The following is a 114,839-nucleotide window of genomic DNA, read 5'->3' on the forward strand; positions in this document are numbered from 1 at the left end:
GGGGCCTGGAAAAGTACCTAATACGCTCTAAGACTACCGGCTGAGCAATATGAGATGCTGAAACCGAAACCGCGCGGCATGGCCGGGCGGCACATAAAACATCGTTAGTTTAGCTGCTGGCGGGGCCTTCTGCAGGAAGCAGCGGCTGGAGGTGCTGGCGTTTTGATGCTGGTGCGGCGCGTTCCTGCGGCGCCGCCATGCAAGTGGAGTTATCCGCCCTGCTTGTCGCGCGAGGGGGGATCTGGCAAGACACAGGCGTCGAGCACCTGCAGGTCATTGTCCTTGGCGAAGTTGACGACGAAGTGGTAGGCCAGCGGGTCGAGATCGCGCAGCGCCTGGTTGACCGCCACGGAACGGATGCCGTTGATCATCGTCGGCAATACGTAGGGAGAATATTTCAGGTGGGCATTACGTCCGCCCGAACCTTCAGGGCGGAAACACGACATCACGCCGCACAGCCGTTCCGCCCAGTCGCTGGGACGAAACTGCCTGCCATCCGAGGTTTGCCCGAGAATGATGAATTCTTGTGCCGGCGCGTTGGAGGGTTTGATGGGATCAGCCATACGTGCAGTTCTTCTAAAGCGCTTGCAACCGAATGCCCTTGTCCTGTTGGGACTGGAGCCCTGATTTCCGAGGTGCCTTCGCAATTGATGCGTGGGTGCCTACGGCTCTATGTATTATATCTTATAGAAGACTTGGGTTCTACCGGTCTTCTGCCCTGCTGGCCTCCCCGCCCCCCCCTGCTGCTTGCTGCCGTTCCTATTGCCAGGCTGCAGTTTTGTCAAACTTGCATCCGATGCTTTCCAGCAAGTTTTCGTACCTTTCATGCACAGAACCGGAAGTATACCGGGATGCGCATTTTCACGTTCCAAAAACTAAGCGGGCCTGAGCCCGCTTGGTTGTCTATCCGATGGCGTCACCCCATCCACACCGCTACCGACAGCAGCAGCAGCAGGAACATCCAGAGCAGCAAAGCGCGCCATACCAGGCCTACCGTACTTTGCAGCGTGCGCGGGGACGGCGTATCGCCGGGCAGGCCATCGGTTTCTTCCGGCAAGGTGTCGACCGTGGCGGCATCGACCGGCAGGATGATGCCGGCTGCGGTTTCCTTGGGGGTACCGAAACGCACGCCCATCGCACCGCCGCCTGCGGCCAGAATGATGCCGGCCGCCTCATCATCCCAACGGCTGGCGAAATTGCGCCAGGCGTAGATCGCGTCCTCGAAGTTGCCTACTACCGCAAACGCGGCCGCGGTCATGCGCGCCGGAATCCAGTCGATCCAATAGAAGGCGCGCGCGGCAAAACGGCCGAAAGCCTCGTATTTCATATGATCGGGCTCATTCCAGGCGCGCGACAGGTATTCGGAAACACGGTACATCACTGCCAGCGCAGGGCCGGCCGGCATCAGGAACCAGAAGAACACGCCGAACACATGGCGATGCGTAGTGATCAGCGCGCGTTCGGAGGCAATGCGCGAGATTTCGCTCACGTCCATGCCGGCGGTGTCTTGCTTGGTCCATTCGGCCAGCAGTGCGCGCGCCGTCATTTCATCGCCGCTGTTCAAGGCCAGCTGGATCGAGGTGAAGTAATGGCTGTAGTGCCGAAATCCCAGCGTCAGGTAGACAATCAGCACGTTCCAGGCGAAAGCGGCAATCGGGCTGATGTGCACGCACAGCCAGTAGATGAGCGCGGCAGGAATGGTCAATGCGCCGACCATCACCGCCCAGCCTAGCCGGCCATGGTGCGCGTGGCCGGCATTGAACCAGCCCTCTATGCTGCCGGCGAAAGATTTGATCGATGCATAAATCGGATTATCCGCACGCAGTGGTTTGAGTTGTTCGATTAACAGCGCAAAGAGAATGGAGAGAAATGTCATCAAGCAGCCTTATGGATCCCTATAGGCCATACGATAGCGCAGTGCATGATGGGAATCAAACAATTGATTCACTGGCGGGATTGAATGCATGGCAAGCGCTGCCTGCGCCCATGCTTCAACTGCGCAGAAAATGGAAGAGATTGCGCAGCATGCCGGCCGTGGCACCCCAGATGAAATAGCGCTGGTAAGGCATGGTATAGAAGCTGCGGCGGCCCACCGGCTGCGGCAAGTCCACCGAGCGGCGCTGGTGGTTGAGGCCATCCATCAGGAACGCCAGCGGCACCTCGAAGATCTCGTCCACCTCGCGCGGGTCGGCGACGGTATCGAACGGCGGCTGGATCAAGCCGGCAACGGGGGTGACGCGATAGCCGGTGCCGGTAAGGTAATCCGGCAAGGAACCGATCACTTCGACATGGCTGCGCGGCAGGCCGATTTCCTCTTCGGTCTCGCGCAGCGCGGTCTCGATGGCCGAACTGTCGTAGTCTTCACGCCGCCCGCCCGGAAAACTGATCTGGCCGGCGTGGTCCTTCAGGTCGGCAGTGCGTTGGGTAAACAGTACGGTCAGGCCTTCCGGGCGCAACACGATGGGAATCAGCACCGAAGCCAGTCGAAAACGCCCCTTGGCGTCGGCCAGGCGGGCCAATTGGTCGCCGCTGTGCTCCGGCTCCCAACGCGGCGGATCGGCGAAGCGCCGGCGCAACCAGTCGGCGTTCAGGCGCGCCATCTCCAGCGCGTGCTCGCCGGCGATGGCATCGACTGGAAGAGTGACTGGATCGAAACTGGCCACGATATGATCGGCTTAGTGTTGGAAACTCAGAATCGGGCGGAAATGAAAAAGGGGCGTCGCGAGACACCCCTTTTCCTGATGCATCAGCATGCCGGAGATTACTCTGCAGCCTTTGCAGCGCGGCTTGGCAGCTTTTCCTTGATACGAGCCGACTTGCCCGAACGCTCACGCAGATAGTACAGCTTGGCGCGGCGGACATCGCCACGACGCTTGACTTCGATCGAAGCGATCAGCGGCGAGTACAACTGGAAAGTACGCTCCACGCCTTCACCGGACGAAATCTTGCGGACGATGAAGTTGGAATTCAGACCACGGTTGCGGCGCGAAATCACGACGCCTTCGTAGGCCTGGGCGCGCTTGCGGGTGCCTTCAACCACGTTGACGCTCACGATGACGGTGTCGCCGGGTGCGAAGTCGGGGATGTTCTTGGCGAGACGCGCGATCTCTTCTTGCTCGAGTTGCTGGATCAGATCCATTTTTTGCTCCTGTAACCATCTTGCTGGCGCCCGGCGCCTTGCGGCATACCTTGTTGCCCAGTAGAGGATGGGGTTTCAATTACAGCGACGAAAAACCGCTGCACGTTGTTGCATGTTGCAGCCCTTTGCAGCAAAGCTGCCGGTACTGCCACATCTGCTACTTCTTTACGCGATGCCTCGTATTGCTGCGGCATCGGCACGGCCTGCATCTTACTGCAAACCGCTCAAAAACTTTTCATCGGCACGGCTCAGCAAGCCATTTTCGCGCGCCCTGGCAATCAGGTCGGGGCGCTTGGCCTGGGTCGCCTCCAGCGCCCGCTGGCGACGCCATTTCTGGATCTCGGCGTGGTGGCCACCGAGCAGAATGGCAGGCACCGCCTCGCCTTCATACTCTTCCGGCCGCGTATAGTGCGGACAGTCGAGCAAGCCGTTGACGAAACTGTCTTCCACCGCCGACGCGCCATCGTTGAGGGCGCCTGGCAGCAGGCGGATCACCGCATCCATCAGCGCCATCGCCGGCAGCTCGCCGCCGGAGAGGACAAAATCGCCGATGCTGATCTCTTCATCCACATGCTTGTCGAGCAAGCGCTGGTCGATCGCTTCATAGCGTCCGCACAGCAGCACCACACCTGCATCCTGCGACAGCCTGACCACACGTTCATGTGTGAGCGGCGCGCCTTGCGGCGACAGGTAAACCACGCGCGGCGCAACCAGGCCCAAGTCCTGCTGGCGCTGTTTGGCAGCACCAATAGCTGTCTGCAGCGGCTTGGCCAACATCACCATCCCGGGACCGCCGCCGTAAGGACGGTCATCCACGGTACGATGGTTATCGGTGGTGAAGTCGCGTGGATTCCACAGCGACAAATCCCAGCGTTTCTGCTCCAGCGCCCGGCGGGTAATGCCCGACTGCGTCAGCGCCGCGAACATCTCGGGAAACAGAGTGACGACATCGAACTGCATCACGCCTCCATTTCCATAAAACCTTGTTTGATATCGGCGAGGCCGGAAATGAAAAAACTGACCGCAGTCAGTAGTCCAGTCCCCAGTCGACGATAATCTTCTTTTCTGCTTGCTGCACTGTCTTGACGAACTGGCCGACAAACGGAATCAGCAACTCAGGTGCGCCAGCCGGCTTCCCTTTGGCGTCCTGTTCAGCTTCCTGCACCGGCATTGCCACGCGCAGGATGGGATGGGCGCCGTTGTCCATCATGTCGGCCACCACACCCAGCTGTTCGCCCTGCAGGTTTTCCACAGAGGCGCCGATCAGGTCGACCCAGTAGAACTCATCGTCATCCAGCGCAGGAAAGTGCTTGCGGGAGATATAGACCGCATTGCCCTTGAGTGCTTCCGCAGCATTGCGATCCGCCACGCCGGTCAGGCGGGCGACGACATCGCCGCTATGCCCCTTGGACTGCATGACTTCGATATCCTGCTTCGGCAGGCCGGACTTCTCCAGCCACCATGTTTTCGCATTCAGCAAAGCATCTGCTTCGGCCGAATACGGGCGCACGCGAATCCAGCCCTGAATGCCATAAGCTCCCGTCACATGGCCGACGGTCACGAGATCGCCGGGTGCTTCGATGCCTGCCTGGACTGGATTATTCACTGATACGCCACATCTGGCCTGCTTCCATGCGCCGCAACGGGCGCGAAAACAGGCCGGACAAACTTAATTAAGCAGCAGCCTTCTTGCCAGCGTCGGCAACCAGACGAGCAACGGTCGGCGACAGTTGTGCGCCAACGCCTTGCCAGTGGGCCAGACGGTCTGCAGCGATACGCACGATTTCTTCCTTGCCCGATGCAACCGGGTTGTAGAAGCCGATACGTTCGATGAAACGGCCATCGCGGCGATTGCGCGAATCAGTTGCAACGATGTTGTAGAAGGGGCGCTTCTTGGCGCCGCCACGAGCTAAACGAATAACGACCATAATGGTTCCAGTAAGAATACGGACACGGAAAAGCCGCAAATTATAACGGACTTCCACACCTCACGGCAACCTGATTACCGCTTTTGTGTGCTTAACCAACGCAGAAAGGTCGCAAAAACCACCGATTCTGACGCCAAATTACATCACGGCAAGGGCCACACAAGCTCATCCTGCCCTCACTGATATCAAAACAGCAAGAGACGCTCGGCCATTTCCCGCAAGTAAGATGTACGCGCCGATCAGCTATACTTGCCCGATACCCTTACGACAACATCGCCGCCGGCCACGACGCCACGGACACAATGAGACAAGGCATGAGCAACCCAACCACGCACAAGAACAAAACCCTGGCCACCCTGATCGCCGCCGTGCTGGGCGGCATCGGACTCCACCGCTTTTACCTCTATGGCATACGCGACCGCTTCGGCTGGCTGCACGTGCTCTCGGTTCCGCTCTCGCTGGCGCTGATGGCCGCCAATCCGCAGGCGCCGCAATTATTCACCGCCCTGCCCTTTGTACTGTCCATCCTGTGCGGCTGCCTGGAGGCGCTGATAATCGGCCTAACCCCCGACGACAAATGGGATCTCAGGCATAACCCCGCCAGCGGCCGGCAATCGGAATCGCACTGGATCCTGGCCGTGATCATCATCTTGACAGTAGGCTTGGGTGCCATGGGGCTGATTGCCTTGATTGCGCGCAGCTTCGACCTGCTCTTCACCGGCGGCGCGTTCGGCTGACCACCGGCCGGCACGAAAGCAAAAGCCCGGGAGGCCTGCAGCGGCCTTCCGGGCTTTTTTGCTTCTCCCCCCCCCCCCGCAGGAAGGTGGGGATCGGTCAGAACTGATCTTCGGTCAGCGCCAGCACCGATTGCGCGCCATCGACGATGGCAGTCCGATAAGCCAGCGCTTGCGGCAGGATCTGGTCGGCAAAGAAGCGTGCGGTCGCCAGCTTGGCTTCGTAGAACTTGGCGTCGCCTTCGCCTGCCTTCAGCTTGTCTGCGGAAATGGCTGCAGCGCGCGCCATCTGCCAGCCTCCCAGCACCACGCCGGCCATCTTCAGGTAGGTGACGCTGCCGGCGAAGACCGACTTGATGTCGCCCTTGATGTTGCCCACCACGTAATCGACCACTTCTTCCAGCGCACCGGCCGCCTCGTTCAGGCGCAGGCCGATGGATTTCAACTCGGCATCGCCCTCCAGCCCGGCGGCAGTCTTGCGCACCTGGGCGATGATGCCTTTGGCGACCGCGCCACCATCGCGCGCGGTCTTGCGGCCGACCAGGTCGTTGGCCTGGATCGCAGTGGTGCCTTCATAGATCGACAGGATGCGCGCGTCGCGGTAGTACTGCGCGGCGCCGGTCTCTTCGATGAAGCCCATGCCGCCGTGCACCTGCACACCGGTTGAAGTGACATCGATCGCCAGCTCGGTCGACCAGCCCTTGACGACGGGCACCAGGTATTCATAGAAAGCCTGGTTGGCCTTGCGCGTCGCCTCATCCGGATGGAAGTGCGCCGCGTCCGAAGTGGCGGCGGCAACATAAGCCAGCGCACGCGCGCCCTCGATCTGCGCGCGCATCGACATCAGCATGCGGCGCACGTCCGGCTGGTGGATGATGGTGACTGCACCAGCAGAGCCGGCCAGGTCACGCGACTGCACGCGATCCTTGGCGTAAGCGACGGCCTTCTGGTATGCGCGCTCGGACACCGCCAGTCCCTGGATGCCGACTGCGAAGCGCGCCGCGTTCATCATGATGAACATATATTCGAGGCCACGGTTCTCCTCGCCCACCAGCGTGCCGATGGCGCCGCCATGGTCGCCGAATTGCAGCACCGCGGTCGGGCTGGCCTTGATGCCAAGCTTGTGTTCGATCGATACGCAATGCACGTCGTTGCGCTCGCCCAGCGAACCATCGGCCTTGACCAGGAACTTGGGCACGACGAACAGCGAAATGCCTTTGACGCCCTCCGGTGCGTTCGGCGTGCGCGCCAGCACCAGATGCACGATGTTCTCCGCCATATCGTGCTCACCATAGGTGATGAAGATCTTGGTACCGGACAACTTGAAGGTGCCATCGCCCTGCGGCACCGCGCGCGTGCGCACCAGCGCCAGGTCGGAACCGGCCTGCGGCTCGGTCAGGTTCATGGTGCCGGTCCACTTGCCGGAAATGAAGTTGGCGATGAAGGTGTCCTGCTGCTCCTTGGTACCGGCGGTCATCAGCGCCTCGATGGTGCCATCGGTCAGCAACGGGCACAGCGCGAAGGACAGGTTGGCCGAGTTCAGCATCTCGATGCAGGGAGTCGCCAGCAACTTGGGCAAACCCTGGCCGCCGAATTCGACCGGATGCTGCACGCCCTGCCAGCCGGCGGTGCCAAACTGCCGGAAAGCCTCCTTGAAACCGGCGCTGGTAGTCACGCTGCCATCGGCCCAGGAGCTTGGCTGCTGGTCGCCGGAATGGTTCAGAGGCGCCACCACTTCGCTGCAGAACTTGGCGTTTTCTTCCAGGATGGCCTCGGCCGTCTCCGGCGTAGCATCTTCGCAGCCCGGCATGGCATTGACCTCGGCCAGCCCAGCCAGCTCGTTCATGACGAACAACATATCCTTCAATGGCGCGGTGTAACTCATCTCCAACCTCCTCTTAGGAACGATCTGCCGTCGTTCCTTGCTTGCGAAAAAATGCCTCCGACGGCAAAGCGACGCCGGATGGAAATACCCCGGCGAAAGCCGGGGCAAAAACTGCGGTGGATACTGCCTGGATCAGCCCAGTTGCTTCACCAGTTCAGGCACGATCTCGAACAGGTCGCCGACGATGCCGTAGTCGGCCACCGAGAAGATCGGCGCCTCTTCATCCTTGTTGATCGCCACGATCACCTTCGAATCTTTCATGCCAGCCAGGTGCTGGATGGCGCCCGAGATACCGACGGCAATGTACAGATTCGGCGCGACGATCTTGCCGGTCTGGCCGACCTGCCAGTCGTTGGGCACGTAGCCCGCATCCACAGCCGCACGCGATGCGCCCATGGCAGCGTTCAACTTGTCGGCCAGCGGTTCCAAGATCTTGAAGCTTTCCGATGAACCCATGCCGCGGCCACCGGAGACGATGATCTTGGCGGCCGTCAGTTCCGGACGGTCGGACTTGGCAACTTCGCGGCTGACGAAGCTGGACTTGCCCGAATCGGCCACAGCCGGAATAGCCTCAACAGCAGCGCTGCCGCCCTGGCCTGCCGGATCGAAACCGGTGGTGCGCACGGTGATCACCTTGATCGCGTCAAGCGATTGCACGGTGGCAATCGCGTTGCCGGCATAGATCGGACGCTCGAAGGTATCGGGAGAATCGACCTTGGTGATGTCGGAGATCTGGCCCACGTCCAGCTTGGCGGCCACGCGCGGCAGGATGTTCTTGCCGTAGGCGGTGGCCGGCGCCAGGATGTGGCTGTAGTCCTTGGCGATCGCCAGGACTTGCTCTGCCACGTTCTCGGCCAGGCCGTCGGCGAATTGCGCGGCGTCGGCCAGCAGTACCTTGGTCACGCCCGCGACTTGCGCGGCGGCGTCGGCCACTGCCTTGGCATTGGCGCCTGCGACCAGGACGTGGACATCGCCACCGGCTTGCGCGGCGGCGGTGATGGTGTTGAGGGTGCTGCCCTTGAGGCTGGCGTTGTCGTGTTCTGCAATGACGAGTGCGGTCATGTTCATTACCCTCTTAGATAACTTTGGCTTCGTTCTTCAGCTTGGCCACCAGCGTGGCCACGTCCGGCACCTTCACCCCGGCGCTGCGCTTGGCGGGCTCGGCGACCTTCAGCGTCTTCACGCGCGGCGCCACGTCCACACCCAGCTCATCGGGCTTGACGACATCCAGTTGCTTCTTCTTGGCCTTCATGATGTTGGGCAGCGTCACATAACGCGGCTCGTTCAGGCGCAGGTCGGTGGTGATGATAGCCGGCAGGGTCAGGACCAGGGTTTCCAGGCCGCCGTCCACTTCACGGGTCACCGTCACCTTGCCGTCTTCCAGCACGACCTTGGATGCAAAGGTGGCTTGCGGCCAGCCCAGCAAGGCGGCCAGCATCTGGCCGGTCTGGTTGCAGTCGTCGTCAATGGCCTGCTTGCCCAGGATGATCAGTTGCGGCTGTTCCTTCTCGGCCAGCGCCTTGAGGATCTTGGCCACGGCCAGCGGCTGCAGTTCCACGTCCGCGCCGACTTCAGCCAGGATGCCCCGGTCAGCGCCAATGGCCATCGCGGTGCGCAGGGTTTCCTGGCATTGCGTCACGCCGGCCGACACTGCGATCACCTCGGTGACCTTGCCGCCTTCTTTGAGGCGCACCGCTTCTTCCACCGCGATTTCGTCAAACGGGTTCATCGACATCTTGACGTTCGCAATGTCCACGCCGGTGCCGTCGCTCTTGACGCGCACTTTCACGTTGTAATCCACTACGCGCTTTACGGGTACTAATACTTTCATCGCATGGCCCTTGAAAAATCAAATTGACGTAAACGTAAACTTTTGCCGAATTATAAAAGCAAAACGAAGCAGCCACCAAAATTTAGCACGATCGTTCTTTTTAATATTCGAAGCATACACATTAATTTCTTGGAACGAAAGAGGAATTGCCGCCGCAAACAAAAAAACTTCAAGAAGAATGCGGCTGCCCGGACTTCAGCAATGGCGACGTATCGATATTGCAATGCAATATCCTGTCCCGCCGAATGGAATATCCGGGTAACCGGCCAATGAAATTGGCCGGGGATTTCCGCCTGTCGCAGGATAAACCACAAGCGCCTGCCAGGCGTTCCGCTGCACGGATCGGAATCAGGCCGCCAAATGCGGCACCTTTTCTCCACGCAAGCCGGCGATCAGGTTGACCACAGCCAGCTCAGCCATCGCCATGCGAGTCTCATGCGTAGCCGATCCGATATGCGGCAAGGCCACCACGTTGGAAAGCTTCAACAGCGGCGAATCCGCCGGCAATGGCTCGACTTCGAACACGTCCAGCCCGGCCGCATAAATGGTCTTGTCTTGCAGCGCTGCAATCAAGGCTGCCTCATCGACGATGCGCCCGCGTGAAGCGTTGATGAAAATGGCGCTGCGCTTCATCAGTCCGAACTCCCGCGCGCCGAACATCTTCTCGGTCTCCGGCGTCAACGGCAGCATCAGGCAGACGAAGTCGGATTGCGCCAGCAACTCATCCTTGCTGACGAAGGTAGCCCCCAGTTCGCGCTCGGCCTCAGGATTCGGGCGCGTGTTGTTATACAGGATCTTCATGCCGAAACCATGATGGGCGCGCCGCGCCACCGCGCCGCCGATGCGGCCCATGCCGATCAGGCCCAGCGTCTTGCCATGCACGTTGACGCCGTATTGCGCTTCGCCGATGCTGCCCTTCCAGTTGCCGGCCTTGACGAACTCGGCCAGCTCCACCACGCGGCGTGCGCTAGCAAGGATCAGGGAGAAAATGGTGTCAGCGGTAGCTTCGGTGAGTACGCCAGGCGTATGCGCCAGCATCAGGCCGCGCTTCTTGAAATATTCCAGATCGAAATTGTCGACGCCGACCGAGACGGTCGAGGCGATCTTCAATTCCGGCGCACCGTCCAGCATCGCATTGGTCATCGGCAAACTGGCGCCGATGATGCCGTGCGCATGCTTGAGCGCTTCGAGGAAAGCGGCGCGATTACCGTCGTTGACGCGGTCGAACAGGGTTACATCGAATTCAGCTTGTAGTTGCTCCGTCAGATGCTCCGGCAATTTCTTGTACACCACTACACGCTGTTTCATCGATCTTCCTGTCCTGTTGAATTGAGTCAAGCGAATTAGCCCACGGCCTCCAGCTCTGCACGAGTCGGCAGGCCTTCCATGTCGCCTACCACTTGAATGGCAAAGGCGCCAATGCGGTTGCCGCGCATCACCGCCTGCTCGACCGGCAAACCTTCCAGCATGCCGCTGATGACGCCGACCGCGAAACCGTCGCCGGCGCCCACCGTATCGACCACTTCCTTGACCTTGACGCCCGGAACCGTGCCTTCATCGCGGGCATTGCGCCAGTACGCGCCTTCAGCGCCGAGCTTGATGACCACCATTGATACACCGCGCTCCAGATAGAAGGCGGCGATATCGCGTGCTTCAGTGTACCCCGTCAGGATTTTTCCTTCAGACAGCCCCGGCAAGACCCAGTCCGCCTTGAAGGCCAGTTCATTCAACTGCCGCGTCATCGCCTCCTGTGAAGGCCACAGCATGGGACGCAAGTTGGGATCGAAGGAGATGGTCTTGCCGCGTGCGCGCATGAAATCCAGCGCATGATGGGCGAATTGCATGGTGGTTGCCGACAGCGCCGGCGCGATGCCGGTCGCATGCAGGTGGCGCGCATTGCCGAAATACTGCTCATTGAAATCGGCCACCGACAAGTGGCTGGCGGCCGAGCCCTTGCGGTAATACTCGATCGCCGGATCGGCCCCATCCACCGCCTTGGCCTTGAGCTGGATCGCCGTGCGGAATTCCATATCGGTGGCGACGCGGCTGACATCGACGCTTTCCTGCGCCACGCGCTTCCTGATGAAGCGCCCGAACGAGTCGTTGCCTACGCGGCTGGCCCAGCCCACTTTCAATCCCAGCCGCGCCAGGCCGATGGCAACGTTGGTCTCGGCGCCGGCCAGGCGCCGCGTGTATTTCTCCACATCCTCAAAGGCGCCGACTTCGTCGGCCACCAGCAAGGCCAGTGCCTCGCCATAGGTCACCACATCCAGCTGCACTGCATCCGCACTCATTGTTCTCTTTCCGTCAAACCGAAGCCAGCAGCGCCACGTAGCGCCGCGTGACTTCCTCCAGATCGCTGCCGACCAGCGGGAACTCGATGGCCCGCTGTATCCCCTTGGGAAAGTGCGACAGCAATGTCGGCCAATGCGCGTCCTGCGCCTCCAGCGGCACCGCCTTCAACTTGCCCTTGTCTTCACGCACTCCCTTGCAATGCACATAGCGCACATGCGGCGCCAGCGTGCGCGCCGCCAGCTCAGGGTCGATGCCGTGCCAGCGCCAGTTGCCCATATCGAAGGTCATACCGAAGGCATAACCGTTTCCGGTGCACAGCGAAAGGAAACTGACGATAGGCTCCAGCCTGCCGCCCTGCGCGGTCTGGTCGTTTTCCAGCAGCACCTCGACCGGCGCCTTTGAAACGTAACGCAACAACGCCTGCAAATCACTGGCTGCCGAGAAATGGCCAAGCGAAACCTTCAGGTAACGCGCCCCCACCTCTTCCGCTTCGGTCATGGCGAGATCGATCGCCGCCCGATCGAACTTGCCGTCTGCGCCGAACAACTCGAACGGCACCGAGTAGACCGAGAACAGCTTGCGCTGCGCGATCAGCGCCCGCAAGGCCGGCAAATCCTCAGGACCGTCGAACAGCTCGCGCCGGATTTCCAGTCCGGCCGCGCCGGCCCCGGCCACTATATGCACCAGGTCGGCATGGCCGACGCGGCGCACCAGGTCGGCCCCGTAAGCGGATGCGGCAACCAGGACGGGAGTCATTTGACCGAACCCGCGCCGATGAACTGCCGGGCTTCAGGCGTCTGCGGATCGGCGAAGAACTCCTTCGACGGCCGCGCCTCCCACACCCGGCCCTGATGCATGAAGACGGTCAGGTCTGCCACGCGGCGAGCGAATTCCATTTCGTGCGTAACCAGCAGCATGGTCATGCCGCCGCGCGCCAGCTCTTCCATTACCTTCAGCACCTCGACCGTCAATTCGGGGTCCAGCGCCGACGTCACTTCGTCGAACAGCATCACCTGCGGCTCCATCGCCAGCGAACGCGCGATCGCCACACGTTGCTGCTGGCCGCCGGAAAGCTGCTCGGGATAGGCGTCGCGCTTGTGCTCCAGCCCGACCTGCTTCAGCACCTTGAGGGCGGTCTCTCGGCTGGTTTCGGTGGCGATCTTCTTGACGATGCGCGGCGAGAGCATGATGTTCTCCTCCACCGTCAGGTGCGGGAACAGGTTGTAGTGCTGGAACACCATGCCCACATCCTTGCGCAGCTCGATCAGGTGCTCATGCTTGTTGGTCAGCTTGTGCCCGGCCACGGTAATGCTGCCGCCGTCGATGCTTTCCAGGCCGTTGATGCAACGGAGCATGGTGCTCTTGCCGGAGCCGCTGCGGCCGATGATCGCCACCACCTGGCCGCGTTCGACCGACAGCGAGATGCCGTTGAGAACCTGGTTGCTGCCAAAGCTCTTGGTGATGTTCTCAATCTCAACGATGGGCATGTAATTTCCTCTCTAAGGCAAAGCTGAATCGCGACAGCGGATAACAGAATACGAAATAAATGGCGGCGACGACAGGGAACACCAGGAACGGCTGGAAGGTCGCGTTGCTGACCAGCTTGCCGGCCTGGGCCAGTTCCACCAGACCGATGATGGACGCGATCGAGGTGTTCTTGACGATCTGCACCAGGAAGCCCACGGTGGGCGGCAGCGAGATGCGCATGGCCTGCGGCAGGATCACGTAGCGCAACTGCTGCCAGCGCGTCATCGCCAGCGCGGTCGACGCCTCCCACTGCGGCACCGGCACGGCCTCGATGCAGCCGCGCCAGATCTCGCCCAGGTAGGCGCTGGAATAAATCGTCATGGCGATGGTCGCCGCCACCATCGGCGGCAGCTTGTAGCCGAAGATCGCCAGCCCGTAAAACGACAGGAACAGGATGATCAGCACCGGCGTGCCCTGGATGATCTGGATGTAGACCGCCGAGATGAAACGCAGCGCCTGGATATGCGAAGTGCGCATCAGGGCCACGATGAAGCCGGCAATGCCGCCGCCCACAAAGGCCAGCGCCGAGAGCAGCAGCGTCCACTGCGCCGCTTCCAGCAGGAACAGGAACTGGTCGAAGGAAAATTCTGAAAGCATTACATCCTCCTCGGACGGGGAACGCCCAGACGGCGGCGACGTTTGAACACGACCAGGCCGATCAACCAGAAGGCCAGGCGGAAGAGCAGCGCCAGCGCGATGTAGAGGAACATCACCACCAGGTAGATCTCGAAGCTGCGGAAGGTCTCGGCGTCAAGCAGGTTGGCGGTAGCCGTCAGCTCCTCGGCCGAGATCGCCGACACGATACTGGAGGCCAGCATCATCAGCGTGAACTGGCTGGCCAGCGCCGGGTAGACCTTCTCCAGCGCGGGCGTGAGCACCACATGGCGGATCACCTGCCCGCGCGTCATGGCCAGCGCTTGCGCCGCCTCGATCTGCGAAGGATGGATCGCCATCATGCCGGCGCGCACGATCTCGGTGGAATAGGCGCCGAGGTTGACCGTCATCGCCACCAGCGCGGCGATGTTGGCGTCGACCTGCACCCCGATGGAAGGCAAGCCGAAGAAAATGATGAACAACTGGACCAGGAACGGCGTGCTGCGGATCAGCTCTACATAGGAGGTCACCGCGAAACGGGCCGGCGCCGAACCGTGAATGCTCACGATCGCCCCGAAGATCCCCACCGCCAAACCGCAGATCATCGACAGCGCGCTCAACCGGATGGTGAGCAGCGCGCCCATCAGCAACTGGTCGAGATGCTGAAAGATGAACGCGAACTGAAATTCATAATGCATTGTGTGCTCCTTGCCTTGCGCCGTTGTCGCCCCTGCGAAGGCAGGGGCCCAGCGGCGTTGGATGCTTCGGCAACCGTAATAAAGAGACTAAGTCCCTGCCTTCGCAGGGACGATACTTCTTTGGAACCGGATACCTTGGTTTAGAACACTGGCAGGTTCGGCAGCGGACCGGCCCACTTGCGCGAGATCGCATCCAGCTCGCCGTTCAGCTTGACGTAGTAGATGAAGTTGTTGAGCCATTGCTGCAGTTCATAGGAACCCTTGCGCACGGTCATCGAGTTCGGCTGCACCGAGTACGGGAACTTGACTTCGATCTTGCCCTGGCCGCGCGTCTTCACGATTTCGGTCGCCATGGTGTTGGGGATCGAGATCGCATCGACCTGGTTGGACAGCAATGCCTGGGTCACGGTGGAGTCATCCTCGAAGCGGACCAGCACGGTGCCCGGAGGCGCCAGACGGGTCAGTGCGGTGTCGTTGGTGCTGCCGCGCGAAACACCGACTTTCTTCTTCACCAGATCTTCCAGCTTCTTGTAGTTGGAACCGACCGGACCGACGATGGACAGCTCGAAGCCGCTGTAGGGGATCGTGAACAGCACCGCCTTGGCGCGTTCCGGCGTCGGCGCCAGGGTCGCGGCCAGCATGTCGACCTTGCCCGACTCCAGCGCCGGGATACGGGCCGGCGGCACCAGCGGCACGATTTCGACCGGCAGGCCGAGGTACTTGCCGATCAGGTTGGCCACATCGACGTCGTAGCCAATCGGCGTGCCCTTGGCATCGACACTGCCGAACGGCGGCGTGCCGCTCACCACGCCGATGGTGATCTTGCCCTTCTTGGTCAGCTCGGCGATGCTCTGCGCACCGGCGCTGGCCGCGCCGGCGACCGCACAGGTCGCGGCCAGGGTCAGCGCGATGAATTTCGCATTCAATAATTTTTTAATCATACTCATGACTCATCTCCTTATCGTCGCCGCTTGCCATCCGCAGATAGGCAATGCCGGCGGCGGTCCTCATCAACAAAGGCTTGCGCCCACTTTTTTTACTGCATCAACAATACTTGGAACCCGCTCAACGCCTCGCCGCTGTCGTTCCAACGCTCTTTCAAGCGCTTAGAAAACCGGCAGGTCAGGCAAAGGTGAGCCGGTCCATTTATGGGCAATAGCTTCCAGCTCGCCGTTGATCTTCACGTAATAGATGAAATTGTTGAGCCATTGCTGCAGTTCATACGAACCCTTGCGCACGGTCATCGAATTCGGCTGCACCGAATAGGCGAATTTGAGTTCGATCTTGCCGGCGCCACGCGTCTTGATGATTTCATGCGCCATCGTGCTGGGAATCGAGATCGAATCCACCTGGTTGCTGAGCAAGGCCTGGGTCACGGTCGAATCGTCTTCGAAACGGACCAGCACGGTCCCCGGAGGCGCCAGGCGCGTCAGCGCCGTATCGCTGGTGCCGCCGCGATTGACGGCAATTTTCTTTTTCTCCAGATCGGCCAGCGACTTGAACTTGGAATTGACCGGCGCCACCACCGCCAGCTCGAATGCACTGTAGGGAATGGTAAACAGCACCGACTTGGCGCGTTCAGGCGTCGGCGCAAGTGTGGCGACCAGGAAATCGACCTTGCCCGATTCCAGCGCAGGAATACGCGCCGGCGGCGTCAGCGGCACGATTTCAACCTGCAGGCCCATATATTTGCCAATCAGGTTGGCCACATCGATGTCGTATCCGATCGGCACGCCCTTGGCATCAACGCTGCCAAATGGCGGCGTGCCGCTAACGACGCCAATAGCGACCTTGCCTTTCTTCGTCAGCTCGGCAATGCTCTGCGCGTTCGCTTGCATGGATGCCAGCATGGCGCAACCGGCCAACATGGCAGCGAGGAATCTTGCGTGAATCAGCCCTTTAATACGCATGGTGCTTGTCTCCTGGTAGTCACTGCTCTGCTGTCGCGGCAGTGTTTTTGTCAAAATCCTTCAGTCTGGATGACTGCTGCATTTTTCTATTTCAACTACTGAAACCACCTCCAACATTCCGGCGCCGTATTTTTCAGGTACCGGTTCCAAAAAGCGACGCATTCACGGCGCTGCATGTCCTGTCGCGACAGGTGCGGTCGAACCGCGCCTGACCAGCCGCCCATCCAGCAGAATCTCCTTGCGCCCCGAGCGCTCGCCATTGATACGAACCAGCAGACGCTCGATCGCCGTGAAGCCGATTTCATAAGTAGGCTGCTCGATGGTGCTGATGCCGGCCCCCACCAATGGCGACCAGGCAAGTTCATCGAAGCACAGCAAGCCGATGTCCTCCGGGAAACGCAATTTCATGCTCTGCAGCGCCAGCGCGATCTGCAGCGACACCATGCCGTTGCCGGCCAGGATGGCAATGCGGCCGCCACCGTTGCGGCGACGCAGGAAAAACTCATGCAACACCGTCGCCGTATGCCCCGGCTGGTCGATATGCACTTCCAGCGTCTCGCCATGGCAATCCGGCCTCCTATTCATGGCCTGCAAAAAACCTGCCTGGCGCCCCTGGCGCGAACTCACGCCATACAGCGGCTGCACTACCAGGGCGATATCGGTATAGCCCTGCTCCAGCAAATGGGATGTCGCCAATTGCGCGGCACTGACGTTGTCCAAGCCGACCAGGTCGAAATCGCAGCCTTCGACGCGGCGGTCCAGCAGCACCACCGGAAACGCAGCCTGTCCCAGCTCCTTGAGCGGCGTCACATTGCGACCTTGCGTATTGAACAGCAGGCCTTCCACGCTGTAGGAATGCAATGCCGCCAGCGATTGCTTCTCGCGCTGCTCATCGTTGCCGGTATTGCACAGCATCAGCGTGTAGCCATACTTCTGACACGCAGCTTCGGCGCCGTGCAGCACCGCCACCGAATATGGATTGAGGATGTCGGCCACCAGCATGCCGATCAGCCGGGTGCGCCCGCCCTTCAAGCCGCGCGCCATCTGGCTGGGCTGGTAGCCCAACCGGGCGATGGTCGTGCCGATCTGGTCGCGCAGGCGCACCGACAGCGCGTCGAACTCGCCGCCGAGAAATCTTGATACGCTGGTTTTCGACACGCCGGCCTCACGCGCAACCTGCGCGATCGTGACCCGCTCAGTGCCTGTCTTTATGCTTTGTCTCACTATTGCCCGCCAAATCAGAGGATCGTTATCGGTCGATTTGTGCTTCCTGGGTTCCGGGCTGCTCAATTGTTTGAATCTTTTGGAACCGGTTCCAAGGTAGCAGCGCAAAAACCGTTTGGCAAACAATTTTCAGATGAAAAATTTGATGGCGAATGGTGAAGCGTTGCTCGTTTTCCGAATATGTACTGACAAGCAATACTCCACGCCCCCTTGCTCCTACACGCAAGACCCCGGGGGAAAGCGTGTGTTGCGGCGCAGTCATGAAACGCCTCCACACCAGGTTTACTTATCCGAAGAACATCGCTGGCACAAAGAAAAAAGCCGCCAGAATGGCGGCTCTTGAGTGTGGACAGAACGCGAACGAGCAAGCGTCGCGGTGCAACAAGGATCAGGCGGCAAGTTGCTCCATATGCTTGCTCACGGCTTCCAGGACAATCCCGCTCACCCCCTCCCCTTGCGTGGCGTCGATATGCGCCAGCAACGCACGGCGCATGCGCGGCTCCCAGAAACGTTTGATGTGTGAGGCCAGGTCCGCCACTGCCTGCTCGTGATCGGGCATGGTCGAAAAAAAGGAACCGATCTGGTTGGCCATCTTGATCAGGTGCTCGGTATTCATGTCGTCCTCCTGCTGTCTTTATCTTTTATCCGGAACGCATCGACTCAACGCAGCCGGTGCGGCCTTGCGTACACCACATGCCCCTGCTTGCGCACGAAACCGAGCAAAGTGACATCGGTCTCCTCCGCCAGCCGGATCGCCAGCGCGGTCGGGGCAGAAATGGCGGCGATAAAACCAATGCCGACCGTCGCCGCCTTCTGCACCATCTCGTAACTGGCGCGACTGGTGATGATGGCGGCCCCCTTGGAAAAGTCTGCGCCATCTTCGGCCAGCGCGCCGATCAGCTTGTCCAGCGCATTGTGGCGGCCCACATCTTCACGCACCAGGGCGATCTTGCCGTCTTCGCCCAGCCAGGCGGCGGCATGGGTGGCGCCAGTGATTTGCTGCAATTGCTGGCCGCCCTGCATCTGTTCCAGCGCGGCATGGATCTGCGCTATCGTGAAGCGCGCTCCTTCATGCGCCACGGCCTTGGGATGGCGCACCGCCTGCTCCAGCGTCTCGGCGCCGCACAGGCCGCAGCCGGTGCGGCCGGTCAGGTTGCGGCGCTTCTCCTTCAGGGCCACAAAACGCTCGGCGGCGATGCGCATCTGCACCTGCACGCCTTCGCAGCCGGGCACGATCTCGCATTCGTACAACTCGCCCGGATCGGCCAGGATGCCTTCGGTCAGCGAGAAACCGAGCGCGAAGTCTTCCAGGTCAGCCGGGGTGGCCATCATCACGGCGTGCGAGATGCCGTTGTATTCCAGCGCGATCGGCACTTCCTCGGCGACGACATCCTCCACCGTCTCGCGCTGGCCGTCGCGCCAGCGGTCGACGGTCACACGGGCGGACGTTGCATATTCGCCGGTGGATTCATCGACGTTGGGGGCTGGAGGGATGCGTGCGTTCATGCTTCTCTGCTATTCAATTCAAAACCAATCAACCACCATCCCGTCGTTCCGGAAAAAATCCGGAACCCAGTGACGTTCGTTATGCGCCGAGGGCCGCTGAACGACGCTGGGTCCTGACTTTCTTCAGGACGACGGGGCGATGGGCAATGCGCCTATTTCGTCACCAGCGGCTCCGCGACCTTCTCTCCCTTCAGCAGGTCAAGCTGTTCACGGTTGAAGCGCTGGTAATGCTGCTGCCATTCGGACGGCTGCGACACCGGCAACACCTGCACCGCCGTCACCTTGTACTCAGGGCAATTGGTAGCCCAGTCGGAGTTGTCGGTGGTGATCACGTTCGCGCCCGATTCCGGGAAGTGGAAGGTGGTGTACACCACGCCCGGCTGCACCTTCTCGGTCACGGTCGCGCGCAGCACCGTCTGCCCGGCGCGCGATTCGATGCCGACCCAATCGCCCTCGCGGATGCCACGGTCTTCGGCATCGTGCGGGTGGATTTCCAGCACGTCTTCGCTGTGCCACTGCGAGTTCTCGGTACGGCGCGTCTGGGCGCCGACGTTGTACTGCGACAGGATGCGGCCGGTGGTCAGGATCAGCGGATAACGCTGGGTCACCTTCTCGTCGGTGGCGAAGTACTGCGTGTTGAGGAACTTGCCCTTGCCGCGGATGAAGCTGCCGATGTGCATGATCGGCGTGCCTTCCGGCGCAGCGTCGTTGCACGGCCACTGGATGCTGCCCAGCTTGTCCAGCTTGGCATAACTGACGCCATGGAAACTCGGCGTCAGCGCGGCGATTTCATCCATGATTTCCGAAGGATGATTGTACGGCATCGGGTAGCCCAGCGCTTCGGCCAGCGCCACCGTCACTTCCCAGTCGGACTTGCCGGCCTTGGCCGGCATCACCTTGCGTACGCGCGAGATGCGGCGCTCGGCGTTGGTGAAGGTGCCGTCCTTCTCCAGGAAAGAGGAACCGGGCAGGAACACGTGCGCGTACTTGGCGGTTTCGTTCAGGAACAGGTCCTGCACCACGATGCATTCCATCGATTGCAGCGCAGCCGCCACGTGCTGGGTGTTCGGATCGGACTGCACGATATCTTCACCTTCGCAGTACAGCCCCTTGAAGCTGCCGTCCAGCGCGGCATCGAACATGTTGGGGATGCGCAAACCCGGTTCCGGATTGAGCGTGACGCCCCACGCCTGCTCGAACTGGCCGCGTACCGTGGAGTCCGAAATATGGCGATAGCCCGGCAGCTCATGCGGGAAGGAACCCATGTCGCACGAACCCTGCACGTTGTTCTGTCCGCGCAGCGGATTCACGCCCACACCCTCGCGGCCGACATTGCCGGTGCACATGGCCAGGTTGGCGATGCCGATCACGGTGGTCGAACCCTGCGCATGCTCGGTCACACCCAGGCCGTAATAGATCGCCGCATTGCCGCCGGTGGCGAACAGGCGCGCGGCGCCGCGAATCGCCTCAGCCGGCACACCGGTGGTTTCGGCCATGGCTTCGGGCGAATTGTCCGGACGCAGCACAAAGGCTTTCCAGTCCTCGTACGATTTCACGTCGCAGCGCTCCCGGATGTAATCCTCCTTCTGCAAGCCTTCCGACAGGATGGCATGCGCCAGCGCAGTGATGATCGCGGTATTGGTGCCGGGACGCAGCTTCAAGTGGTAGTCGGCCTGCACGTGCGGCGACTTCACCATCTCGGTGGTGCGCGGGTCGATCACGATCAGCTTGGCGCCCTGCCGCAAGCGACGCTTGATCTGCGAGGCGAACACCGGGTGGCCCGAGGCCGGGTTGGCGCCCATGATCATGATCACGTCGGACTTCATCACCGAATCGAAAGTCTGGGTGCCGGCCGATTCGCCCAGCGTCTGCTTCAGGCCGTAGCCGGTAGGCGAATGGCAGACGCGCGCGCAGGTATCGACGTTATTGTTGCCGAAGGCGGCACGCACCAGCTTCTGCACCAGGTAGGTTTCTTCGTTGGTGCAACGCGAGGACGTGATGCCGCCGATAGAATCCTTGCCATGCTTGGCCTGGATGCGGCGGAACTCGCTGGCGGCATAGGAGAGCGCCTCCTCCCACGACACTTCCTGCCACGGATCGCTGATGCTCTTGCGGATCATCGGATTGAGGATGCGGTCCTTGTGGGTCGCATACCCCCAGGCGAAGCGGCCCTTCACGCACGAGTGCCCGTGGTTGGCCTGGCCATCCTTCCAGGGCACCATGCGCACCACTTCATTGCCCTTCATCTCGGCCTTGAAGGCGCAACCGACGCCGCAATAGGCGCAAGTGGTGACCTTGCTGTGCTCGGCCTGGCCCAGCATGATCACGGTCTTTTCTGTCAGCGTCGCGGTCGGGCAAGCTTCCACGCAAGCGCCGCAGGAGACGCATTCCGATTCCATGAAGCTGTCCATCTGCCCGGCCGAAACGCGCGACTCGAAGCCGCGGCCGTTGATGGTCAATGCGAAGGTGCCTTGCGTCTCTTCGCAGGCGCGCACGCAACGGTTGCAGACGATGCACTTGGACGGGTCGTAGGTGAAGTAGGGGTTGGATTCATCCTTCTTCATCTCGAGGTGGTTCTCGCCCTCGTAGCCGTAGCGCACTTCGCGCAGGCCGACCGCGCCAGCCATGTCCTGCAGTTCGCAGTTGCCGTTGGTCGGGCAGGTCAGGCAGTCCAGCGGGTGGTCGGAGATGTAGAGCTCCATCACGCCGCGCCGGATCTCGGCCAGCTTGGGGGTCTGCGTCTGCACTTTCATGCCGCTTTCGCAAGGTGTGGTGCAAGAGGCCGGATAGCCCTTCATCTTGCGGCCGTCCTTGCCTTCGATTTCGACCAGGCACAAGCGGCAGGAGCCAAAGGGCTCCAGGCTGTCGGTAGCGCACAGCTTGGGCACGTTGACGCCGGCCTCGACCGCCGCGCGCATGACCGATGTGCCGGCCGGCACGGTAACCGCGACGCCGTCGATCTCCAGCGTGACTTCCTGTTCCGAGACACGCGCCGGCGTGCCGTAATCCGTTTCATTGAGCTGGTTCATGGTGCAACTCCTTACGATTCGATGCAGAGGTCAGGCAGCCTTTTCGCTGGGCGTGCCAAAGTCTTCCGGGAAATGGTTGAGCGCGGACAGCACCGGGAACGGCGTCATGCCGCCCATGGCGCACAGCGAGCCGTTGACCATGGTGTCGCACAGGCTGCGCAGCAGATGGATCTGCTGCGGCCGGTCCTGGTTGGCGACGATCTTGTCGATCACTTCCACGCCGCGCGTGGAGCCGATCCGGCACGGGGTGCACTTGCCGCAGGATTCCACCGCGCAGAATTCCATCGCGTAGCGCGCCTGCCTGGCCATGTCGACCGTATCGTCGAAGACCACCAGGCCGCCGTGGCCGATCATGGCGCCGATGGCGGCGAAGGCTTCATAGTCCAGCGGCGTATCGAACTGGCTCTGCGGCATGTAGGCGCCCAGCGGGCCGCCCATCTGCACGGCGCGGATCGGCCGGCCGCTTTCGCTGCCGCCGCCGAAGTCTTCCAGCAGCTGGCGCAGCGTCAGGCCGAAAGCCTTCTCCACCAGTCCGCCATGTTTGATGTTGCCGGCCAGCTGGAACGGCAGCGTGCCGGCCGAGCGGCCTACGCCATAGTCCTTGTAGAACTGGGCGCCGCGCGCCAGGATGATGGGCACCGAGGCCAGCGAGATCAGGTTGTTGATCACCGTCGGCTTGCCGAACAAACCCTCCAGCGCCGGCAGCGGCGGCTTGGCGCGCACCACGCCGCGCTTGCCTTCGATGCTCTCCAGCATGGCGGTCTCTTCACCGCAGATGTAGGCGCCGGCACCCTTGCGCACTTCCAGCCGGAAGGATTTTCCGGAGCCCAGGATGTTGTCGCCCAGGTAGCCCTTCTCCGTGGCGATGGCGATTGCCTGGGTCAATGTAGCGATGGCATGCGGATATTCCGAGCGCACATAGATGTAGCCCTCGGTCGCGCCGACCGCGATGGCGGCGATGGTCATGCCTTCGATCAGCATGAAAGGATCGTCCTCCATCACCATACGATCGGAGAAGGTGCCGGAGTCGCCCTCATCGGCATTGCACACCACATACTTCTGCGATGCCTTGGCACCGGCTACGGTCTTCCATTTGATGCCGGTCGGAAACGCCGCACCGCCGCGCCCGCGCAGGCCGGAATCGAGCACCTGCTGCACCACCGACTCAGGCGTCATGGCCAGCGCATTCTTCAGGCCGACATAGCCTTCATAAGCGAGATAGTCGTCCAGCGACAGCGGATCGGTGACGCCCACGCGCGCGAAAGTCAGGCGCTCCTGGTTCTTCAGGTAAGCAATATCTTCGGTTACCCCCTGATGGAGCGCATGCGCTCCGCCGGCCAGGAAACCCGCATCGAACAGGCCCGGCACGTCGCTCATGTCAACAGGCCCGTAAGCCACGCGGCCGGCATCGGTCGCCACTTCCACCAGCGGCTCCAGCCAGAACATGCCACGCGAGCCGTTGCGCACCAGCTTGACCTTCACGCCGCGCTTGCCGGCTTCGGTGGCGATGGCGGCAGCCACGTCATTGGCGCCCAAGGCGAGCGCGGTGGAATCGCGCGGCACATAGACGGTGATGGTGTTCAGAGTCTGGGTATTCATCATGCCCCTCGCTTGGCCTGCACCAGGAGCTGGAATTTATCGGCGCCCACACATGCATGCAAATCGTCATCGATCATGATGTTGGGGCCGCAGGCGCATTGCCCCAGGCAATACACCGGCTCCAGCGTAAACTGGCCATCGGCCGTGGTTTCATGGAAACCGCAACCGAGCAGATCCTGCGCATGCCCGGCCAGCGCGTCGGCGCCGCGCGCCTGGCACGCCTCGGCGCGGCACACCTGCACCACGTGCTTGCCTGGCGGCTGCTGGCGGAAGAAATGGTAGAAGGAAACCACGCCGTGCACTTCCGCGCGCGAAACGTTGAGCTCATCGGCGATCATCGGCACTGCGTCCGATGGAATATAGCCGACCTTCTCCTGGATACCGTGCAGGATGGGCAGCATGGCGCCCGCCATCCTTTTTCGTTCGGCGATGATGCTGCGCACCGCCGCTACATCGAAGTCTTGTTGCCTGTTCATTGAAGTCTCCTGCCTCGCTGTGAAACGCCGCCGTTCGTTGCGAATCTTGTTATCGGCGCTTCGGGAACAAATGAAACCGGGTACGGCGCGCACCTCAAGGCGGCGCGGCCTGCTTGAAACGCATCATTCTGGGAAGCTCGGAAAGGACGGGGAGAAAAGGCATGCCCGCTGGAAATGCCAGCAAATGCTGCGCCACCGGGCCACTGTCGATGGCCGCGCGAATGGATACAGCCGGTCTCCGTTTATGCATGTTCTCCCTGCCTTTGCGGGTTGGTACAGAACACTGGGAATATGGCGCTCGCCTGTATTGGACAAGCGAATGCCGCTTCTGTTTTTTTGATAGTCTCGCTGACACAACCCGCCTGCGGATCTTCTCCCCTTGCGGGTTGTGTCAGCGGCTTTCGCCGCTGCCGGCGCCGTCGCAGGCGCCGGATACTGCTTGCTGCTTCAAGTCCCGATCAACGGAACAGCACGGCCGATTTCTGCAGCGTCAGCGTCACGCCCCAGATCAGCGGGATGCCCACTGCCAGCCAGGCCAGCGCGATCACCACCGGATTGCCGCCGGTACCGATCTTGGACATGTCGCCCGACGAAGCAGTCGTGACTGCTTCGGCTGCCGACTTTTCGTGCGCCAGCTGCTTCTCGCGCGCCAGTTCTTCAGGCGTCATGAAGTGCTTGGCGGCAACCGGACGGATCAGCAGGTTACAGATCAGGCCCAGCACCAGCATGCCGGCCAGGATGTACATCGTGGTGTTGTAGACCGACTCGCGCGGCATGCCCAGCGACAACTGGTATTCACGCATGTAGTTCACCACCACCGGGCCCAGGATGCCGGCAGTCGCCCATGCGGTCAGCAAGCGGCCATGGATCGCTCCCACCATCTGGGTACCGAACAAGTCCGCCAGATAAGCCGGCACGGTAGCAAAGCCACCGCCATACATCGACAGGATGATGCAGACCGCTCCGACGAACAGGGCGATGCTGCCCGCCTTGGCCGACCACGGCAGGCTTACGTACAGCACGAAGCCCAGCACGAAGAAGATGACGTAAGTCATCTTGCGGCCGAAGAAGTCGGAACACGAAGCCCAGGCGAAACGGCCGCCGATGTTGAACAGGCTGATCAGGCCGGTAAAGCCCGCAGCCAGCGCGGCGATGGCCGTCTTCTGTTCCGGCGACAGGTCGTTGAAGCCGACGTTCACACCCAGCAGGTGACCGCCGAAGACTTCCTGCAGCATCGGCGAAGCGATGCCGATCACACCGATACCCGCCGACACGTTCAGGCACAGCACCAGCCACACCAGCCAGAACTGCGGGATACCCCAGACCTTGGAGACGTGCACGTGGTTCTGGGTGATCATGGTGTTGTTGGTGGCGGCCGGCGGCGTCCAGCCGGCCGGCTTCCAGCCCGAAGGCGGAACGCGGTAGCCGAAGGCGCCTGCCATCATGAACACGAAGTAGATCACGGCCATGGCGACGAAGGTTTCCCACACGCCGACCGAGGTCGGGGTGGCGAATTTCTTCATCAACATGTCGGCCAGCGGGCTACCGACCAGTGCGCCGCCGCCGAAGCCCATGATGGCCATACCGGTGGCCATGCCGCGACGGTCGGGGAACCACTTGATCAGGGTCGAGACGGGCGAGATATACCCCAAGCCCAGCCCGACGCCGCCAATCACGCCGGAGCCCAGCCACATCAGCCACAGCTGGTGGGTCTTGACGCCGACGGCCGAGATCAGCAGGCCGCCGCACCAGCACAGGGCTGCCACGACACCGGCCTTGCGCGGGCCGGCGTGTTCCAGCCAGCCGCCCCAGATCGCGGCGGAAATGCCGAGCAGGACGAAGAACATGGTGTACATCCAGCCGAGCATGGAGATTTTCCAATCACAGCCGGATGAGAAGATTTGCGCGAAGAAGCCGACATCGGCACCGCAAGCGATCGGCGCGGTCACGCCCAGGGCCTTGGACAGCGGTAGCCAGAATACGGAAAAGCCGTAGGCCATGCCGATACAAAGGTGGATTGCAAGCGCAGCCGGCGGCACCAACCAACGGTTGAAGCCGGGCTTGGCGACCGTATGTTCCTTGTTCAGGAAATCGAAAGCCATTATTCCTCCGAATAATTATGATGATGTGGATCGGGCGGGAGGTCGTTGCAAAGCCGGTAGGATCGGCAAGCCAATCCATCTTTGCAATAATGCTCCTCCCTGTTTATATATGTACAACGCTACATATATTTTTTATCATTTATGTAGGCTGCACGGAAATTATCACCTAAAAACGGTGGGTTCAATATGCTATATTTTTCATAAATGTATAAAGTCCACATCAAACCGCACTGGGAAATCGCCTACGACAACGAGGCCCCGCTCGATACGGCCAACCTGCTCACGCTGCTGACCGCGATCCAGCAAAGCGGCTCGATCGCGCAAGCCTCGCAGCAGATCCGTTATTCGTACCGGCATGCGTGGGGGCTGCTGCGCGACGCCGAACGCATCTTCGGCAATCACCTGATCGACAGCGGCCGCGGACGCGGCACCACCCTCACCCCCTTCGCCAACAAATTGCTATGGGCCGACCGCCTGGTGACGGCGCGCCTGTCGCCCACGCTGGACAGCCTGGCGTCGGAACTGGAAATCGAACTGGGCAAGACGGTGGAAGGCAAATCGGAAACGGTGCGCCTGAACGCCAGCCACGGTTTCGCGGTGGCCGCGTTGCTGGGCAAGATCAATGAGGCGCGGCTGCCGGTGGAAGTGCGCTACCGCCACAGCACTGACGCCGTGGCCGCGCTGTCGCGCCAGGAGTGCGACCTGGCCGGCTTTCATGTGCCGCTGGGTGAGTTCGAGCGTCCGGCAATCGCCACCTACGCCAAATGGCTCAACAAGCGCAGCGACTGCCTGATCCATCTGGCAGTCCGCAGCCAGGGCCTGTTTGTGGAGCCGGGCAATCCCAAGAATGTGCAATCGCTGGCCGACCTCACGCGCAACGACCTGCGCTTCGTCAACCGCGAGGCAGGTTCAGGCACACGCATGCTGCTGGAGCTGATGCTGTCGGGTGCCGGCATCGCCCACAAGAAGATCAACGGTTTCGAGAACACCGAATTCACGCACTCGGCAGTAGCGGCCTTCATCGCCAGCGGCATGGCCGACGTCGGCTTCGGTGTGCAGACTGCTTCCCAGCGCTTCGGACTGGAATTCATCCCGCTGGTGCGCGAACGCTATTTCTTCGCGCTGCCGGCAGCGTCGTTGCACGATCCGCTGATCCGCGCGGTGATCGACATCCTGCAATCGGACTCCTTCCGCACCGTGGTCAACAACCTGGCCGGTTACGACGCCACCGACACCGGCAAGATCCTGACGCTGAAAGAAGCCTTCGGCTGAGCTTGCCGGCTCATACAGTCATGGCCGGTGCGTTCACATCCAGCTTTTTTTGCAAGAAGCGCACGCATTCGCGCACCTTGGCCGAGTTCTTCAGCTGCAGCGGATAGACCGCGCACAGGTCGGCTTCCTGATAGTACTGCGGCAAGATGCGCACCAGCCGGCCGCGCTTCAAGCTCTCGGCCACATCCCAGATCGACCGCAAGATGATGCCGTGGCCGTCCACCGCCCACTGGTGGATGATCTCGCCGTGGTTGGACGCCAGCCCGCCCGATACCTTGACGGTCTCCTGCCCCTTGGGGCCCATCATGCGCCAGATGCCGAAGGACTGGTTGCGCTCGCGGATCACCAGGCACTGGTGCTGGCGCAATGCGGCCAGGTCGGCCGGCAAGCCATTGCGCTTGAGGTAATCCGGACTGGCGCACAGTACGCGCTGGCTGGGCATGATGCGCTTGGAAAACAGGTGCGGCTCATGCCCCGGCCCGACGCGGATATCGAGGTCGAAGCCTTCATTGACCAGGTCGATCTGGCGGTCCACCAGCTCCAGCTGGATCTTCAGCTCCGGATGCAGCGCCGCGAATTCCGACAGGATCGGCGAGACGTACTTGCGGCCCAGGCCAAAGCTGGTGCTGATCTTCAGCAGTCCGCGCGGCACGCGCTTGGCGCTGCTCACCGTCTCCATCATCTGCTCGACATCATCGAGGATCTTGCGCGCCCAGTCATGGACGTTGCCGCCCTCCTCCGTCATCACCACGCTGCGCGTGGTGCGATGGAACAGGCGTACGCCCAATGCTTGCTCCAGCAGGGCGATGCGCTTGCTGATGTAGGCCGGGGAAGCGCCGACCTCTTTGGCCGATTCGGCAAAGCTGCTGCGGCGGGCCACGACGCAAAACAAGCGCAGGTCTTCAAGCAAGGGGGAATTGTTCACGGTTCGTAGCGGATTGGATCAACGATGCGTAGATTATAGCCACGCATCTCCATTGCTACGATCCGCCCTGCAGGCGACGCCGTATCACGTCGAACTCGGGCGTGGCTTTGCGCTTGACCGGATCGGACAAGCCTTTTTCCTGGGCATCCCAGTAAGCCCAGGGTACCTTCCCTTTGCCCAACTCATAGTCCATAGCATCCCAATTGTCTTCGCGGAACGCATAAAAAGCCCAGTGCACGCCGGCCTGCTGCAGCACAGTCAACACGTCATCGAGATAACGTTCGCAACTGTCGAGCGTGCGGATACAGCCGAACTCGCCGGCCACCATGCGCGACATGGGAATGCCGTGGGTACGCGCCCAGGCCAGCGGCTGCTCAAGATAAGCCGCGACGCGCCTTGCATCCCAATATTGTGCCGCGCCGCCGAAACGGCTGTCGCCGGGATAGCGCAACGGCGGCTTGCGGCGCAGGTTCGTCCCGCTGGTCGTCTCATAGGGTTCGTACATATGGAAGCTGTACAGCGTGCGCGCATCGCCTAGCGGCCCGGGCCAATAGGCAAAAGCGTCGGCCGCCGCGTACCAGCCCGCATCGACCATGATGGGTATATCCGGATCGACTTCACGGATGGCGCGGATCACTTCGGCATAAAAAGCCGGCAGGTCGCGGCCGCTGCCCTTCTGGCCGGCATACCATTGCCGCATGCGTTCGGGCGCCGCATGTTCCGGCAAGCCGCCCATCTTCTCTGGCGCCGGTTCGTTGATCAGGTTATACGCGGCGATGCCCGGCTGCCCGCGCAATGCCTGCGCCAGGTCACGCCAGAAGCGCACGGCATCGCGCCAATGCTGCCGCTCCTGCCAAATCCGGTCGTCGAACTTGCCGCCATTGTTTTGCGACCAGCGCGCATACGGCAGCGATAACGGCGCGATCACCGCTTTCAGGCCCGCCTTCTCTATCCGGCCCAGCACCTCTTTGAGAATAGCCAGGTCGCCTGCGGCTATACCATCGTAGCGATCGGCGTCGCCCAGCAGGAAATCCCGATCCTGCGCATGCCACTTGTCGTAGGAAAGGCGCACCCAATCGGCGCCATGCGCGCGCAATGCATCGAAGTAAGCCTGGTCGGGCGGCAGCCGGTTGAAGCTGTTGGCGCCATGCCGTGGGCTATCCCAGAACTGCATGGGATCGGCGGCAATGGCAGGCGCCACTGTCGCTACCAGGAGCAAAAGAAGGACCAGCAACTGGTTCATCGTGTCGTGCATTGTCTTCATGGTCGGCAAGTTTGCTTGGATAATCGCCATTGGACAGCACCGGGATAACATCGGCGCACGGCAGGGAAACGTATCTGTTCGAGAAATCAATCTTTAATGATGCATGGGACAATATTGAAAATCATATAAAAACAACAAGCCCGCGCACCAGGAGAAATCGCCCCGGCCATTCCTCACCAGGACGAAATGTGGCAGGCTTGCACTATCGCAATTTTTTCGGAGTTTCCAGCATGACCACGACAGACGGCGGGACTGCCCCCCAGGAAGTCCCGCATATCCAGCGCATTGAAGTCAACCAGCTCCAATGCCTGCGCATACAGACCGCCCGGGCCGAGTTGCTGGTGGCCGAACAGGGTGCGCAAGTACTGCGTTACCAGGTGCATGGCCAGGAGCCGGTGATCTGGATGAGTGAAGAGGCCGCATTTGAAGCCGGCAATTCGGTGCGCGGCGGCATTCCCGTCTGCTGGCCGTGGTTCGGCGACCTGATGCGCAACCCGCCGCAGGTGCAGGCGCTGCATTCCGGCGGGCGGCTGCCGGCGCACGGCCTCGTGCGCGGCATCGACTGGCTTCTGCAGGAAAGCGCCATCGAAGGCGACAGCGTGCGATTGGTGCTGGCCATTCCCCCCACCACGGACTCCCCCAGCCTGCGCCACTTGCCTGCCGGCCTGGAGCTGAGCCTGGAAATCCTGCTGGACGACCGCCTGCACCTGAACCTGACCACCCGCAACAACAGCGAACAGCACATCGCCCTGACCCAGGCGCTGCACAGCTACTTTGCCGTGAGCAGCATCCATAACGTGGCGGTGGAAGGCCTGGAAGGGCAGCGCTACATCGAAACGCTGGAAGGCTGGGCCGAGCGCCAGCAAAAACGCGAACTGGTGATCAGCAACGAAACCGACCGCATCTACCTCGACCTGCCGCCCCAATTGGCGATCCGGGACGAGAACTGGAAGCGCCGCATCCGCATCGAAGCCAGCGGCTCGACCTCGGCCATAGTGTGGAACCCGTGGGCCAGCAAGGCGCGCCGCCTCTCCCAATTCGCCGACGACGCCTGGCAGCGCATGCTGTGCATCGAAACCGCCAATGTCATGGAAGACCTGATAGAGCTGGCGCCCGGCGAAGCACACAGCATGGGGGTAGCGATGTGGGCGGAGCAGCTCGGCGACTAGCCCTGACTCTCATGCCCTTGCGAAAGCCCGGCCACGCGCCGGGCTTTTTTCTGTGCCGGTTCCACGCCCCTATTATTCACATATCGTGTTTCATGGAATCACCGATCCGTGCATGATCGCCGCACGAATGCGTTTATGATTTCCCCCAGAGCTTGCCCGCGGGCGCCACATCATCCAGGAGAACAGCATGACAAAAAAACACAAGGTAGCAGTCATCGCCGGCGACGGCATCGGACAGGAAGTGATCCCGGAAGGCTTGCGCTCAGTCGAGGCCGCCAGCAAGAAGTTCGGCATCGAGATCGAATACACCCATTTCGACTGGGCCCACTGTGGCTACTATGAAAAGCACGGCAAGATGATGCCGGACGACTGGTTCGACCAGCTGAAGGGCTTCGAAGCCATCTTCTTCGGCGCGGTCGGCTGGCCGGCCACGGTACCCGACCACGTCTCGCTGTGGGGTTCGCTGCTGAAGTTCCGCCGCGAGTTCGACCTGTACGTCAACTTGCGCCCGGTGCGCCTGATGCCCGGCGTACCCTGCCCGCTGGCCAACCGCAAGCCCGGCGACATCGACTTCTACGTGGTGCGCGAAAACACTGAAGGCGAATATTCCTCCATCGGCGGCCGCATGTATGAAGGCACCGAGCGCGAGACCGTGATCCAGGAATCGGTATTCACCCGCAAGGGCACCGACCGCATCCTCAAGTTCGCCTTCGACCTGGCGCAAAGCCGCCCGAAAAAGCACCTGACCTCGGCCACCAAGTCCAACGGCATCGCCATCACCATGCCCTACTGGGACGAGCGGGTGGAAGCCATGGGCAAGCAGTACCCCGACGTGAGGCGCGACAAGTACCACATCGATATCCTGACCGCCCACTTCGTGCTGAACCCGGACCGCTTCGACGTGGTGGTGGCCTCCAACCTGTTCGGCGACATCCTCTCCGACCTCGGCCCGGCCTGCGCCGGCACCATCGGCATCGCCCCCTCGGCCAACATCAACCCCTCGCGCGAACTGCCTTCGCTGTTCGAGCCGGTGCACGGTTCGGCGCCCGACATTTTCGGCAAGAACATCGCCAACCCCATTGCCACCATCTGGTCGGGTGCGATGATGCTGGACTTCCTCGGCAACGGCGACGCCAAGTACCGGCAGGCGCATGACGCCATCATGGCCGCTGTCGAGCATGTGCTCAAGGAAGGCCCGAAGACCCCCGACCTGGGCGGCAAGGGCGACACCACTTCGGTCGGCAAAGCCATCGCGGCAGCGATCTAAGTCCGATCATGCAGTATCCCGGCGGCTTCCCGGCCGCCGACCAACCGGCAGGCGATCATCCTGCCGGTTCCTTCCGCAGCACCGGCAACGTCCAGCAGCATCCAGTCATCAGCACAACGTTCACACCGCAGCACGCAGTCACCGCGGCGGCATCATGCCGCCCATACAATCAAAAATGACGAGGAGACACAATGAAAACCTGGAAGACCCTGGGCCTGCTTGCCCTGTTTGCACAATTGGCGGCCAGCACGCCCGGATATGCCCAGCAGCAGCCCATCGTGATCAAGTTCAGCCATGTGGTCGCGGCCAACACCTCCAAGGGCAAGGCCGCCGAATATTTCAAGAAGATCGTCGAGGAACGCACCCAGGGCCGGGTCAAAGTGGAGGTCTACCCGAACAGCCAGTTGTACAAGGACAAGGAGGAGCTTGAAGCGCTGCAGATGGGTTCAGTGCAAATGCTGGCGCCGACTTTCGGAAAATTCGGGCCGATCGGCGTGCGCGAGTTCGAAGTGTTCGACTTGCCCTACCTGTTCGACAACATGGAGCAGGCGCAAAGGATCACGCAAGGACCGATCGGCCAGCAACTTCTCAAGAAACTCGATACCAAGGGCATCGTCGGCCTGACCATGCTCGACAGCGGCTTCCTCGACTGGACCTCCAATAAACCCATCGTCAAACCCAATGACATCAAGGGCATGAAGATCCGCATCCAGTCTTCCAAGGTGATCGATGCGCGCACCCGCGCGGTCGGCGCACTGCCGCAGGTGATGGCGTTCTCCGAGCTCTACCAGGGCTTGCAGACCGGCGTGGTGGACGGGCAGGAAAACCCGCCTTCGATTGTCAGCACTTCCAAGCTGTTCGAAGTACAGAAATACCTGACCCTGTCCGAGCATGGCTACCACGGCTATGTGCTGGTGGCCAACAAGCGCTTCTGGGATGGACTGCCGGCGGAGATCAAGCCGCTCATGGACCAGGCCGTCAAGGATACGGCCAGCTACTTCAACAGCAATTCGAAAAAGGAAAACGACGATGCCTTGGAGGAAATCCGCAAGACCGGCAAAACGCAGATCCTGACGATGACGGCACAAGACAAGGATGAATGGCGCAAAGTACAGGCCCCGGTCTACCACGACATGGAAAAGCGCGTGGGAAAACCGCTGATGGAAGAGATCTTCAAGACCATCGGCCGCGATCCTGCCGTGTTGAAGTAAGGCCGTTTGCTTAAGCCTCAACTCCGTCCCCCGTCGTCCCGGCTTTCGTCAGGACGACGGCAATAGTTTTCATCTCAACCGAATGGCATTCCCCCCTTACGATGCCACATTGCCTGCCGAACCAAGTTTGCGCAGGAACTTGCCGTCCAGCCCTCCAATGTCGGGACACCCCAAGAGACCCAATGCGCGATCGACTTCGCTGCGCAATATCTCGATGGCGCGCGCCGCGCCTGCCTGCCCGCCGGCCGCCAGCCCATAAGTGGTGGCGCGTCCGAGCAGCACGGCATCGGCTCCCAGCGCCACCGCCTTGAGGATGTCCGTGCCGCGCCGGAATCCACCGTCGAGCATCACGGCAGCACGCCCCTTTACTTCAGCTATCACGTCCGGCAGCACGTCCATGGTCGACAGCGCACCATCAAGCTGGCGCCCACCGTGGTTGGACAACACGATCCCATCCACTCCGTGAGCCACTGCCAGCGCCGCATCCTCGGGGCTCATGACGCCCTTGATGAGCAACTTGCCGCGCCAAAGGTCCCGCAGCCAGGCAATGTCTCGCCACGACAGCGAGGGATCCAGGTTCTGGCCCAGAATGGATGCTGCTGCACCGCGTACGCTGGTCTTGTCAGGCGGCAGCAGGTCGCCAAGGTTGGCAAATTTGGGAAAGCCGTTTGGCAACAGGACATCGGCGATCCAACGAGGATGGCGCAGCACATCGATCTTGTTGCGCCAATTGAGCTGCTGGTGCCCCACATAGTTGCGCATGTCCCATTCGCGCTTGCCGTAGATGGCGCTATCGGTAGTTACCACCAGCGCCTCGATGCCCGCATGATGGGCGCGGCGGGCGAGCTTTTCGATGAAATCGCGGGTGCGGTACATGTAGACCTGTTGCCAGATACGCCCACCGGCACGGCGCGCCACATCTTCCATTGACGTCGTCGATACGTTGGTCAACACAAACGGGATCCCGGCCGCCGCTGCCGCGCTGGCCATGGCCACGTCGCCTTCGCGCGCCAGCAGCCCCGAAAAACCGGTCGGCCCGATCATGAAAGGCGCCGCACTTGCCTGGCCGAACAGGCTGACGGACTGGTTGCGCGACGTAACGTCCACCAGGGTGCGCGGGACAAAGGCGAACTCGCCAAACACATCCCGGTTACGGCGCAAGGTCGCCTCATCCTCCGCGCCCCCTTCCACGTACTCAAAGCAAAAGTTTGGCACACGCCGGCGCGCCATTTCCCGTAGTTCGTCAATGCTTTGCGCGCGACTGACGTCACGACCTTGATATAAACGGCGCTGCAAGATCATCCCTCTCGTGAAAAATTGGCTTGGAAATCACCATGAATCGGCTCGATACATCAAAGGGCTTGTCGTGACATGAACGACAGAGGCCCCCAATTGCCCCTCCCGAACGGGGCGTCATGCATCAATACACAAAAAAAGATTACTCGCCCGGATTGAAGTCGATGTGCTTGATGAACACAATCTTGCCGTTCTCGTTCTTGACGATGTTGTAACCATGCAGGCCGTCGCCGTTCTTGTCGAACTGGTAGGTACCTTCCACGCCCTTGTACCCCTTGATCGCATGCAACGCTTTCTTGATATCGTCCGGCTTGGTGCTCTTGGCATTGTTCATCGCCATGGCGAGCAGGCTGACGGCATCATAAGCCCAGGCGGAATACAGGTCTGCATCGATCTTGTATTTCTCCTTGTACTTCTTGTCGTAGGCGCCGGCTTCCGGACTGGAAGAGCTGGCGTAATCGGCGATCGAGTAGGTGTCATACAGCGCTTCGACCGCCAGCTTCATTGCGGTGTCGGTAGAAACCGACGGCGAGCCGACCCAGGCTGCCTTCACGCCGAGCTGGCGCAGCTGCTTGGCGAAGATCGCGACATCGGTCGAGTTGGCGATGTAGCTGGACACGATGTCGGCGCCTGACTGCTTGATCGCCAGTACCACCGGCGTCATGTCCTGCGAGTTGCTGGTGAAGCCTTGCACTGTCACCGGCGTGACGCCCAGTGCCTTGAGCGCGTTGGTCAGGTGGGTCTTGCCGCCGTTGCCGAAGGAGTCGGTGGAGTGCACGATGGCCCATTTCTTCAGTTTGAGCGTATTGACGCCGTACTCGGCAATCACCTTCGCCGAGTAGCCATCATTGGGACGCGCACGGAAAATCCACGGATTATTGGCATGGGTCAGGCCGTAGTCGGTGCCGCCAATCATCATCGGCAGGCCGGTCTTCACCAGCGTGGGCGACATTGCCTGGATCTGCGTGCTGCGCACGGTACCGATCAAAGCGGCCATGTCGCCGCCGCTGGTAAGCTTGGACAACGCCAGCACCGAACCGGGGTTGGTACTCTGGTTGTCTTCCACCTTCAGTTCCAGCTGCTTGCCTAACACGCCGCCGGCCTTGTTGATTTCTTCCACCGCCATCCTGGCGCCGTTGATCTGGTAGACGCCGGCTTCAGCGTTAGCGCCGGTGCTCTCGGCGATCATGCCGATCTTGATGGTGTCGGCGGCCTGGGTGAATTGCGATACGGCGGTGAGCGCGACGACTGTACACAATGATGCGATCTTTCGTTTCATGATGGTCTCCTCTTGTTGTGACATGCAAAGCCGGCCTTTGGCGACAACCGGTGATTTTTCACTACCTCTTCAACCCTTCCCTACTCCGTTCTCACCCTCCGGATTCCTGCTGGCGCTTGTGCGCCACCAGTTGCATCAGGCGCCCGTCGCGCCAGCGCTGCCGTGCCGGACGGTCGGTGCCGCCCAATGCCTGCAGGCGCTCGCGCTCCAACTGGTCGAGCAAGGGCGTTTCCCACGCGCGCGGCTGCGCCTGTTTGGCGATGTCCAGATACAGCGGGCCATAGCGCTGGCAATAGTCGCGGATGCCGCCCGGCGCGTTGAGATCGATGGTTTCAAACGGCCCCATGAAAGCCCAACGCAGGCCCAGGCCATCCTTGATGGCCTTGTCGCAATCGATGCTGTCGACATAGCCGTCTTCGACCAGCCGGAAGGCTTCGGCCAGCAAAGCGCCCTGCAGACGGTTGACGATGAACCCCTGGATTTCGCGCTTGACCATGATCGGCACCTGGCCGGCGCCGGCGTAGATGGCGCGGGCGCGCTCCATGACGGCACTGTCGGTCCACGGCGCCGGGATCAGCTCCACCAGCGGCACCAGCGACGGCGGGTTGATCGGGTGCCCGACCAGGCAGCGCGCGCGGCCAGCCAGGCTTTCGGTAAAGCTCGATGCCGGGATGCCGGAGGTGGAGCTGGCGAGGATGGCGTCCTTGGGCGCCAACGCATCGAGCCTGGCGAAAATCTCTTTCTTGGCATCGACCGTTTCACGCACGTTTTCCTGCACCAGAACCGCGCCTTGCAGCGCCTGCGCCAGGTCGGACACGAAACTCACGCGCTTGAGGATCACGGCAGGATCTTCGCTGATCAGTCCAACCGCGAGCAGCGGCTTGAGCGTGGCGTCGATCTGGCCGGGCGCGTTCTCCAGCGCCTTGGCGTCGAGGTCGTACAAGGCCACCGGGTAACCGGCGCGGGCAAACACAGTGGCCCACGCGCAGCCGATCAGGCCGGCGCCGATGATGGCGATTTTTTCCATGACTATCTCCTGGTTACGGATGAATGAAGTGGGAAGGACGAGTGGCGGCGGCATCACACATGGTGGGCGCCTCCCAGGTAAGCAGCGCGGACTTCCTCGTTGTCCTGCAGCTGGCTCGGCGTGCCTTCGACAATCAATTGGCCGGTCGACAGCACATAGCCGCGGTCGGCAACCGACAAGGCCATGTGCGCGTTCTGTTCGACCAGCAGGATGGTGGCGCCGCGTTCGCGGATGGTGCGGATAGTGGCGAAGAGCTGCTGCACGATGATCGGCGCCAGCCCCAGCGAAGGCTCATCGAGCAGGAGCAGGCGCGGATTCGACATGAGTCCGCGCGCCACCGCCAGCATCTGCTGCTGGCCGCCCGACAGGCTCCAGCCATACGCGCCGGACAACCGCCGCAGGTCGGGGAAGATGCTGAACATCTCTTCAACCTCGGCGTCCATCCGTGCCCGCGGCAAATGCCCGCGCGCGGAAGTGCCGATCATGATGTTTTCGCGGACCGTCAGGCCGGGAAAAATGCGCCGCCCTTCCGGCACATGGGCAATGCCCATCTTTACGATGTTTTCCGCCTTCACCTGGGCCAATGGCTTGCCGTCGAACAGGATCTCGCCATCGGTCACCGACGCCAGCCGAGAGATACTGCGCAGTGTGGTGCTCTTGCCGGCGCCGTTGGCGCCCAGCAGCGTGACGATCTCGCCTTCGTTGACGCTCAAGGTGATGCCGCGCAGCGCCTTGACGTTGCCGTAAGCGCTGTGGACGTTGCGTAGTTCAAGCAGTGGCATGGATCGCCTCCCCAAGATAAGCGGCAATCACATCCGGATTGCGCAGGACTTCGGCCGGTGTGCCTTCGGCGATGTTCTTGCCGAAATTGAGCACCGTGATGCGATCGGACACCTGCTCGATCAGGCCGATGTCGTGTTCGATCAGGAACACGGTCAGGCCATGGCCGCGCAGGCGCTTGAGCAGTTCTCCCAGCTCGCGCTTCTCGGTCTGGTTCAGGCCGGCAGCGGGTTCGTCAAGCAACAGGAAACGCGGATGGCCGGCCAGCGCGCGGGCGATCTCGACTAAACGCTGGTGGCCGTACGGCAGGTTGCGCGCGATCAGTTCAGCCTTGTCGCTGATGCCGACGAACTTCAACGCCGACAGCGCCCGCTCACGCAGTGCCTGGTCGGTACGGGCAATGTTGTTGTGCTCGCGCTGCGCGCCGACCATCACGTTTTCCAGCACGCTCATGTTCGGAAACAGGCGAATGTTCTGGAAGGTGCGGCCGATGCCCATGCCGGCACGCTCGTGCGGCGTCATCGCGGTGATATCGACGTTGTCGAACAGCAGTTGCCCATCGGTCGGCTTGTAAATGCCGTTGAGCACATTGAGCGTCGTGGTCTTGCCCGACCCGTTCGGCCCGATCAACGCATGCACGGTGCCGCGCCGCACTTCCAGGCTCACGCCGTCGACCGCCTTGACGCCGCCGAAGTGCTTGCGGATCGACGCGATCTTCAGGATCGGTGCGTTGTCCGTTGCCGGTACGACCAGGTCGAGGTCGGGAATATTCGCCTCGTCGATCACTGCCGGCTTGCGGTAGCGGTCGGCCAGGTGGCGGATCAGCCCCCAGATTCCTGCCGGCAGGAACACCATGATCAGGATCACCGCCAGGCCATAGACCGCGAGGTAGACCTCCTTCAAAAAGCGCAGCCACTCCGGCAACAGGATCAGCAAGCTGCTGCCCAGGATGCCGCCGAAAGCCGACTGCGCGCCGCCCAGCAAGGTCATCGTGAGGAACTCGATGGAACGCGCGAAGTTGAAGTTGTCAGGGCTGATGTAAGCGAAGCCGGCGGCGTAGAAGCCGCCGCCCAGACCGGCCAGCCCGGCGCTCATGGTGAAGGCGATGACCTTGATGCGCAGCGTGTGCACGCCGGTCACCTCGGCTGCCAGCTCATTCTCGCGCACTGCGCGCATGGCGCGCCCGAGACGGGTGTGCGGCAGCCACCAGATCAGAAATGCAGCCAGGATCAGTGTGAACAGGGACAATGCGAGATAGGCCCGGTCATCAGTCAGCTGATAGCCAAACAACGCAGGCCGTTCGATGCCGGCGATGCCGTCGGGCCCATGTGTCACCTCGGCCCAGTTCACTGCCACCAGGTCGAAAATCTGCTGGAAGCTGATGGTGATCATTGCCAGGTAATGGCCGCCCAGGCGCAACGTGGTCATGCCCAGCACCAGCCCCGCCAGCGCCGCCACTCCGACGCCCAACAGCAGCGTCAACCAGAAGTTCAGGCCGAGCGATACCGTCCCCAGCGCCACGGCGTAAGCGCCCAACCCGAAGAAGGTGGCCTGCGCCAGGTTGATCTGGCCTGCGTAGCCGAGCACCACGATCATGCCCAGTACGACGATGGAATACGTCGCCGCCTGCATGAACATGTTGAGCACGTAGGGGCTGAAGGAGAACAGGAAAGGCGCGGCGACGACCAGGGCGCCCACGCCGGTGAAGAAGGCCATGCGCGCGGCGCGGCCCTTTTTATAGTGATCGATCTTGTCGTTCATGCTTTCTCCGAGATCTTTTCGCCGAAAATCCCCTGCGGCCTGCACAGGAGGAAGATGAACAGCAGCAGGAAAGCGAACGCGTCCTTGTAAGGCACCGAGATGTATTGCGCACCGAAGCTTTCGACCACGCCCAGCAGCAAGCCGCCCACGATGGCGCCCTTGACGTCGCCGAAGCCGCCGATGATGGTGGCGGAGAAGGCCTTGAGCGCGATGATCGATCCCATACCGATGGACACGAACAGGATCGGCGACACCAGGATGCCAGCCAGCCCTCCCAGCACGGCGCTGTAGATGAAGGTGAAGGCGATCATCGCCGCCACCGGGATGCCGACCAGCCGCGCCATGTCTTTATCCTGCGAGGTTGCCTGCAGCTTCTTGCCCAGCATGGTGTGCTCGAACAAAAAGTACTGGAAGCACACGGCGATGGCGGTCACGGCCAGGATCACCAGATATTGGGAGTCCATGAACACGCCGCCGATCTCGATGCCGGGCGACTGGAACACGCGGCGCATCGGCTTGGGTTGCGGGCCGAAGAAATACAGCACGGTGTTCTGCAGGAAGATCGAGGCGCCCAGTGTGCTGATGATCACCGGCAGGTAATTGCGGTGGCGCAGCGGGTAATACACCCCCAGGTTGAACACCATGCCGAACGCCGCCATCATCAGGAGCGCCAGAATGATGGCGAGCCAGAACGGCACGCCCGCACCCATGAACGCCACCAGCGCGAACCCTCCCAGCATGGCGAAGTCGCCCTGCGCGAAGTTCACCACGTTGGTGGCCCGGATGATCAGCACGAAGCCGAGTGCCACCAGCGCATAGATCGCGCCTAGCGCCAGGCCGGCAAACAGCACTTGAAAATTGATTGCCAATAACTCCATCACGTCTCCTTGATGATCCCTTTTGTTGTTGTGTTTTTCGTGGCTTGGCCGCATTGCGATGCGGTATCTGGTCGTGCGTACTTCCTCCTTCCCTGCGTTCTCTTGCGATGGGCGGCACCGGACTAATGCAGACCGAATGCGGAAATATGTGCGAAATACGACATCTGGCAGCCATGCCGCCGAGATGGCATGGCGCCCGGGCTACATGAAGCGGGACTGGTGCTGGTCAAACGGGATGGCAGCCGTCATGCCCTGTGGCGGGCCGAGCGATGAAGGCGCGTCACCAGATCGCGATGAGCCGCAACGGCCCATCACGTCAATACGTAATGAGCAAGGCCGGCATCCCTGCCGAACAGGCAAACAGGGGGAAGGCGGAAGCGGCGAATGGCTTGGAAAGCGGCAGGGAAAACGGCTGAGACTGCGCGAACAGGATGTTGCGTGTGATCAATAACATGATTGTCTCCGGTTACAATATCCGATCGGATCGGAAATAATATTTTCCCGGACTGTAGCTTGACGGTATGATGGCGTCAAGCCAAACCATGCAATTCGATTCACCCACCATTGCCGCACTCCATGTCCGAACCGAAAAAGACCGCCTTTTTCAAGGCCGCCGAAAAGACCAACCACTCCGCCATCCAGCGCCGGCCATCGCTGGATGAAGAGGTGTACGAGACGCTGCTGGCGCAGTTGATTTCGCTCAAGATCGCACCGGGCAATCGCATCGCGGTGGATGCGCTGGTGCGGGAGATGGGGGTATCGCAAACGCCGATCCGCGCTGCGCTGATCCGGCTGGAGAATGAAGGTCTGGTCATCAAGACGCATAACGTCGGCTACAGTGCGGCCCCGATGCCGTCGCGGGCACACTTCGAACAGATCTACGATTTGCGCCTGCTGCTCGAACCCTATGCCGCCAAATGCACCGCCGAGGCCGTGACCGACGAAGTCCGCGAAGAGCTGGCCGCGCTCGATCAGGCCATGGCCACGCCGAACAGCGACGACAACAAGCGGGCCTACAGCCAGTTCGCCCTGCTCGATGCAAAATTCCACAACCTGATCGCCACCGCCAGCGGCAACCGGCTGGTGGCCGAAGCGCTGGCGCGCTCTTACGCCCACATGCACCTGTTCCGCCTGCGCTACCACTCGGTGGTGACCGAGGGCGCGGTGCAGGAACACGCGGCAATCATGAAAGGGATCATTGCAGGCGACGGCCAAGCCGCGAAGGAAGCGATGGAAGAACACCTGCTGCGCTCGCTGGGGCGCTGGAAACCGTTCTTCGACGCCACGCCCTGAAAACTACATGTTAGGATGGGCGCAATTCAAATTCTCCCGATCACCGGACCGGACATGTCATCAAGGCTGCAGTGCAATTGGAACCGGCTCCTGGCGGAAACGCTGTTCTGGGGTGTGACGCTGGCGCTGCTGCTGGAAGATGATGTGGCAATGCTGGCAACCATGTTCAGTTGATCGCGACGCACCCTGCCCTATGGACGTACCGTTTTTTTCACCCTCTGCCTTGCGCACATCGGCAAGCCTGGCTATCGCAGTGGCACTCGCCGGTACGGCACTGCCCGCCCATGCTGAATGGTCGCCGCTGGGCGACAACAACATCGGCAGCTTCTTCGTCGACAAGAACAGCATCGTCTCCACCCGCAGCATCCGCCAGGCGCAGATCCTGTTGAACTGGAGCCGCCCCCAACTGCTGATGGGCCAAGGCAGCAAGACCTACTACACGTCGGAAATCTCGACCGCCTACTTCGACTGCAGCAACCACCAGCTTGGCTTCGGCAGCCGCAAGATGTATGCGCAACCGGACGGCAAGGGGACGTTGCTGCTGGCGCCGCAACTGGCCTATTCGGACGTCAAGCTGCAAGACCCGATTCCGGGCTCCACCGGCGAACGCGCCATTGACGCCGTCTGCGGCAAATAAGACTCCCCCTCTTCTCGGTCCAGCTTTCCCGCCTCAAACCTTCATGGGCAGGATCACCATCTGCAATCCGTCGAAATGCAGCCGCCGCTGCACCGCCAGCGCCGCCTGGTTATGCAGCAGGCGGATGAACCAGTTGTCCTGCTCGAAGATGAGCTTGCTGGTGAAAAAGATGGCATTGGGGTATTCCTTGCTGATCGCATAGCAAAGCCGGGTCACCTCTTGCACGGCATCGGTGCCGAAGCCGAGATACGAAGCCGAAGCCATGCCGTGGCTACGGCAGAAATCGACGAAGAACTGCAGCGTGGCATTGGCCTCGGCACGCATTTGTTCGACCATGCCTTCTCCGCCATAGGCATGCGAATCCACCGTGCGGGCGTTGACGAAGATGAAGTTCTTGAAGTGGTTCGGGAACATGCGCTGTACCCACAGCAAGGCATGCAAGCCGCCGCCGCGCGAGGTGCCGACGATGAACACCGCGGTCTGCTGGGATGGATCCGGCAGGATCTCCCCCTGGTGCGAGCCGAAGGGCTGGTTGGCGAAGATCTGGTCGACGGTGCGGATGGCCAGCTTGGTGTCGCGGTAATGGTTACGGATATAGATGCACAGCGCCGACATGGCGGCAATGATCACCGCCGTCGCCCAGCCGCCATCGAACAACTTTTCCACCACCAGCACGCACAGGATAGCAGCGCAGATCACGAAACCGGCCAGGGACAGCAGGAAGCGCCGCTTCCAGTGGTCGAGCTGCCTGCGGCGGCGCCACCAATAGCGGCACAGGCCGAACAGCGAAATGGCGAAGGTCAGGAACACCGAGATCGAGTACAGCACGATCAGGAGCGTCACGCTGCCCTGCGTCCAGAACAGGATCACCAGCGCCGCCACGCCCATCACCAGGATGCCGTTTTGCGTCACCAGGCGGGTGGAGAGGTAACGGAATTTGTGCGGCACCCAGGAATCGGCCGCCATATTGGACAGCACCGCCGGCCCGCCCAGGAAACCGGTATTGGCCGCCACGAACAGCAGTCCTGCCTCGAACGCCAGCACCACCATCAGCATCAGGTCGTTGATCCATTTGGCTTCGATGCCGAGGCTGCCGATGATGATGCGGAAGGTCGATGCATTAAGGGTCTGGCCATCCACATGCCTGGCGTCCCACAGCAGGTAGAGCAGGAAGATGCCGCCGGCAGTGAAGGCCAGCGACAAGGCCATGTAGATCATGGTCACCTTGCCGGTGCGCACGCGCGGCTCGGCCAGCATGTTGACGTTGTTGGAAACGGCCTCCAGCCCGGTATAAGTACCGCCGCCCTGCGAATAAGCCAGCAACAGCATCGCCGCCACGCCCGACCAGCCGATATGCTGGGCCAGGTTGCCGGTATCGGCCAGCGTGTCGGGAATCAGCGAAGGGAAATGCCCGGCATGCGCGAAGATGCCGTACAGGATCAACAGCAGGTGCGTCGCCACGAAACCGAGGAAAATCGGCAGCAGCACCCGGATCGCCTCTTTCAGGCCGCGCAGATTGAGCACGATCAGGAGACCGATGCAGATGGCCTCCACCCACAGTTTGTAAGGCTGGAAACCCAGCGGCAACATGGACGCCAGCGCATCGACACCGGAAGCGATTGAAATGGCGATGGTCAATACATAATCGAGGATCAGCGCCACCCCCGACACCAGGCCGAGATAAGGTCCCACCAACTTGGTAGCGACGCGATAGCCGCCGCCCCCGGTCGGGAACAGTTCGATCACCTGGTTATACGCCAACGCGATGATGAACACGGTCAGCGCGGTAGCGATTGCCAGATAGAGACCGAGATGGGTGTGCTCACCCAATGCGCGGAAACTCTCCTCGGGCCCATAGGCGGAAGACGACAACCCGTCCGCCCCCAGCCCGACCCACGCCAGGAAAGCCACCAGCGCCAGAGAATGGCGGGTTTCGCTCTTGAGGGGATCGAGTGCTTTCCCGATCACTATTTCACGAATCTTCAACGGCTTCATTACTTGAGGCAGGCAATGCGAAGCCGCACTGCCGTCTGTTTCTTCAACCCGCCATGATACCCGCTTCTGGTTTTGGGGACTTGCCCGCAAGTTCAAAATCCGTCATAATCTCGCGCTTGCGTTGCCGGGATGGCGGAATAGGTAGACGCACGGGACTCAAAATCCCGCGCCGCAAGGCGTGCCGGTTCGATTCCGGCTCCCGGCACCAACTGATTATTTAAAGAAGTCCAAAGATGTTTTCAAAGCCCGCGTGTCTGCTGACACAGCGGGCTTTTTGTTGTCCGCGCTCGTCCAAGGCTGCGGTAGCATGGACAACCAAGATTAATACCGCCATTGATTAAAAAAGCGCCGCTCCCTCCAGCGGCCCAACCATGTGGAAAACAGAGCGATACGACGTTGCGCTTTTCCGGATTTTCACGAAAAGAACAACCTTACCGAAGCGTTCGCTCAATTTCCCTTGTAGCGCGCGACCGCCATCTCCAGCCGAACAACATGCCCGCCGCTGCCAACAGGATGGCGGCGGCACCGATGAATTGGACTATGTGCAATCGGTGCCCAAATGCCAATGCATCCACCAGAAATGCGACCACCGGATAGATGAAGGACAACGCGCCCGTCAAGTGTGTAGGCAAGCGCTGGATGGCACCATACAGCAGGATGTACATCAGTCCCGTATGCACCACGCCCATCGTCACCAGATAGCCCCAGCCGTCCAGGCCGACAGCGTCTCCGTCCCCATGCAGGGCGAAAGGCGCCAGCATGACAATTCCCACCAGCACCTGGACCAAGGCAATCAGATGCGGAGGGACACTCTTTAATGCTTTTGTGATGAGTGCCGCTATGGCATAGAAGAATGCAGCCCCCAGCGACAGCAACACTCCTATCAAATAGTGGCTACCGTCACTGCCCATATCGGGCCGCCCCTGCACGATGAGCAGCACGCCGGCAAACGATAGCAACAGCCAGCCTAGCTTCACCCAGGTCAACCGCTCGCGCAGGAACAGCGCGCCCAGTGCCACAAGCATGAATGGTTGCGTGTTGTAGACTGCTGTCGCAATAGAGATTGAAGCACGCGGATAGGCAGCAAACAGCAGCAACCAGTTGGCGACGATAGCGATACCGCCCAGCATGGCCAGGAAAAGCTGCCGCAAGGAAATTTTGCCGTGCTTGAGATGCCCCATCGCCGCGCAGACAGGCAACAGCGTGGCAGCCCCGAACAGGCAACGCCAGAACACCACCTCCGAAGCCGGTCGGCCCGACAGCACCACCAGCCAGCCAATGGTTCCGGAAATCACCATTGCCGCAGTCATTTCCAAAACACCGCGCAAGTTGTCCTTCATCGGCCAATTCCCGTCGTTAAGCAAGGCTATACTTTAATTCGCTGCATTCATTACCCACATACGAAAAACCAGGCAAGCTCTCGAAAATTCCTTCTTTCATTAAGAAAAAAAGGAGAAATACTTTATGACGATGGATGATATCGATCGCAGCATCATCAGTTTGCTGCAAGCCGATGCACGGATGTCTACCAAGGCCCTTGCAGAACATATCGGCTTATCCGCACCCAGCGCCGCCGAGCGGCTGCGGCGCCTGGAGGAGCGAGGCGTGATCCGTGCATTTACCATCGATGTCGATCCGCGCGCCTTGGGCTACTCCTTGCAAGCAATCGTCCGCATCAAACCCTTGCCGGGAAAGCTGCATGCCGTTCAGAAATTGCTCGAAGCGATTCCCGAGATATCGGAGTGCGACAAGGTGACAGGGGACGATTGCTTCATCGCCCGCCTGCACCTGCGTTCGATCGAACATCTGGATTTCATACTGGAGCGCATCGTAGACAAGGCGGAAACCAGCACTGCCATCATCAAGTCACAACCGGTCACACGACGGCTGCCGGGGGGATGAGGCCCAGGCCGCCTCACCCTTCTGCCAAATTGTATTTCTTGATCTTGTCGTAAAGCGTCTTCTTGGGAATACCCAGGTGTTGCGCAGCTAGCGCCACGCTGCCGCCGGTCTCCCTGAGGGCGAAGGCGATCATCCCCGCTTCGAAATTCTCGACCTGCTGCGGCAGCGAAATGCCTTCCGATGCCATTTCCCGCACTGGCCCCGCCTCGCTTACCCCCAGCACCCAGCGATCAGCGAAATTGCGCAGCTCGCGCACATTGCCCGGCCACTGGCGCTGCTGCCATTGCTGCATCTGCGCCGCGCTCCAGGCCGGTACATCGCGCCGGTAGCGCACCGCGGCGGCCTGGCAGAAATGCGCCAGCAGCAATGGGATATCGCTGCCGCGCTGGTTCAGCGTGGGCAGGTCAATGGCGACCACGCCAATGCGGTAATACAGGTCTTCACGGAACTCGCCGCGCGCACTCATCTGCAGCAGGTCGGCCTTGCTGGCCGCCACCACGCGGCAGTCGATCGCCACCGACTCGTTGCCGCCCAAGCGTTCCAGCCGGCGCTCCTGCAGCACGCGCAGGAGCTTGACTTGCATGGCCAGCGGCATGCTTTCGATCTCGTCCAGGAACAGGGTGCCGCCGTTGGCGTATTCCAGCTTGCCGATGCGGCGTTTCTGCGCGCCGGTGAAGGCACCTGCCTCGTGGCCGAAGATCTCGCTTTCGAAGACGGTCTCCGGCAGCGCGCCGCAGTTGAGCGCGACAAATGCCCCCTTGCGGCCGCTGGCCGCGTGCAGTTGGCGTGCCACGACCTCCTTGCCGGTGCCGGTCTGGCCGTTGATCAGGACATCGACATCGGCCGGCCCGAGGCTGCGGATCAGCGTGCGCACGCGTTCGATGGCAGATGATTGCCCCACCAGCGGCGGCAGCTCGGGATGGCTGGCCCAGGCTTCGCGCAGCTTGCGGTTTTCCAGCACCAGGCGGCGCTTTTCCTGCGCGCGCGCCGCCACTTCCAGCAGGCGGTCGGAGGCGAACGGTTTTTCGATGAAGTCGTAGGCGCCGGCACGCATCGCGTCCACCGCCGTGCCGATGTCTCCGTGACCGGTGACCACGATCACCGGAATGTCCGGATCGATGCCCACGGCATGCTCCAGCAACTCCAGCCCGGATATCCCCGGCAAGCGCACATCGGTCACCAGGATGCCGCTGAAGTCGCGTGTGATCAGCGGCAGGGCTTCTTCCGCACTGGCCCAGGCACTGACGGAAAAACCGCCCAGCTCCAGCGTCTGTGCGGTGGCCCGGCGCACCGCCTGTTCATCCTCGACCAGAATGGCTGCGCTGTTGTTGGTGTCGTCGGTGTTTGCATTCATGATGTCAGCCGTTCTTTTGCAGCGGCAGGCGCACGATGAATTCGGCGCCGCCCTGCTCATGGTTATGCGCGGTGAGCTGGCCGTTCATCGCCTGCACGATGGACGAGGAAATCGCCAGCCCCAGGCCCAGCCCCTTGCTAGAGGACTTGGTAGTGAAAAAAGGTTCGAACAGGTGCGGCGCCACCTCGTCGGAAATGCCGGCGCCCGAGTCACGGATACGCACTACGGCCTGCCCGTCCTCAATGTCCAGTACCACGTAGACCTGCTTGCGCGGCGTGTCTTCGACCGCGTCCAGCCCATTGCGCAGCAGGTTGATCAGGACCTGCTCGGTACGCACCACGTCGCCGGTAATGCTGGCCGGCTGGCGGATATCGATAGCGATGTCCACGCCATGATGCTGGAATTCGCTGCCCAGCAGCAGCGCCGCCGCCTCGATGGTCTGGCGCAGGTCCACCGTCGCCACCAGGTCGCCGCTCTTGCGGGCGAAGCCCTTCAGCTGGGCAATGATCTTGCCCATGTTGGCGCTGGCGCTGCTGATGTGTTCCAGGTTCTCCACCGCCTGCGCAGTCTGGCCACGCGCCAGGAACTTCACCGAGTTGTCGGCGAAGGCGCGGATGGCCGCCAGCGGCTGGTTCAGCTCGTGCGTCACGCCGGCGGCCATCTGCCCCAGCATGGCCAGCTTGCCGGCCTGTACCAGCTCATTCTGGGTGGTGCGCAAGAGCGTTTCGGTCTGTTGCAGTTTGTCGTACTTGGCAGCGATGGCCTGGTTGGCGGCGGTCAATTCACGCGTGCGCTGGGCGATGCGCAAATCCAGTTCTTCCGCCGCGCGCCGCAAGGCATCGCGCGATTCCAGCCGCTCCTGCACGCGGCGCCGGTGCTGGTACCAGGCCAGCAGCGAGATCGCCAGCGCCACCATGAATAACGCCGCAGCCAGCGTCGCCAGCGTGGCCGAGCGCACCATGCGCGCACGCGACGGATACAGCATCAGTTCCCAACCGAGCTTGGAGACAGGCCGCGCCACATGCTCGCCGAAACCGCGCTGCAACGCCTTGGGCAAGGTGGTCACGGGCGCGATGGGCAGATCGGCGTACTGGTGCGTGCCCTCCAGCTCGCGCTGCATGGGTGCGCTCAGCGGCTTGAGGCTGTGGTACTTCCACTCCGGGCGGTTGCTGAGGAAGACCACGCCGCTGGCATCGGTCAGGGCGATCGGGTCGTCGCTGCTGCTCCAGGTATGTTCGAATTCCGCCAGGTCGACCTTGACCACCATCACGCCGATCGGCGCATCGCCCGAGACCTGGTCCTGGCTGCGGTAGATCGGCTGCGCAATGAAATAGCCCGGCTCGCTGGAGATGTTGCCGATGCCATAGAAGCGCCCCGCCCTGCCTTGTACGGCTTCCCGGAAATAAGGGCGGAAGCCGAAGTCGCGGCCGACGAAACTGAACTCCTCATCCCAGTTGCTTGAGGCCAGCGTCATGCCGGCGGTATTGAGCATGAAGATATGCACGGCATGCGACTGGCGCTGGATGATCTTGAAGGCGCGGTTGAGCCGGTCGATCGCGGCGGCGTCTTCAGGGTGCAGCAATACCTGGCGTACGTCGGCCTGGAAGCCCAGCGCAAACGGCAGGGTCTCGAATTTCTGCAGGATGGATTCCAGATCCATGGCCACGATCTGCAGTTGCGCCGAGCCCAGGCTTTTCTGGTCGGCCGTGGCCTTGCGCAGGCTGAGCTGATAGGTGACGCCGCACACGGCCAGTGTTGCCGCAATGAAGGCGAGGAACAGCAGCAGGTTTCTTCTGGCTCTCATGCGCTCGTGTGGTGGGGAGGAGATGCGGCAGGATGCCCGCCGGTGCGCGGGCTCCGAATGCGACGCAGCGCCTGAAAAGGCGCCGCGTCCAGCCGTGATTCAACCGTAATGATAGCGCGGATGCGGCCGGCCCAGCCTCATCTTCCGGCACACCGGAATCAGGCCGGCTTGTGCACCTTGGTACCGCCTGCGCCCCTGCCAGTGTCGTCTGCGCCATCGTCGACATGCACGTCGTCATGCAAATGGCCGTCGCGTTGCGGGTCAGGCATGCGCAGGGACACGATCAGCGCCACCAGGCACATGGCGGACACATACCAGTAGAACACCGATTCCATACCGGCAGACTTCAGCGACAGCGCCACGAATTCAGCCGAGCCGCCGAAGATGGCATTGCCCACCGCGTACGACAGGCCCACGCCCAGCGCACGCACCTCGGCCGGGAACATCTCGGCCTTGATCAGGCCGCCGATCGATGTGTAGAAGCTGACGATGGTCAGGGCCAGGATGGCGAAGCCGAACGCCGCGTACGGGCTGGAAACGTCTTTCAGGAAATGCAGGATGGGGAAGGTGCACACCATGCCCAGGAAGGCGAAGCACAGCATGGAATTGCGGCGGCCGATCTTGTCCGAGATGGCGCCGAAAATCGGTTGCAGGATCATGTACACAAACAATGCGCCGGTCATCACGCCGTTGACCACCTTGGGGTCCATGCCGGCCGTGTTGACCAGGTATTTCTGCATGTAGGTGGTGAAGGTGTAGAACATCAGCGAGCCGCCGGCGGTAAAGCCGACCACGTTGATGAAGGCGCGCTTGTGCTGCAGCAAGCCTTTCAGGGTGCCGGCATCCTTCTTCTTGCGCACGTCGGCCGAGGCGGTCTCGGCCAGCGAGCTGCGCAGGTACATCGCCACCAGCGCGCCCAGGGCGCCCAGCACGAAAGGCACGCGCCAGCCCCAGGCCATCAGCTCTTCCTTGCTCAGCCATTGCTGCATACCGAACAACACCAGCACCGCCAGCAGTTGTCCGCCGATCAGCGTCACATACTGGAAAGAGGCGAAGAAGCCGCGCTTGCCATTGGGCGCCACCTCACTCATGTAGGTGGCCGAGGTACCGTACTCGCCGCCCACCGAAAGGCCCTGGAACAAGCGCGCCACCAGCAGCAGCGCCGGCGCCCAGGCGCCGATGGCGGCATAGGTCGGCATCAGCGCCACGGCCAGCGAGCCGCCGCACATCATCAGCACGGAAATCAGCATGGAAGTCTTGCGGCCATGCTTGTCGGCGATGCGGCCGAACAGCCAGCCGCCGATCGGGCGCATCAGGAAACCGGCGGCGAACACGCCGGCGGTATTCAACAGTTGCGAGGTCGGATCGCCCTTGGGGAAGAAGGCCGGCGCGAAATAGATCGCACAGAAGGAGTAGACGTAGAAGTCGAACCATTCGACCAGGTTGCCTGATGATGCGCCGAGGATGGCGAAGATGCGCTTGCGGTATTCCGCCGGGCTCAATTGCTGTTTGCCGCTCATGGAGATCTCCTGTTGTCGCCGCCCCCTTCCTGTCCGGTTCGGCGGCGCTGTTTTTGCCCTCGCGCATCCGGTGCCGGATTGCCGGACCGGATGCGTTTTTCGAGAGCGGGAAATGGGGAGAAGACGCGACGCTAATGCGCGTGCGAAAGAACTGCCTGCATCATGTCTGTCTCCGCCTGCTTTGTTTATGGGGTAGTCATTGCAGGCTTCGTGCCAGAGCGAGGCGGGCTTGAACGAATGGTTAAGCCACTGTTTTCAAAGGATTTTTTGCGGAAGAAATTTTCATGCGACGCAACAATCGTGCGGATGTCCGGAATGCAGCAAAGCGGTGCTTGCGGGATTCCATCCAGATGGGCTGCAGAGTCTGCGGGCGAGGAAATACGAGCCGGCCGGCCATTTCCTGAATGCGGCTAACGACGCTGGGCCTTGCTTTCGCCGGGGCTTCGGAGCTGAAAAAAGAAAAACGGCACATGTCTTCCGACATGCACCGCTTTTCTGGTACCGCTGTTTGCCTGTACGGGCTGCCGATCAACGCTCCGACAACGCGTCCATCACGCACAGCGCCGTCATGTTGATGATGCGGCGAACCGTTGCCGACGGTGTCAGGATGTGAACCGGCTTGGCGCAACCCAGCAGGATGGGGCCGATCGCCACGCCGTTGCCCGATGCGGTCTTCAGCAGGTTGTAGGCAATGTTGGCTGCGTCGATATTGGGCATGACCAGCAGGTTGGCATCGCCCTTCAACGGCGAATCGGGGATCGCGGCGTTCAGGAGCTTGCTGTCGAGCGCCGTGTCGCCATGCATTTCACCGTCCACTTCCAGGTCCGGCGCAACTTCACGGATGATCGACAGCGCCTCGCGCATCTTGCGGGCCGATTCGCTGTTGCTGGAACCGAAGTTCGAATGCGACAGCAGCGCGGCGCGCGGATGCAGGCCGAAGCGGCGCATTTCCTCCGCGGCCAAGATGGTGATCTCGGCCAGTTCCTGCGCGTTCGGGTTCTCGTTGACGTGCGTATCGACCAGCACCAGCTGGCGGTTCGGCAGGATCACCGCGTTCATGGCGGCATAGACATTCACGCCCTCGCGCTTGCCCAGCACCTGGTCGATGTAGTGCAAGTGCAGTTGGGTCGTGCCGTAAGTGCCGCAGATCATGCCGTCGGCGTCGCCCTTGTGGATCGCCATGGAACCGATCAGGGTATGGCGGCGGCGCATTTCCAGCTTGGCGTACTGCTCGGTGACGCCCTTGCGGCGCGACATTTCCAGGAAACTCTGCCAGTAATCGCGGTAGCGGCTGTCGAAGTTCGGGTTGATGACTTCGAAGTCGATGCCCGGACGCAGGCGCAGGCCGAATTTCTTGATGCGCTGTTCCAGCACTTCCGGGCGGCCAACCAGGATGGGCTTGGCCAGGTTTTCATCGACGATCACCTGTACCGCACGCAGCACGCGCTCTTCCTCGCCTTCGGCGTAGACGATGCGCTTCTTGGCTTCCGCGGCCTTCTTGGCGACCTGGAAGATCGGGCGCATGAAGGTGCCGCTGTGGTAAACGAACTGCTCCAGTTTTTCGGCGTAGGCAGCCATGTCCTTGATCGGGCGTGCAGCCACGCCGGATTCTTCGGCGGCGCGCGCGACGGCTGGTGCGATCTTGATCATCAGGCGCGGGTCGAACGGCTTGGGAATGATGTATTCCGGGCCGAAGGACAGGTTGGTCACGCCGTAGGTGGCGGCCACGATGTCGGACTGCTCGGCCTGTGCCAGCTCAGCGATGGCGTGCACGGTGGCGATTTCCATCTCGCGGGTGATGGTGGTCGCACCCGAATCCAGCGCGCCGCGGAAGATGTACGGGAAGCACAGCACATTGTTGACCTGGTTCGGATAGTCCGAACGGCCGGTGGCGATGATGGCGTCGTCGCGCACGGCCTTGACGTCTTCCGGCAGGATTTCCGGGGTCGGGTTGGCCAGCGCCAGCACCAGCGGACGCGGTCCCATCTGCTTGACCATGTCCTGCTTGAGCACGCCGGCGGCGGACAAGCCCAGGAAAATGTCGGCATTGGGGATGACGTCGGCCAGGGTGCGCGCATCGGTTTCGCGGGCGAAACGCTCCTTGTCCGGATCCATCAGTTCGGTGCGGCCCTTGTAGACCACGCCGGCCAGGTCGGTGACGTAGATGTTCTCGATCGGGAAGCCGAGGTCGACGATCAGGTCCAGGCAAGCCAGCGCTGCCGCGCCCGCGCCGGAGACCACCAGCTTGACTTCCTTGATGTTCTTGCCGACCACCTTCAGGCCGTTCAGGATAGCCGCGCCGACGATGATGGCGGTGCCGTGCTGGTCATCGTGGAAGACGGGGATCTTCATCCGCTCGCGCAGCTTGCGCTCGATGTAGAAGCACTCTGGCGCCTTGATGTCTTCCAGGTTAATGCCGCCGAAGGTCGGCTCCAGGGCTGCGATCACGTCGATCAGCTTGTCCGGGTCGTTTTCATTGACTTCGATGTCGAACACATCGATGCCCGCGAACTTCTTGAACAGCACGCCCTTGCCTTCCATCACCGGCTTGGAAGCCAGCGGGCCGATGTTGCCCAGGCCCAGCACGGCGGTGCCGTTGCTGATCACAGCTACCAGGTTGCCGCGGGCAGTGTATTTGAATGCGTTGGCCGGGTCGGCCACGATTTCTTCGCAAGCCGCGGCCACGCCGGGAGAATACGCCAGGGAGAGATCACGCTGGTTGGTCAGCAGCTTGGTGGGAGTGACGCTGATCTTGCCCGGTGTCGGAAACTCGTGGTACTCCAGCGCTGCCTGACGAAGTTGCTGACGCACTTCTTCTTTCTTACTGATCATCGAATCCATAACTCTGTATTCTCTATGTTGACTTGCGAAGACCGTCGATTCTAGCAGAGGTCGGCCTTCAATCATAGGCCGCCGATTTCATGCTGCCCCGCGCAAAGCCAGTCCGGAACAGGCTTTGCGGCGTTTCATCGGCGGAGCGTGATGTCCGCGAACATGCCCTTCCACGGTGCAATTGACGACTGTTAGTGACGTGATGGGTACACGTTACGCGCAGCTTCGCAATGGCGAATCTTTACTCGCCTGCGCTGGCCGGGAAGGACGTTGTGGAAAGTCCTTACCGGCCTGGCGGCGCTGGCCGGCAAGGCTTTTGGCCCGGCGGCAGCGGTGTGCAGGCGCGGAGGTGATATACCGGTGCCCTGCCGCTCACATTTTTCCGGGATCAGTTTCCGCCTCCGCTACGAAGTTTCAGGGAAAATCGACAGCGCGCTCTTTCAGTGCATTCGCTGCAGCGCAACATCCGATTCCTTGTCCTGCCGGGCGTATGCGGAAACATATCGGCGAACGCTGATATTGTCCTCCAGAAGCGATGACAGATTAGTTACAATCGCCTCATGCTCTCCGAATTCGAACTTATTGCGCGCTATTTCAGCCGCCCGCTTGCTCCCGACAGCCGCACGGCGCTCGGGGTCGGCGATGATTGCGCGCTGATGATGCCGGCTCCGGGCATGCAACTGGCCATCTCCAGCGACATGCTGGTCTCCGGCCGCCATTTTTTCCCCGATGCAGATCCGCTGGCGCTGGGCCACAAATGCCTGGCGGTCAACCTGTCCGACCTGGCGGCGATGGGCGCCAAACCGATCGCCTTCACACTGGCGCTGGCCCTGCCCGAAGCCGATCCTGAATGGCTGGCGCCGTTCGCCAACGGCATGCTGGCGCTGGCCGACCGCCACGGCTGCGAGCTGATCGGCGGCGACACCACCAAGGGACCGCTGACCATCAGCATCACCGTGTTCGGCGAAGTGCCGTCGCAACAGGCGCTGCGGCGCGATGCCGCTCGCGCCGGCGACGATATCTGGATTTCCGGCTCGCTGGGCGATGCGCGCCTGGCGCTGGCCGGCTACCGCAACGAACTCGCGCTGTCCGACCATGAGCTTCTGCAGGCCGCGCCGCGCATGCATGAGCCGACGCCGCGTGTGGAGCTGGGCATCGCGCTGCGCGGCATTGCACATGCCGCCATCGATATCTCCGATGGCCTGGCCGGCGACCTCGGCCATATCCTGCAACGCTCCAACCTCGGCGCCACGCTGGACGCAGACGCCCTGCCGCCCGGCAACGTGCTGCAGCAGCGCGAGCTCGAACTGCGCCGCCGCTTCACGCTCAACGGCGGCGACGACTACGAACTCTGCTTTACCGCCCCGGTCCGCCTGCGCCATGCGGTGGAGAAGGCCGCACATGCGGCCGGCGTCGAAGTCGCCCGCGTCGGCACGATGGAGCATGCCCCCGGCCTGCGCATCGTCGATGCCGGCGGCGAACCGCTACAGCTGGAGCTCGGCTCCTTCGACCATTTCCGTTCATGAACCCAGACATTTCCTCCTCTTCCGCCGCCGCGCCGGCCAGCAAGAAGCGCCGCGCCAACGCCCAGTTCATGCTGGCCCATCCGGCGCACTGGATCGCGCAGGGCTTCGGCAGCGGCCTCTCCCCCATCATGCCGGGCACCGCCGGCACGCTGTTCGCCTGGCTTTCCTATGTTGTGCTCTCCGCACGCTGGCCGCATGTGTTTACCGCAGCCAATTGGCTGGCCATCATCGTGGCCGGTTTCGTGATCGGCATCTGGGCCTGCCATCGCACCGGACATGCACTGAACTCGCCCGATGACGGCAGCATGGTGTGGGACGAGATCATCGCCTTCTGGCTGGTGCTGGTGCTGGTGACGCCGGCCAGCACCAAGGTGCAGTTCGCGGCATTTGTCGTGTTCCGCTTCTTCGACATGGTCAAGCCGCCGCCGATCGCCTGGTTCGACCGCCGCTTCAAGGGTGGCTTCGGGGTGATGTGGGATGACATCGTGGCGGCCTTCTATACGCTGCTGGTGTTCGCCTTCTGGCGCGTCTACGCCTGACCTCCGGAACGCCCGCGATATTCCGATTCAAGAATCGTGAAGACGGGAGTATCCTGTCCCTGCATGCACATGATCAACCGACCGCGGCCGTTGGAAGCGGCCGACGGTACAGCCAAGGATGACACTCATGGACACCACGATTGACTTAGCCACACGCGTAGGCCAGGCCCTGAAGGCCAAGAACCTGCTGTTAGCCACTGCCGAATCGTGTACAGGAGGCGGCATCGCGCACGCCATCACTGAAATCGCCGGTTCCTCCGAATGGTTCGACTGCGGTTTCGTCACTTATTCCAACGCCTCCAAGAATGAGCTGCTGGATATCCCGGAAGCCATGATCGCGCTGCACGGCGCCGTCAGCGAGGAGATCGCCGGCGCCATGGCTGAAGGCGCGCTGGCCAACAGCAGTTCGGATGTCGCCGTCTCCACCACCGGCATCGCCGGCCCCGGCGGCGCAGTGCCGGGCAAGCCGGTGGGCACCGTCTGCTTCGGCTGGAAGGTGGGCGACAAGACTTACACCGAACGCCTGGTGTTTTCAGGCGACCGGCAAGCAGTGCGCGAGCAGACTGTGGTGCATTCTCTCAAGGGATTGCTCAAGCTGCTGGCGGACTGAAGACATCCCCAAAAAGAAACAGGCCGCGCTTGCATTCGCAGCACGGCCTGTTTCTTTTCAAGATGGTTTGTCGTCCCCTGCAAAGGCAGGGACGACATCGCGCTCACCGATACTTGTTGATCGTGTCGCGCGTCTCCAGCGCCACGCGGCGTGCCGCCGCGGTGAAGTCTTCGCCGGTTTCCGGCTTGGCGTACAAAATGGCGCGCGAAGAATTGATCATCATGCCGGTACCGGCAGCCGTCTTGCCGGATTTGACCGTGGCTTCGACGTCGCCGCCCTGGGCGCCTACACCCGGAACCAATAACGGCATGTCGCCGATGATGGCGCGCACTTGCGCCAGTTCATGCGGGAAGGTGGCGCCCACCACCAGGCCGCACTGGCCGTTGGTGTTCCATTTCTCGGCCACCAGGCGCGCCACGTGCTGGTACAGCGGCTTGCCCTCGACTTCCAGGAATTGCAGGTCGGAACCGCCCGCATTCGACGTGCGGCACAGCACGATCACGCCACGGTCTTTCCACTCCAGGTAAGGCGCGACCGAATCCCAACCCATGTAGGGGCTGACGGTGACCACGTCGGCGTTGTAGCGCTCGAAGGCTTCACGTGCGTATTGCTCGGCGGTGGCGCCGATGTCGCCGCGCTTGGCATCCAGCACCAGCGGGATATCGGGATAATGGCGGCGGATGTAGGAGCAGATCTGCTCCAGCTGGTCTTCCGCACCCAGCGCGGCAAAATAGGCGATCTGCGGCTTGAAGGCACAGGCGGCATCGGCTGTAGCGTCGACAATGGCGCGGCAGAATTCGAAAATCGCGTCCGATTTGCCGCGCAATTCTTCGGGAATCTTCTTGACGTCAGGGTCCAGGCCGACGCACAGCAGGGAATTACGCGATTTCCACGCGCCGTTTAACTTGTCGATGAATGTCACGGTGATGCCTTAATATGCAAAGATGCGCTATTGTACCGCTGGCACCGGAAAAACCGCGTTTCCGCCCGCTTTTTCAAGGCTTTTGAGGCGAAAAAAGGAGACTTGGAATACGGCATCCCGGTTGCACACGCTTTATTTTTCTTACGAGGAACACAACATGAAAAAATGGTTTGCATGGCTGGCTACCGCTTTCCTGGCCCTTGCTCTGTCGGGTTGCGGCTATAACGACTTCCAGGCCAAGGACGAAGCCACCAAAGCCGCCTGGGGCGAAGTCGTCAACCAATACCAGCGCCGCGCCGACCTGATCCCCAACCTCGTCAATACCGTCAAGGGCTATGCCGCGCACGAGAAAGACACGCTGGAAGCCGTGACCCAGGCGCGCGCCGCCGCCACCAGCTTCCAGATCACGCCGGAGGTGCTGAACAACCCCGAAGCCTTCGCCAAATTCCAGCAGGTGCAGGGCCAGCTGTCGTCGGCGCTGTCGCGCCTGATGGCGGTGTCGGAAAACTATCCGCAGCTGAAGGCCGACACCAGCTTCCGCGACCTGCAGTCGCAACTGGAAGGCACCGAAAACCGCATCACCGTGGCGCGCCAGCGCTACATCGCCGCGGTCCAGGAATACAACATCTTGGCGCGCAGCTTCCCCAGCAACATCACGGCGAAAGTCTTCGGCTACCAGGTCAAGCCCTCCTTCACGGTAGAAAACGAGAAGGCCATCTCGACCGCCCCCACCGTCAACTTCGGCAAGTAAGCCTGAGCGCGGGCATCGCCGATGCGTAAATTCCTCCTGCGACTCCAACTACTGCTGGTCCTGCTGCCCATCCTGGGCAGTGCGGCCGCAGCCGAGGATTTCGTCCCCATTCCGCCACTATCCGGCCACGTGATCGACCAGGTACACATGCTGGACGATCAGCAGCGCGCCGCGCTGAACAGCGTGCTGGCCGAGTACGAAACCCGCACCGGCAGCCAGATCGCGGTACTGCTGATGGCTTCCACTGCACCGGAAGCCATCGAGCAATACAGCATCCGCGTGGCCGAAGCCTGGAAGCTTGGCCGCAAAGGCGTGGACGACGGCGTGATCCTGGTGGTCGCCAAGGACAATCCCAAAGCGCTGCGCCGCCTGCGCATCGAGGCCGGGCGCGGCGTGCAAGGCAGCCTGACCGATGCGCAGTCCAAACGCATCCTGGAAGACGTGATCGCGCCGCATTTCCGCCAGAACGATTTCTACGGCGGGCTGGCGGCCGGCGTGTCGGCCATCGCCGGCCTGCTCGACCAGGAGAAGCTGCCGGCCGCGCAGCGCCACGCCCAGCCGGCGCAGGATGACAGCGGCGGCTGGGTGACGCTGATCGTGGTGCTGGTGTTCCTCTTCATTTTCTTTGCCATGCTGCTCAAGTCGCGCCGCAACGCGCGCAACAACCTCAATAGCAACGACTGGGGCCACAGCACCGGCGCCGGCGTCATCATCGGCAGCATCCTGGAGCAGGTCGTGCGCAACGCCGCTTCCGGCCGTTCGGGCGGTTTCCCCAGTTCCGGCGGCTTTTCGGGCGGCTCCTCGGGCGGCGATTCATTCTCGGGCGGTGGCGGCACATTCGACGGCGGCGGCGCCTCGGGAGACTGGTGAGATGAGCAAGCAAAAGACACAGCCCCCCATGATCGGCCGCATGCTACGCCACCTCGCCGGTACCCATGCGGCGGCACGGCGCGCCTTCCCTTCGGCCACGCTCAAGGCGATCCAGGCCGGGATCGGCGAAGGCGAAAAGCAGCATCGCGCCCAGGTACGCATGATCGTCGAGGCTTCGCTGTCGCTGGGTGCGGTATGGCGAGGAGAAAGCTCGCGCCAACGCGCGCACGAACTGTTCTCGCGCTACCGCATCTGGGATACCGAGGAAAACTGCGGCGTGCTGGTCTACGTCAACCTGGCCGACCACAAGGTGGAAATCGTTGCCGACCGCGGCGTCAGCCGTGTAGTGACGCGCCAGCAGTGGCAGGACGTCTGCCGCGCCATGACTGCCGGATATGCGCATGGCGCCTATCACGAGAGCACCCTGCAGGCGCTGGAACAGCTGCATGTGCTACTGGCCGACACCATGCCGCGCGACAGCGGCGATACGGCCGGCGCCAACGAACTCTCCGACAAGCCGCTGATACTCTGACCGTCCCAAAAAGAAAACGCCGCCTGCGGACCATCCGCGGCGGCGCTTTTCATTGGCGATTCAGCCGGCCTCAGCCATTCTCATATACCCACTGCAACAGCGCATCCTGCGCCTTCTGCCCGGCCGGCGCGTTCGGGTGGTTGATCAGGAACACCACCACGTAGGACTTGCCCGACGCGGCCTGCACATAGCCGGCGATGGAACGCACGTCATTCAGCGTGCCCGTCTTGATATGCGCCTGCCCTGCCACGCTTTGCGTCTTCAGGCGGCGGCGCATGGTGCCGTCGTAGCCGACCAGCGGCATCGAGGACACGAATTCCGGCATCAGCGGCGAACGGTAGGCCTGGGCCAGCATGCCGCCCAGCAAGGCGGGCGTGACCCGCTCCACGCGCGACAGCCCGGCGCCGTTCTCGATGGCCAGGCCGCTCGTGTCGAGCCCCTTGTCATTGAGCCAGGCGCGCACCGCGCGCGCGCCGTTGACCGCATCGCCGGGCTGGCCGCTCGTCTCGGCGGCCAGGGTCAGCAGCACCTGGCGCGCCATCACGTTGTTGCTGTACTTGTTGATGTCGCGGATCACCTCGGGCAGCGTGGGCGACTGCACCTCGGCCATCAGCCGCGCCGACGGCGTCACGGCGCCGCTGACCACACGGCCGGACAAGCTGCCGCCGAGCTCGGCCCACATCTGCGCGAACATGGCGCCTGCGTACTGCACGCTGCCCATGCGGTAGGGATGCACGTACCAGACCTTGGGCCCGCAATCGGCCGGATAGGCGCCGGAGAAGGTTGCCGACGACGCATCGTTGGCCAGCACCAGCTTGCCCTGCCAGTCGCCGCAAGGCTCCTGCGACAAGCGCGGCGGCGTAATCGTGTAGCCGGCCATGGGCGGCTCCATGGTCACGGCTACCGTCCCGGTTGCGGCATTAGGCTCGAAGCGGAAGGCCAGCGTCTTGTAGTTAAGCAGCAGCGCATCCGGGCCGACGTTATAGGGCTTTTGCGGGTCGCCGTCGAACTGCGACGGATCATAGGTCGACTCGGCGAAGAAACTGCGGTCGATCACCAGGTTGCCGCGGATATCCTTCACTCCCCTGGCGCGCAGTTGGCGCAAGAACAGCCAGAAGTTCTCCATCACCAGCTTGGGATCGCCGCCGCCCTTGATGATCAGGTCGCCATTGAGCACGCCCTGGTCGAGGGTGCCGTCGACATAGGCCTGGGTCTTCCAGGAATAGGTCGGCCCCAGCAGCTCCAGCGCGGCGTCGGTGGTCACCAGTTTCATCACCGAGGCCGGATTGAAAGGCTGCGTCAGGTTGTTGGCCACCAGCGCCCGCTTGCCGCTGTCGGCGTCAAGCACCAGCACGCCGGTGTTCTGTTGCGGAATATGCGCCACACGCAGCGCCCCGACCACGGCCGGCGGCAGGCCCTGGGCAGGAACGGCGGCGGTTGCAGCCAGCAGCGAAACGGCGAGGGTCAGCGAACGGAATGACGGCAGGCGGGAGCGATGCAAGGGAAAAAACGAGGGGAAACGCAGCATGATTCAACCGAAAATGGAGATCACGCATTATAGAGGCAAGCCACGCGGCAGGCTGCGCGCCGCTGCCGGCGACACAATGCCGTCACAGGCCTGTGCGACAATACCTCGGCCATCGTTATCGAAACGACATGACATGCGCGCACCGGCAGCTCCGCGCGCCTGCGCCGCCGATTTTGCCTCACGGCCAAGGCTTTGCGTTACGATGGCAAAAGCTGCCTAGTTACATTGGCTCAAACAACAGGATGCACTTTCCGGTACGCGGAGGCGTTGCCGGAATCGCTACAGATACGGCTGGCAATCCTCCGGGACAGGACGAAAGAGAAGCACCGATATGTCATCCAGCACTACCAGGCGACGCGCCAGGACCGGCGGCAAGCGGCCATTGTCCGCGCTGCTGGCGTTACTCAATCCGGTCGCACTCTATCGCAAGCGCCCGAACCGCCCTGACGCTCCTCCTCCGGAGGCCCTGATTGGCAAGGGAGTGCGCTTCGTCAACCGCATCTACCTCCTGCGCGCGATCGGCCTGGGCATCGGCTTTTTCTGCGTCTCGGCCGGATTCGTGCAAAATCCGGTGAGCTGGCCGCTGTGGGCGCTGCTGGTATTCCACGGCTTCGCCTGGCCGCACCTGGCGCGCCACTGGGCGCTGCACAGCAAGATCCCCTACCGCGCCGAACGCCGCAACCTGGTGATCGACGCCGGCTTCGGCGGTTTCTGGATCGCTGCCATGGACGGCAACCTGGTGCCCAGCGCAGTCATCCTCTCCATGATCTCAATGGACAACATCGCTGCCGGCGGCGTGCGCCTGTTCATGCGCGGCGTCTACGCCAGCGTGGCCGGCTTCCTGCTCGGCTGGCTGGTGCTCGATTACCGCTTCATGCCGCAATCCGACATCGTCACCATCGTCGCCTGCCTGCCGATGCTGGCGCTCTATCCGCTGGTGCTGGGCAAGTCGACCTACGACATGTCCAAAAAGCTGGCCGAGCGCTCCCGCGAATTCGAGATCGTCAGCCAGATAGACGGCCTGACCCGCCTGTTCAACCGCCGCTACTGGGAAAGCCTGCTGATCGAGGAATTCGAGCAGTGCCGCCGCGGCGGCCACGGCGCCTGCCTGCTGCTGCTCGACCTCGACCACTTCAAGAACATCAACGACACCCACGGCCACCTGGTCGGCGACGAAGTGCTGCGTAATTTCTCGCAACTGCTGCGCGCCAACCTGCGCGAGGATGACCTGATCGGCCGCTATGGCGGCGAGGAGTTCGTGGCCATCCTTCGCCACACTTCGGCTACCGATGCCCTGCTGCTGTCGCAGCGCCTGGTCGAGCAAGCGCGCAGCAAGCAATCCGGCAGCGACAGCCTGTGGGGCTGCACGGTCAGTGCCGGCCTGGTGCCCTTCACGCCTGACATGGATGCGCACTACGTCTGGCTGCAGCGTGCAGACCAGGCCATGTACTGCGCCAAGGGAAAGGGCCGGGATTGCCTGGTGGCCTGGGATGCGGGGCTACACCGCGCGCACGGCAAAACCGCAGCCGACGTGCAGACCGCGTGAACGAATTGCTGGGGAAGGCTTTTTCGCTGGACAGCGTGAACCCATGAAGCGCGTGGGCGCAAAAAAGGCCGATGCTTTCGGGGCCGCCACGAGACCACTGTGAAAACATCGACCTAGGGAAATCAAGGGAGGGGCATCAACGTACAGTGAAAGACCTGAACTCTCCAAAAAAGTGGTCTCCGCCGAGCCCCTGCCACTGCCGCAACGAGCGGCAAAGCGGGCGCAATGCCCGCTAAATTAGCACTGGTAGAGCCTCCAGCACTAAAAGCGCCAGCAACGCGCCGAACACCGCGCCGATTGCCCTGCAACTGGTTCGAAGTACCTTGGAGGCGACCGGCACCTCGCCGCATAACAGCAGACCGGCCAGGGTCATCGGGATGAAAAACATCAGATTGTTCATGATGATGTTCGGCATGATGCGTCTCCTCATTCAGCCTTCACATTCAAAAATCCGCTTTCGAATTATTCTCATCGGGTGGCCCGGCATCGCTGCCAGCCTTGCCCGGCGTGACTTTGTGATTTGAGTATAGGCTGCGTGTCATATAAAACAAGCAGCGCCGCCGACAATTCGTTGCTGCACAGCAGCGATAAAGCGCGGCCATGGCATTGTTGCAGATGCACAAATTTTCAGCAGACGGCCGGATTTGCCTTGACCCTCGTTTAAGCGCAAGCGTAGAATTCGCCCGTTCTTATTTTTTTGGAGTCCCTCTCATGGGCACTTGTTCGGGTGACAGTTGTTGCCGGGTAACTCCCGGTTAAGCCTCGGCAAGATTCAGCAGGACATCCTCCTGCCGTCATCTTGCTATCAGGCAGATGACGGTATCTCAATGCATACGGAATGACACTTGGCAGCCACTGGCTGCAAGTTGCCGGAAGAAGTCCAGGCGCGGTCCTCGCGTTTTCTTCCCGATATTCCGCCGCATCGTTTTCCCTCACAACAACAGATCGACGACCGACCGCCGCAGACATTGCTGTCGACGCGGCGAGCCACAGTTTGTCCGTATGGCGCTGGTTGCACCGCAACCAGCGGAGCAAGCTTATTGCCGCCGCTTCGTTGCGGCCGGAAGACGCCTGCACCAGCGAACCGACTTGGCCCGCCACTGGATGGTCTTGCGGGCAGGCTCAGTACAGGCGCTTGTGAAAGGGGCTCCGCTCAACCGAAGCGGAGACTGCAATGCGACAGAAAAAAACATGAAGATCCGATGTTTGTCATCGATCCGTCAAACAAGCCCGTTAGAGTCCTGACTCGGATCGCCTGACGACGCCACCTGAATGCGTATCCTGCCCGGTCAGTATTGCGCATCGGACCGTAAGAACCTGTCCCGATCTCGTCGGAAACAGGTTCCAAGCCACTTCGCCCCTTCCCGCCCTGGCGGCGAAAACAACATGAAAAGAAGTACGCCATGAATCTGAACCTGCTGAAAGAGACCTTCGCCGGCTTCATCCGCGCACGCGGAATGGACCGCCACTTCCGCCGCCTTGGAATGGACATGTTCCGCAGCGCGCCGGTGACCAAGGACATCCCGCAAACCCTGGCCCAGCAGCTCAGCGAAGCTGCCCGCTGCGACACCACCGACCTGCTGCAACGCCTGAAATCGCGCCATGACGGCCTGACCGAAGCCGAAGCCGACGCCATCCGCGCCGAAGTCGGCCCCAATGAGGTCGAACATGAAAAGCCGCTGAGCTGGCCGGTGCACCTGTGGCACTGCTACAAGAACCCGTTCAACCTGCTGCTCACGCTCCTGGCCGCGGTCTCGTTCTATACCGAAGACATGAAGGCCGCCATCGTGATCGGCACCATGGTGGTGATATCGACGCTGCTGCGCTTCGTGCAGGAGGCGCGTTCCAATACCGCGGCCGACAAGCTCAAGGCGATGGTCAGCAACACCGCCACCGTAATGCGCCACGACCTGGCCGAGGAACTCGCCGCCGAGGCGCAGCGCTACTTCGACATCAAGCTGCATCCCAAGGGCGCCAAGCGCATCGAGCTGCCGATCAAGAAGCTGGTGCCGGGCGACGTCGTACTGCTCTCCGCCGGCGACATGATTCCCGCCGACCTGCGCCTGCTCTCGGCCAAGGACCTGTTCGTCAGCCAAGCCGCGATGACCGGCGAATCGCTGCCGGTGGAAAAATTCGTCCACCCCGCCAACACCGACACCGGCAGCCCGCTGGAGCTGGAAAACCTGTGCTTCATGGGCACCAACGTGGTCAGCGGCTCGGCCTCCGCCGTGGTCCTGACCACCGGCAAGCGCACCTATTTCGGCGCCCTGGCCGAGCGCGTGACGGCCACCGACCGTACTCCCACCGCCTTCCAGGCTGGCGTGAACAAGGTTAGCTGGCTGCTGATCCGCTTCATGCTGGTGATGACACCCGTGGTGTTCTTCCTGAACGGCTTCACCAAGGGCGACTGGGTCGAGGCTTTCCTGTTCGGCCTGTCGGTCGCCGTCGGCCTGACGCCGGAAATGCTGCCGATGATCGTCACCTCGACGCTGGCCAAGGGCGCCGTCGCCCTTTCCCGCAAGAAGGTGATCGTCAAGCGGCTGGACGCGATCCAGAACTTCGGTGCGATGGACGTACTGTGTACCGACAAGACCGGCACCCTGACCCAGGACAAGATCTTCCTGGAACGCCACACCGACATCCGCGGCGAGCTCGACGACGAAGTGCTGCAGTACGCCTATCTGAACAGCTATTACCAGACCGGCCTGAAGAACCTGCTGGACGTGGCCGTGCTGGAACACGCCGAATTGCAGCGCGAAATGTCGATTGCCTCGGCCTACCGCAAGGTCGACGAAATCCCCTTCGACTTCCAGCGCCGCCGCATGTCGGTGGTGGTGTCCGAGCGTGAAGACCACCACGAACTGATCTGCAAGGGCGCAGTGGAAGAGATCGTTTCGGTCTGTACCCGCGCGCGCCTGAACGGCGAGATCGTGCCGCTCACCCCCGAACTGCTGGCTGAAATCCGCGAGACCACCGGCAGCCTGAACGCCGAAGGCCTGCGCGTGGTGGGCGTAGCCGCCAAGGACCTGCCGCCGACCAAGGAAACCTACAGCCTGGCCGACGAGTCGGACCTGGTGCTGATCGGCTACATCGCCTTCCTCGACCCGCCGAAGGAATCGACCGCGCCGGCCCTGGCCGCACTGCGCGAGCATGGCGTGGCAGTGAAGATCCTGACCGGCGACAACGAACTGGTAACCGCCAAGATCTGCCGCGAGGTGGGCCTGGAAGTGGACGGCATGCTGCTCGGTTCGCACGTCGAGAAGATGACCGACGAAGAACTGGCCGTGGTCGTCGAAAAAGTCACCGTGTTCGCCAAGCTCTCCCCGACGCACAAGGAACGCATCGTGCGCGTGCTGCACGACAAGGGCCACGTGGTCGGCTTCATGGGCGACGGCATCAACGACGCCCCGGCCCTGCGCGCGGCAGACATCGGCATCTCGGTCGACACCGCAGTGGACATCGCCAAGGAAGCTGCCGACCTGATCCTGCTGGAAAAGAGCCTGATGGTGCTGGAAGAAGGCGTGCTCGAGGGCCGCAAGACCTTCGCCAACATGCTCAAGTACATCAAGATGACGGCCAGCTCGAACTTCGGCAACGTGTTCTCGGTGCTGATCGCCAGCGCCTTCCTGCCCTTCCTGCCGATGCTGCCGTTGCATCTGCTGGTGCAGAACCTGCTGTACGACGTGTCGCAGATCGCCATCCCGTTCGACAACGTGGACAAGGAGTTCCTGAAAAAACCGCAACGCTGGGATGCTGCCGACATCGGCCGCTTCATGGTGTTCTTCGGCCCGGTCAGCTCGGTCTTCGACATCACCACCTTCGCGCTGATGTGGTACATCTTCGGCGCCAACTCGCCGGACCACCAGACACTGTTCCAGTCGGGCTGGTTCATCGAAGGCCTGCTGTCGCAGACGCTGATCGTGCACATGATCCGCACCCGGCGCATTCCCTTCCTCCAGAGCCGCGCCTCGTGGCCGCTCATGGGCATGACGATGATCATCATGGCCATCGGCATCATTATCCCGATGTCGGAGTTGGCGCACTACTTCAAGCTGGAAGCGCTGCCGCTGTCCTACTTCCCGTGGCTGGCTGGAATCCTGCTGGCATATGCGGTGCTGATCCAGCTCATGAAGAACTGGTATTCGAAGCGCTACGGCTGGCAATAAGCCGATCCACGCGGTTCGCTGAAATGAAAAAGGGTTGCCTGCAAAGGCAACCCTTTTTTCTTTGGCGCTTTACCCGGAACCGGGCAACGGCACTCAGGCAATCACATGCATACAGCTTCAGTTCCCGGCCAGGCCGGCGGCGATATTGATGCACAGGCCGATGATCGCGGCATTGAAGATGAAACAGATCAGCGAATGCGCCAGCACTGCCTGGCGCATGGAGCGCGTGGCAACACCCACGTCGGAAGTCTGCACGGCGACGCTGATGGTGAAGGAAAAATAAAGGAAATCCCAATAGTCGGGAGTGGCTTCGCCGTCGGTAAAACGCAGCGGCAGGGCTTTCGGATCGTCGTCCCCGGCGTAAAACAGGCGCGCATAGTGCAGCGTGAAAATCGTGCCGATCAGGAACCAGGAACCAAACACGGTGGCCGCAGTAAAAGCGTAGCGCAGTATGCGCCCTTCATGCCCATGGTTGCTGCCAGCCAGTTCCAGCAGGATTGCCAGCAGGCTGGCAATGGCGGCGATGCAGACCATGCACAGCACCAGTTGCGCGCTTTCGTCTTCGGTCTCGGCCAGGCGCTTGGCATCCTGGGCGTCGGCGAGATACATCATCAGCCAGATCGTAATGAGGTAGGTCCAGACGCCGGCGTTCCATCCAATCAGGCAATGCGTCACCGGGGAACCGGCGGGAATCAGCAAGCCACAGGCTATGCCAACAAGGATGGCAACCAGCAAACGCGGATGGACCTGGACAATATTGCGGGCAACGGACATGGCATCAATAAGGAGCTAGAGGAATGGGACGGCACAAGCGGACGCACCGGACAAAAAACATCGTCCAAAAATAATGGCTGAAACATAGCATGCTTCAGCCATTTCTCTCCACGCCCAACGCCTGCCCTTACCTGGAAGAAGATATCTGATGCGCCACACGCGTGGCCTCGTCAAAGCTCTTGAAGCCGGTCAGCGCCATGGTATTGATGGTCAACGGCTCCTGCACGGTGGCCATGTTCGTCACCCGCCCCTCGACCACCGCAGCGATCTGGCGCCCCACCAGTTCGCGCGAACCGGCGATCAGGCGCGCCGTCCCGCTTGGCGAAAACTGCAGCAGCAGAATGGCGCGTCCGGCCGCATCCTTTTGCGCAGTGGCCCGCTGGACGTCGGAGGCATCCAGCAATGCCCTGGGCGCAAGATAGACCACACTGCCCGGAACATCGCTGTTCTCGGCCTTGATCCATCCTTGCGTCGGCACCGTGGTGGCGCCGCGCAACTCGAATGGATTGGATTGCGAAATGGCGCCGGTGCTGCCGCAGCCCGCCAGTGCGACCAACGCCACACCTGCTGCGGCCAGCCCAAGCAGGCGGCGCAAGCAACTTGCGGATGACAAATGGATAGGCATTCTCAAAATTCATGCTCCTTCAGCGCGCGTTTGGCGCGTTCGCGGGCGCCGGCCAGGGCTTCTTCCTCGGTGGGATAGATGCCGGCCGGAATATAGGTTTCCGCGATGTCGGGTTCGCGGGTCAGGCGCACGAAGACTTGCGCCTCGTAGGCGTGGTCGGGTTTTTCGATCGCATCATAGCGAGCGATGTGGGTGCCGTTCTGTATCACTTTGTCCGTCATGCCGCCTCCTGTCCCGGTTGCGTTGAAGGCGGTTAGACACAGGGGTATGCGCGAGGTTCTGAAAATTACGCCCGGGAAATCTTCTCGACATCGTCACGCAAGATGCGCATTCCGATGGGAAAGTATCAGGCCGCCAACGGGAAACGCACCGTGAAGACCGTACCTTGCCTTGCTTCGCCGCAAGCCAGAGTGATCACCGCGCCGTGGTCGCGGGCGATCTCGCGCACGATCGCCAGGCCCAGCCCGCTGCCGGCCACCTTGTCGTTGGCGCGGTAAAAACGGTCGAAGATCAGTTCGCGATGCTCGGGGGCGATGCCTGGGCCGGAATCTTCCACCGTCAGCAAGGTAGCCCCGTCCTGCTCCTGGCAACGCACGGTGACGCTGCTGTTCGGCGGCGAATAGCGCACCGCGTTGTCGATCAGGTTGTCGATCAGGTCGGACAACAGGAAACGGTCGCCGCGCATGCGGCCCGGCTGCAGGTCGAAGCCGAGGTCGATCTGTTTCTTGTCGGCCTCTTCGATGAAATGCTGGATGGACTCTTCCACCAGCTTGTCCAGCGACAGGCTCTCCAGATTGCGCTGCTCGAACTGGCCATGCTCGGAACGCGCCAGCGCCAGCAATTGGCGGCTTTGGCGGATCATGCGTTCGACCGAGGAATTCATCATCTCCAGCGAGCGCGTGGTGTCGGGTTCCTGCTGGTGCTTGGCATGCAGCAGCTCCAGCTGCAGTTTGAGGCCGGTCAACGGCGTGCGCAATTGGTGGGCGACATCGGCCAGGAAATTCTGCTGCGCCTGCTCGCCCGTGCTGATACGGTCCATCAACTGGTTCATGGCGCCAATCAGCGGCAGCAGCTCGACCGGAGAACCGGTGCTGTCGATCGCGCCCAGCTTGCCGTGGCCGCGCTGCTCCAGATTGGCCTGCAGCGTCTGCAACGGCCTGAGCCCGCGCCGCACAGCCACCAGCACCGCAGTCAGGGAGATGAAGGTGAGCACGCCGTCCAGGGCCAGGAAAGACAGCAGGATCGTGTAATGAGCGCGATTGCGCTTGCGTACCGTCTCGGCCACCGCTACCGAAATCACGCCGTTCTTGACGCGCACCTGCAGCGCGGCGATGCGCACCGGCTCTCCGCGCATCTCGGCGTCGTAATTGATGGGACGCTCGAATACATCGCTGTCAGGCAGAGGGGGAAAGCCCTTGTCGCCCAGGATGATCTCGCCCTTGATGTTGCGTACGGCGAAAAAGGTGGTGTCGGAATGGTTGCTGCGCAGGATCTGTTCGGCCTGCTTGGTGAGTTCCGCGAAGGTTTTTTCCTGGCGGTGCCGCACCTGGGCATACAAACCCCAGGTCGAATCCATCAGGTTCTGGTCGAACGCATGCTGGGCCGGCAGCCAGGCCAGCCAGTAGGTAACCCCGGCGCCCACCAGGTTGATGAGCAGCAGCGGCGCAATCAGCCACTTCAGCAGGTCGCGCCGGATGCTGGGATGCAGGGCGGGCATGCGTTCAAGCCAGCGCAACAATCAGCTCTCGCTCTTTTCGAGCATATAGCCGAAGCCGCGGATGGTACGGATGGCCACGCCCGAGTCGGCGATCTTGAGGCGGATGCGCGAGACATAGACTTCCACCGCGTTGATGGTGAAGTCTTCGCCCCAAGGCAGCACGGCGTCGATGATCTGCTGCTTGGAGACCACGCGTGAAGCGTGCTGCATCAGATATTCCAGCACCGTCCATTCGCGCAGCGACAATTCGATCTTGCGGCCATCGATGTCAGCGCGCTTGGTGGCATTGTCCAGCGACAGGCCGCCTACCGACAATTGCGCCGGCTGCGGCGCACTGCGGCGGACCAGCGCTTTGATGCGCGCCACCAGTTCGGGTGTGGCGAAAGGCTTGACCAGGTAGTCATCCGCGCCCAGCTCCAGGCCATGCACACGGTCGGGAATAGTGTCGCGCGCGGTCAGGAGCAATACCGGCGTGTTGTTGCCGGAGGCGCGCATGCGCCGCAGCACTTCGAAGCCGTCGATGCCGGGCAGGCCGATGTCGAGCACCAGCACCGACGCATTGAAACGCTGCGCCAGCGCATCGGTGCCGTTATTGACGGTATGGACGGTGAATCCATGGGAATTGAGTACACGCGACAGGCCGTCGGTGAGCACCGGGTCGTCTTCGACCAGCAGAACGTTCATAGGGACTTCACGAGAAGAAAAACGGCGCAAAAAATCTGCGAACCGGGACATCGTATTGCAGCCCCGTGAATGCTGCAAACGCGCGATTGTAAAGCTCCCGCCACGTCGCTTGCATTTTGTTTCATTTTTGTCACAGTCAGTTTTTTGTCAGCAATTCGACAGCATTCAGTCAGCCCCGGGATTTAGTCTAGCCGACCATGCGAATGAGAATCCACCTCATTCTCAAAAATAGCATCCAGTACAGTTTTCAGCCAGCCAAACGGTCTTGTCAGGTCGGATTAGCCAGCCAATGGAATTTCCCGCTCCACCGGGGGCATCTCCTTCGCGCCAACCCAACCATCCATAAAAACATGAACCGTCTTTCGCCAATCGCCGCTGCGCTGGTCGCAGTATTCGCCGCGCCTGTGCCGCTGTATGCCCAACAGGCCACCCCCGATAACGCCCCCGCGGCCAACGCCGGCCAGCTCGCGCCGGTCACGGTCGAAGGCAATCGCGACGACTTCGCTCCCGGCCCGACGGCATTGTCCAAGCTGCCGGCCGACCCGCATGACGTGCCGCAGTCGATCACCGTGGTCAACAAGGCACAGATGCAATCGCAAGGCGTGGCCTCGCTGGCCGATGCGCTGCGCAATGTCTCCGGCATTACGCTGGGCGGCGCCGAAGGCGGCCAGATCGGCAACAACATCAACCTCAACGGTTTCTCGGCCCGCACCGATATCTACCTCGACGGCTTCCGCGACCGCGGCCAGTACTATCGCGACACCTTCGCGCTGGACGAGATCGAAGTCCTGATGGGCCCCTCTTCCATGCTGTTCGGCCGCGGCTCGACCGGCGGCGTGATCAACCAGGTGTCGAAGAAGGCCAACCTCAAGGACGCCACCGAGGTATCGGCATCGGCCACCACCAACGGCCTGGTGCGCACCACTGCCGACTACAACCACAAGCTCTCCGACACCTCTGCCATGCGCATCGAAGCGATGGCGCAGAACGGCCCGGCCAGCACGCGCAACCAGACCAATGTGCAAGATTTCGGCGTCGCCGGTTCCTATGTGAACGGCATCGGCACCTCGACCGAGATCACGCTGTCGGCGCTGGTCCAGCACAACCACGACATGCCCGACTACGGCCTGCCCGCCCTCAACGGCCACCCGGTCAATGTCGACCGCGATACCGCCTATGGCCTGCTGTCGGACCGTACCAACCAGGACGTCGTGGCGCTGTCGGCCGGCGTAAAGCACAAGATCGCTCCCGATGTCACGCTGCGCAACCAGACCCAGTTCAACTGGGTACGCACCAGCGCCGTGGAAACCGCGCCCAATACCATCGGCACCGTCTCCGGCACGGGCTTCACCGCGCTGACCGGCACCAGCTCGCTGCCGCTGTCGAGCCTGTACGTGCGCGGCCAAAGCCATGACCGGAATATCCAGGACTACTCCATCTTCAATCAGACCGAACTGAGCGCCAAGGCCGCCACCGGCAGCATCAAGCACGACCTGCTGCTGGGCCTGGAACTGGGCCATGACGGCTACGACAACCAGGCCTATTACCGCAACGGCAGCTGCAACGGCACCGCCCTGCAGGCCAGTACCGCCACCACCGGCTACCTGTCCTGCGTGCCGGTGCTCAATCCCGGCTACAGCAGCGCCGCCGCCAACACTGCCAGCAGCGTCGGCAACCACGCGGGCGGTTCGGCCAACACCGTGGCCGTCTACGCCAACGACACCATGGAACTGGCCAAGGAATTCAAACTGGTCGGCGGGCTGCGCTATGACCGCTATATCGCGAGCATCAGCAACACCATCAGCGTACCGGCCTCGGCCAGCCAGACCGTCAACTTCCTGAGCGTGCGCGCCGGCGCCATCTGGCAGCCCAGTGCGGCGCAATCGTACTACCTGTCCTACGGCACTTCGTTCAACCCGTCGCTGGAACAGTTGACCGGCACCAACGGCCAGCAAAACCTCGATCCGGAAAAGAACCGCTCGTATGAAGTCGGCGGCAAGTGGGATGTGGCCCAGGGCCTGGCATTGAACGCCGCGGCCTTCCAGATCACCAAAGAGAATGCGCGCAGCCAGGTGTCCACCGGCGTCTATGAGCTGCAAGGCACGGTGCGCGTGAATGGCGCGCGTGCCGGCGCCACCGGCCGCATCACGCGCGACTGGCAGGTCGCCGCCAATTACACCTACCTGGATGCCCAGGTGATCGGCGCCTCCGGCCTGGACGGCACCCTGGGCAAAATCCCCGTGAATACGCCCAAGCACACGCTGACCACCTGGAGCACTTATGACGTGGCCCCGCACTGGCAAGTCGGCGGCGGCGCCACCTATATGTCGCAGCGCTACGCCAACGCGACCAACACGGTCCAGGTCGGCGGCTACACCCGCTGGGACGCCACCGTGGCCTACCTGCAAAAGGACTACGATATCCGCCTGAACCTGTTCAACCTGACCAACAAGATGTATTACGATGCGCTGATCCAGTCCGACGGCGGCCGTTCGGTGCCGGGCAGCGGCCGTACCGCGATGCTGTCGGTCAACTACCGTATGTAAAAAACACTCATCGAAAAATCCGCCCATGCTGATCACCATCCCCAAACTGCTCGACGAACAACAGGTCAAGGCCGTGCGCGAGTTGCTCGATGGGGCGGGACCGGCGTGGGTAGATGGACGCGTGACGGCGGGCTACCAGGGCGCGCCGGTAAAATTCAACCAGCAGATCGATGAGCGTTCGGAAGTGGCGTTGCAATGCCAGCGCATCATCACCGGCGCGCTGGAGCGCAACCCGCGCTTCATCAGCGCCGCCCTGCCCAACCTGATCTACCCGCCGATGTTCAACCGCTACGGTGAAGGCATGGCCTTCGGCGCGCATGTGGACGGCAGCGTGCGCATCCACCCGCACAACGGCCGCAAGCTGCGCACCGACATCTCGGCCACGCTGTTCCTGGCCGATGCCGCGCAATACGATGGCGGCGAGCTGCAAATCGAAGACACCTACGGCATGCACAGCGCCAAGCTCGATGCCGGCGACCTCGTGCTCTACCCCGCCACCAGCCTGCATAACGTGACCCCGGTCACGCGCGGCGTGCGCGTGGCGAGCTTCTTCTGGGTGCAAAGCCTGGTGCGCGACGACGGCCGCCGCGGCATGCTGTTCGACATGGACAACGCCATCCAGCGGCTCAACCAGAGCAACGCCGACGAACTCGCGCGGCGCACGCTGGTGGGCTGCTACCACAACCTGCTGCGCCAATGGGGCGATACCTGAGCCCTACTTGAAGTAGCGCGGGTCCATCTTGCGGAACACCCAGGCCGAGACCAGGGTGATCACGCCGACGATCACGAAAGTGATCTGGAAGCTGAAGCTGGTGGCCGCACCCGAATCATCCTTGAACAGGTTCACCAGCGTGCCGCCGATGGTCACGCCCAGGCCGATGGCCAGCATCTGCACCATCGAGAACAGGCTGTTGCCGCTGCCGGCATCGTTCTTGTCCAGGCCCTTCAGGGTCACGCTGTTCATGGCGGCAAACTGCATCGAGTTGGAAGCGCCGAACACGGCCAGTTGGGCGATGCCGGCGGCGAGCGGCCAATCCGGCGTAATCAGCGCGAAAGAAACGATGGCGCCGCCCACCAGCAAGGTATTGACCAGCAGGAAATTGTCGTAGCCGTAACGCTTGACCAGCGGCGCGATCCACGGCTTGGCGATGGTGCCGGCAATGGCCGCCGGCAGCAGCACCAGGCCGGATTGCAGCGGCGAATAGCCCAGCCGGACCTGCAGCAGCAGCGGCAGCAGGAAAGGCACCGCCGAGGAACCGATGCGGCACACCAGGTTGCCGGCCAGGCCGATGCTGAAGTTGGGCTCCCTGAACAATCCCAGGCGAAACAGCGGCCGCTCATGACGGCGCGCATGCAGCCAGTACAGCCAGACCGTGAGCGCCGCCAGCACGAACAGGACCGCGCTCCAGATGCCGCGATGGGTATCGAAAGGCACATCCAGCGCCAGCGAGAAAGCCACCATGCAGCCCGACAGCAAGGCACAGCCCAGCACGTCGAACTTCGGCGCCGCCGGCAACAAGTCGTTGGGCAGGTAGCGCAGTACGGCCAGCATGCCGACGGTGCCGATGGGCACGTTGATCAGGAAGATCCAGTGCCACGACAAGCTTTCCACCAGCCAGCCGCCCAGGACCGGCCCCACCACCGGCCCCAGCTGGCCGGCGATCGAAATCGAGGCCAGCGCCGCGATATATTGCGCGCCCGGCACGCTGCGCAGCACCGCCAACCGCCCCACCGGCAGCAGCATCGAACCGCCGATCCCCTGCACCACGCGCGCCGCCAGCAGTTGCGGCAGCGTATGCGCGGTAGCGCACAGGATGGAACCGATCACGAACACCAGGATGGTGGCGAAATACATCTTGCGCGTGCCGAAACGGTCCGCCAGCCAGCCCGAGGCGGGCGTGAGCGAAGCCATCGTCAGCGTGTAGGCCACCACCACCGGGTGCATGTTCAGCACCGGCTCGCCCAGGCTATGCGCCATGGCCGGCAAGGCGGTATTGACGATGGTGGTGTCCAGCGTCTGCATGAAGAAGCCGGAGGCGACAATCCACAGCAATGCGCGCTGCGACATATCGGAAGACTTGGCGGAAGGTTCGGACAGCGGGTCGGGTTGTTGGGCGGACATGGAGTGTGGCACGGAAAAAGCGGCGGGGACATGGAAGCTGACTGCCTCGATGTCCCCGCGCGATGGAATTGCTTTCTTCTTTCTTTGAAGCAGTCGCCGCTATTTTAAAGCGTTTGGCCGACCGGCATCAGAAGGCCTGCGGACGCCACTTCAACAGGCGGCGCTCCAGCGCATGCAGCAGCCAGTCCGCCGCCAGCGCCACCACCGCCAGCACGATCATCGCCGCGAACACGCCGCTGGCGTTGAAAGCGCCCTGGGCGGTCGAGATCAGCAAGCCGATGCCCTGCTTGGAACCCAGGAACTCGCCCACTACCGCACCCACCAGCGCAAAGCCGAAGCTCACGTGCAGGCTGGCCAGAATCCATGACAGCGCCGATGGGATCACCACCGCGGTTGTCACCTGGCGGCGCGATGCGCCCAGGATCTGGGCATTGGCGATCATGTAGCGGTCGGCTTCGCGCACGCCCTGGAAGGCATTGGCGAACACCACGAAGAACACCATCACCACCGCCAGCGCCACCTTGGACGCCATGCCCAGGCCGAAGGCGATCACGAAGATCGAGCCCAGCACCACGCGCGGGATCGAGTTGGCGATCTGGATGTAGAGGCTGAAGACATCCGACAGCAGCTTGTTGCGGCCCAGCACGATACCGGCGATCACGCCGGCCACCGAACCGATCAGGAAGCCCAGCACGGTTTCTTCCAGCGTCACCAGCACCTGGGTCAGCAGCGGCCCCTGCGAAGTGCCTTCGACCATCCATTCGTAGATCTGGGCCACGATCAGCGTCGGCTGCGAGAAGAAGAAGGGATCGATCCAGCCGATGCGGGCGAAGAGTTCCCAGCCGCCCAGCACCACCACCAGGATGGCGATGCGCAGGCCGATGACCAGGTTGCGGCGCCCGCGGATCTTGCGCTGCGCTTCGGCTTCGACCGCGGCGATATCCTGCATCGCCGCGTTGTGTGTGGTTTGTGCTTGTGTCATGTTACTCACCTGTGTTTGTTGGTTTTTGTCCTGCCTGCAAATCAGGCGATATGCACTTCTTCACGCAGATCGCTCCAGATCTTGCGCGAGATGTCGATGAAGCGCTGCTCGTAGCGCACCTCTTCCATGACGCGCGGGCGCGGCAGGTCGATCGGGTAGACGCTCTTCAAGGTCGCCGGGCGCGCGGTCAGCACGTAGACCTTGTCGGCCAGCGCGATCGCCTCTTCCAGGTCGTGGGTGACGAACACCACCGAGCCGGAATGGGCCGACCACAATTGCAGCAGCTCGTCTTGCATCAGCGTGCGGGTCTGCATGTCGAGCGCGGAGAACGGCTCATCCATCAACAGGATCTCCGGGCTGTTGATGAAGGTCTGCGCCAGCGCCACGCGCTTGCGCATGCCGCCCGACAACTGGTGCGGATAGTGGTCGCCGAACTTGTCCAGGCCGACGCGGCGGATCCATTCATCGGCCAGCTGGTGCGCCTGTGCCTTGGACTGGCCCCGGAACATCGGGCCAGCAGCGACGTTGTCGCGCACGCTGCGCCACGGAAACACGGCATCGTTCTGGAATACGAAACCGATGCGCGGGTCGATGCCGTTGACCGGCTGGCCCATCACGCGCACTTCGCCCATGGTCGGCTTCAAGAGGCCCGTGATCAGCGACAGCGTGGTGGACTTGCCGCAGCCGGTGGGGCCGACCACGGCGACGAACTCGCCGCGTGCCACGCTCATGGAGAAGTCGCGCAGCGCCACGGTGGCCTTGCCATCTGCAGTGATGAAGCGGCAAGTCACATTGCGCAGTTCGATGGCCGGCGTTTCCTGATTGCCGGCGGCTGGTTTGGCGAAAGCGTTTTGGTTGATCGCATTCATCTTGATGCTCTTTCTTGGGCTGAATAATCCCCTGACGCATCGAAACGCATCATGGTCGTTGGCAAAAAATCGGAGAAAACAGGGACCGGTGCTGCTGCCGGAAGAGAAGCGGTCCCGCTCCTCTCCTCCGGTCCCTTCAGGTTCGCAGGCTTACTTCACCTGGTTCACGAACTCGTCGGTGTAGGTCTTGGACAGGTCCACGTGCTTGCCCTTGACGTTCGGATTGAAGCCCGACAGCACGGCCAGCACGGTTTCCGGTCCGCCCTTGGGCATCTTGCCGTCCGGCGAATACATCGGCAGCGAGTTGTTCAGGGCCTGCACGTAGAGCGCCTTGTTGTTGCCGTAATAATCCTTGGGCATCTTGTCGGCGATCTGTTCGGCGCTGTGGGTATTGATGAACTTGAGCGTCTTGACGAAGGCGCGCGCCAGCTTTTGTGCATCATCCTTGTGGCCGTTGAGCCAGCTGCGCTGCACGTACAGGCTGGAAGCCGGATACAAGCCGCCCAGCGCCTTGACGGTGCCTTCCACGGTACGCATGTCGACCAGCACTTGCGCGTCGCCGGTCTTGAGCAGTTGCGAAGCGGTCGGTTCGGTGGTCATGCCGGCATCGATACGGCCCTGCTTGATGGCGGCAATGAAGGTGTTGTCCGCGCCCACCGGCAGCACCGAGAATTCCTTGGAGCTGATGCCGTGGCGCGAGGCCAGGTATTGGGTCAGGAAGTTGGTCGACGAACCCAGGCCGGTCACGCCCAGCGTCTTGCCCTTGGCATCGGCCATGCTCTTGAAGTTGGGTGCGGCCTTGGTGGAGACCAGCTCCACTTCGCCCGGCACCTGGCCGAAGATGGTGATGGCGGTGATTTCCTTGCCCTTGGTTTGCAAGTCGATCGAGTGGTCATAGAAACCCACCACTGCCTGCACGGCACCGGCCAGCAGTTCGTTCTCGGCATCGACGCCAGCCGGCTGCGATTGCAGCTCGACATCCAGGCCTTCTTCCTTGAAATAGCCCAGTTGCTCGGCCAGCTTGGCCGGCAGGTAAACCATCTTGGTAATGCCGCCCACCATGATGGTGATCTTGCCGGCGGCAAAGGCCTGGCTCGGCAGCGCAGCCAGGGTGGCGCTTGCCACGGCCAGCGATGCCAGCGACAAAAGGGTGCGGCGAATATTCTTGTTCATGTCAGTCTCCTGTTGGATGATGCCTTGGCGCAGGCGAAACCTGCGGATTCTAAGCCTTGTACGGTTTGCCTGCGCTGCGCCAGCCTTACTTGACCTGGTCGACGAACTCGTTGGTGTAAGTCTTCGACAGGTCGATGTTCTTGCCCTTGATGTTGGGGTTGAAGCCGGCCATCACCTTCAGCACCTGCTCCGGGCCGCCGGCCGGCATCTTGCCGTCGGGCGAATACATCGGCATGGAGGCCTTCAGCGCCTGCACGTAGATCTTCTTGTCGCCGCCGTAATAGTCCTTGGGCATCTTGTCGGCGATCTCTTCAGGTGTATGGGTCTGGATATACTTCAGGGTCTTGACGAAGGCGCGCGCCAGCTTTTGCGACTCGGCCTTGTGACTGTTCATCCACGCGCGGTTCACGTACACGCTGGAAGCCGGATACAGGCCACCCAATGCATTGCGCGTACCCTCCACGCTGCTCATGTCGACCAGTACCTTGGCGTCGCCCGAGGCCAGCAGGATGGAAGTGGTCGGTTCGGTGGTCCAGGCCACGTCGATGCGCTTTTGCTTCATGGCGGCGATCAGGGTATTGCCTGCGCCCACCGGCAGCATCGAATAATCGGAAGTCTTGAGCCCGGCGCGGCTGGCCAGGTATTGCGCAATGAAGCTGGAAGAAGAGCCCAGGCCGGTCACGCCCAGCGTCTTGCCCTTCAGGTCGGCCATGCTCTTGACGCTGCCGGCCAGGTCGGAGCGGACCATTTCCATGCCGCCCGGCACCAGCAGCAACTGGGTGATCGAGGTGATTTCCTTGCCCTTGCTCTGCAAGTCGATGGAGTGGTCGTAGTAGCCCACCACCGCCTGCACGGCGCCGGCCAGCAGCTCGTTCTCGGCGTCAACGCCGGCCGGCTGCGACTGCAGCTCGACGTCCAGGCCCTCTTCCTTGAAATAACCCAGGTTCTCGGCCAGCTTGGGCGGCAGGTAGATCAGCTTGTTGATGCCGCCGACCATGATCGTGATCTTGTCGGCTGCATGGGCCTGCGGAGCCGACAGCACCAGCGCGGCAGCCGCGACGGCGGTAGCGCTCAGCGCCAGCAGGGAACGGCGAATTACGGAAGCTTGGAACACACGGGCGTCTTGACGCATTATGATTGTCTCCTGATTTTGGTGATGGGATGGTCTGGCGCCATCTTTACTTTTTATTGATTTGCCCGCGTATTCTAAGAAGCTGAAACCTTCATCCAGCTTTCCAAAAAACCGTTTTTTTATTTGCACCGCAACAAAACCAACGAGACATTTGCATGAAATTGCTCCTGATCGAAGACAACCCGCAGCTCGCCCATTGGCTTGAACAGATCCTGAAAGAACACAAGTTCAGCGTGGATATCGCGGCTGACGGCGAGATCGCCGACCAGGTTCTGCGGGATGAGAACTACGACGTGGTGCTGCTCGACCTGATGCTTCCCAAGCTGGGCGGAAAACACGTCCTGCGGCGCCTGCGCGAGCGCCACAACGGCGTCCCGGTGATGATCCTGACCGCCAGCGGCTCGATCGACGAGAAGGTCGAGTGCCTCGGCGCCGGCGCCGACGACTATCTGGTCAAGCCCTTTGAAATACGCGAGCTGGTGGCGCGCATCAAGGTGCTGATCCGCCGCCAGACACCGGACAAGGCCGCTGAAATCCATTGCGGCGATCTGGTCTACGACAGCAACACACGCCAGTTCGCGGTATCCGGAAATACCCTGGCATTGCCGGCGCGCGAGCACGACGTACTGGAAATCCTGATGCTCAAGCAGGGCAAGACGGTGTCCAAGACCGCCTTGATGAAGGGGATCTTCAGCCTGTCGGAGGAGCCGAGCGCGGACGCCATCGAAATCTACATCTCGCGCCTGCGCAAAAAGCTGGATACCTCCAGCGCCGCCATCATGACCCTGCGCGGGCTGGGCTACCTCCTCAAGCAAAAAGATGATTGACAGCCTGCGCCTGCGGCTGCTGCTATGGCTGCTGATCCCGATGACGGTATACGTCGGCCTGTCGGCCAGCGACGCCTACGACAACGCCGTCTCCAGCGCCACGCTGATCCAGGACCGCGCCCTGCTGGCCTCGGCCCGCATGATCGCCGGCCAGGTGACCTGGCAGGAAGGCGCGCCGGTGGTGTCGGTACCGCCCGCGGCCCTCGAAATGTTCGCCTCGCCGGCGCAGGACGCGGTGTACTACCAGGTGCTGATGGACGACACCACGCTCCTGGCCGGCCGCCCCGACTTCCCGGTCGATCCTGACTTCGCCGCCATCCATCCGGTCTATACCACCACCGTGTTCGACGGCCGCGCGCTGCGCGTGGCCAGCTACATCCGCGCACTGTACGACGAAGGCACGCTGCGCATGGTGGCGGTGTCGGTAGGCCAAACCATGCAGGGCCACCAGGAAATGCTGGAGGACCTGTGGCAACCGTCGCTGCGGCGCCAGATCGTGCTGCTGCTGCTGGCGGTGGCGCTGGTGGTGCTGGGCCTGACGATAGAGCTGCGCCCCATCCTGGCGGTGAAAGACCAGTTGGCAGCACGCGATCCCAATTCGCTCACGCCGCTGCGCACCGGACAATTGCAATTGGAGTTGCGCCCCATCGTGGAAGCGATCAACCAGTACATCCAGCGGCTCAACGCACAGGTGATCGTGCAAAAGCGCTTCGTTGCCGACGCCGCGCACCAGTTGCGCACGCCGCTGACCGTGATCGATTCGCAAATCCAGTTCGCGCGCCAGCTGGACGATCCGGCGCGCCTGCCGCAGGTGCTGGCCGCGCTGCACGACAGCAGCCGCAACATGACCGACCTGACCAACAAGCTGCTGCAACTGTCGCAGGCCGAAGCCTCCAATAGCAGCGCCTTCCCGCGCGGGCCGGTCGATCTCATGGCGGTTGCCGCCACGGTGCTGGAAGAACTGGCCGGGCTGGCGCTGAAGAAGCACATCGACCTCGGCATGGAAACCGAACTGGAAAGTGCGCCGGTCAACGGCAATGAAGCGCAGCTGGCCGGCATGCTGATGAACCTGATCGACAACGCCCTGCGCTACACCCCCGACGGCGGCAAGGTAACGGTGGGCATTGCGCGCGAAGGCGACGACAGCCATGCAGGCGGCAGCGGACAATTTGTCATCACCGTCAGCGATAACGGCCCCGGCATCCCGGCCGAAGTGCGCGAGCGCGTGTTCGAGCGCTTCTATCGCAACGCTGCGCCAGACCAGCCCGGCTCCGGCCTGGGCCTGGCCATCGTGCGCGAGATCGTGCAAGCCTCGCATGGCAGCGTAACGCTGGATGCGCCCGAAGAGGGAAGCGGCCTGGTCGCGACGGTGAGATTGCCGGCATTGCCAGGGCAGGCCGCAAACCGCAGCCGTGAATGATCGGACGATCTGGATGCGGAAAAGAAAAAAGCCAGCGCGAAGCTGGCTTTTTCATAGATCTTGGTGGAAAGTGCAAGTTTCGAACTTGCGACCCCTGCAGTGTGAATGCAGTGCTCTACCCCTGAGCTAACCTTCCATTTGAACAACGCCGCATTGCTGCCCCGTTGTTCGAGAGGCGAGATTATGGCACAAGTTTTCCGGCTTGGGCAAGGGGCACGTAAATAATTCTCGCGCCTTCGTCATGGCATCAGGCCTGCGGCGCTTCTTCCGGCGGGGGCGGCTCGAAACGCCACACGCAGGCGCCCCTGACTTCCTTGTCAAGCTGGTTGAGCACGTCTTCATGCAGACGCTGGTCCTCTTCGCCGGCGGCGACCACGATCACGTCGGCCAGCGGGGCCAGTTCCAGTGTAGCGCCGTCGGCGCCCTCCTCGTCGCCACCGCCCAGACCCATGGTCAGCGAATTCTGGCCGCGCGTCATGGCCAGGTAGACCTCCGCCAGCAGCGCCGCATCCAGCAAACCGCCGTGCAAGGTACGGTGGGCGTTGGCAATGCCGTAGCGGTCGCACAGCGCGTCCAGCGAGTTGCGGCGGCCTGGGTGCAGCTCCTTGGCCATCTGCAGAGTATCGACCACTTCGGCGACGTGCTCGGAGAACGGCGGCAAGTCCAGCAGCGCCAGTTCGGCGTCGAGGAAGCCGACGTCGAAGGGTGCGTTGTGGATGATGATCTGCGCGCCGCGCACGTAGTCGAGGAATTCAGGCGCGATCTGCGCGAACGTCGGCTTGTCGCGCAGGAAATCGGTGGTCAGCCCGTGCACCGCCAGTGCGCCTTCTTCGGAGTCGCGCTGCGGGTTGATGTAGTGGTGCAGGTTGTGGCCGCTCAGTTGGCGGTTGAGCACTTCGACGCAGCCGATTTCAAGTATGCGGTTGCCGGCGCGCGGCGACAGGCCGGTGGTTTCGGTATCGAGGATGATCTGACGCATGGGGCTCCTGCTCTTTCTGTCTGTATCGGCTTATTTGATGCTGTCCACGCCGCGGTTGGCCAGTTGGTCGGCGCGCTCATTGCCGGCGTGGCCATTGTGGCCGCGCACCCAGCGCCATTCCACCTTGTGCTGCGCCTGGGCGGCGTCCAGCGCCTGCCACAGGTCGGCGTTCTTGACCGGCTCCTTGCTGGCGGTCTTCCAGCCGCGCGCCTTCCAGCCGTGGATCCATTCGCTGATGCCCTTTTGCACATACTGGCTGTCGGTGTGGACCACCACGTCGCAAGGACGCTTCAATGCGTTCAAGGCCTGGATCACCGCCATCAGTTCCATGCGGTTGTTGGTGGTGTTGTGCTCGCCGCCGAAGATTTCCTTCTCCTGGCCGCCGGACACCAGCAGTGCACCCCAGCCGCCCAGCCCGGGGTTGCCCTTGCAGGCGCCATCCGAATAAATCTCTACTTTGTCCATGCTTGTCTGTTCTGGCGCTGCACGCCTTGTTGGTTACCGCCGGGGCCGCGATCATACCCGATCCGGCCGGCGACGGTTCATTCCGATTTGTGAATCCGATTGGTGGCCGGCATGCCTCTGGGCGCCTTGACCTTCTGCCGGCTCAGGGCCGGGCCGACCAGTCGCATGCCGGGCACGCGCTTGATCGCCTGCACGATGTAGACCGCGCCGAAATACGGCCACCAGCGGTCGCCGGCCTTTTCCATGAAGCCGAAACGGCTCAGCCATTTGTCGGTTTCGCAAGGTGGCGCGTAGCAGCCGAAGTGGCCGCGGTTGACTTCCATGTTGAGCAGCTTCAACCAATCCTTCAGGCGCGGCAGGCGGATGAACTCGCCGTCGCGCGGCAGGAAGTGGGCGCCGGTCAGGCGGCCCGCCGCCTGGCGCATGCCCCACAGGCTGCTGGGATTGAAACCGCAGATGATCACCTGCCCTTCCGGGATCAGCACACGCTCGACTTCGCGTAATACCTGGTGCGGCTCGGCGGCGAACTCCAGTACGTGCGGCAGCACCACCAGGTCCAGGCTTTGGCTGGCGAACGGCAGCTCGCAGAAATCGTGCGCCAGCACTTGGGGGATTTCCAGCTCGGACTGGCTCTCGCCCGGCATGACGTTGTCGGTCAGCCAGCGGTAAGGCATGCGGTTGGCGGCCAGCGCGTGGATCTGCGGCGAACCGATCTGCACGGCGTTGAAACCGAAGATGTCGGCCGTCAGCGTATTGAGGTAGTGCTGCTCCCAAGCGCGCAAGTACGTGCCGGTCGGTGTCTGCAACCAGGCTGCGAGGTCTATAATTTCCGGATTGTCACTCATTTATTCGATCGCGCCTTATGACCGAGCAGCCAGCCACGCCAGCCAAACCGGATCGGAAAACTTCATTGGATGTCCTGGCCGTACCGGCCTTCAACGACAACTACCTTTGGTTGATTCATAACGGGCGCTATGCCGCCGTGGTGGACCCGGGCGACGCCGGGCCGGTCTTGGCCGCGCTCAAGGAAAACGGCTTGACGCTGGCCGCTATTCTACTGACTCATCATCATGCTGACCACGTCGGCGGTGTAGCCGAATTGGCCGAACGCGCCAGGAGCGCCGAATTCCCTGCCATTGCGGTGTACGGCCCGGCGCGCGAACGCGCGAAAATCGCCGGCATCACACAGCCGGTGGCCGAAGGCGACCGGGTCAACCTGCCTCGCCTGCCGCTAGACCTGACCGTCATCGAGGTGCCGGGGCACACGCTGGGCCACATCGCCTACCATGCAGCTGGCGAAGGCCTGCTCTTTTGCGGCGACACGCTCTTTGCCGGCGGCTGCGGCCGCCTGTTCGAAGGCACGCCGGCACAGATGGTGGACTCGCTTGCCAAACTGGCAAGCTTGCCGGGCGACACCAAGGTCTATTGCGCGCATGAGTACACCATGTCGAACCTGAAATTCGCGGCTGCGGTAGAGCCCGACAATGGAGAGCTTGCCGCCCGGATGACAGAAGAGCAGGCCAAGCGCGACCGCGGGCAGCCTACCGTTCCCTCGACCATCGGATTGGAGCGTAAAACCAACCCATTCCTGAGGGCGACCCAGCCCACCATCGTAAAATCGCTGCAGGATGCGGGACGTTTGCAGACGTTTGGCGAAGTTGAGAGCTTCGCCGCACTACGCGAATGGAAAAATACCTACAAATAAGCCGACGATCGCGGTGATTTGGCGCCAAAACCCAAGCAAATCAAGGATTTGGCTTTGTAACAGCGGCCAATTTTTACTTGACTGCGGAAAAGGGTCTTCCGTACACTCCCTGCATTCCCCATTTTGGCGCGCCGGTTTTTACGCATTTTTACCAAGAACCTTTGGCGGCGCCAGGTGCGAGTCGTGCTTGGGGGAAATCCGCAGTTTCCGATCTTGCATTGCCGCCATGACTGCCCAGCGATGGAATCCGATGAAATCGTTTTCCGGCAGAAGGCTATGAGCTTATGTACAGCTCTGCAACGGAAGCGCCGAATGCAAACTTTAGCCCTCTGGCACAGGATAACGCCCTCATGCAGCGAACACTGAAGAAACTCGCTTTAGCCGCTCTGTTTTGCGCAAGCACCCCGCTGCTCTCCCACGCCAACGACATCTCGATCTACCCCGCTCCCTTCAATGCGATCAATCCCGAGCTCGGCGCCAATGCGCTGCCGGGGATGAACGACATCGATATCTGGACCCGCATCCGCAAGGGCTTCGGCATCCCCGACCTGGACAACAGCCTGGTCGAGAGCCAGACGCAGTGGTACAGCTCGCGCCCCGACTACATCCAGCGCACCACCGTGCGCGCCTCGCGCTACCTGTTCCACGTGGTGCAGGAACTGGAAAAACGCGGCATGCCGACCGAGCTGGCGCTGCTGCCCTTCATCGAATCGGCATTCAACCCGGAAGCGCTGTCGACCGCCAAGGCGGCCGGCATGTGGCAGTTCATCCCGTCCACCGGGCGTGACTACAACCTCAAGCAGAACATGTTCACCGACGAGCGCCGCGACGTGCTGGCCTCGACCGATGCCGCGCTGACCTACCTGCAAAAGCTGTACGGCATGTTCGGCGACTGGCAGCTGGCGCTGGCAGCCTACAACTGGGGCGAAGGTTCGGTGCAGCGCGCAGTCAACCGCAACCTGGCGGCCGGCCTGCCGATCGACTTCAACACGCTGTCGGCGCAGATGCCCAATGAGACGCGCAACTACGTGCCCAAGCTGCAGGCGGTGAAGAACATCATCGCCAATCCTGGCGCTTTCGATATCGCCCTGCCCAAGGTCGACAACCAGCCCTACTTCGTCACCATCGGCAAGACCCGCAACATCGACGTGAAGGTCGCCGCGCAACTGGCAGAACTGTCGCTGGACGAATTCAAGGCGCTCAACCCGCAGTTCAACCGACCGGTGATCATCGGCGGCGAAGACACCAAGATCCTGCTGCCGGAAAACAATGCCGAGAAGTTCAAGGCCAACATGTCCAAGTGGACCCAGGCCTTCACCAGCTGGACTGCGCATACCGTCTCCAGCGCCCGCGAACGCATCGAAACCATCGCCAGCAAGTTCGGCACGACGCCTGAGGTGATCCGCAGCGTCAACCAGATTCCGCCGCGCATGGTGCTCAAGGCAGGCTCCACCATCTTGGTGCCCAAGTCCGAGGAAACCACCTCGCTCGATACCGAGCTGACCCCTGAAATCGCCGACAACGCCCGCCTGGCCATCGCACCGGACGTACCGGAAAGCCGCCGCATCTATGTCAAGGCCGGCAAGCGCGACACCCTGGCCGGCATCGCCGGCCGCTACCGCGTGAGCGTGGCGCAGATCAAGGAATGGAATGGCTTGAAGCGCGACACGCTGGCCGCCGGCCAGAGCCTGCAATTGAACGTGCCCAATACTGCGCATGCCGCACCGACCCGCGTGGCAGCCGTGCACCGCCCGGCGCCGGTACGCAGGCAAGTCGCCGCCGCCAAGGCGCCGGTGCGCAAGGCAGCCCCCGCACCGGCACGCAAGGTGGCCGCGGGCAAGCCGATCACGCTGGCCTCGGGCAACAGCGCACGCAAGCAATAACGCCCTTCGGACGCACAAGGTCCGATGCAGAAATCCGGAGGATGCCGGAGGAGACGACAGCAGTTCGACTGCCATCACAACAAGAAACCAGAAAGCCCCGCGCAAGCGGGGCTTTTTGTTTGCGCCGTCCGCCGGACAGCTGCACCGGAGCGGCTACCTCCGCATCACACTGCGTAAGACGCCGCCAGCAAGCGCTGCGTATAGGCATGCTGCGGGCGCTGCATGATGTCCTGCGTGTCGCCCCTCTCCACTACCTTGCCGTCCTTCATCACCAATACCTGATGCGCCATGGCGCGCACCACCGCCAGGTCGTGCGTGATGAACAGATAAGCCAGGCCGTGGCGTCGCTGCAGTTCCGACAGCAGCTGCAGCACCTGCTGCTGCACGGTGACATCCAGCGCCGAGGTCGGCTCGTCCAGCAGCAGCAATTCCGGCTGCAGCACCAGCGCGCGGGCGATGGCGATGCGCTGTCGCTGGCCGCCGGAGAATTCATGCGGATAACGCTCCAGCACCGAATCCGGCAAACCGACTTCCGCCAAGGCATCGGCGATCTTGCGGCGCTGCTGTTCCGCGCCCAGGTCGGGATGATGCAGCGCCAGGCCTTCGCCGACGATCTGCTCCACCGTGCGGCGCGGCGATAGCGAGGCATACGGGTCCTGGAACACCACCTGCATGCGCGAGCGCATGGGGCGCAGCTCGCGGCTGGGCGTGTTGTCGATGGACTGCCCATCGAAGCGGATCGTCCCCGCTACCTGGGCGCCGGACAAGCGCAGCAGCGCCATGCCCAAGGTCGACTTGCCGGAACCGGATTCACCGACGATGCCCAGCGTTTCGCCCCGGCGCAGTTGCAGGTCCACCCCATCGACTGCCTGGAACAGGCGCTTCCTGAACCAGCCCTGCTTGATCTTGTAGGTGCAGCGCAATTGCTCGGCCTGCAGCACCACGCCTGCATCCGGCGCGACATCGGCGACGCTGCGCTGCGGGCGGCTTTGCAGCAGCTTCCTGGTATAGGGCTGCTGCGGGTTGGCGAAGAGTTCCTCGGTAGGCGCGGCCTCGACCAGCTTGCCCTTTTCCATCACGCCCACATGGTCGGCGAAATGGCGCACCAGGTTGAGGTCGTGGGAGATGATCAGCACCGCCATGTTTTCATCGCGCTGCAACTGGTTCAGCAGCTCCAGGATTTGCACCTGGATGGTCACGTCCAGCGCCGTGGTCGGCTCGTCGGCGATCAGCAGCTTCGGCTTGCAGGCCAGCGCCATGGCGATCATCGCACGCTGGCGCTGGCCGCCGGAGAGTTCATGCGGATAGGCCAGCGCGCGCCGCGCAGGTTCCGGGATGCCGGTTTTCTCCAGCAATTCCACTGTGCGCTGCGCGGCCTGTTTGGCGTTGATGCCTTCGTGCCGCATCAGCACCTCGGCAATCTGGTTGCCGATGGTGAACAGCGGATTGAGCGCAGTCATCGGCTCCTGGAAAATCATCGCCACATCCTTGCCGCGCACCTGCTGCATCTGGCGTTCGCTTTTTTGCAGGATGTCCTCGCCATCGAAGAGGATCTCGCCGCCGTATTGCGCATCCTGGTTGAGCCTGAGCACGGCCAGCGAACTGACCGACTTGCCGGAACCGGACTCGCCCACCAGCGCAAACTTCTGGCCCGGCGCGATCGAAAAGCTGACATCGTCCACCACGGTGGAAGCGCCGAAGCGGATCACCAGGTTCCGGACTTCCAGCAAAGGGCCGCTCACGTTCACGCTCATGCTCATGCTTTCCTCCGTACATCGAGGGCGTTACGCAAGGCATCGCCGATATTGGTCAACAAGAGCAGCATCACGGTCAGCACGATGAAGGTCGACAACGCGATCCACCATGCGTCCAGATTGTTCTTGCCCTGCGCCAGCAGCTCGCCCAGGCTGGGCGTGGATGGCGGCACCCCGAGCCCGAGGAAGTCCAGGCTGGTCAGCGCCAGGATGGCCGCACTCATGCGGAACGGCAGGAAGGTCACCACCGTGGTCAGGCTGTTGGGCAAGATATGGCGCCAGATGATCTGGCGGTTCGACAACCCCAGGGCGCGTGCGGCCTGCACATATTCCAGGTTGCGGTTGCGCAGGAAATCGGCGCGCACGTAGTCGGACAGCGCCATCCAGCCGAACAGCGACAGCAGGATCAGCAACAGGCCCAGGCTGGGCTGGAAGATCGAGGAAAAGATGATCAGCAGGTAAAGCTCGGGCATCGAACCCCAGATCTCCAGGACGCGTTGCATGAACAAATCGGTGCGCCCGGCAAAGTAGCCCTGCAAGGCGCCGGCGGCGATGCCCAGCACCACGCCGATGACGGTCAGTGCGATGCCGAACAGGATAGAGATGCGGAAACCGTAGAGCAGCCGCGCGAACACGTCGCGCCCGCGGTCATCGGTGCCCAGCCAATTGTCGGCAGAAGGCGCCGCCGGGTTGGGATCTTTGGAGAAGTAGTTCAGCGTGTCGTAGCTGTAGCGATTGAGCGGGTAGACGGCCCAGTTGCCGTCTTTCCTGAACTGTTCCTGGATGAACGGATCGAGGTAGTCGGCCGGGGAATCGAAGTCGCCGCCGAAGCTTTTGTCGGAATAGTCACGCAGCATGGGAAACATCAGTTCCCCGTTGTAGCGCGCCACCAGCGGCTTGTCGTTGGAGAACAATTCGGCGCCGAGACTGATGACGAACAGCGCGGTGAAGATCACCAGGCTCCAATAGCCGCGGCGGCTGGCGCGAAAGCGCAGCCAGATGCGGCGGCTGGGAGAAAGCGAGGGAACGGAAGTGGTGGGGATCTGCATTGCGCTCATTTGGCCAGGCTTTCGAATTGCAGGCGCGGATCGGCCCAGACGTAGCAGAGGTCGCCCAGCAGCTTGACCACCAGGCCGATCAGCGTGAACAGATAGAGCGTGCCCATCACCACCGGGTAGTCGCGGCGGATCACCGATTCATAGGACAGCAGCCCCAGGCCATCGAGCGAGAACAGCGTCTCGATCAGCAGGCTGCCGGCGAAGAAGGCGCCGATGAAGGCGGCCGGGAAGCCGGTCACCAGCGGAATCAGCGCATTGCGGAACACGTGCTTGTAGAGCACCTTGTTTTCCGAGAGGCCCTTGGCGCGCGCGGTCAGCACGTATTGCTTGCGGATCTCTTCGAGAAAGGTGTTCTTGGTCAGGATCGTCATGGTGGCGAACGACCCGGCCACCGAAGCGGTGATGGGCAGGGTGATGTGCCAGAGATAGTCGAGCACCTTGCCGGCGGGCGAGAGCATCTCCCAATTATCCGAAGTCAGCCCCCGCAAGGGGAACCATTGCAGGAAGCTGCCGCCGCCAAACAGCACCAGCAGGAAAACGCCCAGCACGAAACCGGGGATGGAATAACCGACCAGTACCGCCATGCTGCTCAAGACATCAAAACGGCTGCCTTCGCGCACTGCCTTGGCAATGCCCAGCGGCACGGAAATCAGATACGTCAGGAAGAAGGTCCATAGGCCGATGGTGAGTGACACCGGCATCTTGGATTTGACCAGTTCCCACACATCGGCATGATGATAAAAGCTGCGCCCCAGGTCGAAGGTCGCGAAACCTTTGAGCATGAGGACGAAGCGCTCCATCGGCGGCTTGTCGAAACCGTACAGCGCCTGGATTTCCTTGACACGCTCGGCGTCGAGCCCCTGCCGGGCGCGATATTGCGACGCGCCGCCGGCCGACTCGTGCACGCCGGCGCGCCCTTTCAATTCCTGCATCATCTGCTCGACCGGCCCGCCCGGTACGAACTGGATCACCGCGAAGGTAATGGCAATCACGCCCAGCAGGGTAGGCACCATCAGCACGATACGTTTCAGTATGTACGCCCAGATATTCATGGCAAAAATTTCCTTGAGGGGTTCAGTCCGGCTGGCTCAGCGCGGTTTGCTCATCTTGGCTTGCTCATCTCGGCTTGTTTTCCCACCACATGCCGATCACGAAGGGATTGGCTTCGTAGTACTTGGGCAAGGTGGCGGGAATGCCGAACCGGTTGCGATAAGCCATCCGGTGCGTTCCCGAATACCAATGCGGCACCGTGATGTACAAACTCAGCAATACGCGATCCAGCGCATGGGTCGCCGTCACCAGCTCGGCGCGCGACTTGGCCGCCACCACTTTGCCGACCAGTTGGTCCACCGCGGCATTCTTGAGTCCCCATACATTGTTGGAGCCGGTTTCATCGGCGGCCTTGGAGCCGAACATGTCGAACATCTCGCTACCTGGGCTATTGGTCGCTGGCAAGGCCAGGCTGGTCATGTCGAAATCGAAGTTTTCCACCAGCTTTTGCGCCAGCGCAAAGTCGGCCACGCGCTGGTTCACGCGGATACCGAGCTTTTCCAGGTTGCGCACGTACACGCCGATGACGCGCGACATGGAGGGCTGGTCATCCAATATCTCGAAGGTAAAAACCTCGCCCTTGGCATTGCGCAAGGCGCCATCGCGGTATTCCCAGCCGGCTTCCTTCAACAGCTCCCGCGCCTTGAGCAGGTTGGCCCGCAGCGAACCTGGCGGATTGGTATTGGGCGGCGCCGGCACCGGCCCGAAAACATCCGGCTGGAGCTTGCCGCGCAATGGCTCGAGCAAGGCGAGTTCAGCCGCCGACGGCACGCCGGTGGCGGCCAGCTCCGAATTGGCGAAGAAGGAATTGATGCGCGTGTACTGGTTGTAGAACAGTTGCCGGTTCAGCCATTCGTAATCCAGCGCCAATCCCAGCGCCTGGCGCACGCGCACATCCTGGAATTGCGGGCGGCGCAGGTTCATCACGAAGCCCTGCATGTTGGCTCCGTTCTGGTGCGGGAAACTGTGCTTGATGATTTCGCCGCTGGCGAACTTGGGGCCGTTATAACCGCGCACCCAGTTCTTGGCGCTGTACTCCACCACGACATCGAACTCGCCGGCCTTGAAGGCCTCCAGGCGCGCGAGGTCATCCTTGTAGAAACGATAGACGATACGGTTGAAATTGAACGTCCCCTTGCGGGCCGGCAAGTCATCGCCCCAATAGTCGGCGCGGCGCTTGAAGGTGATGCTGCGGCCGAGATCGTAGGTTTCGATGGAGTAAGGCCCGCTGCTGATGGGCGGCACCAGCTGGATCTGGTCGAACGGCGTACCGGCCGCCCATTTGCGCGAAAACACCGGCAGGCTGCCCACGATCAGGGGCAATTCATGGCTGTTGCTCTTGAAGTCAAAGCGCACGGTCTGGCCATCGATGACCACGCACTGCTTCACATCGGCGAAGTACGACTTGTATTGCGGCGCGCCCTTGGCAATCAAGGTATCGAAGGAGTACTTGACGTCGGCCGCCGTGACCGCGTCGCCATTGTTGAAACGCGCCTTGGCATTGACATGGAATGTCATCGACATGCGGTCGGGCGCCAGGGCCATGTCGTCGGCCAGCAGGCCGTACATGGTCGCCACTTCATCGGCCGAACCGATTGCCAGCGTCTCGACCATCAGTTCGCTCACGCCCGCCGCCGCCACGCCCTTGAGCGAAAACGGGTTGAACTTGTCGAAACTGGTGCGGCGGTCCGGGTTGGCAAGATAGAGCGTGCCGCGCTTGGGCGCATCCGGGTTGACGTAGTCGAAGTGGGTGAAACCGGCGGGATACTTGGGTGTGTCGTACAGCGAGAAGGCATGTGCGGCGGCGGCGGGATTGCTCTGGATCAGGACAGCGGCCAGCAGGCAGGAGAAAAGGGTTTTGACCATGCGGTGTTTGTCTGCGCTCTCGGTGGCATTGATTCGTTTCGCAAGCCGGCGGCAAGCCGTCAATAACAGGCAAGTCCCATGCCCACCCCGCTGGAAACGATTACGTTCAGGGAATTGTAAATAGATGGGCGATTACAGGGAAGCAATTAAAACAATTAAGCAATCGCGCCTCCGGACAGAGGGAGACGGCCCGATGGCCGGAAGCCCGCCTCGATGCCGCAAAGGTTGCCCCGGCTGCCGCAAGCCCCTACAATCTTGGCCTGTCCCAGCCCGGCGCCCGTGCCAACGCACGCGCCGCTACCACCACCGGCCGTAACCGGCGCCTGCCCCGACAAGATGGCAAGCGCTTGCGGCGGACCATACGGAGTCATCATGGCATTTCTGCAAGGCAAAAAAATTCTGATCACCGGCTTGCTGTCCAACCGTTCCATCGCTTACGGCATCGCCGAAGCATGCAAGCGCGAAGGCGCTGAACTGGCGTTCACCTATGTCGGCGAACGCTTCAAGGACCGTATTACCAAGTTCGCCGAAGAATTCGACAGCAAGCTGATCTTCGATTGCGACGTCTCCAGCGATGAGCAGATCAATGCCCTGTTTGCCGACCTCGGCAAGTCCTGGAGCCAGCTGGACGGCCTGGTGCATGCCATCGGCTTCGCCCCCAGCGAGGCGATCGCCGGCGATTTCCTGGAAGGTTTCTCGCGCGAAGGCTTCAAGATCGCCCACGACATCTCGGCCTACAGCTTCCCGGCGATGGCCAAGGCCGCCATGCCGCTGCTGTCCCCGAATGCCGCCCTGCTGACCCTGACCTACCTGGGTTCGGAGCGCGTAGTGCCCAACTACAACACCATGGGCCTGGCCAAGGCCTCTCTGGAAGCGTCGGTGCGCTACCTGGCCGAAGCGCTGGGCCCCAAGGGCGTGCGCGTGAACGGCGTGTCGGCCGGCCCGATCAAGACCCTGGCCGCCAGCGGCATCAAGGGCTTTGGCAAGATCCTGGGCGCCGTTGCCGCGACCGCCCCGCTGCGCCGCAATGTGACCATTGAAGACGTGGGCAATGCCTCGGCGTTCCTGCTGTCGGACCTGGCGTCCGGCATCACCGGCGAAATCACCTACGTCGATGGCGGCTTCTCGCGCGTGGTGGGCGGTATCGCCGAATAACCACTGGATATCGATTTGGGTCAAGAACCTGATGCCAAATTCGATGTTTTACTGTATGATTCTGCTTGTGCATCGCAATATGCGGTGCGCAAGCGAGTCAGATGGTGAGAACCTATTCAGTTCAGCGTACTCAAACCGACCGCTTAAGTTAGCTTCGCAAGCCTTACCTGTCAGTAAGACAAGTTTTCAGTAAAAGCCCTCCCGCCTCTGGCATCGCTCAATGATGCCGTCCCGGCGCAAAGCTTTTGTGCCGAAATTTCTTTGTATTTTTTCATAGTCATTTCGTCGGTTGGCGTTGCTTTTTTTCGTTCAGGCCATTGATGCCCGGCGCGCTTGTGCTCGCCTGCCGAATTGTGTCTGACGTTCACATTCACGAAAGAGATTATGACTTTTGAAACACTTGGCCTGAACCCTTCGATCATCAAAGCACTGACCGAAGCAGGCTATACCGTCCCTACCCCGGTCCAGGAAAAAGCCATCCCCGCCGCTATCGAAGGCCAGGATCTGCTGGTGTCCTCGCAGACCGGTTCGGGCAAGACCGCAGCCTTCATGCTGCCGTCGCTGCATAAGCTGGCAGACCTGCCGCAAGCAGCCCCCGCCGCTCGTACCCCCAATCAGGAACGTCAAGCCAACCGTGCCCGTGGCGAGCGTCCGCGCTTCACGCCGGCACAACCCAAGATGCTGGTGCTGACCCCGACCCGCGAACTGGCCCTGCAAGTGACCACCGCTACCGACAAGTACGGCTCCTACATGCGCCGTGTGCGCGTGGTGTCGATCCTGGGCGGCATGCCTTACCCGAAGCAGATGCAATTGCTGTCGAAGAACCCGGAAATCCTGGTGGCCACACCGGGCCGCCTGATCGACCACATGGAGTCGGGCAAGATCGACTTCTCGCAACTGCAAATCCTGGTGCTGGACGAAGCCGACCGCATGCTGGACATGGGTTTCATCGACGACATCGAGAAGATCGTCGCCGCTACGCCTGACACCCGCCAGACCATGCTGTTCTCCGCCACACTGGACGGCGTGGTCGGCAACATGGCCAAGCGCATCACCAACAACCCGCTGACGATCCAGATCGCCGGTTCGGCCACCCGCCATGAAAACATCATGCAGCGCGTGCACTTCGTCGACGACCTGTCGCACAAGAACCGCCTGCTGGACCACCTGCTGCGCGACGTGACGATGGACCAGGCCGTGGTCTTCACCGCTACCAAGCGTGACGCCGACACCATCGCCGACCGCCTGAACATCGCCGGCTTCGCAGCCGCTGCGCTGCACGGCGACATGCATCAGGGCGCGCGTAACCGCACCCTGAACGGCATGCGCCGCGGCCAGGTGCGCGTGCTGGTGGCAACCGACGTCGCCGCACGCGGCATCGACGTGCCGGGCATCACCCACGTGTTCAACTACGACCTGCCCAAGTTCGCCGAAGACTATGTGCACCGTATCGGCCGTACCGGCCGTGCCGGCCGCAAGGGTGTGGCGATCTCGCTGGTGAACCACGCCGAAGGCATGCATGTGAAGCGTATCGAACGCTTCACCAAGCAAAGCATTCCGGTTGACATCATCGAAGGCTACGAGCCGAAGAAATCGGCAGCACCGCGCAGCAGCCCGCGCAAGCCGGGCGGCTGGCGTCCGGGCGATGGCGGCCGCAGCAACACCGGCGGCGGCAATCGCTTCGGCAACGGCAACCGCGAAGGCGGTGCGCCCCAGCGTGAAGGCGGTTTCGGTAACCGTGAAGGCCGCAGCTTCGGCGGCGCCAAGCCGCAAGGCAGCAGCAACGGCCCGCGTCGTGAAGGCGGTGGTGGCGGTGGCTACAAGGGCAGCAACGGCGGCGGCGGTTTCCGTTCCGACAGCAATGGCCCGCGCCGTTCCTATGGCGACCGTTAATTGGCCGCTTTAGGGCACACAAGCCTGCAGCAAACAAAAAACCGCTTCAATTGAAGCGGTTTTTTTTCGTCTTGCCGAACCTGATTCCAGTCAGATCGTCAGCCCACGCACTTGGCCGTCTGGCCCGCTTGCAAGGCGCGTACATTGCCGGCTATCGCCTCGGCGGCATTGGCCACTACCTTCTGGGTCGCCACCACCACATCACTGACCGCGCCGCCGACCACGGGCTCAACAACGGTCAGGCGGCACACCGCCGTCTTGCGATCGTCGGAGCGCGTGACGCTCCAGCCGAAGCTGGCCTGGACCTGGCCGTTGCGCACCGCATCGAGGTCGCGCAGTTCGATCGCGATACGGTAGCTGACCTGGTCTGGCTGGCGGCCGCTGCGCGAAATGTCGATAGCGCCAAGGCGGCTGGCGATACCGGCAGCCAGCGCATCGCGCAACTCATTATTGAACGGCGAGGACCAGCGATCCTGCTCCAGCACGTCGAGCTTGGTGGCATCGCTGCGCACCACCACTTGCGGGCGCGCCAGGCGCTCCGGCACCGCCACCGGCATCACTTCGATGAAAGTTTGGGCGCCCTGCGTCGGCCGGACGCCGGCAGCCGATGCGGGCGTTGCCGCCAGCGTGTAAAACTGCGCCGGCGGCGTGGTGCCGCAGGCGCCCAGCAGCATTGCCGCCATCGAGGCTGCGGCCAGGTGTTTGAAGGAATTGTTTTTGTTAGGGGACATCATGGCTCCTGTTTGCCGCGGATCAGCGATTCCGGGTGCTGTTGCAGGTAATCGGTCAGGACGCGGATCGAGGCCGCTGCGCGTGAAAGCTCCTGCATGGTCTGGCGGATATCCTGCTGCAGCGGGGCATCGTCGGACAATGTGCGTTCGGCCGCGTTCAGGGTCTTGCGCGCATCCTTCATGGCAGCCGTCATCTCCGGCGCAATATCGTTGTTGATATGGGCAGCGGTCTGCTCGGCCGTCGAGAGCGTCTTGTTGAGCGTCTTGATGGTGGTCTGCAAATCGCGGCCGATTTCATCGAACGGCACCTTGGACAACTTGCTGGCGATATCGGCGATCTGGCTTTGAATTTCATCCAGGCTGCCCGGGATAGTAGGCAGCTCGACCGGCACCTTGCTGGTATCGATCTGCACCGGCTTGGCCTTGGGGAAGAAATCGATCGCGACATACAGTTGGCCGGTCAGCAGGTTACCGTTGCGCAGCTGCGCGCGCAGGCCGCGCTTGACCATGAACTTCAGGCGTTCGATGTGGGAGTACTGCGTATCCGAGATTCCCTGGTTGAACCTGCGGCCAAGGCGGTCCGGATAGATCTGCACCATGACCGGCATGCGGAATTCGCCCTTGGCACGGTCATACTCGATGCCCACGCTCTTGACTTCGCCCAGCACCACGCCGCGGAAGTCCACGGTAGCGCCCGGCTGCAAGCCACGCAACGACTGGTCGAAATACAGCAGCACGGTCTGCGGTGCACCGTCGGGCTCCTTCATCGCGGTGGCTTCGTCGTCGGCCAACTGGAATTGCGCACCTTCCTTGGCCGGCGCGCTCTTCTCCTCTTCATTGCGGTCGCGGAAAGCGATGCCGCCCAGCACCACGGTCGACAGCGCCTGCGTGTGCAGCTTGAAGCCGCTGGCATTGAGTTCCATGTCGAAACCGCTGGCATGCCAGAAACGCGAATTGGGCGTGATGAACTTGTCGTAGGGCGAGTCGATGAAAATACGCAGCGTCACGCCGCGTCCATCGGCATCGAGGTCGTATGCCATGACCTGCCCGACCTTGATGCGGCGGTAGAACACCGGGGTGCCGATATCGAGCGATCCAAGGTCATCGGTATGCAGCACGAACTGGCGTCCGGAAGCATCGCGCGTGACGATAGGCGGCTGCTCCAGGCCGACGAACTCCCTCCGGGTCTCGCCGGAAGCACCAGCATCGGCGCCGATATAGGCGCCCGACAGCAAGGTGCCCAGGCCTGAAATGCCGGAAGCGGCGATGCGCGGCCGCACCACCCAATAGCGGGTATCCTCGGCATCGAAGCCCGAGGTCTCCTTGGTCAGCTGGATGGAAACCAGCACATGCGAGCGGTCCTCGGCTAGCTTGATCGACTGCACCTGGCCGATGTCCACATCCTTGTACTTGACCTTGGTCTTGCCGGCTTCCAGCCCTTCGGCGGAACGGAAACTGACGGTGACCACCGGCCCGCGATCAATCAGGATCTTGGCCACCAGCGTCAAGCCGACGATCGCGGCGATGATGGGAATCAGCCATACCAGCGAAGGAAGCCAGTTGCGCTGGCGCACGCGCCTGGGCTGCTGCAGGACAGGTTTGTCTTCGTGCGAATCAGTCATTCCGTTTCCTGTTTCTTGTTCAATTCATCATCGGCGCCCGCTTGCGCCAGTATCACCGGATGCTCGTTTTCATCCCAGATCAGGCGCGGATCGAAGGTCAGTGACGCCAGCATGGTCAGCACCACCACCGCCCCGAAGGCCGCGATGCCGATGCCGGCATGGACATCGGCGAAGCCGTGGATCTTCACCAGGCCGGTCAGCACCGAGACCACAAACACATCCAGCATGGACCAGCGCCCGATGCTCTCGATCACGCGATACAGCTTGGCGCGCTGCAGCCGCTGCCAACTGCTGCGACGGCGCGCGGAGATCACCAGGATGATCAATGCCGTGAGTTTAAACAACGGCACCAGAAAGCTGGCCACGAACACCGACCGCCAGCCCCCATTCACCCGACGTCCAGAAATAGATGACGCCGCTCATGATGGTGTCGCGCTGCTCGTCGAACAGTGTGCGGGTCACCATCACCGGCATCAGGTTGGCCGGAATGTACATAATGCAAGCGGCGATGAGGAGCGCCCACGTGCGGTTCAGGCTGTCGCGCTTGCGTACATGCAGCGGTGCGTCACAGACGCCGCAGCGCTGCTCCGGGTGTGCGCCCTCCCACACGGTGCCGCAGTGATGGCAGCCGATCACGCCCAGCGAAGCGGCATCCGGCACACTGGCCGCTTGCTGCGCCGGGAGGTCGGCATGCAACAGCAAGGCATCGGGATGTGCGTGGCGGCTCACGAAGAATGCCCTTCCGCGGTTTCGCGCAGCGCCTGCTTCTGCTCGCAGATATGCCAGATGTAGCGCGGATTGAATGACACCACCACCGTCAGCAGCACGGTCAGCGCGCCGAACGACCATAGCGCCGGACCCGGGATCACCTCGGCCATATTGGACAGTTTGATCAGCGCTACCAGCACGCCCAGCATGAAAACTTCGATCATGCCCCAGGGGCGCGCAGCCTGCATCATGCGCAGCAGGAAGACGAATCCGGGCGGACGCTCCAGCCGCGAAGACGGCAGCAGCAGGTAGAACAGCACCAGCATCTGGATCAGCGGAAACAGCAAGGTAGTGGCCATCACCAGCAACGCGACCTCCCCCATGCCGTCGCGCGTCAGCGCCGCCACCGCGCCGATCAGCGTGGTATCGCTGGAGAGGCCTTGCAACTCGATGGTAACGATGGGAAAAGAATTGGCGACTACGAACAGGATCAAGGCGCCCACGGTCAGCGGCAGCAGCCGTTCCAGGCGGCTGCCGGTATCGCGGTCAAGCTCGGCATCGCAGCGCAGGCAATGCGCCACTTCACCGTGGCCCAGGACGGGCCGGTGATAGACGGCATCGCATTCTTCGCAAACGATCAAATCCGGACGTTTCTGCATGGATGAATGTTCTGTTTTCCCGCTTTTGTGCTTTTGTTTTGTTCCAGCCGGCCAACGGCGCGTGGCGCCGGCAGCCATGTTGCAGTGCCTCAAACGCCCCATTTTGAGCGAAATCGGCGTTTGGCGTTCAATGGCCGCAATAATTTCCTTCTTGCAAATATTGACCCTTAATGACCAGCCGGTAATTAATTGGCGATTCTAACAACAAATAGTTTGCAGGGCGGAATGCATTTACGCTTGCAAAGAAGATAGCGCTTGACAAGCCCGAGAGCAATCTTCTACATTCGTCGAATGACTTCCGCAGCAAAATTCCTCCTACTACTGAACAGCGCCAGCGCCCTGCTAGCGTTGCTACCAGTGTCGCTACTACTAGCCTCGCGCTAATCCGTTTTTCCGCCGAAGTTCGCTGGGTCCACGCATACCGACACACGAAAACGGCACACAAAAATCAATCCGGCAGTACCGAGCAGTACCAACCAGCAGCAGCGCGTTTTCCAGCGGTTGCCGCAATATGAAGCGAAGCGATCATGCATTCCAAGCCGATCACAACCTGCACCGCATACGTACCTGCCGCAGCCGGCGCCTGCCTGCGCCCGGAGATCCCGCTTCTGGCTCTATGACGGGTTGCCTGGCCATGCGTGAGTGGCAGCCAGGCAACCCGATCGCCACATCAGACACCGTTTTCAAGCATTCCACGAATCACCGAGACCAAAGAGGTTCATCATGATGTTAAACAACCCAGCCACCAAGTACCGCGCCTTCGCCGCCATCGACCTGCCTAACCGCACCTGGCCCAGCAAGGTCATCGACACCCCGCCGATCTGGATGAGCACCGACCTGCGCGACGGCAACCAGGCCCTGATCGAACCGATGAACGCCGAGCGCAAACTGCGCTTCTTCGAATTGCTGCTGAAAACCGGCCTGAAGGAAATCGAAGTCGGTTTCCCTTCCGCCTCGCAGACCGACTTCGATTTCGTGCGCAAGCTGATCGAAGAGAACCGCATCCCCGACGACGTCACCATCATCGTGCTGACCCAGTCGCGCGAAGAGCTGATCCGCCGCACAGTCGAATCGCTGGCCGGCGCCAAGAAGGCCATCGTCCACCTGTACAACTCGGTGGCGCCGGCGTTCCGCAAGATCGTCTTCAACATGTCGCGCGACGAGATCAAGAACATCGCCGTCACCGGTACCCGCTTGGTCAAGGAATTGACCGACGCCCGTCCGGAAACCCAATGGCGCTTCGAATACTCGCCCGAGTCCTTCAGCACCACCGAACTGGATTTCTCCAAGGACATCTGCGACGCCGTCTGCGAAACCTGGGGCGCCACACCGAACCGCAAAATTATCCTGAACCTGCCCTCCACCGTCGAGTGCAGCACCCCCAACGTCTACGCCGACCAGATCGAATGGATGTGCCGCAACCTGAAGCACCGCGACTCCGCCATCATCTCCGTGCACCCGCACAATGACCGCGGCACCGCCGTCGCCTCGGCCGAACTGGCCGTCATGGCCGGCGCCGATCGTGTCGAAGGCTGCCTGTTCGGCAACGGCGAGCGCACCGGCAACGTCGACCTGGTGACCCTGGCGCTGAACCTGTACACCCAGGGCGTCAACCCGGGCCTGGACTTCTCCGACATCGACGTGGTGCGCCAGGTGGTCGAAGAGTGCAACCAGATCCCGGTACACCCGCGCCATCCGTACGTCGGCGACCTGGTCTTCACCGCCTTCTCCGGCTCGCACCAGGATGCGATCAAGAAGGGTTTCGCCAAGCAGCAGCCCGACGCCATCTGGGAAGTGCCTTACCTGCCGATCGACCCGGCCGACCTGGGCCGCAGCTACGACGCCGTGATCCGCGTCAACAGCCAGTCCGGCAAGGGCGGCATGGCTTACCTGCTGGAACAGGAATACGGCCTGGCCCTGCCGCGCCGCCTGCAGATCGAATTCTCGCGCGCCATCCAGCGCGAGGCCGATGCCACCGGCAAGGAAATCAACGCCTCCGACATCTACAACATCTTCACGCGTGAATACCTGGAGCGTACCGAGCCCTACGTCTACCGCGCCCACCGTATGACGGAAGATTCGTCCAAGGCGGAGTCGATCAACATCGAAGTCGATATCGTGCGCAACGGCCAGAGCGCCACTGTGCGCGGCAGCGGCAACGGCCCGATCGACGCCTTCGTGCATGCACTGGGCCTGGACATCAAGCTGATGGACTTCCATGAGCACGCCATCGGCGCCGGCGCCGATGCGAAGGCAGCCAGCTACATCGAACTGCGCCTGAACGAAGCGCCAACCGGCTTCGGCGTTGGCATCGATGCCAACATCGTGACCGCTTCCTTCAAGGCGGTGATCAGCGCCATCAACCGCCAGATCGCCATCGGCGAAAGCGCCAACCAGGGCGCTTCCTCGCAAGCCAAGGCAGCCTGATCAAGGAAAACCGCCGGCGATCCCGGCGTTGCTCCCCAATAAGAACGCCGGCCTATCCGCCGGCGTTTTTTCATTTCTGGCCCGCCCGTTTCAGCCTGCGCGCGCCAACCGGATGCCGGTGGCCTGCCAGCGCGCATAGGCCGGGAAGAAGTTGCGATAAGTCAGGCGTGCATGATTCAACGGCGTGGCGCTGGAAGAGCCGCGCAAAACGTACTGGTTCACCATGAACTTGCCGTTGTACTCGCCCACGGCGCCTGCCGGCGCCACGTAGCCGGCATACGGCGCATAGCTGCTGCTGGTCCATTGCCAGGCCACGCCGAAGAATTCGCGGCCTCGCCCTTGCAGGCGGCCGGCGGCGTGCTCCCATTCGGCCTCCGTCAGCAACCGTGCACCGGCCCAGCGCGCATAGGCATCGGCTTCGTAATAAGACAAGTGCACGGCGGCACGATACGGCTCCAGCGGCTGCAGGCCGTACTCGGTGAATTCACGCCAGCCGCCGGCTTCGTCGCATTGCCAATAGATCGGATATTCCAGCTTGAGCTGCCGCTTCCACTCCCAGCCTTCGGACAGCCACAGCGATGCATCCCGGTAACCGCCCGCTTCGATAAAGGCACGGTACTCGGCGTTATTCACCAGCCGCGAAGCGCACTGGTAGGCCTCGACAAATTGCCGATGGCGCGGCTTTTCATTGTCGAAGCAGAAGCCCGGTCCGGCGTGGCCGATCTCCACCACCCCGGCCCCGATGCGATGCCAGTCCAGCGGCAATTGGACCGGTGCAGCGATGCGCAAGGACTCCGGCATCTCCTGATACGCCGGTTTCAACGGATTGAGGGAGAGCAGATGCTTGATGTCGGTCAGCATCAGCTCCTGGTGCTGCTGCTCATGCTGCAAACCAAGTTCCAGCAACTCCATGAATTCGGCGAGATGCGCATGCAAGCGTTGATGCCCTGCGCTTGCCGCATCCTCGCCTGCTTCCAGCGCATCGATCAGCAGCAGCATGCGATGGTCGATATCGGCGCGATAAGCCTGCACCTCGTCCAGCGAAGGCCGCGTCAGCAGTCCGCGCTGCGGGCGCGGGAATTTGTCGCCAACGCCTTCGTAATACGAGTTGTAGAGCATGCGGAACTGCGGATGGAAAGCGCGGAAACCGTCTTCGAACCGCTCCAGGATGAAGGTCTCGAAGAACCAGGTGGCATGCGCGAGGTGCCACTTGATCGGGCTGGCATCCGGCATCGACTGCACGCAACAGTCCTCGACCGATAACGGTTCGGCAATCGCCTGCGATTGCCGGCGCACACGGCGGAAGCGGTCGCTCATACGGCCGTGCGCGCGATGGTTCACCTCCTGGATGGCGGCGTCGATCACCGCATCGATGGCGGCGTCCATGGCCGCATCGGCAACTCCGGTTTCATTGCGCATGATGATTCCCGTCAAACGTTTGAACGCACCCGCGCATGGCACACCGCGAACCAGCGCTGCGCGTCGCACCACATCCTGACTTCGCCGAAGCCGGCCTGTTCCAGCAGGTCGTGGATATCCTGCTGCCTGAACTTGTGGCTGTTCTCGGTATGGATGCGTTCGCCCCGAAGGAAGGCACGGTGCCCGCCATCCCAGTGCACAATCAGGTCGTGGCGCGCCTCCAGGTGCATTTCCACCCGCTGCCGCGCAGCGTTGTAAAAGCCCACATGCTGCCAGTCGCGCGCGTTGAAATCGGTGCCCAGCAGCCGGTTCACATGGTTGAGCAGATTGAGGTTGAAAGCGGCCGTCACACCCAGCTCGTCATCGTAGGCGGCGTCGAGCACATCGGCATCCTTGACCAGATCCAGCCCCAGCAGTACGCCGCCGGCCTCGCCGATCTGCAGCGCGTGGCGCATGCGGCGCAGAAAAGCCAGCGCCTGTTGCGCATCGAAGTTGCCCAGCGACGAGCCCGGATAGAAGAACAGCCGGCGGTCGCGGCTCACGGTCGCCGGCAGCTCGAGGCCGGCGGAGAAATCCATCGCCACCTCATGCATGGGAATATCGGGGAATTTTTGCCGCAGCCCGGCCACCGCCTCGCGCAGGAATTCGGCGGAGATATCGATCGGCACATACTGGCGCGGTTTCAGCGTGGGAAACAGCCGGGCCGCCTTGGCACAGTTGCCCGCGCCCAGGTCGACCAGCGTGACGCCGGTGCCGATGGCAGCGGCAATGTCATCCGCATGCTGCTCGAAGATGGCCGCCTCGGTGCGGGTGGGATAGTATTCCGGCAACTCGCAGATGGCTTCGAACAGCTTGCTGCCCAGCGGATCGTAAAAATACTTCGGGGAAATGGCAGCATCTTGCGCCATCAGGCCGGCCTCGAGTTCTGAGCGGATCTCCCAGTCTTCCGGGGTCTGCTGCCAGGGCCTTCGGATCAATCGAGCGAGTTGAGCCAAGCTGGTCTCCTTGCCTTAGATGCTGTGTGGATAAGACTGTGTGACGATCCGGATCCAGAGCGCTGCAGGCACTACTGTAGCAGGGCCTTTGGCCGAAGCAATATGCATAGTGAAACTCTACGCTACACTTCCGTGCCGCCTCCGGACATGCAAATCATGCAATGCCGGAGGCAATGGCTTATGAACTAGCCGAATATACTTATGAAGCTATCGACTTAGCCGCACCGCAGTGGTTCAACCCGCATCAAAGATTTTCACGCCGGCAAGCTAAAGTGAACGAAACGGCAAGTTTCCGTTGACCTCCATGCGCCGCCTTGCCGCATCAACAACATACACCAAGAACATGCCATCAACGCCAAGCTCATCCGCCGCCAGCGACACCACCGACCTTTCCTCCACAGCAAGAAAAAGTACCCTGGCAGCGCTGCGTGGGTTGATGCCCTTCCTCACGCCCTACAAGAAGCAGTTCCTGCTGGCCGGCCTGGCGCTGCTGGTGGCGGCCGGCGCCACGCTGGCGGTGCCGTATGCATTCAAGCAGATGATCGACCTCGGCTTCGGCGCCACCGGCGACAAGAACGCTTCCCACATCAACCTGTATTTCCTGGCGCTGTTCGGCGTGGCTTGCGTGCTGGGCGTGGCCACGGCGCTGCGCTTCTACATGGTGTCGTGGCTGGGCGAACGCGTGACGGCGGACCTGCGCCGCGCGGTCTATGCACACGTGGTGCTGCAAAGCCCGGAGTTCTTCGAAACCACCAAGACCGGCGAAGTGCTCTCGCGCCTGACCACCGATACCACGCTGATCCAGGCGCTGGTCGGCACCAGCATCTCGATGGCGCTGCGCAACGCGCTGCTGTTCCTGGGCGGACTGGCGATGCTGTTCATCACCAGCGCCAAGCTGACCTCCATCATCATCGTCATGCTGGCGGCAGTGGTGCTGCCGATCGTGTTCTACGGCCGCCGCGTGCGCAAGCTCTCGCGCGCCTCGCAAGACCGCGTGGCTGACGCTTCGGCCATGGCCGGCGAGATCCTCAACGCCATGCCGACCGTACAGGCCTTCACCCACGAAGAAATCGAGGCGGAACGCTTCGGCGGTTCGGTCGAACGCGCTTTCGAGACCGCCATGGAACGCATCCGTGCCCGCTCGGTGCTGACCGTGGTGGCCATCCTGCTGGTGTTCGGCGCCATCGTGTTCGTGTTGTGGCTGGGCGCGCACTCGGTCATGCAAGGCAGCATGAGCGGCGGCGAACTCGGCCAGTTCATCCTGTATGCATCGCTGGTGGCGGGCTCGCTGGGCGCGCTGTCGGAAGTGATGGGCGACGCCCAGCGCGCCGCCGGCGCCACCGAACGCCTGCTCGACCTGCTGGCGGCGCAGTCGCCGGTGCAATCGGTGCTGCTGCCGGAACAGTTGCCGCCGCGCACCGCTAACGGTGCGTCACTGGAAATCTCCAGCCTCGATTTCCATTACCCTTCCCGTCCGGGCAGCAATTCCCTCTCGCAACTGTCGCTGCAGATCGCACCGGGCGAAACGGTCGCCGTGGTCGGCCCTTCCGGCGCAGGCAAGACCACGCTGTTCCAACTGCTGCTGCGCTTCTACGATCCGCAGCAAGGCACGATCAGGCTGGATGGCGTCGACATCCGCCTCCTGACGCTGCAGGACCTGCGCGGCGCCATCGGCATCGTGCCGCAAGACACCGTGATCTTCTCCGCCAACGCGATGGAAAACATCCGCTTCGGCCGCCCCGGCGCCAGCGATGCCGAAGTGATCGCCGCAGCCCAGATGGCGGCCGCACATGAGTTCGTCGAGCGTTTACCTGATGGCTATGACAGCTTCCTCGGCGAACGCGGCGTGCGCCTGTCCGGCGGCCAGCGCCAGCGCATCGCAATCGCCCGCGCACTGCTGAAGAACCCGCCGCTGCTGTTGCTGGATGAAGCCACCAGCGCACTCGACGCCGAATCGGAACGGCTGGTGCAGGTGGCGCTGGAAGCGGCCATGGTCGGCCGCACCACGCTCGTCATCGCGCACCGCCTGGCGACAGTGCAAAGCGCCGACCGCATCATCGTGCTGGAGCATGGGCATATCGTGGAGACCGGCACGCACGCCGAACTGATCGCGCGCAATGGGCTGTATGCCAGCCTGGCTGCATTGCAGTTCAATGTGCAATGACATCGGCCCCGGCGTCCGCCAAGGCGGCGGATGAAAAGCACCCATCAACGCGTTTCCTGAAAATCCAATAGACTGCCTGCTCCAACCAGACACAACACAAAAACCAGCCAACAACAGGAGCAATCCGATGAGCAGCAAACTGTTTTCGCCACTGAGCTTGCGTGGTGTCACCCTGCCCAACCGCATCGCAGTCTCGCCGATGTGCCAGTACTCGTCGCAAGACGGTTTCGCCAACGACTGGCATCTGGTGCACCTGGGCAGCCGCGCCGTCGGCGGCGCCGGCACCGTGATCCTGGAGGCCACCGCAGTGGTGGCGGAAGGCCGCATCACCTCGGCCGACCTGGGCATCTGGAAAGATGAGCATATCGCCCCCCTGCAACGCATCACCCGCTTCATCGAGCTGCAAGGCTCGGTACCGGGCGTACAGTTGGCGCACGCCGGCCGCAAGGCCAGCGCCTTGCGGCCCTGGGACGGCACGCCCGGCAGCGTGCCGGTCGCCGAAGGCGGCTGGCTGCCGGTGGGGCCATCGGCGGTCGCGTTCGATACCACCTACACCGAACCGCATGCGCTGACCGTCGATGAAATCAAGGGCCTGGTGCAGGCCTTTGCCGATGCCGCCACGCGGGCGCGCAAGGCCGGTTTCAAGATAGTCGAACTGCATGGCGCACACGGCTACCTCGGCCATGAATTCCTCTCCCCCTTCAGCAACAAGCGCACCGACCGGTACGGCGGTTCGTTCGAGAACCGCATCCGCTTCCTGCTTGAAGTGACCACTGCGGTGCGCGCGGCATGGCCTGACGAACTGCCGCTGTTCGTGCGCCTGTCGGCCACCGACTGGGCCGAAGGCGGCTGGACGCCGGACGAAACGGTAGCGCTGTCGGCCCGCCTGCGCGAACTGGGCGTCGACCTGATCGACGTCTCCAGCGGCGGCAACCTGCCCAGCGCCACCATCCCGGTCGGCCCCGGCTACCAGACCGAATTCGCCGCACGCGTAAAGACTGAAGCCCAAATCGCCACCGGCACCGTGGGCATGATCACCGACGCCATCCAGGCCGAGCACGTGCTGCGCACCGGCCAGGCCGACCTGGTGCTGCTGGCGCGCGAACTGCTGCGCGATCCCTATTGGCCGCTGCATGCCGCCGACCAGTTGCGCGAGAACGTGGCGTGGCCGCCGCAATATGTTCGGGCCGCGTCGAGCAAGACGCCGCTGCGCCCGGATGTGGACTACGGCATCGAACTGGACTGATCAGGTACCGCCGAAAAAAAACCACCGTTTTTACACGGTGGTTTTTTTATTGCTGCAGCCAGCCTCATCCGGGACGGCGGCGCTGACGGAAATATTCGATGATGCCCGGCAGGATGGACAGGATCACAATCGCCACGATCAGCAAGCTCAGGTTCTTCTTGACGATGGGCAGGTTGCCGAAGAAATAGCCTGCGTATGAAAAGCTGGCCACCCAGGCGATACCCCCCACCACGTTGTACATGAAGAACTTGGGATAGGTCATCGCGCCCACGCCGGCCACAAACGGTGCGAAGGTGCGCACGATGGGCGCGAAGCGGGCGATGATGATGGCCTTGCCGCCGTGCTTCTCAAAGAAGGCATGCGTCTTGTCCAGATATTCCTTCTTGAAAATCCGCGAGTTCGGATTGTCGAATACCTTCACGCCCACCATCTTCCCGATCTGGTAGTTGGTGCTGTCGCCGAGGATGGCGGCCACGATCAGGGTCAGTGCCATCAGGTGGATATCGTAAGCGCCGGTCGCGGCCAGCGCACCGGTCACGAACAGCAGCGAATCGCCGGGGAGGATCGGGGTAACCACCAGGCCGGTTTCGCAAAAGATGATCAGGAACAGGATCAGGAACAGCCAGGGTCCGTAGGACACCGCCAGTTCCGCCAGGTGGCGGTCGATGTGAACGATAAAGTCGACAAGAAACAGAAGGATATCCATGACGCCCGGTTGAAGAGAAAAATGGCATTGTACCAACAGCCCACCCGGGACCCGCCATTCCTTGTGCCGCGCAACATCTTCTCCCCGCATGGCCGCCCGCGACACGGCATTCAGCCGCCCTTCAGGTTTGCAAAGCCGCCCCCACGCAATCTTACGTTTCTTTACCGGCCTGCCCCCGCAAGTTGTCCGGCTATCTTCCGATACCTGATGCAAGCGGCGACGCTGCCGTGATGGCGAGCCTTCTTTCCTTTCGGACCAACTGGAGCTGATCATGAAAAGCAAACTTCTGACAATGCTGGACAAGACCCTCGATGCCCTGCCGATGACCGGCGCAGCGATTGGAGTGACGATGCTGGCCTGCGTATTCTCGGGCACCCTGCGCGACATCCTGCAACGCGCCAACATGGACCTGCTGGCGGCTGCCGTGGCGCTGTTGCCGCTGTCGGCGGTGCTGCTGGCCTTCGGCTACGGCATGCGCGCCAATCCGGACAAGCTCAAGGAACGCGCCCAACGCAAACAGCAACTGGAACGCCGCAAAGCGATGCTGCGCGCCACCTATGATCTCGACAACCGGCCTTGAGACCAGGACTTGAATCGCGTCACAGGAAGGAGCGGCGACGTTTCGCTCTCCCGCCACCTCAATCGGGCAAGCCGTCTCCCGCCAGGATCATTTGCGCGGCGCTCAACAGATCGCCGGAGAGGCCTTCGCGCGCCTTTTCCGGCGAGCCTTCCTGCAAACCTTTCAGCAGCACCCCGTGATGGAACAATGCCGGCGCCTCAGACAAGCGGCGCGAACCGGCGCGCAAGTCGAGGTTGATCACCGGCCCCACCTGCAGCCATAAGCCTTCGATCAACGCCACCAGCGTCGGCATGCCCGAGCCCTGGTAAGCGGCGAAATGCAGCTCCTTGTTCTGGCGGATGATCACGTCCACGTTGGGCTTCTTGCGATGCATCTCCACGCACAGGCTGTCGTGCAGTTCCGCCACTTCCTTCAAGCCATCCTTGCCGATGTTGGCGGCGGCGTGCTCCACCGCCAAGCCTTCCAGTGCCAGGCGGATCTTCAGCAGCTCGCGGAACTTGTCCTTGGTCATCAACGGCACGCGCATGGCGCGGTTGGGCAAAATCTCCAGCGCACCTTCGGCAGCCAGCTGGCGCACTGCTTCGCGTACCGGCATCGGGCTGGTGCCCAGCGCATCGGACAGGCCCTTGAGCGTCAGCTTCTGTCCCGGCCGCACCTGGCCGGCCTGGATCAGTTCGCACAGGTCCTGGTACACGCGCTCGGAGAGCGTGGCGTGCTGGATCTTGCGCATGTTGGAGAGGTCGGCGAGTAAGGTCGGGTCCATGATGATGGGTGAAAAATTTTCGCGGATTATACAGCGGCGATAGCCGCGTCCCCGGCTTCCCGATCCGCCAGCCAGCAAGGACAAGGCTTCCGGGACGATGCGGTAAAGCCATCCCGGGCAGTATGCGCCTGCGCTCCCGGTTGACGCCTTAGATTCTATCGAATACATTTGATCACATGTCAAATAAATGACATCAGCAGAATAAAAAACGGATCGGCGCGGCAGGATGAGGTTTTCACCCCACATCCCCATACCCATGTCGCAGCGGTGAAGGCCCCCAAGGAGATCGTCCGTCTGAATGGCGCGCCGCCGCGCATGCGTGGTGGCGTTGCTTCCTCTCCTGCCTTACCCGCGATATGCCCCCGCCGTTGCGTCCTGCTGTCGTAATAAGAACCTGTTCGGGATTTCGCCGGGAGTTGGACAGATGTCATTTCAGGATGGGATGCAAGGCGCAAAACGCAGCCGGGCCGGTGGCCCGGCGAGGCTTTGCAACGCCGCAGACCGCCTGAAATGACATTTGGACAACCCCGGCGAGATCCCGAACAGGTTCTAAGCCGGCGCCAGTCCGGCCGTAACGCTCAAAACAGCAGTTCCCACGAGACACCGGTTCCGGCCGGACCATTAGGAGGATCGCAACATGGAGCAAGACAAGAGCAAAGACAGCAGCAGCATCGCCTCACCCCAGCGCCGCACCGTCCTGAAAGCCGGCGCCGCCGCAGTCGGCGCTTCGGCATTGGGTTTCCCGGCGATTGTGAAAGCCCAGTCGGACAAGATCATCATCGGCCACCTGACGCCGCGCACCGGTTTCCTCGGCCCGATGGGCGAGTACGCGGTAATGAGCATGAACCTCGCCGTGGAAGAACTGAACAAGGCCGGCGGCCTCCTGGGACGGCAGGTCACGCTGATCTCGGAAGACTCGGTCAACCCGCCGACCGCCTCCTCCAAGGCGCAACGCCTGCTGGAGCGCGACGGCGCGGCCGTGCTGATCGGCGAGATTTCGTCGGCCTCGGCATTGGGCATCGCCCAGGTCGCCCAACGCAACAAGAAGCTGTTCATGAACAGCGGATGCAACTCGGACGAACTGCGCGGCAAGAGCTGCAACAAGTTCATGTTCCACGTCGAAGCGGCCAACTCCACCTATGTCAAAGCCTGCGGCCGCACCCTGCTGCAAAACGGCCTGATCAAAGGCAAGAAGCTGTACGCGCTGACCGCCGACTATGCCTTCGGCCACGACTTGCTGCGCACCGGCAAGATCTTCGTCTCGGCCAATGGCGGCACCATCGCCAACGATGAGCTGGTGCCCACCGACGCCACCGACTTCAGCCCCTACCTGCTGAAGATCCGCCAGGCCAAGCCCGACCTGGTGATCTCCAACCTGGCCGGCAACCAGATCACCAACTTCATCAAGCAATACTCCGAATTCGGCCTGCCCTTCCCCATGGCGGGCTTCGGTTTCGACACCGTGGCCGCATGGGGCGCGGGCGCCGACAACTTCGCCGGTACCTGGCCCACCACCTGGCACCACGATGTCGACGCGCCCTCGGCCAAGGCTTTCGTTGCCGCCTTCATCAAGAAATACGGCAAGCCGCCCGAAAACCAGGCCTGGGGCGAGTACGTGTGCTTCCGCTCGGTCGTGCAAGCGATCACCGAGACCAAGTCGCTCGATACCATGAAGCTCATCGAGTACTTCGAAAAGGGGGCTCCCATCGACGCGCTCAAGGCCCGCAAGGGAACCTACCGCGCCTGGGACCACCAGTTGCTGCAAGAGATGTACACGCTGTCGCCCAAACCCAAGGGCCGTGCCAAGGACCAGTGGGACTTCCTGCAGCTCGGCCCGTCCGTGCCGGGGCCGAACGAATCGCTGGAATCGATCGCGCCGACGATGCAGGAGAACGCCTGCAAATTCACCTGAACCACCGTTGCACTATCGCCGCCGTTCCGGTTTCCGCCGGAACGGCGGGCCACGTTTTCCCGATACGAAGTTGAATCGCGCCTCATCGGAGCATCAATGCAAATCGTTTTCCTGCTGGAACAAATACTCAACGGCCTGCTGGTCGGCGGCTACTACCTGCTGATCGCGCTGGGCCTGTCGCTGATCTTCAGCCTGGGCGGCATCGTCAACCTGGCGCACGGCGCCTTCTACGCCATCGGCGCCTACCTCGCCGTGGAAATCACCAAGCACCTCGGCTTTACCGGCGCACTGCTGATCTCGCCGGTGCTGGTGGCGCTCCTGGGCATCCTGTTCGAACGCTTCCTGCTGCGCCGTTTCTATTCCGCCGATCCCATCCTCGGCCTGCTGCTGACCTTCGGCCTGGCGATGGTGGCCGAGCAGGTCATCCGTATCGTCTGGGGCGCTTCGCCGCTGCCGGCCTCGATTCCGCCCGCCCTCAAGGGGCAGATCATGATCGGCGACTTCATGTACTCCAAGTATCGCCTGCTGATGCTGGCCACGGTGCTGGTGGCGCTGACGCTGATCTGGCTGCTGCTGAACAAGACTTCGTTCGGCCGCGTGGTGCGCGCCGGCGTGCAAAAGCCCGACATGGTGGCAGTGCTGGGCATCAAGCTGCAGCCTTACATGACTGCCATCGTGATGCTGGGCGTGGGCCTGGCGGCGCTGGCCGGCGTGCTGTTCGCCCCGATCTCGGGAGTGCACCCGGCCATGGGCGCCGAGATCATGACCGCCGCCTTCGTGGTGGTGGTGATCGGCGGCCTCGGCAGCTTCTGGGGCGTGGTGCTGGCCGCCGTGCTGGTGGGCGTGGTGCGCGGCATCACCATCCAGTTCTACGCGCCGGCCGGCGAAGCCTCGATGTACCTGCTGATGCTGCTGGTGCTGATCTTCCGTCCGCGCGGCCTGTTGGGCGAGCGCATCGAACGTTTTGAATGACAGGCGGATCATGAACAAAAAATACCAACCCTTGCTGATCGGCGCACTGGCGCTGGTCGTCGTTCCCTTCCTCCTGCAACTGCTGGGGCTGACCACTACCTCGGCCACCGACGTGGTGATCTACGCCATCGCCGCCATGGGCCTGAACCTGCTGGTCGGCTACACCGGCCTGACCTCGTTCGGCCATGGCGCCTGGTTCGGCGTGGGCGCTTACGCCGCAGCGCTGTCGCAGAAATACTGGTTCCCCGGCCAGATCGTGCTGCCGCTGCTGTTCACCATCGCTTTCATCGCAGTGTGCGCGGCGGTGATCGGCTTCCTGATCCTGCGCCGCCGCGGCGTCTACTTCTCGCTGCTGACGCTGGCGCTATCGGCGCTGACCTTCGCCATCGCCTTCCGCTGGACCGACTTCACCGGCGGCGAATCCGGCCTGGGCGGCGTGGTGCGTCCCGTGGTGGCGGGCATCGACCTCGACCAGTCGATCCCTTACCTGGCCTTCCTCAGCGTGATTGCCTGGCTGGTGCTGTACTGCCTGCACCGCCTGATCCGCTCGCCCTTCGGCCACACCATCGTGGCCATCCGAGAGAACGAACAGCGCGCACGCTTCCAGGGTTACGCCACCATCGTCTACAAGCTGCAGATGTTCATCATCTCGGCCAGCGTGACCGGCCTGGCCGGCGCCCTGCTGGCCTTCCATCACCGTTTCGCCTCGGCCGAACCGACCTCGGTGGCCTTCTCGGGCGAGTTGCTGGCGATGGTGGTGATCGGCGGCATGCGCAGCTTCCTGGGCCCCGCGCTGGGCGCGCTGTTCTACATCCTGTTCCGCGAATGCCTGTCGATCTGGACCGAGAACTGGCTGTTGTGGTTCGGCCTGGCCTTCGTCGCCTTCATCCTGTTCTCGCCCACCGGCCTGGTCGGCATCTGGCAGCAGATCCGCCGCCGCTTCAATCCGCCGCCCGAAGTGGGCGCGGCCATGAGCGCGCGCCAGATCGTCGACGGCCTGCCGCTGCCGGCCTTCCTGCAACCGCCGGCGCAACAGGGCCTGGTGCTGGAAGCCCGTGACATCGAGATCCGCTTCGGCGGCATCCAGGCGGTGAAGAATGGGCAGATCGCGCTGCATGCCGGTGAGATCCACGCGCTGATCGGCCCCAATGGCGCCGGCAAGACCACCACCTTCAACCTCATATCCGGCATGTTCGCCCCCAACGGCGGCACCGTAAAACTGAACGGTGAAGAGATCCAGGGCCTGCCGCCCAGCGTGATCTGCCAGCGCGGGCTGGCGCGCTCGTTCCAGATCACTAACCTGTTCAAGGGCCTGTCGATCTACGAAAACCTGAGGCTGTCGCTGCAGGCGCGCCACGGCTCGCGCTACAACATGTGGAAGGACATCGACAGCTATCCCGAGATCCATGCCGAGACCGAGGAGCTGATGCGCTTCCTCGGCCTGAAGGGCATCGACGAGATCGAAGGCGGCGCGCTCTCCTATGGCGGCCAGCGCCTGGTCGACCTGGGCATCGCGCTCGGCTCCAAGCCGCACGTACTGCTGATGGATGAACCGCTGGCAGGCCTGGCCGCGGCCGAACGCGAACGCGTATCGCGGTTGGTGAAGATCATCGCCAGCAATATCCCGGTGCTGATCGTCGAGCACGACATCGACCGCGTGCTCGGCTTCTCGCACAAGGTCACCGTGATGAACCAGGGCAGCGTGCTGATGGCCGGCACGCCCGACGAAGCGCGCGCCGACACCCGCGTGCAGGAAATCTACACCGGCCACGGCACGCCACCGGTCACCGGCCGCATCGCCGGCAATGCGCAGGAGCGGCCGCAACTACTGGCCTTCGAACAGGTCAACGCCTTCTATGGCAAGAGCCACATCCTCAACGACGCCACGCTGGAAGTGCGGCAGGGCGAGATCGTGGCGCTGCTGGGCCGTAACGGCGCCGGCAAGTCGACGCTCCTGAAGGCACTGACCGGCTTGCTCAAACCCGCCTCGGGCTCGATCCGCTACAACGGCCGCGACATTGCCGGGCTGTCCGCCCCCGACATCGCGCGCCTGGGCATCGGCTACGTGCCGCAAGGCCGCGGCCTGTTCGCCGGCATGACGGTGGCCGAGAACCTGGCGCTGGGACGCCTGGCGCGTAACACCGACAGCAGCGACGGCGTCGCCTGGAGCGAGGAAAAGATCCTGCATTACTTCCCACGCCTGAAGGAACGCCTGCACACCCACGCCGACTTCCTCTCCGGCGGCGAGCAGCAAATGGTGGCGGTAGCGCGTGCACTGTCGGGCAACGTCAAGCTGCTGCTGCTGGACGAACCCTTCGAAGGC

101 protein-coding genes, 2 tRNA genes and 1 pseudogene (1 of these 104 running past the window's edge) are annotated in these 114,839 nt (G+C 62.1%); 32 read left to right on the forward strand and 72 right to left on the reverse strand.

Translation table 11 applies throughout. From position 1 onward, the window contains the following. Positions 1–209 precede the first annotated feature (209 nt). The 8 genes from AKL28_RS04885 to rpsP form a co-directional block, all read right to left on the reverse strand. Positions 210–563, reverse strand: coding sequence for a DUF3579 domain-containing protein (locus AKL28_RS04885; protein WP_050466950.1), 354 nt, complete (start codon positions 561–563; stop codon positions 210–212). A gap of 353 nt (positions 564–916) precedes the next feature. Next, positions 917–1,876, reverse strand: coding sequence for a CobD/CbiB family protein (locus tag AKL28_RS04890; RefSeq protein ID WP_050466951.1), 960 nt, complete (start codon positions 1,874–1,876; stop codon positions 917–919). A 115-nt stretch (positions 1,877–1,991) separates the two neighbouring features. Further along, positions 1,992–2,663, reverse strand: coding sequence for a CoA pyrophosphatase (locus AKL28_RS04895; protein WP_050466952.1), 672 nt, complete (start codon positions 2,661–2,663; stop codon positions 1,992–1,994). 98 nt (positions 2,664–2,761) lie between these two features. Then, entirely contained in the window at positions 2,762–3,139 is a 378-nt protein-coding gene (gene rplS / locus AKL28_RS04900; RefSeq protein WP_050466953.1) for a 50S ribosomal protein L19, read from the reverse strand. Then, positions 3,130–3,333, reverse strand: a complete 204-nt coding sequence (locus tag AKL28_RS04905) for a hypothetical protein (protein WP_156226237.1) — start codon at positions 3,331–3,333, stop codon at positions 3,130–3,132. The genes rplS and AKL28_RS04905 overlap by 10 nt, the downstream gene beginning before the upstream one ends. A 16-nt stretch (positions 3,334–3,349) precedes the next feature. Next, positions 3,350–4,099, reverse strand: a complete 750-nt coding sequence (gene trmD, locus AKL28_RS04910) for a tRNA (guanosine(37)-N1)-methyltransferase TrmD (protein ID WP_050466955.1) — start codon at positions 4,097–4,099, stop codon at positions 3,350–3,352. A gap of 67 nt (positions 4,100–4,166) precedes the next feature. Continuing rightward, the gene (gene rimM, locus AKL28_RS04915) at positions 4,167–4,745 is read right to left on the reverse strand and encodes a ribosome maturation factor RimM (protein WP_050466956.1); all 579 of its coding nucleotides are present in this window, start codon (positions 4,743–4,745) and stop codon (positions 4,167–4,169) included. Between the two features lie 67 nt (positions 4,746–4,812). Next, positions 4,813–5,067 (reverse strand): 30S ribosomal protein S16, encoded by a 255-nt coding sequence (gene rpsP, locus AKL28_RS04920; protein WP_008116712.1) that lies wholly within the window; start codon positions 5,065–5,067, stop codon positions 4,813–4,815. Between the two features lie 314 nt (positions 5,068–5,381). On the opposite strand from rpsP, the gene AKL28_RS04925 reads away from it, so the two are divergent. Next, the gene (locus AKL28_RS04925; protein WP_050466957.1) at positions 5,382–5,804 is read left to right on the forward strand and encodes an NINE protein; all 423 of its coding nucleotides are present in this window, start codon (positions 5,382–5,384) and stop codon (positions 5,802–5,804) included. A gap of 97 nt (positions 5,805–5,901) precedes the next feature. Here AKL28_RS04925 and AKL28_RS04930 read toward each other — a convergent pair whose 3' ends face one another. The 19 genes from AKL28_RS04930 to AKL28_RS05015 all read right to left on the reverse strand — a co-directional run bounded on the left by AKL28_RS04930 (position 5,902) and on the right by AKL28_RS05015 (position 26,477). Beyond that, positions 5,902–7,686, reverse strand: coding sequence for an acyl-CoA dehydrogenase (locus AKL28_RS04930; protein WP_050466958.1), 1,785 nt, complete (start codon positions 7,684–7,686; stop codon positions 5,902–5,904). Between the two features lie 132 nt (positions 7,687–7,818). Next, the gene (locus tag AKL28_RS04935; protein ID WP_050467074.1) at positions 7,819–8,748 is read right to left on the reverse strand and encodes an electron transfer flavoprotein subunit alpha/FixB family protein; all 930 of its coding nucleotides are present in this window, start codon (positions 8,746–8,748) and stop codon (positions 7,819–7,821) included. 13 nt (positions 8,749–8,761) lie between these two features. Then, on the reverse strand, positions 8,762–9,517 hold the full coding sequence (locus AKL28_RS04940; RefSeq protein ID WP_050466959.1) for an electron transfer flavoprotein subunit beta/FixA family protein: 756 nt from the start codon (positions 9,515–9,517) through the stop codon (positions 8,762–8,764). A gap of 348 nt (positions 9,518–9,865) precedes the next feature. Continuing rightward, the gene (locus AKL28_RS04945; protein WP_050466960.1) at positions 9,866–10,825 is read right to left on the reverse strand and encodes a 2-hydroxyacid dehydrogenase; all 960 of its coding nucleotides are present in this window, start codon (positions 10,823–10,825) and stop codon (positions 9,866–9,868) included. Between the two features lie 35 nt (positions 10,826–10,860). Beyond that, a complete protein-coding gene (locus AKL28_RS04950) occupies positions 10,861–11,811 on the reverse strand; it encodes a sugar kinase (protein ID WP_050466961.1) in 951 nt (316 codons plus the stop codon). A gap of 13 nt (positions 11,812–11,824) precedes the next feature. Continuing rightward, the gene (locus AKL28_RS04955) at positions 11,825–12,568 is read right to left on the reverse strand and encodes a sugar phosphate isomerase/epimerase family protein (RefSeq protein ID WP_050466962.1); all 744 of its coding nucleotides are present in this window, start codon (positions 12,566–12,568) and stop codon (positions 11,825–11,827) included. Then, a complete protein-coding gene (locus AKL28_RS04960) occupies positions 12,565–13,299 on the reverse strand; it encodes an amino acid ABC transporter ATP-binding protein (protein ID WP_050466963.1) in 735 nt (244 codons plus the stop codon). The genes AKL28_RS04955 and AKL28_RS04960 overlap by 4 nt, the downstream gene beginning before the upstream one ends. Further along, positions 13,286–13,936, reverse strand: a complete 651-nt coding sequence (locus AKL28_RS04965; RefSeq protein ID WP_050466964.1) for an amino acid ABC transporter permease — start codon at positions 13,934–13,936, stop codon at positions 13,286–13,288. The genes AKL28_RS04960 and AKL28_RS04965 overlap by 14 nt, the downstream gene beginning before the upstream one ends. Further along, the gene (locus AKL28_RS04970; RefSeq protein WP_050466965.1) at positions 13,936–14,631 is read right to left on the reverse strand and encodes an amino acid ABC transporter permease; all 696 of its coding nucleotides are present in this window, start codon (positions 14,629–14,631) and stop codon (positions 13,936–13,938) included. The genes AKL28_RS04965 and AKL28_RS04970 overlap by 1 nt, the downstream gene beginning before the upstream one ends. A 140-nt stretch (positions 14,632–14,771) precedes the next feature. Then, on the reverse strand, positions 14,772–15,572 hold the full coding sequence (locus AKL28_RS04975) for a transporter substrate-binding domain-containing protein (RefSeq protein ID WP_082221372.1): 801 nt from the start codon (positions 15,570–15,572) through the stop codon (positions 14,772–14,774). 165 nt (positions 15,573–15,737) lie between these two features. Next, entirely contained in the window at positions 15,738–16,541 is an 804-nt protein-coding gene (locus AKL28_RS04980) for a transporter substrate-binding domain-containing protein (protein WP_050466967.1), read from the reverse strand. A gap of 162 nt (positions 16,542–16,703) precedes the next feature. Beyond that, positions 16,704–17,765, reverse strand: a complete 1,062-nt coding sequence (locus tag AKL28_RS04985; RefSeq protein WP_174525377.1) for a LacI family DNA-binding transcriptional regulator — start codon at positions 17,763–17,765, stop codon at positions 16,704–16,706. A 25-nt stretch (positions 17,766–17,790) separates the two neighbouring features. Continuing rightward, positions 17,791–18,027, reverse strand: coding sequence for a hypothetical protein (locus AKL28_RS24795; protein WP_169801845.1), 237 nt, complete (start codon positions 18,025–18,027; stop codon positions 17,791–17,793). A 126-nt stretch (positions 18,028–18,153) separates the two neighbouring features. Next, complete coding sequence (locus tag AKL28_RS04990; protein ID WP_050466968.1) at positions 18,154–18,381, reverse strand: formate dehydrogenase subunit delta; 228 nt, start codon at positions 18,379–18,381, stop codon at positions 18,154–18,156. A 44-nt stretch (positions 18,382–18,425) separates the two neighbouring features. Beyond that, positions 18,426–19,271: a formate dehydrogenase accessory sulfurtransferase FdhD gene (gene fdhD / locus AKL28_RS04995; protein ID WP_050466969.1), complete on the reverse strand. Its 846-nt coding sequence runs from the start codon at positions 19,269–19,271 to the stop codon at positions 18,426–18,428. Between the two features lie 152 nt (positions 19,272–19,423). Further along, positions 19,424–22,300 carry a formate dehydrogenase subunit alpha gene (gene fdhF, locus AKL28_RS05000; protein WP_050466970.1) on the reverse strand — a complete coding sequence of 959 codons (2,877 nt, stop codon included), beginning with the start codon at positions 22,298–22,300 and terminating at the stop codon, positions 19,424–19,426. Positions 22,301–22,330: 30 nt separating this feature from the next. Next, positions 22,331–23,899 carry a formate dehydrogenase beta subunit gene (locus AKL28_RS05005; RefSeq protein WP_050466971.1) on the reverse strand — a complete coding sequence of 523 codons (1,569 nt, stop codon included), beginning with the start codon at positions 23,897–23,899 and terminating at the stop codon, positions 22,331–22,333. After that, the gene (locus AKL28_RS05010; protein ID WP_050466972.1) at positions 23,899–24,375 is read right to left on the reverse strand and encodes a formate dehydrogenase subunit gamma; all 477 of its coding nucleotides are present in this window, start codon (positions 24,373–24,375) and stop codon (positions 23,899–23,901) included. Before AKL28_RS05010 ends, AKL28_RS05005 begins: the two co-directional genes overlap by 1 nt. 458 nt (positions 24,376–24,833) lie before the next feature. Next, entirely contained in the window at positions 24,834–26,477 is a 1,644-nt protein-coding gene (locus tag AKL28_RS05015; protein ID WP_050466973.1) for an OFA family MFS transporter, read from the reverse strand. 204 nt (positions 26,478–26,681) lie between these two features. On the opposite strand from AKL28_RS05015, the gene AKL28_RS05020 reads away from it, so the two are divergent. Beyond that, positions 26,682–27,749, forward strand: coding sequence for a substrate-binding domain-containing protein (locus tag AKL28_RS05020; RefSeq protein WP_050466974.1), 1,068 nt, complete (start codon positions 26,682–26,684; stop codon positions 27,747–27,749). 10 nt (positions 27,750–27,759) lie between these two features. Here the strand turns inward: AKL28_RS05020 and AKL28_RS05025 are convergent, their stop codons facing one another. Then, positions 27,760–28,674, reverse strand: a complete 915-nt coding sequence (locus tag AKL28_RS05025) for a LysR family transcriptional regulator (RefSeq protein ID WP_050466975.1) — start codon at positions 28,672–28,674, stop codon at positions 27,760–27,762. Between the two features lie 55 nt (positions 28,675–28,729). Beyond that, a complete protein-coding gene (locus AKL28_RS05030) occupies positions 28,730–29,938 on the reverse strand; it encodes a glycoside hydrolase family 5 protein (RefSeq protein WP_197091043.1) in 1,209 nt (402 codons plus the stop codon). 230 nt (positions 29,939–30,168) lie between these two features. Here AKL28_RS05030 and AKL28_RS05035 point away from each other — a divergent pair, with 230 nt between their 5' ends. The 3 genes from AKL28_RS05035 (at position 30,169) to AKL28_RS05045 (ending at position 33,585) form a co-directional block, all read left to right on the forward strand. Next, positions 30,169–31,107: a D-hexose-6-phosphate mutarotase gene (locus AKL28_RS05035; RefSeq protein WP_050467081.1), complete on the forward strand. Its 939-nt coding sequence runs from the start codon at positions 30,169–30,171 to the stop codon at positions 31,105–31,107. Positions 31,108–31,294: 187 nt separating this feature from the next. Continuing rightward, positions 31,295–32,374, forward strand: coding sequence for a tartrate dehydrogenase (locus AKL28_RS05040; protein WP_050466976.1), 1,080 nt, complete (start codon positions 31,295–31,297; stop codon positions 32,372–32,374). Between the two features lie 191 nt (positions 32,375–32,565). Then, on the forward strand, positions 32,566–33,585 hold the full coding sequence (locus AKL28_RS05045; protein ID WP_050466977.1) for a DctP family TRAP transporter solute-binding subunit: 1,020 nt from the start codon (positions 32,566–32,568) through the stop codon (positions 33,583–33,585). Positions 33,586–33,681: 96 nt separating this feature from the next. On the opposite strand, the gene AKL28_RS05050 is transcribed toward AKL28_RS05045, so the two are convergent. The 7 genes from AKL28_RS05050 to AKL28_RS24345 all read right to left on the reverse strand — a co-directional run bounded on the left by AKL28_RS05050 (position 33,682) and on the right by AKL28_RS24345 (position 41,060). Continuing rightward, the gene (locus AKL28_RS05050) at positions 33,682–34,881 is read right to left on the reverse strand and encodes an alpha-hydroxy acid oxidase (protein WP_050467082.1); all 1,200 of its coding nucleotides are present in this window, start codon (positions 34,879–34,881) and stop codon (positions 33,682–33,684) included. Between the two features lie 142 nt (positions 34,882–35,023). Beyond that, complete coding sequence (locus tag AKL28_RS05055) at positions 35,024–36,160, reverse strand: ABC transporter substrate-binding protein (protein ID WP_156226238.1); 1,137 nt, start codon at positions 36,158–36,160, stop codon at positions 35,024–35,026. Between the two features lie 91 nt (positions 36,161–36,251). Continuing rightward, positions 36,252–37,187, reverse strand: coding sequence for a 3-hydroxyacyl-CoA dehydrogenase (locus tag AKL28_RS05060; RefSeq protein ID WP_082221366.1), 936 nt, complete (start codon positions 37,185–37,187; stop codon positions 36,252–36,254). 53 nt (positions 37,188–37,240) lie between these two features. Further along, positions 37,241–37,969, reverse strand: coding sequence for an ABC transporter ATP-binding protein (locus tag AKL28_RS05065; protein WP_050466980.1), 729 nt, complete (start codon positions 37,967–37,969; stop codon positions 37,241–37,243). Further along, positions 37,956–39,728: a branched-chain amino acid ABC transporter ATP-binding protein/permease gene (locus tag AKL28_RS05070; RefSeq protein ID WP_050466981.1), complete on the reverse strand. Its 1,773-nt coding sequence runs from the start codon at positions 39,726–39,728 to the stop codon at positions 37,956–37,958. Before AKL28_RS05070 ends, AKL28_RS05065 begins: the two co-directional genes overlap by 14 nt. Further along, the gene (locus AKL28_RS05075) at positions 39,725–40,606 is read right to left on the reverse strand and encodes a branched-chain amino acid ABC transporter permease (protein WP_050466982.1); all 882 of its coding nucleotides are present in this window, start codon (positions 40,604–40,606) and stop codon (positions 39,725–39,727) included. Before AKL28_RS05075 ends, AKL28_RS05070 begins: the two co-directional genes overlap by 4 nt. Before the next feature lie 316 nt (positions 40,607–40,922). Further along, on the reverse strand, positions 40,923–41,060 hold the full coding sequence (locus tag AKL28_RS24345; protein ID WP_156226239.1) for a hypothetical protein: 138 nt from the start codon (positions 41,058–41,060) through the stop codon (positions 40,923–40,925). Between the two features lie 122 nt (positions 41,061–41,182). Between AKL28_RS24345 and AKL28_RS05080 the strand changes: the two genes are divergently transcribed. Beyond that, positions 41,183–41,899, forward strand: coding sequence for a GntR family transcriptional regulator (locus AKL28_RS05080; protein ID WP_082221367.1), 717 nt, complete (start codon positions 41,183–41,185; stop codon positions 41,897–41,899). A 193-nt stretch (positions 41,900–42,092) separates the two neighbouring features. Beyond that, the gene (locus AKL28_RS05085) at positions 42,093–42,536 is read left to right on the forward strand and encodes a surface-adhesin E family protein (RefSeq protein WP_050466983.1); all 444 of its coding nucleotides are present in this window, start codon (positions 42,093–42,095) and stop codon (positions 42,534–42,536) included. 33 nt (positions 42,537–42,569) lie between these two features. Here AKL28_RS05085 and AKL28_RS05090 read toward each other — a convergent pair whose 3' ends face one another. Continuing rightward, positions 42,570–44,531, reverse strand: coding sequence for an APC family permease (locus tag AKL28_RS05090; protein ID WP_050466984.1), 1,962 nt, complete (start codon positions 44,529–44,531; stop codon positions 42,570–42,572). A gap of 123 nt (positions 44,532–44,654) precedes the next feature. On the opposite strand from AKL28_RS05090, the gene AKL28_RS05095 reads away from it, so the two are divergent. Beyond that, positions 44,655–44,739: transfer RNA gene (locus AKL28_RS05095), tRNA-Leu, on the forward strand. A 223-nt stretch (positions 44,740–44,962) separates the two neighbouring features. Here the strand turns inward: AKL28_RS05095 and AKL28_RS05100 are convergent. Further along, positions 44,963–45,871 carry a DMT family transporter gene (locus tag AKL28_RS05100; protein WP_050467085.1) on the reverse strand — a complete coding sequence of 303 codons (909 nt, stop codon included), beginning with the start codon at positions 45,869–45,871 and terminating at the stop codon, positions 44,963–44,965. 124 nt (positions 45,872–45,995) lie between these two features. Between AKL28_RS05100 and AKL28_RS05105 the strand changes: the two genes are divergently transcribed. Next, positions 45,996–46,433: an Lrp/AsnC family transcriptional regulator gene (locus AKL28_RS05105; RefSeq protein WP_050466985.1), complete on the forward strand. Its 438-nt coding sequence runs from the start codon at positions 45,996–45,998 to the stop codon at positions 46,431–46,433. Between the two features lie 13 nt (positions 46,434–46,446). Here the strand turns inward: AKL28_RS05105 and AKL28_RS05110 are convergent, their stop codons facing one another. The 5 genes from AKL28_RS05110 to AKL28_RS05125 all read right to left on the reverse strand — a co-directional run bounded on the left by AKL28_RS05110 (position 46,447) and on the right by AKL28_RS05125 (position 53,952). Then, on the reverse strand, positions 46,447–47,787 hold the full coding sequence (locus AKL28_RS05110; protein WP_050466986.1) for a sigma-54-dependent transcriptional regulator: 1,341 nt from the start codon (positions 47,785–47,787) through the stop codon (positions 46,447–46,449). 4 nt (positions 47,788–47,791) lie between these two features. Continuing rightward, the gene (locus tag AKL28_RS05115) at positions 47,792–49,591 is read right to left on the reverse strand and encodes a sensor histidine kinase (RefSeq protein ID WP_050466987.1); all 1,800 of its coding nucleotides are present in this window, start codon (positions 49,589–49,591) and stop codon (positions 47,792–47,794) included. 158 nt (positions 49,592–49,749) lie between these two features. Continuing rightward, the gene (locus tag AKL28_RS05120) at positions 49,750–51,111 is read right to left on the reverse strand and encodes an MFS family transporter (protein ID WP_050466988.1); all 1,362 of its coding nucleotides are present in this window, start codon (positions 51,109–51,111) and stop codon (positions 49,750–49,752) included. 241 nt (positions 51,112–51,352) lie between these two features. Beyond that, positions 51,353–51,595, reverse strand: a complete 243-nt coding sequence (locus AKL28_RS24350) for a hypothetical protein (protein ID WP_156226240.1) — start codon at positions 51,593–51,595, stop codon at positions 51,353–51,355. A 44-nt stretch (positions 51,596–51,639) separates the two neighbouring features. Further along, positions 51,640–53,952, reverse strand: a complete 2,313-nt coding sequence (locus AKL28_RS05125) for an NADP-dependent malic enzyme (RefSeq protein WP_050466989.1) — start codon at positions 53,950–53,952, stop codon at positions 51,640–51,642. Between the two features lie 551 nt (positions 53,953–54,503). Here AKL28_RS05125 and thiL point away from each other — a divergent pair. The 3 genes from thiL to AKL28_RS05140 all read left to right on the forward strand — a co-directional run bounded on the left by thiL (position 54,504) and on the right by AKL28_RS05140 (position 56,618). Continuing rightward, the gene (gene thiL / locus AKL28_RS05130; protein WP_050466990.1) at positions 54,504–55,469 is read left to right on the forward strand and encodes a thiamine-phosphate kinase; all 966 of its coding nucleotides are present in this window, start codon (positions 54,504–54,506) and stop codon (positions 55,467–55,469) included. Further along, the gene (locus AKL28_RS05135; RefSeq protein ID WP_050466991.1) at positions 55,466–56,008 is read left to right on the forward strand and encodes a phosphatidylglycerophosphatase A family protein; all 543 of its coding nucleotides are present in this window, start codon (positions 55,466–55,468) and stop codon (positions 56,006–56,008) included. The genes thiL and AKL28_RS05135 overlap by 4 nt, the downstream gene beginning before the upstream one ends. Before the next feature lie 127 nt (positions 56,009–56,135). After that, positions 56,136–56,618, forward strand: a complete 483-nt coding sequence (locus tag AKL28_RS05140) for a CinA family protein (protein ID WP_050466992.1) — start codon at positions 56,136–56,138, stop codon at positions 56,616–56,618. Between the two features lie 103 nt (positions 56,619–56,721). Here the strand turns inward: AKL28_RS05140 and pyrF are convergent, their stop codons facing one another. Further along, on the reverse strand, positions 56,722–57,540 hold the full coding sequence (gene pyrF, locus AKL28_RS05145; protein WP_050466993.1) for an orotidine-5'-phosphate decarboxylase: 819 nt from the start codon (positions 57,538–57,540) through the stop codon (positions 56,722–56,724). A 157-nt stretch (positions 57,541–57,697) separates the two neighbouring features. On the opposite strand from pyrF, the gene AKL28_RS05150 reads away from it, so the two are divergent. The 3 genes from AKL28_RS05150 to AKL28_RS05160 are packed head-to-tail and all read left to right on the forward strand — an operon-like array spanning position 57,698 to position 59,693. After that, positions 57,698–58,291: a LemA family protein gene (locus AKL28_RS05150; protein ID WP_050466994.1), complete on the forward strand. Its 594-nt coding sequence runs from the start codon at positions 57,698–57,700 to the stop codon at positions 58,289–58,291. Between the two features lie 21 nt (positions 58,292–58,312). After that, positions 58,313–59,161, forward strand: a complete 849-nt coding sequence (locus AKL28_RS05155) for a TPM domain-containing protein (RefSeq protein ID WP_050466995.1) — start codon at positions 58,313–58,315, stop codon at positions 59,159–59,161. A gap of 1 nt (position 59,162) precedes the next feature. Next, positions 59,163–59,693 carry a TPM domain-containing protein gene (locus AKL28_RS05160; RefSeq protein WP_050466996.1) on the forward strand — a complete coding sequence of 177 codons (531 nt, stop codon included), beginning with the start codon at positions 59,163–59,165 and terminating at the stop codon, positions 59,691–59,693. Between the two features lie 70 nt (positions 59,694–59,763). Here the strand turns inward: AKL28_RS05160 and dacB are convergent, their stop codons facing one another. Beyond that, on the reverse strand, positions 59,764–61,221 hold the full coding sequence (gene dacB / locus AKL28_RS05165; RefSeq protein WP_082221368.1) for a D-alanyl-D-alanine carboxypeptidase/D-alanyl-D-alanine endopeptidase: 1,458 nt from the start codon (positions 61,219–61,221) through the stop codon (positions 59,764–59,766). 331 nt (positions 61,222–61,552) lie between these two features. Between dacB and AKL28_RS05170 the strand changes: the two genes are divergently transcribed. Continuing rightward, entirely contained in the window at positions 61,553–62,767 is a 1,215-nt protein-coding gene (locus AKL28_RS05170; protein WP_082221369.1) for a diguanylate cyclase, read from the forward strand. Between the two features lie 232 nt (positions 62,768–62,999). Here AKL28_RS05170 and AKL28_RS05175 read toward each other — a convergent pair whose 3' ends face one another. Further along, positions 63,000–63,182: a hypothetical protein gene (locus AKL28_RS05175; protein WP_050466997.1), complete on the reverse strand. Its 183-nt coding sequence runs from the start codon at positions 63,180–63,182 to the stop codon at positions 63,000–63,002. A gap of 988 nt (positions 63,183–64,170) precedes the next feature. On the opposite strand from AKL28_RS05175, the gene mgtA reads away from it, so the two are divergent. Next, on the forward strand, positions 64,171–66,933 hold the full coding sequence (gene mgtA / locus AKL28_RS05180; protein ID WP_050466998.1) for a magnesium-translocating P-type ATPase: 2,763 nt from the start codon (positions 64,171–64,173) through the stop codon (positions 66,931–66,933). A 117-nt stretch (positions 66,934–67,050) separates the two neighbouring features. On the opposite strand, the gene AKL28_RS05185 is transcribed toward mgtA, so the two are convergent. The 5 genes from AKL28_RS05185 to AKL28_RS05205 form a co-directional block, all read right to left on the reverse strand. After that, complete coding sequence (locus AKL28_RS05185; protein WP_050466999.1) at positions 67,051–67,707, reverse strand: DUF1345 domain-containing protein; 657 nt, start codon at positions 67,705–67,707, stop codon at positions 67,051–67,053. Positions 67,708–67,834: 127 nt separating this feature from the next. Continuing rightward, positions 67,835–68,302, reverse strand: coding sequence for a SecDF P1 head subdomain-containing protein (locus AKL28_RS05190; RefSeq protein ID WP_231602344.1), 468 nt, complete (start codon positions 68,300–68,302; stop codon positions 67,835–67,837). Between the two features lie 32 nt (positions 68,303–68,334). Beyond that, a complete protein-coding gene (locus AKL28_RS05195) occupies positions 68,335–68,553 on the reverse strand; it encodes a hypothetical protein (RefSeq protein ID WP_050467001.1) in 219 nt (72 codons plus the stop codon). 125 nt (positions 68,554–68,678) lie between these two features. Next, a complete protein-coding gene (locus AKL28_RS05200) occupies positions 68,679–70,049 on the reverse strand; it encodes a sensor histidine kinase (RefSeq protein WP_050467002.1) in 1,371 nt (456 codons plus the stop codon). A gap of 21 nt (positions 70,050–70,070) precedes the next feature. Further along, complete coding sequence (locus AKL28_RS05205; RefSeq protein WP_050467003.1) at positions 70,071–70,733, reverse strand: response regulator transcription factor; 663 nt, start codon at positions 70,731–70,733, stop codon at positions 70,071–70,073. 350 nt (positions 70,734–71,083) lie between these two features. Here AKL28_RS05205 and AKL28_RS05210 point away from each other — a divergent pair, with 350 nt between their 5' ends. Together AKL28_RS05210 and AKL28_RS05215 are read left to right on the forward strand one after the other, a co-directional pair. Further along, positions 71,084–73,279, forward strand: a complete 2,196-nt coding sequence (locus AKL28_RS05210; RefSeq protein ID WP_050467004.1) for a TonB-dependent receptor — start codon at positions 71,084–71,086, stop codon at positions 73,277–73,279. A 25-nt stretch (positions 73,280–73,304) separates the two neighbouring features. Then, the gene (locus AKL28_RS05215; RefSeq protein ID WP_050467005.1) at positions 73,305–73,991 is read left to right on the forward strand and encodes a Fe2+-dependent dioxygenase; all 687 of its coding nucleotides are present in this window, start codon (positions 73,305–73,307) and stop codon (positions 73,989–73,991) included. A 3-nt stretch (positions 73,992–73,994) separates the two neighbouring features. Here the strand turns inward: AKL28_RS05215 and AKL28_RS05220 are convergent, their stop codons facing one another. From AKL28_RS05220 to AKL28_RS05240, 5 genes are all read right to left on the reverse strand, one after another. Then, positions 73,995–75,401: a DHA2 family efflux MFS transporter permease subunit gene (locus tag AKL28_RS05220; RefSeq protein WP_082221370.1), complete on the reverse strand. Its 1,407-nt coding sequence runs from the start codon at positions 75,399–75,401 to the stop codon at positions 73,995–73,997. Positions 75,402–75,528: 127 nt separating this feature from the next. Beyond that, a complete protein-coding gene (locus AKL28_RS05225; protein ID WP_050467006.1) occupies positions 75,529–76,383 on the reverse strand; it encodes an ABC transporter permease in 855 nt (284 codons plus the stop codon). 41 nt (positions 76,384–76,424) lie between these two features. Then, on the reverse strand, positions 76,425–77,252 hold the full coding sequence (locus AKL28_RS05230; protein WP_050467007.1) for an ABC transporter ATP-binding protein: 828 nt from the start codon (positions 77,250–77,252) through the stop codon (positions 76,425–76,427). Between the two features lie 150 nt (positions 77,253–77,402). Then, a complete protein-coding gene (locus tag AKL28_RS05235) occupies positions 77,403–78,425 on the reverse strand; it encodes an ABC transporter substrate-binding protein (RefSeq protein ID WP_050467008.1) in 1,023 nt (340 codons plus the stop codon). Between the two features lie 85 nt (positions 78,426–78,510). Next, the gene (locus tag AKL28_RS05240; RefSeq protein WP_050467009.1) at positions 78,511–79,557 is read right to left on the reverse strand and encodes an ABC transporter substrate-binding protein; all 1,047 of its coding nucleotides are present in this window, start codon (positions 79,555–79,557) and stop codon (positions 78,511–78,513) included. 155 nt (positions 79,558–79,712) lie between these two features. Here AKL28_RS05240 and AKL28_RS05245 point away from each other — a divergent pair, with 155 nt between their 5' ends. Beyond that, positions 79,713–80,384 (forward strand): response regulator, encoded by a 672-nt coding sequence (locus AKL28_RS05245; RefSeq protein ID WP_050467010.1) that lies wholly within the window; start codon positions 79,713–79,715, stop codon positions 80,382–80,384. Then, positions 80,377–81,804 (forward strand): sensor histidine kinase, encoded by a 1,428-nt coding sequence (locus tag AKL28_RS05250; RefSeq protein WP_050467011.1) that lies wholly within the window; start codon positions 80,377–80,379, stop codon positions 81,802–81,804. Before AKL28_RS05245 ends, AKL28_RS05250 begins: the two co-directional genes overlap by 8 nt. Positions 81,805–81,865: 61 nt before the next feature. Here the strand turns inward: AKL28_RS05250 and AKL28_RS05255 are convergent. The 4 genes from AKL28_RS05255 to AKL28_RS05270 form a co-directional block, all read right to left on the reverse strand. Then, positions 81,866–81,940 (reverse strand) — tRNA-Val (locus tag AKL28_RS05255). 111 nt (positions 81,941–82,051) lie between these two features. Further along, positions 82,052–82,783, reverse strand: coding sequence for a DNA polymerase III subunit epsilon (gene dnaQ, locus AKL28_RS05260; protein WP_050467012.1), 732 nt, complete (start codon positions 82,781–82,783; stop codon positions 82,052–82,054). Between the two features lie 30 nt (positions 82,784–82,813). Then, positions 82,814–83,248 carry a ribonuclease HI gene (rnhA, locus tag AKL28_RS05265; RefSeq protein ID WP_050467013.1) on the reverse strand — a complete coding sequence of 145 codons (435 nt, stop codon included), beginning with the start codon at positions 83,246–83,248 and terminating at the stop codon, positions 82,814–82,816. A gap of 77 nt (positions 83,249–83,325) precedes the next feature. Beyond that, on the reverse strand, positions 83,326–84,093 hold the full coding sequence (locus tag AKL28_RS05270; protein ID WP_050467014.1) for a class I SAM-dependent methyltransferase: 768 nt from the start codon (positions 84,091–84,093) through the stop codon (positions 83,326–83,328). Between the two features lie 65 nt (positions 84,094–84,158). Here AKL28_RS05270 and gloB point away from each other — a divergent pair, with 65 nt between their 5' ends. Both gloB and AKL28_RS05280 read left to right on the forward strand, forming a co-directional pair. Continuing rightward, positions 84,159–84,953, forward strand: a complete 795-nt coding sequence (gloB, locus tag AKL28_RS05275; RefSeq protein ID WP_050467015.1) for a hydroxyacylglutathione hydrolase — start codon at positions 84,159–84,161, stop codon at positions 84,951–84,953. 350 nt (positions 84,954–85,303) lie between these two features. Continuing rightward, positions 85,304–86,836: a transglycosylase SLT domain-containing protein gene (locus AKL28_RS05280; protein ID WP_050467016.1), complete on the forward strand. Its 1,533-nt coding sequence runs from the start codon at positions 85,304–85,306 to the stop codon at positions 86,834–86,836. Between the two features lie 164 nt (positions 86,837–87,000). Here the strand turns inward: AKL28_RS05280 and AKL28_RS05285 are convergent, their stop codons facing one another. The 4 genes from AKL28_RS05285 to AKL28_RS05300 form a co-directional block, all read right to left on the reverse strand. After that, positions 87,001–88,596, reverse strand: a complete 1,596-nt coding sequence (locus tag AKL28_RS05285) for an ABC transporter ATP-binding protein (RefSeq protein ID WP_231602345.1) — start codon at positions 88,594–88,596, stop codon at positions 87,001–87,003. Further along, on the reverse strand, positions 88,593–89,648 hold the full coding sequence (locus AKL28_RS05290; protein WP_050467017.1) for an ABC transporter permease: 1,056 nt from the start codon (positions 89,646–89,648) through the stop codon (positions 88,593–88,595). The genes AKL28_RS05285 and AKL28_RS05290 overlap by 4 nt, the downstream gene beginning before the upstream one ends. After that, the gene (locus tag AKL28_RS05295; protein ID WP_050467018.1) at positions 89,645–90,700 is read right to left on the reverse strand and encodes a microcin C ABC transporter permease YejB; all 1,056 of its coding nucleotides are present in this window, start codon (positions 90,698–90,700) and stop codon (positions 89,645–89,647) included. Before AKL28_RS05295 ends, AKL28_RS05290 begins: the two co-directional genes overlap by 4 nt. Before the next feature lie 64 nt (positions 90,701–90,764). Next, entirely contained in the window at positions 90,765–92,564 is a 1,800-nt protein-coding gene (locus AKL28_RS05300) for an extracellular solute-binding protein (RefSeq protein ID WP_050467019.1), read from the reverse strand. A gap of 372 nt (positions 92,565–92,936) precedes the next feature. Between AKL28_RS05300 and fabI the strand changes: the two genes are divergently transcribed. Next, the gene (fabI, locus tag AKL28_RS05310) at positions 92,937–93,719 is read left to right on the forward strand and encodes an enoyl-ACP reductase FabI (RefSeq protein WP_050467021.1); all 783 of its coding nucleotides are present in this window, start codon (positions 92,937–92,939) and stop codon (positions 93,717–93,719) included. 384 nt (positions 93,720–94,103) lie between these two features. Beyond that, the gene (locus tag AKL28_RS05315; protein ID WP_050467022.1) at positions 94,104–95,612 is read left to right on the forward strand and encodes a DEAD/DEAH box helicase; all 1,509 of its coding nucleotides are present in this window, start codon (positions 94,104–94,106) and stop codon (positions 95,610–95,612) included. A gap of 98 nt (positions 95,613–95,710) precedes the next feature. Here the strand turns inward: AKL28_RS05315 and AKL28_RS05320 are convergent, their stop codons facing one another. The 4 genes and pseudogenes from AKL28_RS05320 to AKL28_RS05335 form a co-directional block, all read right to left on the reverse strand. Continuing rightward, positions 95,711–96,346, reverse strand: a complete 636-nt coding sequence (locus tag AKL28_RS05320; RefSeq protein ID WP_050467023.1) for a PqiC family protein — start codon at positions 96,344–96,346, stop codon at positions 95,711–95,713. Further along, positions 96,343–97,965, reverse strand: coding sequence for a PqiB family protein (locus AKL28_RS05325; protein WP_050467024.1), 1,623 nt, complete (start codon positions 97,963–97,965; stop codon positions 96,343–96,345). Before AKL28_RS05325 ends, AKL28_RS05320 begins: the two co-directional genes overlap by 4 nt. Then, positions 97,962–98,667, reverse strand: a pseudogene (locus tag AKL28_RS05330) (paraquat-inducible protein A). Before AKL28_RS05330 ends, AKL28_RS05325 begins: the two are co-directional and overlap by 4 nt. A gap of 23 nt (positions 98,668–98,690) precedes the next feature. Beyond that, the gene (locus AKL28_RS05335) at positions 98,691–99,332 is read right to left on the reverse strand and encodes a paraquat-inducible protein A (protein WP_050467025.1); all 642 of its coding nucleotides are present in this window, start codon (positions 99,330–99,332) and stop codon (positions 98,691–98,693) included. Between the two features lie 723 nt (positions 99,333–100,055). Between AKL28_RS05335 and leuA the strand changes: the two genes are divergently transcribed. After that, on the forward strand, positions 100,056–101,759 hold the full coding sequence (leuA, locus tag AKL28_RS05340) for a 2-isopropylmalate synthase (protein ID WP_050467026.1): 1,704 nt from the start codon (positions 100,056–100,058) through the stop codon (positions 101,757–101,759). A gap of 90 nt (positions 101,760–101,849) precedes the next feature. Here the strand turns inward: leuA and egtB are convergent, their stop codons facing one another. Both egtB and egtD read right to left on the reverse strand, forming a co-directional pair. Next, a complete protein-coding gene (gene egtB / locus AKL28_RS05345) occupies positions 101,850–103,178 on the reverse strand; it encodes an ergothioneine biosynthesis protein EgtB (RefSeq protein ID WP_050467091.1) in 1,329 nt (442 codons plus the stop codon). A gap of 11 nt (positions 103,179–103,189) precedes the next feature. After that, the gene (egtD, locus tag AKL28_RS05350; protein WP_050467027.1) at positions 103,190–104,173 is read right to left on the reverse strand and encodes an L-histidine N(alpha)-methyltransferase; all 984 of its coding nucleotides are present in this window, start codon (positions 104,171–104,173) and stop codon (positions 103,190–103,192) included. 343 nt (positions 104,174–104,516) lie between these two features. Between egtD and AKL28_RS05355 the strand changes: the two genes are divergently transcribed. After that, positions 104,517–106,337, forward strand: coding sequence for an ABC transporter transmembrane domain-containing protein (locus tag AKL28_RS05355; protein ID WP_050467028.1), 1,821 nt, complete (start codon positions 104,517–104,519; stop codon positions 106,335–106,337). A 127-nt stretch (positions 106,338–106,464) separates the two neighbouring features. Continuing rightward, the gene (locus AKL28_RS05360; protein WP_050467029.1) at positions 106,465–107,583 is read left to right on the forward strand and encodes an NADH:flavin oxidoreductase/NADH oxidase; all 1,119 of its coding nucleotides are present in this window, start codon (positions 106,465–106,467) and stop codon (positions 107,581–107,583) included. Between the two features lie 64 nt (positions 107,584–107,647). Here AKL28_RS05360 and AKL28_RS05365 read toward each other — a convergent pair whose 3' ends face one another. Further along, positions 107,648–108,289: a DedA family protein gene (locus AKL28_RS05365; RefSeq protein WP_050467030.1), complete on the reverse strand. Its 642-nt coding sequence runs from the start codon at positions 108,287–108,289 to the stop codon at positions 107,648–107,650. A 271-nt stretch (positions 108,290–108,560) separates the two neighbouring features. Between AKL28_RS05365 and AKL28_RS05370 the strand changes: the two genes are divergently transcribed. Then, the gene (locus AKL28_RS05370) at positions 108,561–108,869 is read left to right on the forward strand and encodes a hypothetical protein (RefSeq protein ID WP_050467031.1); all 309 of its coding nucleotides are present in this window, start codon (positions 108,561–108,563) and stop codon (positions 108,867–108,869) included. Positions 108,870–108,927: 58 nt separating this feature from the next. Here AKL28_RS05370 and AKL28_RS05375 read toward each other — a convergent pair whose 3' ends face one another. Beyond that, the gene (locus tag AKL28_RS05375; protein WP_050467032.1) at positions 108,928–109,632 is read right to left on the reverse strand and encodes a GntR family transcriptional regulator; all 705 of its coding nucleotides are present in this window, start codon (positions 109,630–109,632) and stop codon (positions 108,928–108,930) included. 637 nt (positions 109,633–110,269) lie between these two features. Between AKL28_RS05375 and AKL28_RS05380 the strand changes: the two genes are divergently transcribed. The 3 genes from AKL28_RS05380 to AKL28_RS05390 all read left to right on the forward strand — a co-directional run. Next, the gene (locus AKL28_RS05380; RefSeq protein ID WP_050467033.1) at positions 110,270–111,544 is read left to right on the forward strand and encodes an ABC transporter substrate-binding protein; all 1,275 of its coding nucleotides are present in this window, start codon (positions 110,270–110,272) and stop codon (positions 111,542–111,544) included. A 96-nt stretch (positions 111,545–111,640) separates the two neighbouring features. Then, positions 111,641–112,516 carry a branched-chain amino acid ABC transporter permease gene (locus AKL28_RS05385; RefSeq protein ID WP_050467034.1) on the forward strand — a complete coding sequence of 292 codons (876 nt, stop codon included), beginning with the start codon at positions 111,641–111,643 and terminating at the stop codon, positions 112,514–112,516. Positions 112,517–112,526: 10 nt separating this feature from the next. Continuing rightward, positions 112,527–114,839, forward strand: partial view of a branched-chain amino acid ABC transporter ATP-binding protein/permease gene (locus tag AKL28_RS05390; protein ID WP_050467035.1) — the 5' portion only. It continues 210 nt past the right edge of the window; the window shows 2,313 of its 2,523 coding nt (coding positions 1–2,313); it begins with the start codon at positions 112,527–112,529; the stop codon falls past the right edge of the window.

The organism is Herbaspirillum chlorophenolicum, assembly GCF_001189955.1.
Taxonomy (GTDB): Bacteria; Pseudomonadota; Gammaproteobacteria; order Burkholderiales; family Burkholderiaceae_D; genus Herbaspirillum; species Herbaspirillum chlorophenolicum.

Coding starts and splice junctions, on each gene's coding strand:
- AKL28_RS04885 (WP_050466950.1), bottom strand. CDS start 563: ATGGCTGATCCCATCAAACCCTCCAACGCGCCGGCACAAGAATTCATC.
- AKL28_RS04890 (WP_050466951.1), bottom strand. CDS start 1,876: ATGACATTTCTCTCCATTCTCTTTGCGCTGTTAATCGAACAACTCAAA.
- rplS (WP_050466953.1), bottom strand. CDS start 3,139: ATGGATCTGATCCAGCAACTCGAGCAAGAAGAGATCGCGCGTCTCGCC.
- AKL28_RS04905 (WP_156226237.1), bottom strand. CDS start 3,333: ATGCCGCAGCAATACGAGGCATCGCGTAAAGAAGTAGCAGATGTGGCA.
- trmD (WP_050466955.1), bottom strand. CDS start 4,099: ATGCAGTTCGATGTCGTCACTCTGTTTCCCGAGATGTTCGCGGCGCTG.
- rpsP (WP_008116712.1), bottom strand. CDS start 5,067: ATGGTCGTTATTCGTTTAGCTCGTGGCGGCGCCAAGAAGCGCCCCTTC.
- AKL28_RS04925 (WP_050466957.1), top strand. CDS start 5,382: ATGAGCAACCCAACCACGCACAAGAACAAAACCCTGGCCACCCTGATC.
- AKL28_RS04930 (WP_050466958.1), bottom strand. CDS start 7,686: ATGAGTTACACCGCGCCATTGAAGGATATGTTGTTCGTCATGAACGAG.
- AKL28_RS04935 (WP_050467074.1), bottom strand. CDS start 8,748: ATGACCGCACTCGTCATTGCAGAACACGACAACGCCAGCCTCAAGGGC.
- AKL28_RS04940 (WP_050466959.1), bottom strand. CDS start 9,517: ATGAAAGTATTAGTACCCGTAAAGCGCGTAGTGGATTACAACGTGAAA.
- AKL28_RS04945 (WP_050466960.1), bottom strand. CDS start 10,825: ATGAAACAGCGTGTAGTGGTGTACAAGAAATTGCCGGAGCATCTGACG.
- AKL28_RS04950 (WP_050466961.1), bottom strand. CDS start 11,811: ATGAGTGCGGATGCAGTGCAGCTGGATGTGGTGACCTATGGCGAGGCA.
- AKL28_RS04955 (WP_050466962.1), bottom strand. CDS start 12,568: ATGACTCCCGTCCTGGTTGCCGCATCCGCTTACGGGGCCGACCTGGTG.
- AKL28_RS04960 (WP_050466963.1), bottom strand. CDS start 13,299: ATGCCCATCGTTGAGATTGAGAACATCACCAAGAGCTTTGGCAGCAAC.
- AKL28_RS04965 (WP_050466964.1), bottom strand. CDS start 13,936: ATGCTTTCAGAATTTTCCTTCGACCAGTTCCTGTTCCTGCTGGAAGCG.
- AKL28_RS04970 (WP_050466965.1), bottom strand. CDS start 14,631: ATGCATTATGAATTTCAGTTCGCGTTCATCTTTCAGCATCTCGACCAG.
- AKL28_RS04975 (WP_082221372.1), bottom strand. CDS start 15,572: ATGATTAAAAAATTATTGAATGCGAAATTCATCGCGCTGACCCTGGCC.
- AKL28_RS04980 (WP_050466967.1), bottom strand. CDS start 16,541: ATGCGTATTAAAGGGCTGATTCACGCAAGATTCCTCGCTGCCATGTTG.
- AKL28_RS24795 (WP_169801845.1), bottom strand. CDS start 18,027: ATGACTGCGCCGCAACACACGCTTTCCCCCGGGGTCTTGCGTGTAGGA.
- AKL28_RS04990 (WP_050466968.1), bottom strand. CDS start 18,381: ATGAATACCGAGCACCTGATCAAGATGGCCAACCAGATCGGTTCCTTT.
- fdhD (WP_050466969.1), bottom strand. CDS start 19,271: ATGAACGCACGCATCCCTCCAGCCCCCAACGTCGATGAATCCACCGGC.
- fdhF (WP_050466970.1), bottom strand. CDS start 22,300: ATGAACCAGCTCAATGAAACGGATTACGGCACGCCGGCGCGTGTCTCG.
- AKL28_RS05005 (WP_050466971.1), bottom strand. CDS start 23,899: ATGAATACCCAGACTCTGAACACCATCACCGTCTATGTGCCGCGCGAT.
- AKL28_RS05010 (WP_050466972.1), bottom strand. CDS start 24,375: ATGAACAGGCAACAAGACTTCGATGTAGCGGCGGTGCGCAGCATCATC.
- AKL28_RS05015 (WP_050466973.1), bottom strand. CDS start 26,477: ATGGCTTTCGATTTCCTGAACAAGGAACATACGGTCGCCAAGCCCGGC.
- AKL28_RS05020 (WP_050466974.1), top strand. CDS start 26,682: ATGTATAAAGTCCACATCAAACCGCACTGGGAAATCGCCTACGACAAC.
- AKL28_RS05030 (WP_197091043.1), bottom strand. CDS start 29,938: ATGAAGACAATGCACGACACGATGAACCAGTTGCTGGTCCTTCTTTTG.
- AKL28_RS05035 (WP_050467081.1), top strand. CDS start 30,169: ATGACCACGACAGACGGCGGGACTGCCCCCCAGGAAGTCCCGCATATC.
- AKL28_RS05040 (WP_050466976.1), top strand. CDS start 31,295: ATGACAAAAAAACACAAGGTAGCAGTCATCGCCGGCGACGGCATCGGA.
- AKL28_RS05045 (WP_050466977.1), top strand. CDS start 32,566: ATGAAAACCTGGAAGACCCTGGGCCTGCTTGCCCTGTTTGCACAATTG.
- AKL28_RS05055 (WP_156226238.1), bottom strand. CDS start 36,160: ATGAAACGAAAGATCGCATCATTGTGTACAGTCGTCGCGCTCACCGCC.
- AKL28_RS05060 (WP_082221366.1), bottom strand. CDS start 37,187: ATGGAAAAAATCGCCATCATCGGCGCCGGCCTGATCGGCTGCGCGTGG.
- AKL28_RS05065 (WP_050466980.1), bottom strand. CDS start 37,969: ATGCCACTGCTTGAACTACGCAACGTCCACAGCGCTTACGGCAACGTC.
- AKL28_RS05070 (WP_050466981.1), bottom strand. CDS start 39,728: ATGAACGACAAGATCGATCACTATAAAAAGGGCCGCGCCGCGCGCATG.
- AKL28_RS05075 (WP_050466982.1), bottom strand. CDS start 40,606: ATGGAGTTATTGGCAATCAATTTTCAAGTGCTGTTTGCCGGCCTGGCG.
- AKL28_RS24345 (WP_156226239.1), bottom strand. CDS start 41,060: ATGTTATTGATCACACGCAACATCCTGTTCGCGCAGTCTCAGCCGTTT.
- AKL28_RS05080 (WP_082221367.1), top strand. CDS start 41,183: ATGTCCGAACCGAAAAAGACCGCCTTTTTCAAGGCCGCCGAAAAGACC.
- AKL28_RS05085 (WP_050466983.1), top strand. CDS start 42,093: ATGGACGTACCGTTTTTTTCACCCTCTGCCTTGCGCACATCGGCAAGC.
- AKL28_RS05090 (WP_050466984.1), bottom strand. CDS start 44,531: ATGAAGCCGTTGAAGATTCGTGAAATAGTGATCGGGAAAGCACTCGAT.
- AKL28_RS05100 (WP_050467085.1), bottom strand. CDS start 45,871: ATGAAGGACAACTTGCGCGGTGTTTTGGAAATGACTGCGGCAATGGTG.
- AKL28_RS05105 (WP_050466985.1), top strand. CDS start 45,996: ATGACGATGGATGATATCGATCGCAGCATCATCAGTTTGCTGCAAGCC.
- AKL28_RS05110 (WP_050466986.1), bottom strand. CDS start 47,787: ATGAATGCAAACACCGACGACACCAACAACAGCGCAGCCATTCTGGTC.
- AKL28_RS05115 (WP_050466987.1), bottom strand. CDS start 49,591: ATGAGAGCCAGAAGAAACCTGCTGCTGTTCCTCGCCTTCATTGCGGCA.
- AKL28_RS05120 (WP_050466988.1), bottom strand. CDS start 51,111: ATGAGCGGCAAACAGCAATTGAGCCCGGCGGAATACCGCAAGCGCATC.
- AKL28_RS24350 (WP_156226240.1), bottom strand. CDS start 51,595: ATGTCGGAAGACATGTGCCGTTTTTCTTTTTTCAGCTCCGAAGCCCCG.
- AKL28_RS05125 (WP_050466989.1), bottom strand. CDS start 53,952: ATGGATTCGATGATCAGTAAGAAAGAAGAAGTGCGTCAGCAACTTCGT.
- thiL (WP_050466990.1), top strand. CDS start 54,504: ATGCTCTCCGAATTCGAACTTATTGCGCGCTATTTCAGCCGCCCGCTT.
- AKL28_RS05135 (WP_050466991.1), top strand. CDS start 55,466: ATGAACCCAGACATTTCCTCCTCTTCCGCCGCCGCGCCGGCCAGCAAG.
- AKL28_RS05140 (WP_050466992.1), top strand. CDS start 56,136: ATGGACACCACGATTGACTTAGCCACACGCGTAGGCCAGGCCCTGAAG.
- AKL28_RS05150 (WP_050466994.1), top strand. CDS start 57,698: ATGAAAAAATGGTTTGCATGGCTGGCTACCGCTTTCCTGGCCCTTGCT.
- AKL28_RS05155 (WP_050466995.1), top strand. CDS start 58,313: ATGCGTAAATTCCTCCTGCGACTCCAACTACTGCTGGTCCTGCTGCCC.
- AKL28_RS05160 (WP_050466996.1), top strand. CDS start 59,163: ATGAGCAAGCAAAAGACACAGCCCCCCATGATCGGCCGCATGCTACGC.
- dacB (WP_082221368.1), bottom strand. CDS start 61,221: ATGCTGCGTTTCCCCTCGTTTTTTCCCTTGCATCGCTCCCGCCTGCCG.
- AKL28_RS05170 (WP_082221369.1), top strand. CDS start 61,553: ATGTCATCCAGCACTACCAGGCGACGCGCCAGGACCGGCGGCAAGCGG.
- AKL28_RS05175 (WP_050466997.1), bottom strand. CDS start 63,182: ATGCCGAACATCATCATGAACAATCTGATGTTTTTCATCCCGATGACC.
- mgtA (WP_050466998.1), top strand. CDS start 64,171: ATGAATCTGAACCTGCTGAAAGAGACCTTCGCCGGCTTCATCCGCGCA.
- AKL28_RS05185 (WP_050466999.1), bottom strand. CDS start 67,707: ATGTCCGTTGCCCGCAATATTGTCCAGGTCCATCCGCGTTTGCTGGTT.
- AKL28_RS05195 (WP_050467001.1), bottom strand. CDS start 68,553: ATGACGGACAAAGTGATACAGAACGGCACCCACATCGCTCGCTATGAT.
- AKL28_RS05200 (WP_050467002.1), bottom strand. CDS start 70,049: ATGCCCGCCCTGCATCCCAGCATCCGGCGCGACCTGCTGAAGTGGCTG.
- AKL28_RS05205 (WP_050467003.1), bottom strand. CDS start 70,733: ATGAACGTTCTGCTGGTCGAAGACGACCCGGTGCTCACCGACGGCCTG.
- AKL28_RS05210 (WP_050467004.1), top strand. CDS start 71,084: ATGAACCGTCTTTCGCCAATCGCCGCTGCGCTGGTCGCAGTATTCGCC.
- AKL28_RS05215 (WP_050467005.1), top strand. CDS start 73,305: ATGCTGATCACCATCCCCAAACTGCTCGACGAACAACAGGTCAAGGCC.
- AKL28_RS05220 (WP_082221370.1), bottom strand. CDS start 75,401: ATGTCCGCCCAACAACCCGACCCGCTGTCCGAACCTTCCGCCAAGTCT.
- AKL28_RS05225 (WP_050467006.1), bottom strand. CDS start 76,383: ATGACACAAGCACAAACCACACACAACGCGGCGATGCAGGATATCGCC.
- AKL28_RS05230 (WP_050467007.1), bottom strand. CDS start 77,252: ATGAATGCGATCAACCAAAACGCTTTCGCCAAACCAGCCGCCGGCAAT.
- AKL28_RS05235 (WP_050467008.1), bottom strand. CDS start 78,425: ATGAACAAGAATATTCGCCGCACCCTTTTGTCGCTGGCATCGCTGGCC.
- AKL28_RS05240 (WP_050467009.1), bottom strand. CDS start 79,557: ATGCGTCAAGACGCCCGTGTGTTCCAAGCTTCCGTAATTCGCCGTTCC.
- AKL28_RS05245 (WP_050467010.1), top strand. CDS start 79,713: ATGAAATTGCTCCTGATCGAAGACAACCCGCAGCTCGCCCATTGGCTT.
- AKL28_RS05250 (WP_050467011.1), top strand. CDS start 80,377: ATGATTGACAGCCTGCGCCTGCGGCTGCTGCTATGGCTGCTGATCCCG.
- dnaQ (WP_050467012.1), bottom strand. CDS start 82,783: ATGCGTCAGATCATCCTCGATACCGAAACCACCGGCCTGTCGCCGCGC.
- rnhA (WP_050467013.1), bottom strand. CDS start 83,248: ATGGACAAAGTAGAGATTTATTCGGATGGCGCCTGCAAGGGCAACCCC.
- AKL28_RS05270 (WP_050467014.1), bottom strand. CDS start 84,093: ATGAGTGACAATCCGGAAATTATAGACCTCGCAGCCTGGTTGCAGACA.
- AKL28_RS05280 (WP_050467016.1), top strand. CDS start 85,304: ATGCAGCGAACACTGAAGAAACTCGCTTTAGCCGCTCTGTTTTGCGCA.
- AKL28_RS05285 (WP_231602345.1), bottom strand. CDS start 88,596: ATGAGCATGAGCGTGAACGTGAGCGGCCCTTTGCTGGAAGTCCGGAAC.
- AKL28_RS05290 (WP_050467017.1), bottom strand. CDS start 89,648: ATGAGCGCAATGCAGATCCCCACCACTTCCGTTCCCTCGCTTTCTCCC.
- AKL28_RS05295 (WP_050467018.1), bottom strand. CDS start 90,700: ATGAATATCTGGGCGTACATACTGAAACGTATCGTGCTGATGGTGCCT.
- AKL28_RS05300 (WP_050467019.1), bottom strand. CDS start 92,564: ATGGTCAAAACCCTTTTCTCCTGCCTGCTGGCCGCTGTCCTGATCCAG.
- fabI (WP_050467021.1), top strand. CDS start 92,937: ATGGCATTTCTGCAAGGCAAAAAAATTCTGATCACCGGCTTGCTGTCC.
- AKL28_RS05315 (WP_050467022.1), top strand. CDS start 94,104: ATGACTTTTGAAACACTTGGCCTGAACCCTTCGATCATCAAAGCACTG.
- AKL28_RS05320 (WP_050467023.1), bottom strand. CDS start 96,346: ATGATGTCCCCTAACAAAAACAATTCCTTCAAACACCTGGCCGCAGCC.
- AKL28_RS05325 (WP_050467024.1), bottom strand. CDS start 97,965: ATGACTGATTCGCACGAAGACAAACCTGTCCTGCAGCAGCCCAGGCGC.
- AKL28_RS05335 (WP_050467025.1), bottom strand. CDS start 99,332: ATGCAGAAACGTCCGGATTTGATCGTTTGCGAAGAATGCGATGCCGTC.
- leuA (WP_050467026.1), top strand. CDS start 100,056: ATGATGTTAAACAACCCAGCCACCAAGTACCGCGCCTTCGCCGCCATC.
- egtB (WP_050467091.1), bottom strand. CDS start 103,178: ATGCGCAATGAAACCGGAGTTGCCGATGCGGCCATGGACGCCGCCATC.
- AKL28_RS05355 (WP_050467028.1), top strand. CDS start 104,517: ATGCCATCAACGCCAAGCTCATCCGCCGCCAGCGACACCACCGACCTT.
- AKL28_RS05360 (WP_050467029.1), top strand. CDS start 106,465: ATGAGCAGCAAACTGTTTTCGCCACTGAGCTTGCGTGGTGTCACCCTG.
- AKL28_RS05365 (WP_050467030.1), bottom strand. CDS start 108,289: ATGGATATCCTTCTGTTTCTTGTCGACTTTATCGTTCACATCGACCGC.
- AKL28_RS05370 (WP_050467031.1), top strand. CDS start 108,561: ATGAAAAGCAAACTTCTGACAATGCTGGACAAGACCCTCGATGCCCTG.
- AKL28_RS05375 (WP_050467032.1), bottom strand. CDS start 109,632: ATGGACCCGACCTTACTCGCCGACCTCTCCAACATGCGCAAGATCCAG.
- AKL28_RS05380 (WP_050467033.1), top strand. CDS start 110,270: ATGGAGCAAGACAAGAGCAAAGACAGCAGCAGCATCGCCTCACCCCAG.
- AKL28_RS05385 (WP_050467034.1), top strand. CDS start 111,641: ATGCAAATCGTTTTCCTGCTGGAACAAATACTCAACGGCCTGCTGGTC.